Here is a 114,388-nt window from a genome sequence, read left to right on the forward strand (position 1 = left end):
AAGCTAAGCCCTCCAGCGCCGATGGTACTGCACTCGACAGGGTGTGGGAGAGTAGGACACCGCCGAACACAACTTCACAGAACACCCCCAGACCACTGGTCTGGGGGTGTTCTGCATTTCGAAACCAACCCATCACACGCGCACAGTCGCTGAACGCACCTGAACTCGCATCCGACCACGACCCATTGCCCCGCACCTGACACACGCGCGCGCATCCGCTGAACGCACCCCAATTCGCCGTCCGACCGGCCGCGATTACCCGTGATTCTGACAAACGCGCGCGCATCCGCTGAACGCACCCCAATTCGCTGCCCGACCGGCCGCGATCTCCCGCGCTTCTGACAAACGCGCACGCATTCGCGCCCCGCCGCTGAGCAACGTCGTCAGGCGAGGCTCTGTGTACCCCGACTCGATTCTGTGGCACAGTCGAAGTCGATGAAACTCGCCGTCGGACAGCATCGAGTCAGCAGAATTCTTCTCGATTTCGATCTGAGTATCGAATTCGACAACGGAGCCATCCTTGCCTTCAGCGAAGTGATGGTCGATGACCTCACTGTCGATGAAGACAATCAGTTCGAAGGCCTACGAGCCTTCGCAGCCCTGCACGGTCTCGTGTGCGACGACGCTGACTACGACGAATTCGGTGTTCTCCGTATGACTTTCGAGGGCAGACAGAGGGTGGTTGCGCGTCCGAGAGACGAGGTCGAATCTTGGGAGTACAGCGCCGCGGACGGTTCGACTGTGCTGTGTGGACCGGAGGGCACCGTCGAATCATGGCCCGCACCCCAGCATCCCAAGGCGGGGGTGCCGGCCGTCGAAGGGCTTCCTTCCATCGGTGCCACTGTGGTTCGGCTCTCCACAGGTGACGACGCTGCGGTCGAATTCTCCGACGGCACGAAGCTGTTGTTCGAGCTCCCCCTCGACATCGGCTACCTGGTATTACGGGAGAGTGTGACATCGAGCTCGCTCGCCGGCAGTGGCGGAAACAGCCCCGGAGATTGGGTCGTCGAATTGTCCTCCGGGCACGTAATTTTCTATCGCCCGCGCACGAGGTAGGGCCGACCGAACTGGGTCTCGACACCGGGCGAGTAGAGCACCGAATCCGGCGGCCGGGTGCTGACGCTGGGCATTCCCGCCGCTGCTACGAGTTCGTCGGAGCAATGGGTGAGTTCCGCGTCGATTAGCGGCCAGTGTCGGTGCACATTCGGTACGTAGAGCAGTCGTCCGGCCAGTGACGTGTGCAATCCCCATCGGGCGGTGAGAAACACCGCGAGCGGGTCGTCGGACATGTCGCGTAATCCTCGGACGATCCCGAAGTCGGTGGTTGCTCCGCGATGCGGTGGTGCGAGTCTTCGGCTGCGGTAGCCGATTGTCGTCCTGTCGTCGTCGATGTCGATCGACGACCAGCGATAGGGGATGCGAGCGGCGTTGGTACCCAACACCACTGCGAGTCTCGTTGCTTCCAGCGATCGGAACACGACGCCGCGTCGACCCTCTGCGTCGACCGAGTACAGGCGCACGTTGATCTCACCGAACGTGCCGAAATACGGAACGGGGTGGCGGTAGCCGAGCCCGGCACCAACCATGTGGAAGCCGATCAGCCCGACCCATGACGAGCCGTCGAACTCGTCGGGCACGCACCCCCGTGGCAGCAGCGGGGTCACCACCGAACTCGGCACTCGCCAGTGCAGAAAGACCAGCCGTTCCCATCGCTGATCCATCAGGATCGGACGAGGCAGCAACGGCGGCCGCGGCCAGAGGCGTCGGGCATCGTCTCGATTCATGGTTCGAGCGTAGGCGCGACGCGTCAGGAGGCGGTGAATCGGGCGTGGACGCTCGCGGAGATCGTGATGTTCTCCGGTTTGAGTGCAAACCCGGCAGGCGCTGCCTTCGCGGCGAACATCCTCGCCGAGGAGTCGGTGCCACTGTGCTCTGCGATCCCCGTCAGTAGGCCCGGGTCGGCCACCGCGACCGCGTGCACACCCGATCTCCCCAGGCTCGACGCATAGGCCTCGGCTTTGGAGACGGCGTCGCGCACGGCTAGTTCTCGGACTGCGAGGGTGTGGGCAATTCTGCTGGGTTCGGTGAGGTCCCAATCGAGGTGGTCGATCGACACTCCCTCGAGTGCGGATGCGGCGTATACGAATGCATCCACGAGATCGAGTTGGCTGAACTGGACCTCCACCGACGCCTCGGCTTGGTAGACGTACGGCAGCTGCTCCCCGTCGTGGTTGAACGGCCGGTGACGGGAGTGGTGAACCTGGTCGACCGACCACCGATCGATGGGTCCGCCGTCGCTGTTGTACAGCGGCTCGACCAGTCGCGTGAGCTCCCGCACGAGCTGTTGGGCCGGCTCGGACGCTGTCTCGGCCGTCCGTCCGTCGGTGCGAACCGTCAAGGCGAGCGTGCACTGCTCGGGTGGGTAGGTGGCTGCGCCGTGACCGACGACGGTGATGTCGAGTGCTTCAAGGCTCATGTTGTCCAGTCTGGCATCCGCGGCAATTCATCGAATCTCAACACTGCTGGCCGACGCGTCGGGTGGGGAGGACAATCGCGAACATGCTTCCCGTTCTCGATCTCGCTCTGGCCGATGACGACCCCGGTACGTTTCAGCGGTTGCTGCGCGAGGCCGCCCATCGGTCCGGCTTCTTCTATCTCGTCGGTCATGGCATCGAGCCCGAACGGATGCGCGAGGTGCTGCGGTCGGCTCGCGAGTTCTTTGCGGTACCGGATCACATCAAGGGCCAGATCAGTCAGCTGAAGAGCCCGCACTTCCGCGGCTATTCGCGGGTGGGCGGCGAACTGACCAACGGCCGGGTCGATTGGCGGGAGCAGATCGACATCGGTCCCGAACGCCCGGCGATCGCGGGAGCGCAGGGGTACTGGAACCTTCAGGGGCCCAATCTGTGGCCCGCGCAGCCGGCCGAGTTCAGGGAGACGTTCGAGCACTGGGAGCGCACGGTGTCGAGCCTCGGTCTTCGGCTGCTCCGACATTGGGCACGTTCCCTCGGAGCGCCCGAGAACGTGTTCGACGACGCGTTCGCGACCGCGCCGGCGACGCTGATGAAGGTCGTGCGCTACCCGGGTACCCCCGATCACTCACAGGGGGTCGGCGCGCACAAGGACTCCGGAGTGTTGACTCTGCTGCTCGTCGAACCGGACTCGGCTGGGCTGCAGGTGGAGACAACGCCCGATACGTGGGTCGACGTACCGCCGCTGGACGGGGCGTTCATCGTCAACATCGGCGAGCTGTTGGAAGTGGCGACCGGCGGTTACCTCCGAGCGACGCGGCATCGGGTGCTCGCGCCAGGGCCCGGGACCGATCGAGTGTCCGTGCCGCACTTCCTCAGTCCCGCGCTCGATGCCGTCGTCCCTGTCATCGAACTGCCGCCCGAGTTGGCGAAACATTCACGGGGCGTCGAGAACGATCCCGGCAACCCCATCTACAGCACCTACGGCGAGAACGCGTGGAAGTCTCGTACGCGCGCACATCCGGATGTGGCGCAGTTACACCACGGCATCCTGCCTGCAGGTCAGCCGTCGACCTACTGACGGCCGGAGTGCCACGCGCGACACTGGGCCCAGGAACCGGTGCACCACAGCGCCCACACGATCAGCAGTGGCTGGAAGAGCAGCCGGATGCCGCGGGCCGCGTCGGAGTCGAGGCCGAACGCGTCTGTGTGGGTGACGAACTGCGAGATGTTGCCGGGGAAGACCGCAAGGAAGAACGCGGCAACAACCCAACCGACGAATGCCCGCCGAGCAGTCCAGAACAGCAACGCCAGGCCGAGCACGATCTCGACGACCCCCGATGCCAGCACCACGAAGTCGACACTGATCGGCATCCACGTCGGCACCTGAGCGGCGAAGGTGCTGCGCGCCCAGAACAGATGGCTCAGGCCGGCGAAGACGAGGAACGCTCCCAGTACGACGCGTCCGATGGTGCGAGATATCGATTTCGTCATGGCTTCATGAGACACCACGGGCACACTGGGCTTCATGACCGGGAGTGCACCGACAGACTCAGGGCGTCGCCGATGGGTACTGCACGTCGACCTGGATCAGTTCATCGCCGCAGTGGAGGTGCTGCGCAATCCGGAGCTGGCGGGCAAAGCAGTGGTGGTCGGCGGTAGGGGAGACCCCACCGAGCGCGGGGTGGTGTCGACCGCGTCGTACGAGGCGCGCGCGAAGGGGGTCGGCTCGGGAATGCCGCTGCGCATCGCCGCAAAGAAGATCCCCGACGCGATCTTCCTCCCCGTCGACAAGCCTGCGTACGACGAGGCGTCGGCGCTGGTGATGGACACGCTGCGGACGCTGGGTGTCGTCGTCGAGGTGATCGGTTGGGACGAAGCGTTTCTCGGTGTGAAGACCGATGACCCCGAGCGATTCGCGAAGACCGTGCACGACGCGGTGTTCGAGGCGACCGGGCTGCACTGCTCGGTTGGCATCGGCGACAACAAGTTACGAGCGAAGATCGCCACCGACTTCGACAAGCCCCAGGGCATCTACCGGCTGACGCAGGACAATTGGTTCGAGGTGATGGGCGACCGCGGTACCGAGGCGCTGTGGGGGATCGGCAAGAAGATCTCGAAGAGACTCACCGCGCTGGGGGTCACGACCGTCCGTGAATTGGCGGATGCCCAGGACGCCGACCTGGCTGCTGCGTTCGGACCGAAGATCGGTCCCTGGCTGGGTACCAAGGGCCGGGGGATCGACCTGTCGCCGGTGACGTCCGAGCCCTGGGTTGCGCGTTCACACAGTCGCGAGGTCACCTTTCAGGTCAACGTCGCAGACTGGGCTCTCGTCCGAGACGAGGTCGCTGCTCTGACGGCGCAGGTGTTGGCCGACATCGAATCCGAGAACAGGCCCGCCATCAGGGCGGCGTTGAAAATTCGGTACGCGCCGTTCGAGACGCACACCGTCAGCGCTCCGATCGTCGGTGCACCCACGTTCGATCCGCACATTCTCACCGAGGCTGCGGTGGCTCTCGTCGATCGCCTCGACCACAGCAGAGAGGTCCGCTTGATCGGGGTCCGGCTGGAAATGACTCCGCCGTAACCTCTCTGACTACTTGCGGCCCGCTGCCCAGCGCAGGCCCCACCCGTACTTCTTGTCGAGATCGGCCTGGCTGCCCTGGATGTACTCGACCTCGCGGGTCACGGTGATCCCCGCAGACGTGCTCTCCAACAATGCGATCGAGCAGATTCTCGCAGAGTTCTCGGCCGAGTCGAGGCGCACTTCCACCTGCGGACCGCTGGTGGGGTAGAGCGTCACCACGCCGTCGACCGCGGCCCAGTTCGGTGCGCCGTCGTAGATCATTGCGAAGATCAGGATCCGGGCGAACTTCTCCGGGTGCGCGAGGTTGATATGCATGTTCTCGCCGCCGCTGACCGAACCGGATCGGTCGTCACCGTCGAGCGCAATGAACGGAGCGTCCTGCAGTGAGCCGAAGCTGTTGCCGAGCGCCTGGATCACGCCCTTGGAACCGTCGCGCAATTCGTAGAGGCAGCCGAGGTCGAGATCCACACCGCCGGAGCCGTACGACGCGGCGGCGAGCTTGGCCAGGAACCCCTTCTTCTTCGGCTGAGCCGCAGGCGCACCAGACGACCAGTTGAGGTTCACCCGCATCGAACCTTGCTTCTCACCCGACTTGGTGAGGCTGATCGTCGGCGATGCCTTCGACAGTGTCACCTTGCTCAGGTTCACCGACGCACCGGGCTGCTGACCAGGGGTCTGCCCGGTGGATGGCTTGCGGGTGTAGTCGATGGCCATGGTCGAGCCTTCCGAAACTGTCGATTCCCGGATCGCGATGTCCGGTTTGGGCGGTACGTCGAGAATAACCGCACGTCCAACGGACTCCGTGCTCGCACCGTGGCAGAGCTTCGTCGAGGTGCCGACTACGGCCGAGGCACGTTGCGTAGGTTCGACTTTGCTATCCGAACTGCTTCACCCACTCCGCCGTTGAGCACGACCTTGCTCATGGCGAGGGCGAAGCCCTTGATCTGTTCACCGTTGAGGTTCGGCGGCACCGACAGGGCAAGCGGGTCGGTGATCAGTTGCACCAGTGCGGGGCCGTCGACGGCGAACGCTGTCTCGAGGGCACCGCGAATGTCGCCCGGCTGATCGACGCGTTGTGCGTGGATACCCGCAGCTGTCGCGATGCCGGTGTAATCGACCTGCGGTACGTCGACACCGAAGTCGGGCAGGCCGTCGACCAACATCTCCGCTTTCACCATGCCCAGCGTCGAGTTGTCGAACAGCACGATCTTGACGGGCAGTTTGTACATCGCGACGGTGAGCAATTCGGAGAGCAGCATCGACAATCCGCCGTCGCCGGAGATCGAGACCACCTGGCGGCCGGGATTGGCGAACTGCGCTCCGATGGCGTGCGGCAATGCGTTGGCCATCGAGCCGTGCAACATCGACGCTACGAAAGCCCTTCTGCCGGTGGGGTTGATGTAGCGCGCGGTCCAGACGTTGCACATGCCGGTGTCGGTGGTGAACACGGCATCGTCGGCGGCGAGGTCGTCGAGCACCGATGCCGCGTACTCGGGGTGGATGGGGACGAGCTTCTCGGCGTTACGGGTGTACGCGCCGACAGTCTTGCCCATCAGGTCGTTGTGCTTGGCCACCCACTTGTCGACGTAACGCCGGTCGGACTTTCGATCAACCAACGGCTGCAACGCATTCAGCGTTGCACGAACGTCGCCGTGAATCGGGTACTGCACTGATGTTCGACGCCCCAGCTTCGTCGGATCGATGTCGATCTGCGCGGTCGTGACATCCTCGGGGAGGAACTGCTGATACGGGAAGTCGGTGCCGAGCAGGACGAGCAGATCCGCGTCGTGAATGCCTGCGTGCGCTGCACCGTAGCCGAGCAGGCCGGTCATGCCGACGTCGTACGGGTTGTCGTACTGGATGAACTCCTTGCCGCGCAACGAGTGTCCGACGGGAGCGCCGATCGTGTCGGCGAACGCGACCACCTCGTCGTGGGCTCCCTTGACGCCGTAGCCGGCGAAGATGGCGACCTTCTCGGCGTTGTTGATGGCGTCCGCGAGCTTCTGGATGTCGGCGGTCGGCGGTGTCACGATCGGGGTCGAGGGGATGGCGATCGGGTCCATCGTGCCTGCGGCCGAAAGTTCGGCGATGTCTCCGGGGAGCGTCAGCACCGACACTCCACCACCGGTGACTGCGGCGTTGATCGCTGCGCGGAACACCCGAGGAGCCTGCTCGGCGGTGGAGACGAACTCGTTGTACAACGAGCATTCACCGAACAGGCGGTCGGGATGCGTCTCCTGGAAGTAGCCCGAGCCGATCTCGCTGCTGGGAATATGCGACGCGATCGCCAGAACCGGTGCGCCGGAACGATGTGCGTCGAACAGGCCGTTGATCAGATGCAGGTTGCCCGGGCCACACGAACCCGCGCACACGGCGAGGGTCCCGGTGGTCTGCGCGTCGGCGGAGGCGGCGAACGCAGCGGCCTCCTCGTGGCGCACATGAATCCAGTCGATACCGCCCTTGGCCGATCCCCCGGTTCGGCGCACCGCGTCGACCACTGGGTTGAGACTGTCGCCAACGATGCCGTAGATGCGTTGTACGCCGGCATCGACGAGTCCTCGAACGAGTTGATCGGCCACTGTGGTGGGCATTCATTCTCCTCAAAACTCGAGACGCGATGTTCACCGATGTGCTTCGGTCGCGTCTGGTCGTCGGCTTCCCTGCGTGGAGGGCCTGTCAAACATCCTGGGTACCCACAGGCGGCCAGTCAAGGGGAAAGCGCTGGTAGAGCGCTGTGGCGATCTGCGTCACGTCGCGATGTTCCCGGTAGCACCCATCGAAGACTGGGGCTGTCCCGACGTGTTTGCTGCCCGTGGCGTACAGCAAAGTAGACAGGCTCTGTACAGGTTCACTTTTGCGATGTACGGTACTGAGATGACCGAGCCCGCTATGACTCAGCGCACATCGGAGCGTGCGCGGCACAAGCGCCATCAGGTGCTCGCCTCACTCAAGAACACCATCGAGTCCGGCGATATCCCCTCGGGTTCGTTCCTGCCGGGAGAGAACGAACTCGCCCGCGAGTTCTCGGTCAGTCGTGGAACCATTCGCTCTGCACTCAGTGAGTTGGAAGATCAGAAGCTCATCGAAAAGCGCAGCGGCATAGGATCACTCGTCACCTTCGATGGCCATCAGATCGAGACCGCCGACGGATGGGCACGTGCCCTGTCGTCTGCGGGTGTCGAGATGCACACCCGTACTCTCCGGGTCGAGCGCATCGTCGATCCCGAGTTGGCAGCCGAGGCCGGTACGTCCACACTGAATTTCGTTGCCGTCGACCGAGTGCGACACGTGGTCGACGGGCGTCCGGTGTCGTTGGAGCGCAGCCGTATTCCAGCACTCGGACCGCTCGCGGGCCTGCCCGAGAACGGACTGGTGGGTGACTCGCTGACGGCAACCCTGAGATCCGCGGGGCTCGTGGCTGCCAGTGGCGAGCAATGGGTCTCGGTGGTTCCCGTCGACGCAGCCGATGCGGCCGTTCTCGAGGTTCCGGTGGGCACCCCGTACCTGCACAGTATTCGTGTCAGTCGAGACGCGTCGGGTCGGTTCGTCGAGAAGGTCGTCAGTCTGCTGGCACCCGACCGCTTTCAGCTCCACCTCTCTTTCAATTCCTGAACGATCACCCCACTCTCAGCAAGGACTGTGTCGATGCCTGCTTCCCGCGAACGCGCCCTCGGGGCCTTCTACGGCCTGGCGCTGGGCGATGCGCTGGGAATGCCGACGCAATCGATGTGCCGCAGGGACATTGCCGAGGACTACGGCCAGTTGCGCGGATTCGTCGACGCCGGCCCACGTCAGTTCATCGCTCACGGAATGCCTGCCGGTTCGATCACCGACGATACCGAGCAAGCGATCATGCTGGCGCAGTTGATCATCGACGGTGCCGGTGTCGTAGACCCGTCCGCGTTCGCGCACGCCCTGATTGCCTGGGAAGCGCGAATGAAGGCACGCGGATCGCTCGATCTACTCGGTCCGTCGACCAAGCGCGCCGTCGAACGTATTCTCGACGGATCGGATCCGACCGAAGCCGGTAGGTTCGGCAGCACCAACGGCGCAGCCATGCGTATCACCCCTGCGGCAATAGCAGCCTCGCTGGACGGCGGTATGAGCTCGTTCGTCGACGCGATCTACCGATGCAGCTTCGTCACCCACAATACTTCCCTCGGAATAGCCTCTGCCGCAGCGGTTGCCGGCGCGATCAGTGCCGGTATCGCGGGCGCGGACCTGCCCGAAGCAGTCGACATCGGTGTTGCTGCTGCGGCCGAGGGTGCCACCCGCGGATACTGGGTTGCCGGTGGAGACATCGCGACCCGAATCGAGTGGGCGGTCCAGTTGGCCGGCACCACCACCGGCCAACACATCACGGACACGGTCGCCGACATCGTCGGTACGTCCGTTGCGTCACAGGAATCAGTGGTAGCGGCCTTTGCTCTGGCCGTTGCGTACGACGACCCGTGGGACGTCGTACTGGCAGCCGCCACCATCGGCGGCGACACCGACACCATCGCAGCGATAGCAGGTGCGCTCCGCGGTGCCGTCGGTGGCCTGGCAGCGTGGCCCGGCGAAGCGATTCGAACAGTCATCGACGTCAACTCGCTCGATCTCGAGCCCCTCGTCGATCGACTGCTCGCTCTCCGTAATACGAACTGACACAGTTCGACTCACTCTGGAGCACAACCATGACTTCTTCCGCTTCCTCCTCCGTCTCGGACACCGCGGCCGACGCTTTGTCACTGGAGACTCGCGGCATCGAGCCCGTCCCGGACAACGAGCGCAACGGTAATCCGCTACAGCTGTTCTGGGTGTGGTTCGCCGCGAACATCTCCATCCTGGGACTGCCACTCGGTGCCACTCTCGTGGTCTTCACCGGGCTGAACATCTGGCAATCGCTGATCGTGGCGCTGATCGGTGCCGCCGGATCCTTCGCCATCGTCGGCATCGTCTCGATCGCTGGTAAACGCGGTGGTGCCCCCAGTCTCACGCTGTCGCGGGCCACGTTCGGGGTCCGAGGCAACATCGGACCCACGCTGGTGTCGTTGATGTCGCGGCTCGGTTGGGAAACCGTCAACACCACCACCGCAGCGTTCGTGCTGCTGTCGATCTTCACTCTGATCTTCGGTGGATCCGGTGCCGCCAAGGATCATCCCGTCGTGACGATCGTGTCCATCGTAGTGTTCATCGTGCTCACTCTCGTTGTCAGCGGGCTCGGACACTCGGCGATTCTCGTCATCCAGCGCTGGTCGACGTGGATCTTCGGTGCCCTGAACATCTTCGTTGCAGTCTTCTTGATCGCCACCGTCGACTGGACCGCTGTGACCAGTACCCCGGCTGGATCGATCAGTGCGATGGTCATCGGTGTCGGAACCATCGCTGCCGGAACAGGTATCGGCTGGGCCAACGCGGGAGCCGACATGTCGCGCTATCAGCGTAAGAGCGTCGGAGCCGGTTCGTTGGTGCTGTCCAGCGCTGCAGGTGCCGGTATTCCGCTCGTACTCCTGATCGGACTCGGCGCACTGCTCTCTGCCGGCGACAACAGCCTCGCGTCGGCGTCGGATCCGGTCGCGGCGATCCGGGAGATTCTTCCGGCCTGGATGGCCGTTCCGTACCTGATCACCGCATTCGGCGGATTGCTTCTGTCCAATCATCTTTCGGTCTACTCGGCCAGTCTGACCACCTTGACACTCGGCTTCCGAATCAAGCGGGTCTACGCGGTCGGAGTGGATGTGTTCGTCACCTTCGTCGGCGCCATCTACTTCATGCTGATCTCCGACGGTTTCTACGGACCGTTCATCACGTTCATCTCGGTTCTCGCGGTTCCGCTCACGGCATGGCTCGGGGTGTTCATGTCCGACATGATCAAGCGCACGACGTACGACGCGGCGTCGATCATGAACATCGGAAACACCAGCCGCTACTGGTATTCCGGCGGAGTGAACTGGTATGCGTTCGTGAGCTGGGCAGCGGGCATCGTCGTGGGGTTCCTGTTCACTGCCATCGCTGTGGACGGCGACGTCATCTACACCGGGCCGTTGTCGGGCAGCTGGATCGGTGACAACGGTCTCGGCTGGGTTGCGTCGTTCGTGGTCGCCGCCGGTCTGTACCTCGCCACCGGGGGAGCGCGCCGCACCGAGACCGTAGCGCGGTGAGTCCGCGGCTGATCCACACCGGCCAAGTCATCGTCGACGTCGTGATGGCCGTTCCCGAGGTCCCGACTCCGGGCGGAGACGTGGTGGCGACGTCACTGAACGAGACTGCGGGAGGAGGCCTCAACGTCGTGGTGGCCGCGATTCGCGATGACCTTCCCGTCGTCTTCGCCGGCAGGTTCGGTTCGGGTCACTACGGCTCGATCGTCCGTGACGCGCTCGCCGTCAGCGGTGCCCTCGTGGTCAATGCCCGACCACTGCAGAAGGATTCGGGATTCTGCATCGCCCTCGTCGACGCGAATGCCGAACGGACATTCGTGACGTACCCGGGAGCCGAGGCCGAACTGAGCGTTGCGGATCTGGCGGCAACCGGAGTTCGACGCGGTGATCTGGTGTACGTCACCGGCTACGGACTGGCACACGCGAGCAACGCTGCGGCACTGACGAACTGGCTTTCGACGCTGCCGGACGAAGTTGTCGTCCTGTTCGATCCTTCTCCGTTGATCGCGACCCTCGACCGACGCGTCGTGGACGCCGTACTCGCTCGGGCCGACATCGTGAGTGTCAATCTGCGTGAGGGTGCGCTCATGACGGGTGCGGCCGACATCGGTTCCATTGCGGTCGGATTGACCGAGCGGGTGCGTCCTGGGGCATCGGTGGTACTGCGTACCGGATCGGAGGGGTGTTTGATCGCAAGCCTCGGACGGCCGCCCCGGTCGGTGCCCGGGTTCGCGGTGCAGGCGGTCGACTCCAACGGTGCGGGCGACGCGCACGCCGGTGTGTTGTTGGCGGGGCTGTCGCGCGGACTCGACCTGTACCAGGCGGCGTTGCGAGCGAATGCCGCTGCAGCGCTTGCAGTCACCGAGCGTGGACCGGCGACGGCCCCGCTTCGATCACGTACCGACGCGTTGGTCGGAGAGTGAGGGGGCAGTTCGCCCCGGAACCGTGGAGTCGCGGACGACCAGTGTCGGTGTGAGTGCCACCGATGACACCGGTAATCCGTGGGTGACGGCCAGCAGCATTTCGGCTGCGCGTGTGCCGATTTCGCGGTGCGGACTGCGAACCGTCGTCAAAGGCACCGTCAGTTCGCTGCAGATCGAGATGTCGTTGTAGCCGACGACGGCAACGTCGCGTCCCGGCTGCAATTCCGCTTCGCGCAGGACGCCGAGGACTCCGATGGCGCTGAAATCGTTGGTCGCGAAGATGGCCGTCGGAGGTGTCGGCAATGCCAGAAGTGCTGTGGCTCCTCGTCGTCCGGCCTCAGGATCGAAACCCTCTTCCCGAACGTACTCGTCCGGAACGTCGATTCCTGCGTCGCGGAGGGCAGCTCGGCAGCCCTCCAATCGGTCGATTCCGGTGCTGGCCCACGCCGGACCCGACACGATCCCCACTCGGGTGTGGCCGAGTCTGGCCAAGTGCTCACCGGCGAGGTAGCCGCCCCGATGGTCGTCGCACGTCACCGAGGTCATTCCCGGGTATCGACGGCTGATGAGCACGAACTTGATCCCTCTGCGGTGGAGGTCGTCGAGGTTCTCGCTGTCGAGGCGAGCATCGCCGAAGATGAGACCGTCGACGTTGCGGCCGAGCAGCAGATCGATGCGTCGACGCTGCTGAATCGGATCGTCGTGGGTGTTGGCGACGAAGGTCTCGTACCCGGCACGGTTCGCGGTTTCCTCGATGGCGTCGTACATCGCGGAGAGCACCACGTCGGTCAATCGCGGGACGAGTACTCCGAACGCGGTGGATTTCTTGGTGGTCAGGCTCGCCGCGTTGGGGTTGGGGACGTAGTCCATCTCGCGGGCCAGCTCGAACAATCGAAGATCTCCGGCGCTGGCACCGGCCGGGTCGAGGGCGACGCGTCGCAGAGCTCGGGAAACGGTCGAGACATGTACTCCCGCAGCAGCTGCGACTGTTTTGAGCGTGACGCTTCCCGAAGTAGTGCTGTCCACTGGCGGTTCCCCTCGATCCTCCGTCGGCGCTGCCCCGACCCCTGATGACCCCTAAGCTAGCACCGTGCGCAACCGTTTGCGCAACAAGTTGCCCTCGAGGAACGGACATTCGATGACAGGTTTGGGTGGTCTCAATCCGTCGCCGACGTCGCTCACGCTCGGCCTGGTTCAGCAGCAGGTTCCGCTGATCACGAGCATGGACGATGTGGACGCGACGACCGATCGCGTGTGCAAGCAGTTGCGCGAGGCGAAGGCCGGGTTCGGGGCGCTCGACCTCGTGGTGTTCCCGGAGTACTCGCTGCACGGTCTACGCAAATCGTCGTGGGCGTCCGACGAGGTCATGTGTGACATGGACGGTCCGCAGGTGGAGCGATTGCGCGACGCGTGCCGTGAGTCGAACGTATGGGGGTGTTTCAGCATCATGGAACGCAACCCCGGCGGTGCGCCGTTCAACTCCGGAATCATCGTCGACGACCGGGGTGACATCGCGCTGTACGTTCGCAAACTGCATCCTTGGACGCCCAAGGAGCCCTGGGAACCGGGCGACATCGGTCTACCGGTCTGCTCGGGGCCCAAGGGCTCGGTGCTGTCGCTGTTGATCTGCCACGACGGAATGTTTCCCGAGATGGCGCGTGAGGCGAGCTACCGCGGTGCCAACGTGTTGCTGCGCACGGCCGGGTACAAGTTTCCGCTGCGGCAGTCATGGCGTATCACCAACGAGGCCAATGCCTTTCACAATCTGGCGTACACGGCGTCGGTGTGCCTGGCGGGGGAGGACGGCAACGGCATCCCGTCGATGGGTGAGGCGATGGTGTGCGACTACGAAGGAACGATCATCGAGCGCGGCGATTCCACACCCGATCGGGTGGTGACCGTGTCCATCGAGCCGGCCAGGGCCGATGCGGCACGTCGCGAGTGGGGAGTGGAGAACAACATCTACCAACTGGGTCATCGTGGGTACACGGCGCTGGACGGAGGGGCGAGCGATTGCCCGTACACCTACGTCCGTGATCTCGCCGACGGAAACTATCGAGTTCCATGGGAGGACGAGGTCCGCATCGTCGACGGGACCTCGGAGGGATACGGACCTCCACGTCGACACGGCAGTTCGATGGATACGGCCAGGGCCGGGATGCGCGGCGAGTAAGGCGCAGGTTACGCAGCCGGTGCCCGTGTAACGGTGCCATTAATTGGTTTCGGATTTGTCGCCCAAAGCTCGACATCGGCCGAGAAACCCCTCTATCGTCAGGGCAACGCAATCGGTTGCACGACCGGTTGCACAGCAAGCGAAAGAAGGCTCGTTTCGATGACTTCCCAGGTAGGCGACTCTCTGGAGCTCACGGATCGCACCCGCCACGACATCGATTCGATGTCTTCGGGGGATGTGTACAAACTGCTGTCCTGCGCGGTGCAGCCTCGGCCGATCGCATGGATCTCGACCGTCTCCGGCGACGGCGTCCGCAACCTGGCGCCGTTCAGCTTCTTCAACGTCGCCTCGCGCAACCCGGCGACGCTGATGATCTCCATCGGTGAACGAATCGGGTTCCCCGGAGAGCTCAAGGACACACTGGTCAACATCCGCGACACCGGCGAATTCGTCGTCAACATCCCGTCCGCCGACACCGTGGATGCAGTGACCGCGAGTTTCGCCACCGTCGACGCGGCGATCGACGAGTTCGAGCTCTCGCACATGACCGCGGTGCCGTCGGTGTCGGTGGGGGCACCGTCGGTGCTCGAGTCCCTGGTGTCTCTCGAATGCCGCACGATGCAGGAAATTGCGCTCGGCACGGACACTCTGGTGTTGGGGACCGTGACGGCGGTGACCAGTAGGCCTGGCCTGCTCACCGACGACCTCCACGTCGACACTCTCGAACACCGTTTCCTCGGTCGGCTTGCAGGCCCGTTCTACACCACGGACATGAATCGGGTGGCACAGTGACGGCCTCGGCCCGGCTGACGGGGGTCGCCACGCACAGCGAAGTCGAGACGTTCGATATCGCTGTGGTGCAGACCGGCTCGCGAATCGGAGCCTGGCAGCAGAACATCGACGCGGTGCGTTCGGAGGTGCAGGCTCTCGCCGCGGGCGGGTCGAAGGTGATCGTTCTGCCCGAATTGTTCGCCAGCGGTTACGATCTCGACAGCATCGACACGATGGCCGAATCCGTACCCGGTCGAACGTCGAGCGCGCTCGGCGAACTTGCCGCCGAGACCGACACGGTTCTGGTGACGGCCATCGCGTTTCGTGATGCCGACGGAGTCGTCTTCGACAGCTCGCTCGTCGTTGGCCCGGACGGACTGCTCGCGTTGGGGCACAAGCGGTTTCTGTGGGACCGAGAGAAAACGGTGTTCACTCCTGGCTCGGAGAGCGGACTGCTGGTCAGCACTCCGTTCGGCACTATCGGCGTCGTGATCTGCTACGAGGCAGGGTTCCCCGAGACTGTCCGAGACCTCGTTCGGCGAGGAGCCGATGTGATCGCCGTACCGTCGGCCTTCGGACACGTGCGTTTGCACGTGTGGAAGTTGCTCACCCGCTCTCGAGCACTCGAGAACGGCGTCGTCGTCGCGGCCGCAGGACTCACCGGACAGACCGGCGACGGCCCGCGGTTCGCGGGTCACAGCGTCATCGTCGGACCGCAGGGCCGCACCATCGTCGAGATGGACGAGAGCGTCGGATCGGTGTCGGCAACAGTGACTCGCCGCGAGTTGCTCGATGCACGCGACGAAGTTCCCTATCTGAAAGACCTTGCCCGACTGGGCGGTATCACCGAGAACGATTCAACCGAGAACTCTCACGAGAGGAACCGAGATGTTCGATCTGCGATCAGCTGATCTCCTGCGCGCGTTCACCCGACAGCTCGAGCTGTGCAAAGTCCGGCCCGGAGAGCAGGTGGTGATACTTGCGGAGCCGTCGAGCCGCGGGGATTACGTCTCGGCGGCCTTCGGGGCGGCTCAGAGCCTGGGTGCCCAAGTACTCTCGGCCACCGTTCCCGGCGGCAGTGCGGCACCGATGCCGAGCACCCACACCGGTGCCGGCCCCGGTCTGGTGTCGGTCATGAACAGTTCGGTCGCGCAGGACATGCTCAAGGGAGCCGACCTGGTGGTCGATCTGACCAGCGAGGGCTTCATCCACGCTCCCATCCAGCAGGAGATCCTGGCCGCCGGAACGCGCATCATCTTCGTGTGCGACGCCCCGGACGTGCTCATCAGGAACATGCCACAGGACGGCGACAAGGAACGGGTACAGGCCGGCGTCGATCTGATCCGCAAAGGTTCGACCATGCGCATCACCAACGAGGCAGGCACCGATCTCACCGTGCAACTGAGCAATTCGCAGCCCGAGTTCCAGGTGGGCTTCGCCGACGACAAGGGACGCTGGGATCACTGGCCGTCCACCATGGTGCTGTGTTGGCCGGAGATCTCCAACGGGCAGATCGTGTTGTCCGAGGGCGACATTCTGCTGCCGTTCAAGGAGTACGTCCGCGACAGGACGACACTGACCGTCACCAACGGACACATCGACGAGGTCACCGGCGGCGCAGAAGCGGCTCTGCTCAACATGTTCTTCGACGACTCCAACGACAAATGGGCGCGCTACCTGTCCCACATGGGCTGGGGATTGATGAAGACCGGCGACTGGTTCGCGGCGGCGATGTACGGCAAGGACGACATCATGGGCATGGACGCCCGCGCCTTCGCCGGCAGCTTCCTATGGTCCACCGGCCCGCACCCCGTACTCGGCCGAGACTCCTACGCGCACCTCGACATCGGAATGCGCGCCTGCACCGTGTCCATCGACGGCATCAATGTCGTCACCGAAGGCCGACTGGTGGAGAACTGACATGGCACCGATCGAAGTGGTCGTCGCAGGCGGCGGCTTGGGTGGATTGACCGCGGCGCTGTCGCTGCGGCACAGGGGAATTCAGGTGACGGTGCTCGAAGCCGCAGCCGAACTCGGCGAGGTCGGAGCAGGCATCCAGACCGCACCGAACGCGAGCCGCATCCTCATCGCCCTCGGCATGCGTGACAAGCTCGAAGCGATCAAGACCGAACCGATGGACCAGGTGCGCAGGCGCTGGGAGAACGGCAAAGTCATCGCGCTCACCGCGCTCGGCGAATACTGCAAGAAGACCTTCAACGCGCCGTACTGGCACTACCACCGTGCAGACCTGCACTCTGCCATCCACGCGCAGTGCCTCGACCCCGACGGCCCGGGCCCGGTCGTGGTGTTCGAGACCGATGCGAAGGTCGTCGAGGTCGACCGCACGAACCCGATGCGGCCCGTCGCGGTGACCGGAGCGGGACGTCGGTACGATTCGGATCTGCTCATCGGAGCCGACGGAATCCGCTCGACGGTACGCGATCTCATCGGTCTGCCCGACACTCTGGTGTTCTCCGGTGAAATGGCCTATCGCGCACTCATTCCTGGCGACCGCATCGTCAAGGATCCGGCCACCCGCTGGCTCGTCGACCGATACCAGAGCACCATCTGGTACGGACCCGATCGGCACCTGGTGCACTACATGATCCGCAACGGCGAATACCTCAATGTCGTTGCGCTGGCACCGTGTACCGACGAGGTGCGTGACGGCGGACCACGGCTCGTCGGGCCCGAGGAACTGATGGCGACGTTCCCGGACTGGGACGACCGGGCCCACGCGATGCTGTCCAAGGCCGACGAGAACGTGCTGTGCCAGGCGCTCTACTACCGCAGGCCCGACCCGCGGTGGACCGACGGCCGCGTAGCGCTGCTGGGCGATGCCTGCCACGCCATGCTGCCGTACCAGGCGCAAGGTGCCTCGCAGGCCATGGAGGACGCCGCCGTGCTCGCCGAGGAACTCGCGAAGGTAACCTCGAGCGGAATCGACGACGCGTTGGCGCGCTACGTCTTTCGCCGGGCCCGGCACGCGCGGATGGTGCAGGACGCGAGCCTGCAGAACAAGACTTTCTACCACATACCCGATGGACCCGAGCAGCAGAAGCGGGACGCGACACTGGCGTCGTTCGATGGGGAGTCCGACATCTCGTACGACTGGCTGTGGAGCGGAACCCCGCTCGACGACAGCGATGACGAGAAATTCCATTACTCGTTCGTCCGATGACGACCTCGGACCACAACACCGCGCCGGAGGCTGCGATGAAGACTGGTGATCAGGTAGTACAGGAACTCCCCTGGAAATGGGGTGTGCAGGGCAAGATCTTCATCATCGGCGGACTGGGTTACATGTTCGACGCCTGGGACGTGGCACTGAACGGATTCTTGACGCCGTTGCTCGGCAGCTACTGGGACCTGTCGCAGGCAGAGCGCGGGCTCGTCGCCACCGGCAACCTGATCGGCATGGCCGTCGGTGCCGTCGTATGGGGCACGATCGCCGACCGAGTCGGACGCAAGCGCGCATTCTCGTTGACGCTGTTGATCTTTGCGCTGTTCTCCGTCCTCGGTGCTTTCGCGCCGAGCTTCGAGATCTTCATCGTTCTGCGGTTCCTCGCCGGGTTCGGACTCGGCGGCTGCATCCCGGTGGACTACGCGTTGGTCAGCGAATTCTCACCACGCCGCATTCGCGGCAAGATTCTGTCCGCGATGGACGTCTGGTGGCCGATCGGTGCCACCATCTGCGGCGTCGTGGCAACACTTCTGGTCCCGATCGACGGTGATGTTCGCTGGCGCTACATGTTGCTGTTCATGGTTCTGCCTGCGCTGCTGCTGTTCTGGGTTCGACGCGGCATCCCGGAGTCGCCGATTTACCTCGCCAAGGTCGGCCGAGAAACCGAGGCCCGCGCAGTCATCGACGACATGGTGACGCGCACCGGATCCGAGGCCGTCGAGTACGTCATCGTCGCCGATACGGCACCGAAGGGTCCAGGCGGTATGAAAGCTGCTCTGACACAGCTGAAATCGGTCTGGCGCTACAGCCCGCGCATCACCGCGGCAGCTTGGATGCTGTTCGTGTCGATCATGCTGCTCTACTACGCAGCGCTGAGCTGGATGCCGTCCATCCTTCGCGCCGAGGGCTACGGGGAATTCGCAGCCTTCGCCGGTACGACGCTCATGACCGGAGTCGGTATCGTCGGTGTGCTCACCTCGGCGTTCATCGTGGAAATCTTCGGACGCAAGTGGGTCATCGGGCTGTCCGGCCCGATCGCGGGTAGCGCGCTGGTCATGTTCGCCGTCATGCTCGATATTCAATCCGCCGCGCTGATCTGGCTCGGCATCTTCGGGTTCGTCATTCAGCTGACCATTCCGGTGCTCTACTGCTACGTCTCGGAGCTGTATCCCACCAACATTCGCGCCTCCGGATTCGGGTACGCGTCCTCGGTGAGCCGGGTGGCCACGGGCTTCGCGCCACTGCTCTTCGGCTCCGTGATGTGGCCGATCCTGGGTCTGCCGTTGACCTTCGGCATCGTCACCGCGTTCGTGTTGTTCGCGGTGATCTGGATGGCGTACTTCGCGCCGGAGACCAAGGGCCGCGAACTCGACACCCTCGTCGACGAACCCACCGAGGTAGTCGCAGGCGAGGCTCGGGTCTGATGAAGCCCGCACAATTCGACTACCACCGGGCGCGCGACGTATCGGGTGCCGTGCGGCTGCTGGCCGAGCTGGGCGAGGACGCGAAGATCATCGCCGGAGGCCAGTCCCTGGTCGCCATGATGAACTTCCGCCTCGCCCGGCCCGGGCACCTGGTCGACGTGGGTGGGTTGAACACTCTGCGATACATCCGCCGAGAATCCGACGGACTGCACATCGGAGCGCTCACCACCCACCACGATGTCGAATCCGGCGACGTAGGAACGGACTTCGCTGTTCTTCGCGACGCCATGCGGTGGGTGGGGCACTACCCGATCCGTACCCGCGGCACCGTCGGGGGCAGCATCGCCCATGCGGACGCCACCGCGGAATGGTGCCTGCTCGCCATCCTGCTCGACGCCCGGATCGTCGTCGAGAGCGTGCGGGGGCGGCGAACCGTCGAGGCAGACTCGTTCTTCTTCGGGTACTACTCCACCGATCTCGCGTACGACGAGATGATCGTAGAGATCGTGTTCCCGAACCCGGCACCGCACGCTGCGGTGACCGAATATGCCGAGCGCCAAGGAGATTTCGCGATCGTGGGCGCAGCGGTGTCCCTCGATCTCGACGGCGTGGCCGTGGTAGGCGGACGCGTCGCCCTCGCGGGGGTCGGCGCGACCCCGACGCGATCTCCGGCAGGCGAGGCCGCGCTCGCCGCCGGCGGAACGTTCGCCGACTGCGCAGCCGCCGCAGCCGAACCTTTGGAACTGGAGGACGAGGGCATGTTCACCGCCGAGTACCGCCGCACCCTGGTGCGCACGTTGGTCGCCGACGCCTGCAGCGACGCACTGGTCTCGCAGGGAGTGCCCACGTGAGCGTCGATCAGGTTCTCACGCCGAAGTTCGTCGGTACCTCGGTAGCCCGCCGGGAAGACCCGCGGTTGCTCACCGGCCGAGGCAGATTCGTCGACGACATCGCGATGCCGGGAATGCTGCACGCTCAATTCGTACGCAGCACCGTCGCGGCCGGCTCGATCACCGATCTGGACGTCGGTGATGTCGCCGGAGTCGAGGGAGTGCGCGGCGTCTTCACCGCGACGGACTTGGACCTGCGGCCGATCCGGGCCGAACTGTCCCGTCCGCTCAGCGAATTCGTGCCCACCGACATGCCCGTGCTGGCGTACGACGTCGTGCGCTACGTCGGTGAGCCGCTGGCCATCGTCGTCGCCGCCGATGCCTACAGCGTCGAGGACGGGCTCGAAGCGGCACGAGTGTCGTACCGGACCGTCACCGCCGTCACCTCCGCAGACCAGGCCATGTCCGAGGGCATGCCACTGGTGCACGATTCGGTTCCGAACAACACCGTCGTGGACGTGCAGATGTTCGCCACCGACGGCATCGACGAGATATTCGACGACGCGCACACCGTCGTGTCCGTGCGGTCGCGCACCGGGCGCCAGAACGCGCTTCCGCTCGAGACCCGCGGATGCATCGCGTACTGGGACGACCGCGACGAGCAACTGATCGTCCACATCTGTACGCAGGTCCCGCACCAGGTTCGGACCGTCACCGCGCTGTGCCTCGGGCTCGACGAGCGCCAGGTGCGCGTCGTGGTACCCGACATGGGTGGCGGCTTCGGGCAGAAGTGCGTCGTCGGTCGCGAGGAGATCGCGGTCGCCGCAGCAGCGTTGAAGCTCCGCCGTCCGGTCAAATGGATCGAGGACCGCAAGGACGCGCTGACGGCGTCGTTCCTGGCCCGCGAACAGCAGTACGACGTGCGGGCAGCGTTCGATTCCGAGGGACACATTCTCGGCCTCGACGCAGATGTCGTGTGCGACATGGGCGCGTATTCGTGCTACCCCTTCACCGCAGGCATCGAACCGCTCATGGCTTCGGCCGAAATGCCCGGGGTGTACCAGGTTCCGGCATATCGGGTGCGGGGCCGCTCGATCTTCAGCAACAAGGCTCCGACCGCGCCGTACCGAGGTGTGTCCCGGCCGCAGTACGTCATGGTGATGGAGCGACTGTTCGAGCGAGCGGCTCGTGAACTACAGCTCGATGCTGTGGAGATCAGACGGCGCAACGTGATCACCGCCTTCCCCTACACCGGCGTCAACAACATCACCTACGACCCGGGTTCGTACCTCGAAGCGTTGAACCTGTGCGAGCAGACGCTGCGGGACGGCGGCTGGTACGACTTCCGGGAGCGGGCAACCGCCGACGGTCGACACGTCGGCATCGGGTACTCGTGCTTCAGTGAGCGAACGGGATACGGCAGCAGCGCATTCGCGGCCCGCAAGATGAACGTCGTTCCCGGGTTCGACATCTCGGAGGTCCGGATGGACACCTCCGGCACGGTGGTGGTGACGACCGGCACGATGAGTCATGGCCAGAGCCACGAGACCACGATGGCGCAGATCGTCGCCGATCGGCTCGGCATCGACGTCGAACAGGTCAAGATCGTGCAGGGCGACACCGACCGCATCACCTACGGCTTCGGGTCGTTCGCCTCCCGCTCGATCTCCATCGGCGGCAGCGCGGTGGCGTTGGCGTCGAACAAGCTGGGAGACAAACTGTGTGAGATCGCGGCGCACCTGATGGAGACCCGTGACGACAACGTCGAGCTGGCATCGGGTCGCGTCCGTCAGCGCGACGACCACTCCAAGTACGTCACCTACCGGGACATCGCCGACGTCGCGTATCTCAAGGCACAGTTGCTGCCGAAGGGCGTCGAACCCGGATTGTCCGCGACGGCCAGCTTCGACGTGTTCAACGACGGCACGTTCTCCAACGCAACCCACGGCGTCGTCGTGGAGTTGCACGAGGGCACCGGCCGAGTGGAGATTCTGAAGTACGTGTGCGTCGAGGACTGCGGCGTCGCCATCAACCCCAAGATCGTCGAAGGCCAGTGCCGGGGCGGAATCGCCCAGGGCATCGCCGGTGCGCTGTTCGAGCGGGTCTCGTACGACGACCACGGAAATCCATTGTGCGCCAGCTTCATCGACTACAAGGTGCCCACCGCCTGCGAGATCCCGGACATCGAGATCCATCACCTCGAAACGCCTTGCCTGTTCACCGAATCCGGAGCCAAGGGAGCAGGTGAGGGTGGCACGATCGGTGCACCCGCTGCCGTGCTCAACGCCGTCAACGACGGATTGCGTGCCACCGGAGTCGAACTGAACGACACACCGATCACCCCAGTGGCAGTACAGGCAGCACTGGCGAAGGGAAAGCCATGAGCAACAAGCAACTGATCGAGCTGAAGGTCAACGGCACCGTCCACGAGGTGATCACCGAACCACGCCGTACCTTGGTGGACGTACTGCGGCACGATCTGCAGCTCACCGGAACACATGTGGGGTGCGAGCACGGCGTGTGTGGGGCCTGCACCGTGCTGATCGACGGCAAGCCGGCCCGGGCGTGCCTGACGTTCGCAGCGCAGGTGGAGAACTCGGACATCGAGACCGTCGAATCACTCGGCAACGACGGCGAACTGAACGATCTGCAGCAGGCCTTCGCAGACCACCACGGACTGCAATGCGGCTTCTGCACACCAGGATTCCTGATGCTGGCCGAGGGCTACCTCGCCGCCAACCCCGATGCCACCAAGGAACAGATCCGCGAGGTGGTGGCGTCGAACTACTGCCGCTGTACCGGGTATCAGACCATCGTCGAGGCCATCGACTCGTGCGCCGAGCAGCGACGCTGCGCCGGCTGTGTGAACGGAGTTCGCAAGTGATACTGACCAATACACTCGATATCGACGCATCCGCCGAGGACGTGTTCCGGCTCATCAACGACGTCGAGAAGGTGGCTACCTGCGTCCCGGGGGCCGCCATCACAGGCAAGGACGGCGAGACCTACCTCGGTGGAGTCAAGGTCAAGGTAGGCCCGATCAGTGCGTCGTACGCGGGCACAATTCGGTTCCTGGACGTCGACGCCGAGGCGCGCACGCTGACCCTCGAAGCCAAGGGGGCGGACTCGCACGGCAACGGCGACGCCGAGGCCCAGGTCGATCTCGCGGTCGAGTCGATCGGTGACCGTTCGCGATTGACCCTGAACACCGACCTGGTGATCAGCGGCAAGATCGTCTCGTTCGGCAAGGGAGCGATCGTGGCCGTGTCGAACAAGGTGCTGCAGCAATTCGCCGTCAATCTCGGTGCGCTGCTCAGTGGTTCGGCTACGGCCGAATCGACCGCGCCTTCGGCTGTGAAGGCCGCTGGGTCGAGCCCGGTGGGCGGCGAATTGAATGCGATGTCTCTGATGCCCGAACCGGTGCGCAAATACGCGCCTATTGCCGGCATCTTTCTCGCCGGGATGGTCGAGGGATGGCTGGTGTCCAGAGCCTTCGGGCGACGGTAGGGCCGTAATGCTGGAGTTCGCAGCCACCCTCGACGACTGGTTCACCGGCGGACGACCCTTCGGCCTGGCCACCGTCGTCTCGACATCCGGCAGCACCGTTCGTGAGGTGGGTTCTGTCATGGCCGTGGATTCCGATGGCAGAGCGCTGGGTGGTGTGTCCGGCGGATGCGTCGAAGGCGCGGTGTTCGATGCAGCGGTGTCGGCGGCAACAGGCGGTGTCGAGGATCGGTTGCGCTTCGGAGTTCCGGACGACGACCCCTTCGCCGTCGGCCTCACGTGCGGTGGGACCGTGGACGTCGTGGTCGACCGAATCGACGCCAAGACCCGCCCGCACTTCGAAAAAGTGTTGTCGCGGATCATGTCTCGTTCCGCCGTCGCCGAGGTGACCGTTGCCTCCGCGGCGAGCGGTCACCTCGTGGTCGCCGGCGACGACGCGATCGGAACGCTGGGCCACCCCATACTCGACGCGCAGGCCGATGTCATCGCCCGAGACATGCTGAAGGACGGGGTATCCGGCCTCCGGGAAGTCGACCTCGACGGCCGAGTGGTCGAGATCTTCGTTCGATCGTTTCCGGCCCCGCCGCTGCTGATCGTCTTCGGGGCTCTCGATCTCGCCGACTCCGTAGCTCGAGCGGCCGCAATCGTGGGTTACCGCACCGTGGTGTGCGACGCTCGCCCGATTTTCGCTACGAAGCAACGCTTTCCGCATGCCGACGAGGTCGTCGTTTCCTGGCCGCACGAATATCTGACTGCGCAGTGGGAGGCGGGCTTGATCGATCGCTCCACCGCACTCTGCGTGCTTACCCACGATCCGAAGTTCGACGTCCCGTTGCTCGACGTCGCGGTACGCACCAATGCCGGCTATATCGGCGTGCTGGGTAGTCGTCGAACCGACGAGGACCGACGTAGACGTCTCTCCGACCGCGGTATCGATGCCGAATCGCTGGCGCGGTTGGCCTCTCCCGTCGGCCTCGACCTCGGTGGGCGTAGCCCCGGAGAGACTGCGTTGTCGATCGTGGCCGAAGTCGTCGCGGTGTCGAACGGACGATCGGGCGGGCGTTTGCGCGACGGCACGGGGTCGCTGCACGGCCGTGACGATGCTGCCGATCAGCAAGACGCGGTCCGCGATGCCCGCAGCGCCCCTGCGGTTCCGATGATCAGTACCGCGATGGCGAAGGCGATCGAATAGGAATCACCCATTGCGGGCGCGACGACCAACGGGCCCACCACCTGTCCGAGTCCGTAGACCGCCGTCAGCGTCGCCGCGGTGCGGCGATGGGAAGGGGCTGGGCGATGGTCATCGACAGCATGGTGATTTCCGTGAAACGTCTCACCGGAAAAAGTGCAGACAACACGGCGGCGACGATCCACACAACCGGACCCACCGATGTGCTGCCGTGGCCGCCGACTGCAGCGACCAGGAACGTGCCGACGAGGATGCACCCGAGCCCTTCGACGAAATAACGGTTTGCATCGCGTCACTCGATCATCGACAGGGATCAGACGGAACCGATCGGCCATCCGGTGCGTCCAATCTCCGATGCCGACAGTGGGGGAAGCATGACCGAGACCAAGTACACCGACGCCGAACGGCCCACCTGGGTGCCGCACTGGCCGAACACGCTCGGCCGGGCGATACAGGCCGTCATCGCGGCCGTCGTGGTGGTGGCGGTTGCGGTCTACCGCGGGCCGCCTCGAGTTGCGCGGCGAGAACGACTGGTACACGAACGGGTCCATCGCTGTGCTTGCACTCGGCCTCTGCGTCTGGATCGGGCTCAACGACAACGTGATTCGATGGGGTGTCCCGATCCGATTCGTCCGGCGCATCGAGGACGACGCGCATGGCAGCGGTGTTTCGATCCCACCCCGTAGGGCCAGGTTGTGGCTGATGGTGTGTGCGGCGATCGCTGCCATGGGGCTGGGTGGCGCGCTGTCTCGTAGCGAGCAGCTGGGTCCGGTAGGCCCACCGATCGCAGGTATCGCCGCCGTCGTGCTGGTGGTGACGCTGGGCTTCCGCAGCAGCGTCGAACTGCGTTTGTTCGCGGACGGGTTCGTTCGGCGCAGACGCTCGGCAGTGTTCTTCTTCCCGCGCACCCACGACGTGATGGTCCGCTGGGACAACGTAGAGCAGTACGAGGCTTCGACCTACCGGACCTCCGAGAAGCGAGGGAGCGGCTTCACCGAACCCGTGCTGTACATCCGCGCAGCAGGGCTCGACATCGATCGTCCCCGCGACCGACTCGACGAGTCGGACCGTATGGCGATCCGAATCCACCTGCTCGCAGCCGAACCGAATGCCATTCTGTCGCTGATGAAGTGGTGCTCCGACAATCCCACCGATCGAGCCAGGATGACCGGGTACGACGCACCCGATCTCCTGACGCCACCCCCGCCGCGCGAGCGACTCGAACGATCACGTTCCTGACCGCGTCACCGACGGGATGGAACCGATCTGTGCCGGGGAGCGTCAAACCCGATGACGCCGAACAACCGGGCGTCGACACAATGCGACTCGGGGGAGCGTCATGACAGTGAATGTGGATCCAGCGATCCTGCGGCAGTTCTCGACTGCGTTGGCGGGGACGGGAGAGGCGATCGGTGAACTGGATACTCTCGCGCCGTTCCGCACGTCGGAGAACGCGCTGCAAGGGAGCGACTTTCACACTGCATGCGTGACGGCCGCCGCAGCAGCGGCGGGAGCTGTTGCAGCACTGGCCGGTCGAGCGAATTGCGTCGCTGACATCGCCCGCGGTGTTGCGCAGAACTACGAGATCGCCGACGACGAACTCGCCCGCCGCCTCGCTGCGATGGATCAGCCGAAATGACGCCGACGGTACCGCACGTCGCGGGGTGGGAGCCGGAGTCGATGCGCAAGACGATGATCGAATTGTCCGAGATCGTCGAACGCGTCAACGGCCAGCGCACCGGAGTGCTCGAGGAGCAAGACGCGCTTGCCGAGACGTGGACCGGCGACGCAGCGGACGCTGCAGCCGAACGTGTGGTGACCGAATGCTCCCGGATGGGCAAGGTCTGCGGTGAGATCGAATCGCTCGGAAAGGCATTCGACACCGCAGCAGGAGTGGTCGAGGCGGCCCAGACGCACCTGCAGGCGCAGGTGTCTGCGGCGACGACGAGCGGGTTTGCCGTGTCGGACGACGGTCTTGTGAACCCCGACGGCATGATTGCCCTGATCCCGGACGCCCTCGGCCACGAGAAGGTGCGCCAGGCGGGCGAACTGCGCGCTGCTGCAGCGCAATTGACGCTGGATATCCAGGGTGCGCTGAGGCAGGCCGAGCATGCCGCGGCCGACGCTGCGCACCAGTTGGCCGAGCCGACGAAGATTCTGACCGAACTGGCGTTGAGCAGCCCCACCGGGAAGTTCGTCGAGAACCCGGACGGATCGTTCTCCTGGATGCCGGACTGGCCGACGACCGCAGCAGCAACGGTGATCGGGGGCATGAGCGACGCGACGAAGAGGGCGCTGGAACTTCCAGGTGTGAGTTCCGTGGACGACGTGGCCAAGAATATCGGCCGTGGGCTTGGAGCCTTCGGTGCGGTTGCCGGGACTATTCCCTCGATTGCCCATGACATCGACGAAGGGGTGAGCCCGACCGAGGCGATCCTGGTGAATTCCGCGAGCACGGCCATCGGTCTGGCAGCCGCAAGCTACGCCACATACGCACTCGCAGGACTGGGCGGTGTAGCGGGCTCGGTGTTTCCGGGGCCGGGCACAGTTGCCGGCGGTGCCGCGGGGGTCGCGCTCGGAACGCTTGTCGGGGGCACCGTGAGTCACACCGTGTCCAAAATGTTCGAGTGGACGTTGAGATGATCGAGCGCAGAGACGGTAGCGATGTCTCGAGGCAGGGGGATTCGTCCCGTAAGGACGTTGTATTGCAGGAGAGGCCTGTGTGGGTGCGGACGTGGCGGACAGTTTATCGCGGGTGGCTCTTGGTTTTTGTCGTCCTGACCGCGGCGTGTGCAGCATTTCTTGCGACCGTCGTTCTTTTGTTCGAGAGTCTGCACCCGGATGTGCTCATCAGTTTGTCGTGGCTTGCATTCTTGGTGGTTCTGCCGCTAGGGCAGTCTGTAGTGTTGTCCGGCATCGGATCTGCGCGGTTGTCGCGTTTCGTCCGACCGATTCACGTTGCCGCGGCGGGACGGGGCTTGTCGGTGCCCGGTCGCGGAGATTTCCTGATCCGGAGTTTGATCTTGGCCTTCGCGGTACTGCTCGGCGTGTCGTACTTCCATTGGAAAGACGACGAACCCGGACGTCGCCAGTTCAAGGCGGAGATCTCGACGCTCGTCGGTGCCCCGGTGGTCCTACTGTGTTTCATCCTGGGTTTCGTCATCGTCAACCGAACGAGAATTTCACTGCATCCCGACGGCATCGTGCAGCAAATCTATCGCCGCCGCGCATGGAAAGTGACCATCGACGTCACCGTTGTCCCGTGGGACGACATTGTCGATCTGCAGCCACAGACGCATCCGAATCCGGCGGTGCCGCACCCTGACTGGTACCCGACGATTCGAGTCGTGTATCGCGATGCGAACAGTGAATCGGACCAGGTACTGGTTCTCATGGCATGCGAGAAGAAGGTCGAACCCAACTCGTTGTTCGCCATGCTGCAGTGGTGCCGTGACAACCCCTGGGCGCGTGAGCACCTCGCCCGCAACGATGCCCGCGAATTGCTCCGCCCGCCCGGCCTGCTCGAGCGCATCGGAGCCGACCGCGACGCAGCGAGTTCCCGCAGAAAGGATGCAGTCCAGTGACGGTGCAGGAGCAGTCCATAGAGAACTTTCTGCTGCAGCAGGGTGCCGAGCTCGCGCCGGTGCACCGCAGCGAATGCGACAGGTTCGGACTCGAGATGCCGACGCTCCCGGACTGGGATCTCGCTCCGGAACACCTGTTTCCACACGCCACTGTGGTGCTGTCCTCGCAGGCGAACGCAGTCGACGGATTCGTACCGAACGTGGTGGTTCTGGTCGGCAAACTCAGTCGTTCCGTCGACCCGGATTCGTTGCTGGAGTGCGGTTACGGCGATTCCAGGGCACTGCCGGGCTGGGTCGAGGTCAGTCACGACCGCGACCCGTTCCGCGGCCTACCGTCCGCCTCGATCGCGGGTCGTTACGACTGCGACGGTCGGGTGCTCTTCGCCCGGACTCGATACGCCGCCGTTCACCACATCGTCGATCAGTATCTCGTCCAGGTGACCGCCACCCTGCCCGACTCGCTCCGGCACCGATTGAGCTGGGCTGCAAACGAGTTCGTCGACGAAGTGCGAATTGGGCACGGGTGAACTATTCGGGAATCTGCTGCACCACGGCGGCGACGGCTTCCACCTGATCCGCGATGCGTGGCCCCCACCGACTGGAAAGGTCCTCGTCCATCGGGAAGATCCTGCCGTCCCGGACGGCGGTCAACGAACCCCACCCCGGCCGAGCTGCGACCGATTCGGCTGTGACGCCACAGCATTGGGCGTCGGCGAGGAAGACGATATCGGGATCCGCTGTGATCACCGATTCGGCGGCCAGTTGTGGGTAGTCGCCTGCGCCGGAGCCGTCGGCGATGCTCGTCAGGCCGAACAGCCCGTAGATCTGACCGACGAAGCTGGCGCTCGACACCGTGTACAACGTGTCGTCGAGTTCGTGGAAATACGTCAGCGGCTGATCGCGATTGGGAACGCTCGCCACAGCAGCGTCGATCCGCGAACGCATCTGCGAGACCACCGCGTCGCCGTCGGCGTCGTGCCCGGTTGCGTCGGCTACACGTTCGATCTGCGAGTACGCGTCGTCGAGGTCGGTGGCGGCAGGCAGCAGCAGCGTGGGAATGCCGGCCTCGGCCAGAGTGGACGTCACGAGGCCGAGGTCGGTCGAGGTGATCACCAGGTCGGGGTCGTACGAGACGATCGCCTCGAGGCTCGGCGTGAACGCCGACAACCCGGTCTTCGGGGCGTCGGCCGGGTAGTCCGAGTCAGCATCCACGGCCACCACCTGCTCGCCCGCCCCGACCGCGTACAGGGTCTCCGTCGCCGTGGGGCTGAGCGAGACGATCGTGCGAGGCATCGCGTCGATCGTGACGGTGCCCCCGTCCGAGCCCGACGCGATGCTCTTCGGAAACTCCCCGCTCGACGCCGCGGCCGAGGTGGCAGCCGACGGTGAGTCCGTCGTCGTGCTACCGCACCCGGCCGCGAGGAGCGCGATGACCGCGAATCCGGCTGAGATCATTCGTGCCGATCGACGCTGCACTGCGACTCCTGTTTTCCGATGCCTGTGGAGCGCCAACACTATCGGGTCGCGGTCAGCGCCTCAGGCTCCGTGCCAGGTACGTGCCGGTATGAGTGTCCGAGACCACCAACTCGTCGACGGTTCCGGTGAAGGTGATGAGCCCGCCGTTGTGTCCGCCGTCCGGGCCGAGGTCGATGACCCAGTCGGCGGCAGCAATGACGTCGAGGTTGTGCTCGATGACGATCACCGACCTGCCCTCGTCGACCATCCCGGACAACAACGCGATCAGGTTCGACACGTCCGACGGGTGCAGACCTGTCGTCGGCTCGTCGAGAACCAGTACCGGCGACGACCCGACGAGTTCCGTTGCGAGCTTGAGACGTTGGCGCTCGCCGCCGGAGAGCGAAGACAGGTTCTGGCCGAGCGAAAGATATCCGAGCCCGACGTCCCGGCAGCGGCGCAGGATATCGCGGATCTTCTTGACGTCGAAGAAGTCCTGGGCGTCCTCGACGGACATCTCGAAGATGTCGGCGATGCTGATGCCGTCGACGGTGTGCCGGATCGCACCCGACCGGAACCTCCTGCCCTGGCACGTCTCGCAGGTGCTCGTCACCGGGTCGGTGAACCCGAGGTCGGTGAAGATGACGCCGCTGCCCTGGCAGTCGGGGCACGCGCCGTCGGAGTTGGGGGAGAACAGCGACGGCGGTTGCCCGGTCTTCTTGGCGAAGTACGCGCGGATCGGGTCGAGTAGCCCGGTGTAGGTCGCGGGGGAGGAGCGGCGCGAACCGCGGATGGGTGCCTGGTCGATGATCACGGCGTCGGGCGCGGCCTCTCGGAGGTGGCCGTGGATGAGACTCGACTTGCCGGATCCGGCGACCCCGGTGACGGCGGTCAGGACTCCGAGCGGTACGTCGACGCTGACGTCGCGCAGGTTGTGTGTCTTGGCGCCGGTGATACTCAGCCAGCCCGAAGGCGCACGGGGAGTGCGTAATTCGCCGTCTTCTCGCCGCAGTGCAGCACCGGTCCGGGTGTCGGCGTCACGTAGCTCGTCGTACGTTCCCTCGAATACGACTGTGCCACCTGCCTTTCCCGCACCGGGACCGATCTCGACGATGCGATCGGCGATGGCCATGACCTCGGGGTCGTGTTCGACGACGAGGACGGTGTTCCCCTTGTCGCGCAGCGCGAGCAGCATGTCGTTCAGGCGGTGGACGTCGCGGGGGTGAAGCCCGGTGGTCGGTTCGTCGAAGACGTAGAGCATGTCGTTGAGGGTGGCTCCGAGGTGCCGCACCATCTTGATGCGCTGCGATTCCCCGCCCGAGAGCGACGACGTAGCGCGGTCGAGGCTGAGGTAGCCGAGACCGAGGTCGACGAGTCTGCGCAGTTGCGTGACGATTTCGCCGGTGATGGTGCCCAAGCCCTTGATCTGCCACCCGTCGATGCGATCGGCGAGTTCCGAGACCTGCATCGCGAAGGCGTCGGGCAGAGACAGGCCTTCGAGGGTCGCGCCGCGGATGGTTTCGTTGTAGCGGGAGCCGCCGCAGGACTCGCAGACGCCGCGCGTGACGATGCGCTCGAACGCGAGCTTGGCCTTGCCTTTGAGGGCATCGGCGTCCTTCGCCAGGTAGCTGCGCCGAAACCGGGACACGATCCCTTCGTAGCTCTTCATGATGGCGTCGGGGTTCGTCACGTCGATCTCGCCGGGTTTGGCGTCGAAGAAGATATGTCGTTCGCGGGCGGAGTACTGCTCGATCGGGACGTCGAGATCGAACAGTCCCGAGTCGGCGAACACCCGATACGGCCACTTGCCGACTTCGAAGTCCGGATGCTTGAACGGTCCCTCGCGCAGGGACTTCGACTCGTCCACCAGTTCGCCGAGGTCCACGACCTTCGCCTCGCCGAGGCCCTCGCACTCGGGACACATGCCCGCGGGATCGTTGAAGGAGAACGCGTTCGCGTACCCGATCGCCGGTGTGACACCCCGGGACCACAACATGCGTAGCCAGTCGCCGATGTCGGTGATGGTGCCGACCGTCGACCGCGGGCCACCGAACAGGCGCTTCTGGTCGACGATCACGACGGCTGACAGGTTGGCGATCAGATCGGCGTCGGGGCGACCGTAGGAGGGCAGGAACGTCTGCGCGAACGCGGTGAACGTCGAGTTGATCTGCCGTTGAGCTTCGGCGGCGATGGTGTCGAAGACGAGCGACGACTTCCCCGACCCGGAGACGCCGGCGAACACGACGAGCGAGCGTTTGGGTAGATCGAGATCGACGTTGCGGAGATTGTTCTCGCGGGCTCCGCGAACAAGGATGGTCGACAGTTCGCCAGAAGATGGCTGGGCTGATGTCGGCTGGGCTGTTTCTGTCGGCTGGGCCTGGGTCATGCGCGCTTCGGTCACCTTTCGCCGTGCCCTCATGGGGCGTGCACCGACGGTGGTTCGTACAGTGCCGACGCAGCTTACCGTACGGTGTACGGAATTTCTACCGGAAGCGGTGAGTAACGGTCTCGCAGATCGGTCGATTCAACGGGAGAACGACCGCCACTGGTCGACGAGCACGTCGAAAGGTCCCCATGTCCGGCAAAGTTCGTCTGCTCGCCGCGTCGCTGATCGCGTTGTCGGTCGTGGCGACGGCCTGCGGCTCCGGCGATTCGGCGGAGTCCGATACCCGAAGCGAAGTCACGAGGGTGACGGCAGGAGCCACAATGTCCGTGTCGACCTCGGTGGCGAGGATCGTCCTTCCGGACACCACCGCGACCGAGCCGCCCGCAGCGGAGCCCGTCCTCGCCGCCATGCCTTCGGTCGTGTGTATGAATCTGCAGTCCGCCCAGAACGCGATTCAGGCGGCAGGAATCTTCTATTCCCGGAGCGTCGATGCGTCCGGTGCGAGCCGGATGCAGGTCAACGACTCGAACTGGATTGTTGTGGCGCAGGATCCGCAAGCAGGGGTGCTCGTCGGAGAGGGCGATGCTTTGCTGTCCGCGGTGAAGATCGGCGAGCCGAACAACTGTTGATCTACCCGCGGATGCTGTGCTTGCCTGCCGGAGCCGGTTCCTGCTCGGTCGAGCTGTAGGCGAGGTGGCCTCCGATGAGGCCGCCGACGCTCGCTGTTGCCAGGCCGGCAGCCGCGAGGGCCTTGGCGATTCCGTCGGTCTGCTTTCTCCGCCGAAGATAAGAGCCGAGGAAGAGGAAGACGCCGGTCGCGTTGGATGCCGCGTGGATCATCCCGACGCGTCGCTGGCGGGTGTTCATCGTCGACCAGTCGGCCCATCCGGTGGCGATCGCTGCCGGCGCGGACAACAGCCCGACGGAAATCACGAGCTTGCTCGCCCTGGACTGGTGGTTCAGCAGGTCGAGGACAACGGCGCTGGTCCAGCTGCCGATGGTGACGTTGACCAGTGCAGGGTGGATGGGGTGCCCGATCCACCGTCCGCGGAGTGCGCCGCCGACGGCGCTGTCGTCGAGGGCGGGCGCGAGGACGTCGTTGATGGCATTGCTTGCTCCGTCGAGGAACGATGCCGATTCGAGGCTGTCGAGTGCTTGCTTGAGTGTCATACCCAGGCGAATGCCCCGCTGGGGATGTGCGAACCCTAAGGGCAGCCAAACACGGCACGGAAAGCTTGGACGTCCTATAACGTCGAGTCATGAGCAGCGGCACACGAGTGAACACCGTCGACGGCGTACTGCGGCGGTCCGCAGCGAAATTTCCCGACCGTACGGCGGTTACCTTCGAGGGGCGGAATCACTCTTACCGTGAACTGGACACGGCCGTCACCCGCGCGGCCCGCCGCTTGATCGCATTGGGCTTGAACAGGGGCGATCGCGTTGCCGCGTACGGCGTCAACTCCGATGCGTACGTCGTCGCGTTTCTTGCCTGTGCGCGAGCGGGTCTGGTGCACGTTCCCATCAATTACGCGCTCGTGGGCGACGAACTGCAGTATCTGCTCGACCAATCGGGTTCTCGGGCAGTGTTGGTCGACCCTGCTCTGGTGGGCACCCTCGATTCCGTTCGCGGAAGCACGCGCGTCGAGCACGTGTTGTCGCTTCCCGACCTGCTCGATCCCGCCGACAGCGGCACCGTCGATACCGACTCCGAACTCGACTCGGCCGCCGAATCGACCGACCTGGCGCAGCTGCTCTACACCTCCGGGACGACGTCGAAACCCAAGGGCGCGATGATGTCTCACGGCGCGTTGGTTGCGGAATACGTCTCGTGCGTGATCGCGCTCGGGTTCACCCAGGACGACGATCCGTTGCTCGTGATGCCGATGTACCACTCGGCTGGGATGCACGTGTTCATGCTGCCCTATCTGTCGGTCGGCGCGACGGTGCGGTTGATGCGCAAGCCCGACGTTCCCGAAATCCTGCGCCGCATCGAGGAGGAGAGGATCAAGTCTCTGTTCTTGGCACCGACGGTGTGGGTGCCGCTCGCCAACCACCCGGATCTCGACACACGCGACCTCTCGTCGCTGAAGAAGGCGCAGTACGGATCGTCTATCATGCCTGTCACCGTGCTCACTCGGCTGCGCGAGCGGTACCCGGACATCGAGTTCTACAACTGCTTCGGGCAATCCGAAATCGGTCCGTTGGCAACGGTGTTGCAGCCCGAGGAGCACGAGGCGAGGCCGGCGTCGTGCGGACGCGCGGTGTTCTTCGTTGAGACCCGGGTCGTCGACGCCGATGGAAACGACGTGCCGGACGGCGAGCCCGGCGAGGTGCTCTACCGATCCCCTCAGTTGTGCGACGGCTACTGGAAAAACCCGGATGCGACGGCAGATGCGTTCTCGGGTGGGTGGTTCCATTCCGGCGACTTGGTGACGCGCGATGCCGAAGGATTCATCACCGTCGTCGATCGGATCAAGGACGTCATCAACACCGGCGGCATTCTCGTCGCGTCGCGAGAGGTCGAGGATGCGATCTACACCCACCCGGCGGTTGCGGAGGTGGCGGTGATCGGAACTCCCGATGACAAGTGGATCGAGGCCGTGACGGCTGTCGTCGTCCTGAAGGACGGCCATGACTTGTCGGCGGAGGGGTTGATCGACCACATGAAGGGGCGGATCGCGCCGTTCAAGGTGCCCAAGACCGTCACGTTCGTGGATGAATTGCCGCGCAATCAGAGCGGCAAATTGCTCAAGCGTGAGCTGCGCAGATGACCAGTCGTCAGGCTGCGCGTTGTTTTCGTCGGTGGTAGCTGGGGATGGGTTGTCTTCTGGGGTCGACGGATTCGGGTGGGATGGCGTAAGGGTGTCCGTCGGTGCCCATGATCAGTTGCCAGTCGCCGTGGTGGACGAGTCGGTGGCATTCGCCGCAGACCAGGGCGAGGTTGTTCAGATCGGTTGTGCCGCCGTGTTCCCAGAATTTCATGTGGTGGGCTTGGCACCACTGTGCGGGGCGGCCGCACATCACGCAGCATGTGTCGCGGATGGTCAGCGCGATGCGTTGGTCGTCGGTGGCGAGTCTGGTGGTGCGACCGAGCGCGAGGGGGACGCCGTGGTGGTCGACGATGACGGGAGTCAGGTCGGCGTCGCAGGTGAGGAGTTCGGCGAGGTTGCGGCTCATCGGTCCGGTCCAGTCGAAGTGGAACGGCCAGTCAGCGTTGCGGCGACCTGCGTCGCTGTCTAAGGCTCTATTGCGGTCGGAATCGCCTGCACCGGTATCGCTTTCGCGGTCACTGTCGCCAGCGGCTCCGGCCCCACTCGTGGGGCTGGAGTGGCCAGCGCCGGTTCGAGTGACACGGTCGGTACCGTCTCGGTGTGTCGCAGAATCGGCTGCAGCGCTGCCAGCGGAGCCGGCCCCGTGCGCGAGCAGATCCCGCAACGGCACGATCAGGTGCACCGACGCCCGCGCACCACCGGCCGTTCCGCGGGTGCTCCCGCGTAGGTGTCGGTCGAGTATCTGGTCGAGTGCGTCGGCGCGGCGCTTCGACGGACTACGAGGGTCGCGTTCCCCGCCCGGACCCGGTTGCGGCGCGGTCAACCTCGACAGGGCAGTGAGCATTTTCTCGGCCAACAACCGGTCGACACTGCCACCGAGCTGAAAGCGCCCGTTCGCAAGACGATGAACATCGAACCGGTTCAGGCCAGGGTTCTCCGACACCGGTACCGGCGGCGGCCCCGGCGGAACAGGCTCGCGCCCAGCGGATTCCGGATCCCCTGCATTCTCGGCACTGCCCGTGGAATCTGAACCATCGGCCTCTGAACCACCGGTACCTCCTGCGCCGCCACTATCACCCGAGTCAGCAGCACCATCGTCGCTATCGGCACCTCCTGACCCCGCGTCGGCCCGGCTCGCCTGTTCGCGGTCGCGTCGTTCCTTCTCCGCCTTCTCGTGTCGAGCTCTGGCGTCGTCAGCGGCAGAATGCGCCAGTGCCTGCGCACGGGAGGCGACCTGCCCGGCGGTGCTCCGCCGGGCGGTGTCGAGGAGTTCGGCGACGACGGCGTCGCGGTGGTCCTCGTCCAGAGTGGGGTCGGCAACCACAACGGTGTCGTAACCGTCGGCGATCGCCGTGGCGTGCGCGGCATGGATCTCACCGGTCGCGAGGGAGTCGAGCACGCTCGGCCGGTCGGTGAGCCAGTACCCCAGCGCCACCTGGCGGGTGGCGGACCCATCGGTGATCCGCACCGACCGCGCGTACCACCGGGTAACGGTGGAATACCCGAGCTTCATCGCCAAACCACGCCGGTCCATCTCCGCCAGCACCGCGTATTTGGCTGCCGCGAGAGCACTTTCGTGTGACGACACGTCAGCGAGCGCGGAGACCAATTCCTGGTCCGCGAACCCCGACACATCCCCCGATGCCTTCACACCACGAAAGCTATACCCACCCACCGACAAGCTCTTTCGTCCCAGTTCAGCGCTTCCAGCGGATGCGGATGGGGCCCTTCGCAGTCGATGGGTCCACGACGGATCCCTTCTGGGTGATCTCCACTTCTCCTGCGTCGACCATGCGGCGGGCGGCGCGGCGAACGGGTTCCATGAGGTCGCGCCACCCGTCGTCGGACAGAGCCCGTGCTACGTCGGAGGGGCAAATCGTGGCGTCGCGGGATCGGGAGTCGAGGAGGGTGCGGATCTTGTCTTCGAGTTCCCTGTCGGTGGTGCTCACCTTGTGCCGCCGGCATGCGTCGCTGCAGTACTTGATCTCATCCCAGTTCTTCTCCCACTTCTTGCGCCATTCGATTCGCCGCCCGCACGATGCGCAGACCTTGTCCGCCGGCTGCGCAGTGGAGGAGCGACGGGAGTGGGCCATATACCGACAGTAACCTTGCGTCCCGGTCCGTTGCCTGCGACGAAGCGAATCTATCCTCAACGCATGGCGATTCGACCCATTCTCATTGCCGGCGACCCGCGCCTGACGACACGGGCCACTCCTGTCAGCGTCTTCGACGGGCAACTGGCCGCGTTCGTGGAGGACCTGTTCGAGACCAACACTGCGGCGCACGGTGCCGGTCTCGCCGCCAACCAGGTTGGCGATCCGCGCTCTGTTTTCGTCTACGACCTGCGTGACGGCGGAGTCCGTCATCGTGGGCATGTGGTCAATCCGGTGCTCGAGACTTCGGCGATCCCGGAGACGATGCCCGACCCGGAAGACGGTGAAGGATGCCTGTCGGTTCCGGGGGAGCGGTACCCGACCGGGCGCGCGGACTGGGCACGGGTCACCGGTGTCGATGTGGAGAACAATCCCGTGTCGGTCGAGGGCGAGGGCTACCTGGCTCGGTGTCTGCAACACGAGACCGATCATCTGGCCGGTCACCTCTACCTCGACCGCCTGATCGGCCGCAATCAGCGCGCCGCGAAGAAGATGATCAAAGCCAGAGGATGGGTCTCACCCGGCAACAGCTGGCTACCCGGAATCGACTCGAATCCGTTCGGCTGGTGATCGAACCGTTGGTCAGCACACCCCGGTGACTGCGCATGCCGTCGAGCGTTCGAGCTTCCACCGGCCATCCGACACCACGAAGCCGACAGAGGACACTTGCCCGAGCGAGGTGCCGCTGGCCTCCACCCGGCCCGGTGCGACGACGTCGATGCGGTCGAACGACACCTCCGACATGATCCCACCGCTGTCGAGTAGAGGTTCGTTCTCCTCGGCCGTGCCTTCGAGTGCGTCGGCGCGGTCGGATCGCTCTGCGGTCGAGTCGAAGACGGTTCGGAAGATGGCGGTCGCTTCTTCCGGAGTCGGGATCGCGGTGGGCGCGACCGAGGGAGGAGCGGGCGGGAACGACGACGGCGCGACGTTCACCGCCGCTTCGATTTTCGGCTCGGGTTCCGTTGTGGCGCAACCTGCAAGAGCAACGAGAGCCAGTCCGCAGAGCGCGCGACCGACAATCATCAGAACGGGTTGTAGATGTAGAGCATGCGGTAGTCCCACTCCGACGATCCGGCTGGGATTCGGATCTCCGTCAGGGCTCGGCCGTTCTGCGAGCACGAACCGCGGCCGTGAAACGACCAGCAGTCGATTTGTCGGCCGGTGCCGAACGGGCTGACGATCAACGACTTGTCGCCTGCGGCACCGTAGGCCGCAGGGTCGAAGGCGCTCACGAAGTTCGCGGTCGAGTCCTTGGGCCCGAACGGGTTGTCATCAGGAGCGGCGGATGCAGTCGGGGCAGTGAGCACTGCACCGCCGATCGCCAGCGCGACTCCGGCGAGGACCTTCTTCAGCATGGTGGCTCCGTTCGTTTCGAGCACGAATACTCAGTGATCATGGAATCGGCCGCAACCGACCGCGCGTTACGAACCGGCTCTACCACCGAACGCGGCACACTGGAACACATGACAGCACTCGAAGCCCCCATCGTCGCCCAACGCCTCGGCCGTCGCCTTGCAGTGTGGGGCGGTGGAAGTGTGCTCGCCGGAACGATATTGGCGTTGCACGGGTCGTCCCCTACCCATCGGGCATTCGGTGTGCAGACGGCGGGTTGGGGTGCGATCGACCTGGCGATCGCCGGAGCTGGGGCGTTGAACTCATCGGTCCCGACGTCCCGGAGTCTGACCAAGCTGCTGTGGATCAACGCGGGCCTCGATGTCCTCTACATCGCAACCGGTGCGCACCTCGCCGTCAGGAAGCCTCGTTTCGGCCGCAGGATTACCGCTGAGCAGGCGGTGGGTTACGGTGCGGCAGTCGTCGTGCAGGGCGCTGCGCTTCTGGTGTTGGATACCTCGCACGCTCGCATGATCGCCCGGTAATGACACGAGTGTCATTACCGCCGTAGGCGTTTTGTCAAGTACCGACACGCCCGATTTGTTGCGCGGTCGGTAGATTTGCGTAACACTCGTCCCATCAGTCACATCAGTATCGTGTGTCACACGGGAACGGTGGGTTCGTCCATGCGCGTACGTAGTCGGCAGATCGCTGTCGGGGCTGTCCTGGCACTGGCAGTGAGCGGACTCAGCGCTCTGACCGCGCCTACCGTCTCGGCCGAACCCTGCGGTGGCCTCGGTGGACCGGGATCGTCGCCGTTGTTCGGGTCGTCGGGCAGTGCTGGCATGTCGGGCAAGAACCCCCAGGGCCCGCAAGGTCCCCTCCCCAGGATCACCGGGAACACTCAGAGCATCGCCTGGGTCACCGGCCCGCAGAGTGTGAACGACACCTACAGCGACCTCGCGATGTCCGGCACCGATCTGGGCATCAGCTGGGACAACGGCGCCGGCCAGATTCTGATGGCGTTCGGCGACACGTTCGGTGACTGCTCTTCCGGTAACGCGCAGTGGCGCAGCAACGCGCTCTTTCGCTCGGACACGGCATCGACGAACTTGGCCCAGGGCATAAAGATCGGTCCTGCCGATCCTGCGAACACAACGTCCGGCGCGGTCGTGCGATCCGGAAGTCCCAGGTACGCAGCCGAAATCATCAACAGTGCAAAGCTTCCGAGCGTCGAGGACACGACGATCCCCACCGCCGCCATCGCCATAGGCGGCACTCAGTACATCAACTACATGTCGGTGCAGAGCTGGGGCACCCCGGGACGTTGGATCACGAACTACTCCGCGACGGCGAAATCGACCGACAACGGCCAGAATTGGACGACGGACCCCAAGACGATTCGCGTCAACAAAGGCGTCACCATCCCGGGCTTCGCGAACGTCCACGAAAGCCAAGGCAAGTTCCAGCAGAGCGCCTATGTGCTGGGTCAGGACGGGAAGTACCTCTACCAGTTCGGCACTCCCAATGGACGATTCGGCGATGCGTTCGTCTCGCGGGTAGCCCCGTCGGCGATCGAGGATCTCACCCAGTACGAGTACTTCACGAAGGACCCGGACCCGGCGAAGCAGTGGTCGAAGAACATCGGCGATACCGCAGCCGTCGTCAAGGGGCCGGTCAGCGAGATGTCGGTTGCGTGGAACGAGTACCTCGGCCGCTACGTCATGATGTACGGCGATGAGAACGCGCGCACGTTGATTGCGCGCACCGCCGACAATCCCGAGGGCCCGTGGAGTGCGCCGAAGACGGTGCTCGACGCGAATCAAACGGCTGGGGGCATCTACGCCCCGTTCATTCATCCGATGTCGAGTGGAAAAGACCTGTACTTCACCGCTTCTCGGTGGTCGGACTACAACGTGCTGCTCCTGAAGACGAATCTCGATGCGCTGAAGTGATATGCCTTCTGCCCCGACCGGGGGCTCAGTCGGTCTCGAACAGCTGCCGGTAGGCCTCGGCGAGCAGGTCGGCCGCGAGGTCCTGGTTGTGTGCTGCTGCGCCCGTTGAGTTTCCGGACCGCATCAGGCGGGCGTTGAGGCCGTAGGCGAGGTCGTCGAACGTATCGTCGTCGATGCCGAGGTCGACGTCCACGTCTTCTTCCAGCAGTGCGCCGAGGTCGATCGACCACGACCACACGCGTTCGTCGCGGTACGGGCCCCGTCCGGCGCTGACGGTCTCGTTGGAAACTTCGAGTTGCTCGTCGGTGCGGTCACGCGGAACGTTGGTATTGATGCGCAGGTCCAGTTCGATGGTGTCGTCTTCGTGGACGATCTCGTCGACGCGCAGGGTCTCGAAACCGCCGCACATCAGCGTCACCAGGCGTCGGGGCCCGGTTTCGGTGAGCTCGTCGGACAGGGCGGTGATCTGCCACAAGTACTTCGCGGTGTTCGCCGGGTCGGGGATCGAGGAGTTGATGTAGTCGGCCACGATGCTGCGGATAGCGGGGTAGGCGATGTGGTCGGACAGTTCCCAGAATTGTCGACGACGATTCCCGACGGCCGCGTCGAGCAGCGTTGTGCGCTTTGCTCTTTCCTTCGGCAGTGCAGATTTGACGCCCGGTGCATCACCGGCCGCAACCGACTCCGACGGCCGTTCACGCAGATGGGTCAGTTGCGCGACGAGGCTTTTCAGCTGTTCCAGCTTGTCGGCCGCTGCGGCCGTGAAGTCGAGTGCCTCGACATCAGTCCACGTTTCGCGGTCGGCGGCGAACTGCGCGGCGACCGAATCGGCGTAACCGACGTAAGCCTCGCCGTCGGCGAAATGCAGAATGTAGAGCCCCGATCGGTAATCCTTGGCCGCGAAGATGGTGGCAACGGATCCGGCGTCGGTGACGGTGAATCGTTCGAAGGCGAATCCGTCGGGTGTGGTAGCTGTCGGCATGGTCGTGAATCTACCGATGTCAGTGAACGGCCAGATCTTCACGGGGCATTTCGGCCGGTAGCGTTCGTGCTCAGCGGTGGGCCGTCGCGATGAAGTGACGGGTTGCGGCGTCGACGATGTCGGCTGGGGCCATGTCGATTTCGTCGGTCAACCATGCGATGACCAGTTCGGCGAGTCCACCGATGAACAGCAGGCCGTTGATTTCGGACTGCGGTTGCGGCCAGGCCTGCTCGCCGTAGAGCTCTCGTGATTGTTCGGCAACCAGATGAGCGAACGCGCGCATGGACTTTCGTCGATAGTCTCGCAATGAGTCGACGGCAAGGGATTCGATCATCGCGACGCGGCCCTTGCGTCGGTCGTCTGTGAGCACGCCGACGAACGCGGAGATGGCGTTGTGCACCTGTTCTTCGACGGTGGGTGCGGGGGCATGCAGTGCGTTCAGTGCGGCGGTTCTGATTTCGTCGGATACCGATTCCACCACGTGCTGTAGCAAATCTTCTCTGCTGGAGAAGCTTTGGTAGAAGTAGCGTTCGGTCAGCTTGGCCTCTGCGCAGATTGCGGTCATGGTCGTGTTCTGGGCACCTGCCGTTGCGAACACTTCGAGCCCGGCTTCGAGCAACCGCGCGCGCCGATCGGCGGTGCGATCGTCTGCGCTCATGCCGTTGTAGCGGCGCGTGGTGGAAGCCATGGGTAGATCTTGACAGAGCCGGTAGGTGTGACGCAGACTACATCTCATCTGACAGGACGCTCTGTCAGATTGACGGAGGTCGACAATGGCACGTGCGCTTGCTGCTCCACCCGCGGACTCGACGCTGAAACCGGTGTTCGGCGACGGCGGTCTGCCCGTCGTGGGCCACACGCTCGAGTACATCCGGGACCCTTTGAAGTTGCTCGGGAGTCGCTGGCAGAAGTACGGCGAGGTGTCGTGGCTGACGATGGCCGGGCAGAAGTGGATCACCGTTCTCGGTCCGGATGCGTGCCAGCAGGTGTTGCAGAACGCAGACAAGGCGTTCGCGAACGGAGACGGTTGGTCTCTGCTGATCGGGCCGTTCTTTCACGGCGGGCTGATGTTGCTCGACTCCGATGAGCATCTGAAGCATCGACGAATCATGCAGCAGGCCTTCACGAGAGACCGGCTCACCAAATCCGTCGACGCGTTGAATCCCGTCACGGCAACAGGTTTGGACGCGTGGCAGGGCGGACGCGATTTCCAGGTGTATCCGGCGCTCAAGGCGTTGACCCTCGAGGTGGCCACGAGCATCTTCATGGGCGGCGCGGAGGGGAGTACCGATGCCGAGATCGCCGAGCTCAACGCCAGTTTCGTAGCGTGCGTGCAGGCCGCGACATCGATCGTGCGCTTCCGAGTCCCGGGAACCCGGTGGAAGCGCGGACTAGACGGTCGCGCCATGCTCGAGGAGTTCTTCCGGCGGTATCTGCCCGCCCGGCGCGCCTCCGAGACCGACGACTTGTTCTCGGTCTTATGCCACATCGAGGATGACGATGGCGAGCGCTTCTCCGACAACGAAGTGGTCGACCATATGATTTTCCTGCTCATGGCCGCGCACGACACGTCGACGATCACGCTGTCGACCATGATGCAGTACCTCGGGCAACACCCGCAGTGGCAGGACAAGTGCCGCGACGAGTCCGGGGCCCTCGGCACCGATGCGCCGACGCTCGCGCAACTGGACGAACTGCACAGTGTCGACCTGGTGATGAAGGAATGCCTCAGGCTGGTGTCACCTACTCCGGTGGTGGCGCGCCGGGCGGTGAAGGACACCGAGGTGCAGGGGAAGTTCGTACCCGCGGGGACGTATGCCTCGGTCGCGCCACACTTCACGCACCACATGGAGCAGTATTGGCCCGACCCCGAGAAGTTCGACCCAGGCCGGTTCGCCGACGATCGCCGCGAGGACAAGGTGCACCGCTACGCGTGGGAGCCGTTCGGCGGCGGGGTGCACAAGTGCATCGGGATGTTCTTCGCAGGTGCGGAGATCAAGACGATCATGCATCATCTGCTGCTGCGGTTCGACTGGTCGGTCGATCCGGATTACGTTGCGCCGCTGAACTTCACGTCGCTGCCGTTCCCTGAGGACGGGCAGCCCGTGCAGCTGAACGAGCGGTAGGTCTACCCGGCGCGGTCGGTGAGCCACCCGATGATGTTCGCGGTGACCTCGTCTCGGTTCGTTTCGTTGAGGATTTCGTGGCGGGCACCGGGGTAGAGGGTGACGGTCACGTCGCTCATGCCCGCCTCGCGGTACCGGGCGGCGAGCGTCTCGATCAACTGGCCGCCGCCGGCGAGCGGATCGTCGGTTCCGGAGGTGATGAGCAGCGGTAGATCGGAACGGATCTGCTCGAGGTTGTGCGGATCGGCCAGCTTCTCGGCCTCGCCGAATAGCGCTGGAACCGTCGACTCGGGAAGATCGAAGCCGCACAGCGGGTCGGCGACGTAGGCGTCGACCTCGGCCTCGTCGCGGGTGAGCCACTCGTACCCGGTGCGGTGCTCGAAGGCGGCATTGAACACGCTGAGGTCACCGGCCGGGGCGTCGGCCATTCCGGCGGCGAGGATGTCCAACGTCGTCGAACCCGACAGCACCACACCCTCGTACAGATCGGATCGCTCGATCAGAACATGCTGCGCGGCAAACGAACCCATCGAGTGAGCGAACAAGAACAGCGGAAGGTCCGGATGCTCGGTCAGCAGCGATTCGCCGAGTTGCTCGATGTCGGCCCACAACCCGGCGAACGCGGCAGCCCCGAAATTGCCGGGGGTGTCGACGATCGACTGGCCGTGGCCGCGATGATCGGACGCGACGACGTGAAATCCGGCGTCGTTCAAGGCCGCTGCGAATCGGGCGTAGCGGCTGCCGTGCTCGGCCAGGCCGTGCGCGATCTGCACGACGCCGCGGGCCGGATCGGCGGACAGGGCCCAGGTGTATGTGCTGATCTCGGTGTCGTCCTGCTTGGATACGAACGACGAAGCATTGGCCACGGTTGACTCCTCGACACGACAGAAGGGGGCGAAAACTCGAACCTATCGGCTACGCCCGTAGTACCGGGTCGAAATGCTCGACGACGGGGAAGGGCTCGTAGAAGTGATGCAGCAGCGTCTTCCACTCCTGGTACACCTCGGACTGCCGAAAGCCCTCGGTGTGGTCTTCGAGGCGTTGCCACTCGACCAGCAGTAGGTAGACATCGGGCTGCTCGATGCCCCTCGACAGTGTCAGACTCACGAACCCCGGCATCGACGCGATGATCGATTTCGCGTCGGCGAACGCGGCCTCGAATTCCTCGGTTCGCGTGGGGACGACGTGCAACAGAGCATGTTCGACGATCATCGGGACAGTATGACCGCGGTATGACGACGCTCCCCGGACAACTGCCCGGGGAGCATCGACAGGGCCTACTTCGCGGAGACTCGCACCAGTTTCTTGTTCACGAACTCGTCCATGCCCCACGGTCCCAGTTCGCGGCCGACGCCGGAGCGCTTGACTCCGCCGAACGGCAGACCGGGGAGCGTGGTGCCGTGCTCGTTGACGAACGCCATGCCGACGTCGAGCTGTTCGGCCACATCGCGGGCCTTGTCCAAGTCGGTGCTCCACACCGAGCCGCTCAGGCCGTATGGGGAGGAGTTCGCCAATTCGATTGCCTGTTGCGGGCTTTCGACCTTGTAGATGACCCCTGCCGGTCCGAACAGTTCTTCGCTGTATGCCCGCATGTCGGGGGTGACGTCGGTCAGCAGCGTCGGCTGCACGTACGCACCCGGTCCGTCGATCTTCTTGCCGCCGGTCAGTAGCGTTGCGCCCTTGGCGACGGCGTCGTCGATCTGCTCGATCAGCGTGTCGGCGGCGGTCTGCGACGACAGCGGCCCGAGTGCGGTGTTCGCGTCCAGCGGGTCGCCGGTCTCGACGGCCTCGAAGGATGCGACGAGCTTGGTGACGAAGTCGTCGTAGATATCTTCGGCGACGAGGATGCGCTTTGCTGCGTTGCAGGCCTGGCCCGCGTTGGACAGCCGTGCCCTGGTCGCCGATTCGACGGTGGCGTCCATGTCATCGGAGTCGAGGAGGATGAACACGTCCGACCCGCCCAGTTCGAGGACGACCTTCTTGAGGTTGCGTCCCGCGGTCTCGGCGACGGAGGTTCCGGCGCGCTCGCTACCGGTGAGCGAGACGCCCTGCACGCGTGGGTCGGCGATCATGTCGGCGATCTGATCGTTGGTAGCGAAGATGTTGATGTATGCGTCCCGAGGAAGTCCGGCCTGATGGAAGATCTCTTCCATCAGCAGCGCCGACTGCGGGCAATTCGGTGCGTGCTTGAGCAGAATAGTGTTGCCCACCATCAGGTTCGGGCCTGCGAACCTGGCCACCTGGTAATAGGGAAAGTTCCACGGCATGACGCCGACGAGCGCGCCGACCGGTTTGCGCTGCAGCACAGTCTCTTCCGCGCCCGGAACGTCGAGCTTCTCGTCCTCGAGCAGCGTAGGGCCGTTGTCGGCGTAGTAGCGGTAGATGTTCGACGACAGTTCCACTTCACCCTGGGATTCGGTCAGTGGCTTGCCCATTTCGAGCGAGATGCTTCGCGCCAGCTCGTCGGAGCGCTCGGTGTAGAGATCGGCGACCTTGTGCAGAATCTCGGCGCGGTGCTTCGGCGAGGTCTTGCGCCACGTCTGGAAACCGGCGTGTGCATCGGCGAGTGAACGCTCGACGCCGGCCGCATCGAGAGTCTGGAATTCCTTGACAGTTGTGCCGTCGGCAGGATTGACAGTCTTGTAGGTCGTCATACCTCGTCCAACGGACGCGACGGGGCCTGTTGTTCCGATTCGGGCAAATCGGATGCTCCGGCGGTGGTCAGGGGCGAATCCAGCAACGTCGCGAAACCCATTGAGCGCCCTACCGGTCGGTAACTTGGAACCCCTGGTGGAGTGATACCCCACTGCCCCGCACATCGGCGGCTTCAAAGATTAAAGTCGACGGTGGACGCATCCAAAAGACGACGTTGAAACTGAGGCAAAGGCGAAACATGACTGCGAAGAAGCCGACCATCATCTATACCCTGACCGACGAGGCGCCCATGCTGGCGACTCACGCGTTTCTGCCGGTCATACGTTCTTTCGCCAGTGCGGCCGAGATCAACGTCGAGTCGAGTGACATCTCCGTTGCCAACCGCATCCTCGCCGAGTTCCCTGACTACCTGAACGAAGACCAGCGAGTGACCGACAACCTCGCCGAGCTGGGCAAGCTGACGCAGCTGCCCGAGACCAACATCATCAAGCTCCCGAACATCAGCGCCTCGGTGCCGCAGTTGCTCGCAGCCGTCAAGGAACTGCAGGACAAGGGCTATGCAATTCCCGACTTCCCCGGCAATCCGAAGACCGACGAAGAGCGCGAGATCCGCGACCGGTACACCAAGTGCCTAGGCAGCGCGGTCAATCCTGTTCTGCGCGAGGGAAATTCGGACCGTCGCGCTCCGAAGGCCGTCAAGGAATACGCCCGCAAGCACCCGCACAGCATGACCGAGTGGTCGATGGCGTCGCGCACCCACGTCGCGCACATGCGTGAGGGCGATTTCTACCACGGTGAGAAGTCGACCGTCGTCGACGGTGACCGTGAGATCAAGATGGAACTGCTGCCCGCCGACGGCGAGCCGATCGTGCTCAAGGAGAAGGTCTCGCTCACCGACGGTGACGTCATCGACTCGATGTTCATGAGCAAGAAGGCGCTGCTGGACTTCTACGAGCACGAGATGCAGGACGCCTACGACACCGGCGTCATGTTCTCCCTGCACGTCAAGGCCACCATGATGCGGGTATCGCACCCCATCGTGTTCGGCCACGCCGTGCGCGTGTTCTACAAGGACGCGTTCGCCAAGCACAACGAGCTCTTCGAGGAGCTGGGCGTCAACGTCAACAACGGCCTGTCGGATCTGTACACCAAGATCGAGACCCTCCCGGCGTCCAAGCGCGACGAGATCATCGAAGACCTGCACAAGTGTCACGAGACCCGTCCCGAGCTCGCGATGGTCGACTCCGCGCGCGGCATCTCCAACTTCCATTCGCCCAGCGACGTCATCGTCGATGCGTCCATGCCCGCGATGATTCGTGCAGGCGGCAAGATGTGGGGAGCGGACGGCCGTCCCAAGGACACCAAGGCCGTCAACCCCGAGTCGACGTTCTCGCGGATTTACCAGGAGATGGTGAACTTCTGCAAGACCAACGGCCAGTTCGATCCGACGACGATGGGCACCGTCCCCAACGTCGGATTGATGGCACAGAAGGCCGAGGAGTACGGCTCGCACGACAAGACATTTGAGGTCCCGAAGGCGGGTACCGCCAACATCACCGACATCGCTACCGGCGAGGTGCTGCTGACGCAGGAAGTCGAAGAGGGCGACATCTGGCGTCTGTGCATCGTCAAGGATGCGCCGATCCAGGACTGGGTGAAGCTCGCGGTGACGCGCGCACGTGAGTCCGGGATGCCCGTCGTCTTCTGGCTCGACCCGTACCGCCCGCACGAGAACGAGCTCATCGGCAAGGTGCGCAAGTACCTGAAGGATCACGACACCGAGGGCCTCGACATCCAGATCATGTCGCAGGTTCGCGCGATCCGGTACACGATGGAGCGTCTGGTCCGCGGACTCGACACCATCTCCGCGACGGGCAACATCCTGCGCGACTACCTCACCGACCTGTTCCCGATCCTCGAACTCGGTACCAGCGCCAAGATGCTCTCCATCGTTCCCCTGATGGCAGGCGGCGGACTGTACGAGACGGGTGCGGGCGGCTCGGCTCCCAAGCACGTCAAGCAGCTCATCGAGGAGAACCACCTGCGCTGGGATTCGCTCGGCGAGTTCCTGGCCCTCGCGGTCAGCCTCGAGGACCTCGGAATCAAGACCGGCGACGTCAAGGCGACCATCCTCGCCAAGGCACTCGACGCTGCGACCGGCAAGTTGCTCGAGAACAGCAAGGGCCCGTCGCGCTCGACCGGTGAACTCGACAACCGCGGCAGCCAGTTCTACCTCGCCCTGTACTGGGCGGAAGAACTGGCCGCACAGACCGAGGACACCGAGCTGGCCAAGCACTTTGCTTCACTGGCAAAGACGTTGTCCGACAACGAAGAGAAAATCGTCGGCGAGCTCAACGAGGTTCAGGGCAACGCAGTCGACATCGGCGGCTACTACTACCCCGACCCCGAAGCAACCGCCGCAGTGATGCGTCCGTCCAAGACGTTCAACGAGGCACTGGAGTCGGCGAAGCAGTAGTTCCTGCCAGCTCACCCCCCATCGAATGAATGGTCCATTCACGCGCTCAGACGTGTGAATGGACCATTCATTCGTTCTGGGTTGCAACAGAATTCGGGTCTACCGTCCACCCCGTTCGGATCAATGCGACATTCACGCGCTCAGACGCACTGAATGGTCCATTCATTCTTACGGGGGCGGCACCAAGATGTCGAGGAAGGCCGAACAACTCGCACTCTGGCGTCGCCCCGGCAATTGCACGACCGAGATGGTGCGATGGATGGTTGGCTCGATCGGCAGATAAACAAGGCTCGCGAACGACATCATCGGCACCACCAATTCTGGGATGACGGTGATGCCCAGTCCCGCAGCAGTCAGTCCCGCTACGGCGGCGACGTTGTGTGCCTGAACCGACGGTCCGACGTCGACTCCCGCGTTCTCCAGAGCCAGTCGTACATGCGACGCGATGCTGGATTCGGGGCCGAAGGCGATGAACGGCTCGTCGGCGAGGTCGGTCCACCTCAGGCTCTTGCGCTGCGCCAGAGCGTGATTCGACGGTAGTGCGCAGACGAACGCGTCGGCGCTGACCGTCGTGCGTATCAAATCGTTCGCTCGCCCCGATGCCGCCACTACTGCGAAATCAACGGAGCCGTCGCGGACGGAGGCCACCACGTCGTCGCGAAGACCGTCCTTGATGTGCACCGAGACGTCGGGATGACTGCTGCGGAACCGCACGATGTACGGCGGGAGGAACGTCGCCGCGATCGACGGCAAGCACGCGATGGTGACGGTTCCGCGGTCGCCCGACACGAAGCGTCCGATCTGCTCCAGGCCGTCGTCGAACTCGAGCAATACCCGACGGGCATAGGCCGTCACTTCGTGTCCATCACCGGTGAGGTCGACGCTGCGGGTGGTGCGCACGAACAGCCGCACGCCCAGACGGCGCTCGGCCTCGGCGACGGTGCGACTCAGGTTCGGCTGAGAGACCTGCAGAGAGTTCGCCGCCGCGGTGAAGCTCGCATGATCGGCGAGTGCGACGACGGCGCGTAGATGGGCAATGCCCAGGTTTATGCCCACAGAGCATGAATCTATACCCAACTGATGTTGGACTGCGTAAGTGATCTGCACAACACTCGTCGTATTCGATGAAGGAGATCACATGTTGTCACTGCTCGGCTTCGGGACGATTGCCGTCATCCTGCTGCTGTTGTTCACCCAACGCGTCGCGGCCATCGTTGCGCTTGCGGGTGTCCCGCTCGCCGCAGCGTTCCTGGCCGGCAACTCGCCGTCCGAGGTGGCAGGGTTCGTCAAGGAGGGACTCGGCGGCGTGGTCGGCGTCGCGGCGATGTTCCTGTTCGCGATCGTCTTTTTCGGGATCATGCGCGACGCAGGTCTGTTCGATCCACTCATCGCGCGGATCGTGAAGTGGGCAGGTAGCGCCCCGCCGACCGTCGCGGTCGCGACGACAGCGCTGGCGTTGGTCGCCCATCTCGACGGCGCAGGCGCGGTCACGTTTCTCATCGCCGTTCCCGCGATGCTCCCTATCTACGAGCGCCTCGGGATGAGCCGGCTGGTGCTGGCCACGTGTGTCGGCCTCGGTGCGGGCGTGATGAACATCGTTCCCTGGGGCGGCCCGACGGCGCGAGCGGCAGCAACATTGGGCGTCGACGCCAACGAGTTGTGGGTGCCGCTGATCCCCGCGCAGATCGCCGGAGTGGTGTTCGCGCTGGCAATCGCGTACTACCTCGGTCGGCGCGAGAAGACCAGGTTGGCGAAGGTCGCAGCGGGCGACGTCTCGGCCGAGGTGGAGGAGTCGACGGCACGCGTCGGGCAGCGAATCCCCGTACCGGCCACCGGAGGGAGCGACGAGTCGGCACTCGCAGTCGGATCCGGCGGAGACGACGCACCGCAAGAGCCCCGCAAGCCCGACGAGCCCGTAGAACCTAGCCTGTTGCGTCCGAAGCTGTTCTGGGTCAACGCCGTTCTGGTACTCGCCACATTGGGTGCACTGATCGCGGCTGTCGCACCTCCGGAGACCTGTTTCATCATCGCGACCATCATTGCGCTTCTGATCAATTACCCGGGCATGAAGGCGCAGTCGGCGCGCATCGAGGCGCATGCGGTCGGCGCGATGCTCATGGTGGGGACCTTGCTCGCTGCCGGAGTTCTCCTCGGTGTGCTCGACGGCAGCGGCATGATCGAATCGATGGCGGTCAGTGCCGCGAACGTCATTCCGGACTGGCTGGCCCCGGCGCTCCCGCTCATCGTCGGCGTCTTCGCGGTGCCGATGAGTTTGATCTTCGGACCCGACGCATACTACTTCGGGGTTCTACCGGTGCTCATCGAGGTCGGCGACCAATTCGGTATCAGCGCAATCCATCTCGCACAAGCATCGATCATCGGTGAGGAAACCGTCGGCTTCCCGATCAGTCCGATGACGGGCGCATTCTACCTCCTGGTCGGACTCGCAAAGGTGGACATCGGTAAGCACATCCGGCACACGATCGGGTGGGCGTGGCTGGTGAGCCTCGGAATGCTCGGGGTCGCTTTCGCGACGGGCGTCATCCCGGTGTGGGTCTCGTGAGCGGCAAGCGCACCGTCCGGTTGGGGGCAGGCGCAGGATTCGCTGGTGATCGCATCGATCCGGCTCAGATTTTGGCCGAGCGCGGTGAGCTCGACTACCTCATCTTCGAGTGCCTCGGAGAGCGGACGGTTGCGACGGGGCAGGCCCGAAGATTGCTCGATCCCGCGACGGGCTACGACCCTCTCTTGGCAGCGCGCATGCGTGCAGTTCTCGGCGCGACGACGGAACAGGGCATCACCGTCGTGACCAACTCCGGGGCCGCGAATCCTGTTGCGGCAGCATTCGTCGTCGCGCGTGTAGCGGAGCAGGTGTGCTCGCGTGCGGTGCGAATCGCTGCCATTACCGGCGACGACGTACTCGACGCGGTGCGCCGCATCGATCCGGTGGTGTGGGAGACCGGACGCCCGCTGTCGGAGCATTCCGAGGAACTGGTGTCGGCCAACGCCTATATCGGGGCCGATGCGGTACTGCCCGCACTCGACGTCGGTGCCGACGTGATCATCACGGGCCGTCTTGCCGATCCGGCGCTGTATCTCGCGCCCCTGATGCACGAGTTCGGTTGGGCCGGGCAGGATTGGGAGACACTCGGTGCAGGGACGGCCGTTGGACATCTTCTCGAATGCGCGGGCCAGCTGACCGGCGGCTACTTCGCCGATCCGATCACCAAACCGGTGCGGGGTCTGGCGAATCTCGGTTTTCCCTACGGCGACGTAAATGCCGACGGCACAGCCGAATTCGGCAAAGTCGATGGCACCGGAGGGGAGCTGACACGACGGACATGCGCCGAGCAGTTGCTTTACGAGGTCGGCGATCCCGCGAGCTACCTGACGCCGGACGTGACGGCCGATTTCACCAGGGTCGCGTTCGAGACCGTCGGACCGGATCGGGTGGCGGTGTCCGGGGCGACGGGCAGTGCGCGGCCGGAGGAGCTGAAGGTGACTCTCGGATTTCGGGGCGGTTGGCTCGGTGAGGGGCAGATCAGCTACGCCGGGCCACGCGCGCTGCAACGCGCTGAGCTCGCCGGAGAGATTGTGCAGCAACGACTGTGGGAGGTGCAGGGCATTCCGACGGAGAATGTGGGCATCGAGTACATCGGGGCGGGTGCGGCATTCCGCGGGCTTACGCCGATCACCGATGTCCCCGAAGTGCGACTGCGCGTGACCGCAAAGGTGCCCGACGCTGAGACCGCGGCACTCGTGGGGTGGGAAGTCGAAAGTCTGTACACCAACGGGCCGGCCGGCGGCGGTGGTGCGCGGAGCAGCAGCACCGAAGTTCTCGCGATCAGATCATGTCTGATCCCACGTGCACAGGTGACGACCGCCGTGCACACCACGGAGGTGACGGTATGAGGACTGTCGACGATTTCGCCGACGTGCGAACCGGGGACAAGGGCGACACCCTCATCCTCGCTGTGTTTCCGCGGACCGACGAGTATTACGAGTTACTGACCCGCGCACTGACTGTCGATGCCGTTGCCTTGCATTTCGCACCGCTTGTCACCGGAGAGGTGCGCCGCACCGAAATGCCCCTGGTCTCGGGGTTGGTGTTCGAGCTACCCGGCGTGCTCGGCGGGGGAGTGACGGGGAGCCCGGTGCTCGACGGACACGGTAAGTGTCTGAGCTACCACCTGCTGAGTATGGCTGTGCCCGAGTCTCTTTGACCGTACTGCAGATCTGCGGCCGAGCCGCCCGATGGATGGAGATCGACATCCGTACCACCCGCGTACCCTTCGCCCTGACTCTTGCCGTTGTTCTCGCCGCACAGACTGCCGGAACTGCTGGAGCGGTGCCCCGCGAAATGCCGACAGACCCGTTCTTCACCTACGGGCGTGCGGCCGAGTACACGGTCACCTCGGAGCGTATGGAGGTCCCGATGCGCGACGGTGCCGCACTCGCGTGCGATGTGAACCGGCCCGGCGACGCCGGCAATGTGCCGATTGCAGAGAGGTTCCCGACCATCGTCTACGACTTCAACGCCTACGACGGCCTCGACCAATTGGCAGTCGACTCGGCATATCTGGTCGAGCGTGGTTACAACATCCTGCTGTGCAACGTTCGTGGTTCCGGCAATTCTGCTGGAGTACTGGATCCGTTCGGACTGCAGGAACAGCAGGACAACTACGATCTCGTCGAATGGGCTGCAGCGCAACCGTGGTCGACGGACAAGGTCGGACAGTCCGGCGTCAGCTACGGCGGTCACACGTCGATGCTCGCCGCGGCCAACAATCCACCGCACCTGGCTGCCGTCATTCCGGTCGACGCGTTCAGCGACTGGTACGAGAACACCATCTACCGGGGCGGCATCCGATCCGACACGATCCGAACTTGGCAGGCGAGCACCGCACCCGCCACCGAGGGGCCGTACGACGAGCATCCGCTGTACGACGAGTACTGGATCGACCGCAGCGTCAAGGCGAAGTGGCAGAACATCGACGTGCCCATGTTGCAGGTAGGGGGATGGTACGACCGCTACCGAGACCCGATGATGCAGAACTACTCCGCGCATCCGGATCTGACGTGGGTCGTTGCCGGGCCATGGAAACACGGCATGCCGGCGGGCCAGAAAGTCGATATCGGCACAGGGGCATACCTCGCATGGTGGGACAGGTGGCTTCGTGAGGACGGCTCTGCACCCCTGCCCGCTCAGAGGATCAACTCCTACGAAATATCCTCGGAGCCCGTCGAACGTGGCTGGCAGCAATTCGGGCAGTGGCCACCCGCCGAATCCACCGAGTTGACGTTGGCGATGGGGACCGATGGTGGCCTGACTCCGTTGTCGACGGAGGCGGGCAGTCGCGCGTACACGGTGCCGTCGGACCACACCGACGCTGCAGACGCGGCCGTGGTCTTCGCGACCACTCCGTTACCCGCCGACGTGGTTATCACCGGGTCCCCCACGGCAAAGGTGTCGGCAACCTTCACTGCGTCCGACGGCAACCTCGCGGTGATCGTCGACGACGTGGCACCGGATGGCACCGTGGAGCGCATCACCCAGGGCTGGCTGAAGGCGAGCCATCGCAACGGATCCACTTCACCGGAGCCGGTAATACCTGGGCAGGAGTACGAACTGGACGTACGGGCGTGGCCGACGCACTTCCGGTTGCCGGCTGGACATCGGCTGCAAGTGCAGGTTCGTAGCGACGACTTCCCCGACATCACCGACGACGCCCCGGCAGGGGACGTCATCGTCCGCACCGGTGCCGGAGGTTCGTCCTTGACCGTGCCGGTGCTTCCTACGGCTACTGTGCGTTGACGGCCACAGTTGTATCCGGTGGTACAGGTAACGCCACCGGATATAACTGGAAACTTCCGCTCATACCCTTGAGCTCGACGTCGCGGGGCGTACCGAGAGTCAGATCATGCGCCGTGCTGATCGCGTTCCGAACTGGCTCACTGACCAGAATTTCTCCGCCGTCGGCTTGGTTCGCCACTCGTGCTGCCATAGCCACGTTCAGCCCGAAGATGTCGTCACCGCGTCGCACGGAACTGCCCACGTGCACACCCATACGGACGCGGATGCGGTCCCAGCGGTCGGGATTCTCCAACAATGCCTCCTGTACTTTCACCCCGCAGCGCACGGCTCGAGCCGGGTCGGAGAAGGCGATCATGTAGCCGTCGCCCTGGCTCTTCACCACGTGGCCACCGTGGTCGTCGACGTGTTTGCGGATCAGCTTGTTGTGCTTCTCGAGCAGCTTCACCCAGCCGCGGTCGCCGAGTTCCTCGTTGCGCGCGGTGGAACCTTCGATGTCGGAGAACATCACCACGATGTCGCCGTCGGCGGTCATGCGCGCCAGGTCGGGTCGTTCGACCTTCGCCCAGCCGGCGAGATCTTCGACGGAGTTGCGGACCGTCGCGCCGAAGCCTTTGTTGATGAGCAAGTCCGTGGTGTGGAAGGCGGTTCTGATCGCGAAAGGCACCAGGCCGCGGCGCTTACGATGTTGTAGTGATGCACTGAGAGCGCGGTCGAGTGCCTGCCGCGTGTGCTTCAGCTTTCGACGCGAGACGATCAGGACCACGCCGAGTGCGATGATGGCGGCGAGCTCGACTCCGGCAACTATCCACAGGATCACGTCGCTCATCTTTGCCTGTCAATGGTGCTCGTGGTTGCACAACCGACCGCGAACTGCTTGCGGTAGGCCGTCGGCGTGACTGCGAACGCCGATTGGAAGTTCTGGCGCAGGGTGACGGCGCTGCCGAATCCGCACGACGCTGCGATGTTCTCGATGCTTTGCCCGGTGGTCTCGAGTTGGCTGCGGGCGGCGTCGAGCCGCTGTTCGGTTACCCATCGCGCCGGTGTCGACCCGGTCGCGAGCTGGAACTGGCGGATGAAGCTGCGTCGGCTCATCCGTGCCCGTTCGGCCATCCGCTCGATGGGCAGGGGTTCGGACAATCGCTCCAACGCCCAGTTCTGCACATCGGCAATGGCGGAGTCCTCGGATGCCTCGACCACCGGCCTCTCGATGTACTGCGCTTGACCCCCGTCCCGATGTGGCGCGACGACGAGGCTGCGAGCAACCCGCGTCGCGGCGGCAGCGCCGAGGTGTTTGCGCACGATGTGCAGGCAGGAGTCGATCGACGACGCGGTTCCGGCGGAGGTCATGACATCGCCGTGATCGATGTAGAGCACGGACTCGTCGAGGCCGGTGTGCGAATTACGTTCTCGCAGTTCGGTCATCTTCGCCCAATGGGTGACGGCTGGGCGGCCGGCGAGTAGCCCGGTGTCGACGATGGCGAACGACCCGAGGCACAGCCCCGCGATCTCGGCTCCGCGGCGGTGAGCTCCGCGAAGCGCGGCCGAAAGATCATCGCCGATGTGTGGCAACGACTCCGGCCACGATGTCACGATGACGATATCGGCCCAATCGACGGTGTCGGGGCCTGCGATCTCGCCGACGGTGAGCCCCTCCTCGGTGCGAATCGACCCTGGTCGGTCCGACCACACGCGCGTTTCCCAGTCCGGAGCGAGCTCGAGCCGAGTCACCTCCCCGAACACCATCAGCGGAGCGGCCAGGTGGAACATCGTGATGCCGTCGAACACGTAGAGCGCGATGCGCATGGGTCTCCGATCCGATCGACGTTGGCGCAAATCAATCGAAAGTATGCATCCGTGCCACTCGTGAACGGAAGGCCGGTACCGAAGTATGGGTATCGACCGAGAACGTCAGCCACAAGGAGAACGCCCATGACCGCACCGCGTAGAGCCCTCATCGTCATCGATGTTCAGCAGGAGTACTTCGAGGGAGTGCTGAAGATTCAGTACCCGCCGCGTGACGAGTCGTTGGCCAACATCGTCCGCGCCATCGAAGCTGCTGCGGCGCAGGATGTTCCCGTCGCGATCGTGCAGCACGAGATGCCCGAGGGTGCGCCGGCATTCGTCAAAGGCACCCCGACGTTCGAGCTGCACCCCGATATTCAGGCCGTCGTGCAGCCCTCGTTCGAACGGGTGGAGAAGAAGTACAGCAGCGTGTTCGCCGGAACCGGCGTCGCGAAGTGGTTGCAGAGCAACAACATCGACACCGTCACGATCGTCGGCTACATGACAAACAACTGCGATCTCGCCTCCAGCGCCGACGCGGAAGCGCTGGACCTGACCGTCGAAATACTGTCCGACGCCACCGGCGCGATCAACCTCTCGAACGAAGCGGGCACCGTGTCGGCCGAACAACTGCACAAGGCATTGATGGTGCTCTACCAGTCCAATTTCGCAGCAGTGGCGACGACGGATCAGTGGATCGACGCCGTCAAGAACGGAAACGGCCTGACGGCAAGCAATCTGGTGGTCTCGGCAGCCCAGGGCAACGACGCAGTGGCCTGAGTTCCTACACTGGCAACGGTGACCGCACGGGCGATAACGGACCGCACCCTCGGTGCCTGGGTGATCAAGTGCAATCCGAACAAGACCGATCTGGCGCCGATGCTCGCAGCGGGACGTGCACATGAGCACTGGTGCGTCGCAGACAACTACCGCACTCGATTGATGGCACCCGGGCAGCCGGTGTTGTTCTGGGTCAGTGCCCATCCGCGACGCGGAATCTGGGGTGCCGGCACATTGACCGGCACCCCGGTCCCCGGCCCGCAGTGGAAGATCTCGACGAACATCGCGCTGTTCGACGAGCCGATCCTCGCGTCGAGCATTCAGTCCATTGCGGAACTGTCGACACTCGAGGTGTTTCGATCACCGCAGCAATCGAATCCGTCCTGGACCGACGCGTCCGAGTGGGCAGTGATCCGACCGATGCTGCCTCTCGAATGATGTGATGGTGGTATGACACCCGAGGGCGAACCGACACTGCACGGAATGCTGGATGTGGGCCACGGCCAACGGATCTACTGGGAGCAGTGGGGTCCGTCCGACGGCGTTCCTGCGGTGTACCTGCACGGCGGTCCGGGTGGGACTCTGAACGCCAGCCAGTTTCGTCGCCACTTCGACCTCTCGACAGTTCGCGCAGTCGGATTCGAGCAGCGTGGGTGTGGTCGGTCCACCCCACACGCGTCCGATCCCACGACGTCGTTGTCCACCAACACCACTGCCCATCTGATCGCCGACATCGAAGCCCTGCGCGAGCACCTCGGCATCGAGGCGTGGATTGTCAACGGCGCGTCCTGGGGATCCACCCTCGCCGTCGCCTACGCTCTCGCACACCCGACGCGGGTCCTCGGCGTCGTCCTGTTCGCCGTCACCACGACCGGTCGTGAGGAGGTCGACTGGATCACCGAGGGCGTCGGAGCGATCTTCCCCGAAGCGTGGGACCGTTTCGCTACTTTCGCCGAGCAGGCCGGCGTCGGCTATCGCCGCGGCCACGGAAGACTGGTCGACGCCTACGGCCAACTGTTGAACTCGAACGATCTTGCGTTGCGGGACAGGGCATCCCGAGAGTGGGCACTGTGGGAAGACGTCCACATCTCGATCGGCACCGGCGGTATCAGGCGCAATCCCAGGTGGGAGGACGACCGATTCCGCCTGGCCTTCGTGCGACTGGCCGCGCATTACTGGTCGCACGACGGGTTCTGCGATCCGCCTCTGCTCGACCGCGCGGCAGATCTGGGTGAGATGCCGGGCGTACTGATCCACGGTCGACGCGATGTATCCGGCCCCGCTGTCACTGCGTGGCGTCTGCACCGGGAGTGGCCCGGGTCGACACTCCTTGTCGACGAGGGTGACGGGCACGGTGGCAGGTCCATGGCCGCCCAGTGGGACGCAGCAAACCAGGATTTGGTCGACCGGGCACTGGGGTCACCGAATGGTGCATGATCGAAAAGTGACTTCCTTCCCGATCATCGATCTGACTCCCGACGAACTGCTGACCACGACGCGCACAGTCCGCAAACGTCTGGACCTGACCCGGCCGGTGCCGCTCGAGTTGATCAAGGAATGCCTCGAGATCGCTCTGCAGGCTCCGTCCGGCTCGAACAAGCAAGGGTGGCAGTGGATCGTCGTCACCGATCCCGAGCTCCGAGCGCGCATCGGTGAGATCTACGGTGAGCTGTTCACCGAATACCAGGCATCCAAGCATTCGGCGTCGGCACTCTTCGCCGATGACCCGGAACGCGCATCGGTCCAGAAGCGCGTCGGCGACAGTGCGGGGTGGCTCGGTGAGCACTTGGGCGAGGTTCCGGTGCTTCTGATTCCGTGCATCAAGGCCGGCACAACACTTCCGGCGGGAAACCAGGCCGGACTCTGGGGTTCGTTGCTACCTGCGGTGTGGAACTACGCCTTGGCCGCCCGGGCTCGCGGTCTCGGAACAGCCTGGACAACAATTCATCTCGCGCGCGAAGCCGAAATTTCTGAGCTGCTCGGAATCCCCGAGGGCTTCCATCAGGGTGCGCTGATCCCTACGGCGTACTACACGGGGGAGACCTTCAAGGTCGCTCCGCGGGATCCGATCGAGACGGTGCTGCACGTCGATCGGTGGTGATCAGCCGTCGGGGAGGTGCGAAGTAGTAGGTTCGGCACATGCCCCCGATCGATATTCAACGGTGGACGGCTTTCTCCAGCGAGCCGTCAGGCGGGAATCCCGCAGGAGTGGTGCTGGACGCCCGCGGCCTGGACGACACCGACATGCTGAGGATCGCAGCGGATGTCGGCTACGCGGAGACGGCTTTCGTCACCCCTGGGGACGGCGACCGGAGCCGCACCATCCGTTACTTCTCTCCGGTCGCCGAGGTGCCGTTCTGCGGGCATGCAACGGTCGCGACAGCCGCAGCGATCAGCGCGATCGAGGGTGTCGGCTCGATCCGCTTCGCGACGCCGGTGGGGGATATCGAGATCGTGACGACCGTCGATGCAGATGGCGCGCCGCTGGTGTCGTTCACGAGCGTCGAGCCGACGACGAAGCCGCTGTCCGGAAAGGCCCTCGTCGACGTCCTCGGTGCTCTTGGCCTGACCACGAACGACCTGCACACCGACCACGTTCCCGCTGAGGCTTTCGGGGGCAACTGGCACCCCCTCGTCGTTCTCGCTGATCGGGACGTCTTCGACGGGTTCGCCCCCGATCTGGGTCGCGCTCGTGCGGTGCTCGACGAGCACGGTTGGCCGGCAACGATCGTCGTTCTCTGGCCGCAAAGCGCCGACCAGTGGCACGCACGCAATGTGTTCCCGGTCGGGTCGATCACGGAGGACCCGGCGACGGGTGCAGCAGCGGCGGCGACCGGTGGGTACCTCCGAGACTCGCACGCGGTTCAGCCACCCGCGAGCATCGTCATTAACCAGGGAAGCCACGTCGGTCGGCCCAGCACGCTCTTCGTGGACATCCCACCGGCCGGCGGGATCATCGTGTCGGGTTCGGCCGCCCGCATCGGCTGATCACGTACGCAGGTAGGCCACCACAGCCATCACGCGTCGGCTCACACCGGAGGAGTTCGCCAGTCCGAGCTTGTCGAAAATTGCGTTTGCGTGTTTCTCCACCGAACTCACCGAAATGAACAGATCGGTCGATATTCGTGCGTTGGTGAGACCCTGAGCCATCAGTTCGAGCACATCGCGTTCGCGTGGGGTGAGTCGTTCGAGGGGATTGGATCGGGTCGTGCGTGAGAGCAACTGTCGCACCACCTCCGGGTCGAAGGCCGTCCCGCCGTCGGCGACTCTGTTCAATGCGTCCAAGAACTCGTCGACCTGTGCCACACGGTCCTTCAACAGGTAGCCGACCTTGCCGCCGGATCCACTGATCAGCTCTGCCGCGTAACGGTTTTCGACGTACTGGGAAAGCACCAGTACCGCTACCTCCGGCCACCGGCTGCGAATGGTCAGCGCCGCCCGGAGGCCCTCGTCGCTGTGATTCGGTGGCATGCGGACGTCGGTGACGACGATGTCCGGCCGATCCTGTTCCACGGCGTCGAGGAGCGCGTCGGCGTCGGGCACGGACGCGATCACCTCGTGCCCTTCGTCGACGAGCAGGCGGACCAGACCCTCGCGTAGCAACGTCGAGTCCTCCGCGACGATCACCCGCACGGGACGCTCGCAGACACGACCGTCGGGCCGCCGACGGGGCTGTCCACGGTGAGGGTGCCGTCCACGGCCGCCACGCGGCGGGCCAGTCCGGACAAGCCGGTACCGCACGGATCGGCTCCACCGGGCCCGTCGTCCGTGATCGTCGCGAGCGCGCGGTCGAACCGTTGGTGGGTGACGGTGACCTCCACCGTTCGAGGTGAGGCGTGCTTGGCCGCGTTCGTCACCGCCTCCGAGATGACGAAGTAGACGACCGTCTCCACCGCGGGTCGCAACCTCTGTGTCAGTTCGTAGGTGAGTCGGATGGGAACACTGGCCCGCTGGGCCATGGTTTCGATCGCTGCATGCAGATCGGCGTGGTCGAGTGCGACCGGGTACACCCGGTTGGCAACCTCGCGCAGCTCGTTGATCGCCCCCTGGGATGCGCTGTGCGCTTGAGCCAGGAGCTCGCGGCGCTTGTCGGGCTTCTCGGCGCGGCGGGCCCGGCCGATGAGCATTCCCACGGCAACCAACTGCTGCTGGACGCCATCGTGCAGGTCGCGTTCGATGCGTCGGCGTTCGTCGTCGATGGCATCGACCACGTGATCGCGGCTGATGGTCAGCTCGGCCACTCGCTGCTGCAGCAACCGGTCGGAATCTCGTCCGAGTACTCGGACGACGAACCAACGGTCGAGTGAGCCGACCGCTGCCACCCCGACCACCGCGACGAAGATCAAGAGAATCCCGGGCAGCGCTGCTACCGCTACGAGTCCGCCGTCGACTCGGTCGGAGTCCTCGATCAGGCCCCAGCTGCCACCGAGAAGCCATGCCGAGACCATCGACCCGGCCACGACGAGGCAGAGCGCGAGTAGAAGAACCACGCCGACTCCGAGAAGTCCGATGGTCCAGCGCATTCCGAGGTACCAGCGACACCGACTGGCGGTCAGTACGTCCGTGTGAACCTTGCCGTGGAAGCGGGTAATTCGGCGAAGTTCGAGCCCGGTCAACGCCAGCGCGCTTTCGTCGACAGCGGATCGCACCGGTCCTCCCCACCGGCCGAGGATGCGTGCCAGCGGAAGTGCGAGTACTCCCGCCACGGTGAACATCAGGGCCGCGGCCGCTGCGACGCTCCCGAGTAGAACCCCGGCAAGTGCCATCAGCCATTGCCGGAGAAAAGAGCCGATCGACGTTCGATCCGCCGACTCGGCTGGTGGGTTCACGACGTGGTTTACCAGCACCCGAGCAGCGTAGCCGAGCATGTGGCCGCTGATATTGCGGTAAACCGCAGGGTTTCGACGGGGGTAGTTCCCGTGACTTGTCGACGGCTTTCCTCGATGTCCCCGACTCGAAGAGTTTCTAACGTTTCCAATGACCTTCCCGACCGGAGAGGTCACCAACGAACAGGGGAATTACTATGTCGGACTTGTTGATTGCTGCAGCTGCTGACACCGAGCCACTCGATGGGCTGGCTGGTTGGGCGGTCGGCGTGATGGACGCGCTCGGTGGCCCCGGTGCCGCCGTCGTCGTCGGCGCCGACAACTTGTTCCCACCGATCCCGAGTGAACTCGTTCTGCCGCTTGCCGGTTTCTCGGCCAGTCAGGGTGTCTTCTCGTTCGGTGCCGCGCTCTTCTGGACGACGCTCGGCTCGGTGCTGGGCGCGATCATCGTCTACGCGGTGGGCGCGCTCATCGGGCGCGAGCGCACACGGGCGCTGGTGGTTCGCATCCCGCTGATCAAGGCCACGGACTTCGACCGAACTGAGGCGTGGTTCGCCAAGCACGGCTCGAAGGCAGTGTTTCTCGGCCGTATGGTCCCGCTGTTCCGCAGCTTCATCTCTTTGCCTGCGGGAATCGAGCGAATGGGAATGGTGAAATTTCTCGTACTCACCACACTCGGCAGCCTGATCTGGAACACCGTATTCGTCACTGCGGGATACCAACTCGGTGAGAATTGGCATCTGGTCGACGCCTACGCCGAAATCCTGCAGAAGATCGTCGTGGTGTCGATCGCAGTCGCGCTCGTCGTATTCGTGGCAATGCGGTTGCGGTCTCGCCGCCAGGCCCGGCTGACCGATCACACTGCATACCGAGCGGGATGACAAGGGCGCAGAGATGAACCGAGAGAATCCCGAGAACACTATCTCCGCTCTCCGCTACTCAGGGCGAGACGGATCGGCGCGCTCTCATCTCCTTGCGGTTTTCCGCAACGAAAGTGTGCGCGTTTCCGCGTACCGAAGGCACCATCGATCCGCTTCGCTGAAGGTCATGGACAACAGCATCGATCAGACCCCCAGTGAGCAGCCTGCGGTTCGGGTGCGTAGCGCGCGTCGCCGATACGACCTGGGCGACGAGACCGTCAACGCATTGAACGACCTCAGTGTCGACTTTCATCGCAGAACTTTCACCGCGGTGATGGGCCCATCGGGATCGGGCAAATCCACGCTACTGCAGTGTGCTGCGGGGCTCGACCGATTGGACGGCGGGGAAACTTTCATAGGCGACGTGGAGGTGGGATCCCTCAGCGAGCAGGCACGGACCCTCCTGCGCCGATCCAAGGTGGGGTTCGTTTTTCAGTCCTACAACCTCATCGATTCGCTGACGGCGATCCAGAATCTCGAGCTGCCTCTGCGGCTTGCCGGACGCAAGCCTGAGCGTTCCAGAATCATCGCAGGACTGACGAGGGTCGGGCTGGGGGATCGGATGCATCATCGGCCGTCCCAGCTGTCCGGCGGCCAGCAGCAACGGGTTGCGCTAGCTCGGGCCCTGGTATCCGAGCCTGAAGTGGTGTTCGCGGACGAGCCCACGGGCGCATTGGACTCCGCCGGCTCGCAGTCGGTCCTGGAACTGCTGCGCAGCGTCGTCGATCACGAGGGCCAGACCGTGGTGATGGTGACCCACGATCCGACAGCGGCGTCGTTCGCCGATCGAGTGTTGTTTCTCCGTGACGGGAAAGTGGTCGACGATCTACAGCACCGTCGGGGCCTCCCGGGCGATAACCGGACCGCCGCCCAGATCGCTGCTCGGATGGCCGAGTTCAGAGCATGATCACATGGGCATTGGCGTCCTTCCGACGCCGGATCACGGCCGCGCTGGGGGTACTGCTGGCGGTGTTCGTCGGCGTTCTGATCACCACTGCCTCTGCACAAGTGATGGCTGCCGCAGGACCGCAGCCACCCGAGCGGCTACAAGGGGCGTCGTTGGTGGTCGCCGGCGAACGAGCAACGAATGTGCTGGGACAGGCGGGTGACCGCAGCGCGTGGGGCGGAGACCGGCTCGCTCAGCTGACGCAGCAGATCCGCTCGATCCCGGGGATCAGCGATGTCGTGGCGGACCGTAGCTTCCTCGCGCAGATCGTTACTCCGTCCGGAGCGCTGCCGAGTGCGGATCCACAGGTCGCCGGGCATGGGTGGTCGAGCACGTCGCTGGCTCCCTATCGATTGATTTCCGGTGATCAACCGCAGCAGGCGTCGGAGATTGCGCTCGGGCCGGAGTTCGGTGCCTCTGTTTGCGAACGGGTCACTCTTCGGACCGCACAGGGCGATTTCGAGGTGACAGTCGCCGGTACCACCGACGGTCCTGGCGTCTACTTCGACGACGCTACCGCCGCGCAGTTGGCCCCCGCCGCCAGCCTCCTCGGTATTCAGGTCACCGATCAGTCGGCAGAAGCCTCGGTGCAGGCGGTCGCGGCGCAGTTCGGTGGCGAGGTGGTGACCGATCGCCGTGCCCTGCAGGATGACTCGATCGCGAAGAGCCGCTATCTGAGCAGTCAGTTCTTGACGGGGCTGGCCCTCGCGTCGTTGGTTGTGAGTCTGTTCGTCGTTGCGGTCACCTCGAAGTTCGCGGTCGACGAGCGCACCCAGGAATTCGGTCTCCTTCGCGCAACCGGAGCGCTGCCGAAGCAGTTGCGCCGCGTGGTGCTCTTGGAAGCCGCGTTGCTGGGAACGGTGGGATCGGTCGCGGGAGCTGCGGCGGGGGTGCTGGCGACGGTGCCATTGGCCGCCATGTTGCGATCGTGGGGGATTCTGCCGGCCGGACTCGGTGTGACGGTCGACTGGCCCACTGCTTTGGCAACGGCACTGGGCGGTATCGCCATCGCCGTGATCGGAGCAGCTATCTCGGCGGTGAGCGCGTCGCGGGTGAGCCCGCTGGCGGCGATGCGCCCCGAGTCGACTCGTCCACGCAAGGACCGCGGGCGGCTGCGTTCGCTCGGTGGAACCGCATTGGCCGCGCTCGTCGTGATCGAGGTGATTGCAGGCCGCACGATGCCGGGTCTGGACTCGGTGTTGATGGCGATCGTTATCGCTCTCACTGCTGCCATCGCTGCCGCATGTCTCGCACCGATACTGGTGCCTCGACTGGCACGAATCCTGCTGTGGCTGCCTTGGCGGATCCGGCCCTCCGCCCCTCTCATGGTCGGCAGCGCCGAGGTCACCACGAACCCGCGCCGGTCTGCTTCGATCGCTGCGCCGGCGATCATCGCGGCGGCACTCGCCATCCTGGCCAGTGGATTCATTCCCACGATGCGAATCGCCTACCCTGCGGAAACCGCAAATCAGATACAGGGCCAGTCGGTGGTGGTGTCCGATGGCGATTACCTGACGGCTGACCAAGTATCCCGAGCGTTCGAGAAGTACGACGTCATCGAGGTCGGGATATCCAGTCGAGCTCGACTTGTCGTTCCGGGATCCACTGTCGTGCTTCCCGTCACGGCACTTCCGAGCGTGGCCGAGCCCACCGGCTTCGAGGTGCCCAGATACTTGGCCGACGAGAATGGTTGGCAAACAGGCGACTCCGTTGCGCTGGTGATGGCGGATGGGGCGGACCTCAACCCGACGATCACGTCGATCGTGGACGAGCCGAGGGGTGAGCATCCTGGGGTGGCGCTGTCCGAGGGCATCATTCGTCTCCATGACCCCTCGGCCGTGGCGGACGAGGTGTTCGTGCGCTCGTCATCTGTTCAGGCCTCCGTCGAGCCCCCCGCGGGCACCCGAGTCATGGATGCGATCACCTGGTCTTCGACCCGCTACGACAAGGACCTGACTCTGCTCAATCGCTACGTCATGACCTTCGTTGCAGTCGCTGTCAGCTACGCCGTACTGGCAGCATCCATCACGATCGCGATGTCCATGCGGCATCGGCAGACCCAAGTGCGCACACTGGCGCGCTCCGGTGCCACCAAACGGCAAATCAGCGGAGTGGTGGTCATCGAGGCTGTCGTCGCCGGCGCATGCGGCGTGCTGCTCGGTGCGCTCTGTACCCTCGTGCCGCTACACGAGATGGCAGCCGGTCTATCGAACACCACAGGCAGCCCAGTAGGTGTTCACCTCGACTGGGCACAGGCCCTACTGGTGCCGCTGGGAATCGCATGCATGATGGGGGTGACTGCATCGGTGGTGAGTTTCCGACGCGGCCCGGCGACCTGAATCGGAACTACCGCGGCAGTCCCATCTTGTATTGCAGGGCGTATGCCAGTTTGCCGGGCTTGTCGTTCGCGTACGGCACCGAAAGCTTCCCGAATTCGCCCTTGGTGGCTGCCTTGCCGTCGTTCCACGCGCCCAGTGCGCCGAGTTCTGCTGCGGTTCGGCCACTGTCGATCACCGCGTCTTTGGGGGCCGCGACCTGGGCGCGGGAGACCGACTCGACAGCGCTCAGGTAGCTCCCCAAATTGTTCACGTCCCATCCGCTGATGTCGACTGCGCCGGAGTCGCGAACCCATGCACCCCAATAGAATTCCTGGAACGGGATCGTCCCGGGCGTGAAGCCGATATCACGGGCGAAGTACGTCAGGCTGCGGTACTCGTCGTTCTGGAACTTGGCGAGGCCCACTCCCGACGGGAGCTGCTCGACCGGAACCTCGTTTCCGTCGACGTCGTAATTCCACACCCACTTCTCCGCTTTCATCCGCGCCCAGAAGTCCGCGGTACTCAGGTCACTGAGGTTCGCGACCACCCGCAGCCGCAGATGCAGGTTCGGGCCGCCATCGGCCGTCTCGTAGAAGGACGTCAGCGTGTGGTGTCCGTCGGTCAGGTACGGCACGCCGCCCGGACCGATGACGACGGTCTTCATGGGCGCGATGGTCTCGGGCGTTTCCTGGCCGACGGGGACGGTGCAGGTGAACGAGGACGGATTGTCGAGTCGCGCGTCAGGCAACGCCGATGCGGCCTCTTCCTGGCCGTTGGCCTCGCACCAGTCGTCGAACTTCTTGTTGATCTCGTCTTTGCCGAGCGTGTAGCGGCCGAGCTTGTAGTACACCTCGTCGTATCCGAGCGACGGTTGCGTCGCGCGTACCTCGCCGATCGGAAGATCGAGAAGCTCTCCTGCTTCGGCACACTGGTAGCCGAGGCCCGCGGAGGATCCGGTGGGGAGCAGGTCTGCGACCTGGCACAACGGCGACACCGTCCTCGACGGCGCGGCAGTGGCTACGCCGCCCATCGAGGCAGACATGACAGTGATGAGTGCGAGTGTGCCCAGCAGGGCAGTGCTACGACGCGAGGCCATTCGTGAAACTCCTATGAGTTCGAGTGAAGTTCTCCGACAATGCAGCCCGTGGGTCACCGGTCGGTGTCGCGGAACCGACGGGCAGGTGGTCGTGAGGTGAACGAGTCAGGTCGCTCGCTTGTCGTCACGAAGCAGGGCGAAGACGAGGGTGTCGGTCCACTCGCCCTTGCACCACCAGTTCTGTCGAAAGTGCGCCTCCTGTCGCATTCCGACGCGTCGCGCGAGGCGGGCCGAGGCATCGTTGCGACCGTCCAGCTGTGCGCTGACGCGATGGATCTGGGGTAGCGAGAACACGTGCTCGATCAACGCCTTCACCGCCTCGGTGGCGTAGCCGCGGCCGGCCACAGCGGGGGAGAACGTCCAGCCGAGTTCGACGAGGGCCGGTGACCCGTCGATCAACCAGGCCTCGACGTTGCCCACCACGGTTCCCTCGTATTCGACGACCATCGCAAGTGCCTGGGTGTGCAGTCCGATTCGCTTCATCCGCTTACCCACGGCCACAACAGCATCGGCGTGGGTCCACGCGTCGTGCAGAAGGTAGCGACAGACCTCGGGATCGCTGTAGTACGCGAGAATTGCGTCTGCGTCGGTGGGTTGGTACAGACGCAGCGTCAGGCGCTCGGTGTGGATGGGCTCGACAATCATGAGAGCAATCCTGCCCGACCAAGATTCACGCTGATTCGAACCCTGGCCCCGAACCCCGGTGTGACCGATGGTGAGTAGTCGAACTTGCACTCATCCAACCGGAAGGCCTGTACCCATGGTCGTGACGTCGTACGCTCCCGCGGGACCCGTGAACACGCGTGACATCGACGCCCCCGACATCGGCCCCGCACTCGTCTCGACGAAAGCGTCGGTGTGGCAGCGATACCGATGGACCGTCCTGCGGGCCCTGTCACCCGTCGTCCTGCTCGTCCTGTGGCAGATCGGCAGTGCTGCCGGGGTCATCTCCGAACGAGTTCTGCCCGCGCCGTCCCTCATTTTCGACGCCGGGCTGGAGCTGATTCGCAACGGTCAGCTGGCAGAAGCTCTGGCAGTGTCCGGAACGCGAGTGGTGCAGGGCCTTGTTCTGGGCGGCGTCATAGGGATCGCGCTCGGAGCACTCGTCGGACTGTCGAAACTCGCGGAGGCCACCGTCGATCCGCCGTTGCAGATGCTGCGCGCCCTACCGCATCTCGGTCTGATCCCGCTGTTCATCCTGTGGTTCGGGATCGGGGAGACACCGAAGATCCTGTTGGTCGCCCTCGGTGTCGCATTTCCGTTGTACCTGAACACGTTTTCGGCGATCCGTCAGATCGATCGCAACTTCCTCGACACGGCCGTCGTGCTCGGGTTCTCGTGGCGTCAGCGGTTCACCACGATCATTCTGCCGAGCATCGCTCCCCAATTGCTGGTCGGATTTCGTCAATCGCTGGCCATCGCCTGGTTGTCGCTGATCGTGGCCGAGCAGATCAATGCCGAGTCGGGAATCGGCTACATCATCAACAACGCGCGCGACTTCCTCCGAGTCGACACCATCATCTTCGGTCTCGTCGTCTACGCACTGATGGGTATCGCCACCGACGGCATCGTTCGAGTTCTCGAAAAACGCGCCCTCCGTTACCGATTGGACGTCTGAACCATGACCACGACGACGACTTCCGTTGCCACCCTGCGCGGGATCGACAAGTTCTACGGTTCCAGCCATGTTCTCCAGGCCGTCGACCTGTCCATCGAACGCGGCGAGATCGTCTCGCTGGTCGGACGATCCGGCTCCGGCAAGTCGACGATCCTGCGCATTCTCGCCGGTCTGTCGACCGACCACACGGGGGAGCGGCGCGTCGCCGGGCACCCCGCGGTGGCGTTCCAGGAACCACGGTTGTTTCCGTGGCGATCGGTCCGCCAGAACGTGTCCTACGGGCTCAACACCGCAGGCGTGACAGGGAGCGACGCGTTGACAGCGGCGGATGCGACCCTCGACGAGGTGGGGCTCGCCGACAAGCGGGACGCATGGCCGCTGACGCTGTCCGGTGGCCAAGCCCAACGTGCAGCGTTGGCGCGGGCGTTGGTCGGAGAGCCGGAATTGCTGCTGCTCGACGAACCGTTCGGAGCGCTCGATGCGCTCACGCGGCTGTCCATGCAGTCTCTCCTGCTCGATCTGTGGAGCCGGCACCGCTTCGGCGTCCTGCTCGTCACGCATGACGTCGACGAGGCGATCGCGTTGGGGGACAGGGTATTGGTGCTCGACGGGGGTGCAGTGGTCGATACCGTCACAGTCGACCTACCGCGTCCCCGCGACCGGGGAACAGCCGGTTTTTCCCGCATCCGCACCCATCTACTCGGTGCCCTCGGCGTTCACTGAGCCTCGATTACTCTAATACGAAGGATCTTTCACGCATGTCTTCTTACACACGACCTCGATCTCTGCGCGCTCTCGGGGTGCTCGCCGCCCTGTCGTTGACGGTTGTCGGACTTACCGGTTGCGTCTCCCGCGGCAGCGACACTGCGACCGCCGAAGCACCGGCCCTCGTCTCGAACGATCAGCTCGCCACCGTGACACTCGACGTCGGTGACCAGAAAGGCGGCACCGAGGCGTTGCTCCGAGCATCGGGGGAGCTGGACTCTGCGCCTTACGATGTCGCGTTCTCCACCTTCACCTCCGGCCCGCCCCAGGTGGAGGCCGCGACGGCAGGCCAGATCGACTTCGCCGTCACGGGTAACACTCCGCCGGTTTTCGGAGTCGCAGCAAATGCCCGCATCAAGGTCGTCTCCGCCTACAGCAACGATGCGAGCGGCGATCAGATCCTTGTGCCCGCCGATTCGACTCTCACGTCGTTCGCCGACCTGCGAGGCAAGAAGATCGCAGTGGGCAAGGGAAGTTCGGCGCACGGCCATGTGCTGCTGCAGTTGCAGAAGGCCGGATTGACCACCGACGACGTTCAGCTGATCTTCCTTCAGCCGGCCGATGCGCTGACGGCATTCACCTCGGGTGAGGTCGATGCCTGGGCGATCTGGGATCCGTTCACCGCGATCGCGCAGGTTCAGAACGGCTCGAAGACACTGACCACCGCCGAGGGCGTCGCCAACGGCTACGGATTCGGTATCGCGTCGCAGCAGGCGCTGGACGATCCTGCGAAAAACACTGCCCTGCAGGACTTCGTGGTTCGTCTGGCCAAGGCGTCCGCATGGGCGAATGCCAATCCCGCCGAGTGGGCGGCGGCCTACTCCGCCGCTGTCGGCATCGACCCGGCTGCAGGTGAATTGGCACAGGGTCGAAGTCAGCGACCCGCAATTGCTCTGGACGACAGCGTGATCGAGTCCGAGCAGCAGCTCTTCGACACGTTCGTCGAGAGTGGAAGCATCCCTGGCGGCAACAAGTTCGCGGACTTCGTCGACACGCGTTACAACGACGCCATCGCCGACGCGAGCGCGTCCACCAACTGACAACCCACCACGGCGTAGGAGTTTCACTCGTGACCGCACGCATTTTCTGGTTTCTTCCCACCGCAGGCGACGGCCGCTCCATCGTCGGCGCATCCCATGCGTCCGGCAACCTCCGGGAACCAGCGGGGTTTCGTCGACCGTCGTTGCGCTATCTCACCGAGGTCGCTCAGGCTGCGGACCGACTCGACTTCGAGGGTGTGCTGACCCCGACTGGAACCTGGTGCGAGGACGCGTGGTTGACCACGGCCGCTCTCCTGCAGAGCACCCGACGGCTGAAGTTCCTTGTTGCGTTCCGGCCCGGTCTCACTCCGCCCACGTTGGCGGCGCAGCAGGCGGCGACGCTGCAACGATTCTCGGAAGGTCGCGTGTTGTTCAACATCGTCACCGGTGGCGACGACGTCGAACAGAGGCGCTTCGGTGACTGGATCGACCACGATCGGCGATACGCCCGCACCGATGAGTTCCTCGGACTCGTTCATCGGATCTGGACCGAGACCTCGGTCGATCACGAGGGTGAGTTCTTCAAGGTCGCCGACGCCCGGGTGTCCGAAGCACCGGATCCGGTGCCCGAGTTCTGGTTCGGTGGTTCGTCCGAGCCCGCCCTCGCCGTCGCGGCGAAGCATGTACAGACGTATCTGACGTGGGGCGAGCCGCCTGCCGATGCTCGCGCCAAGATTGAGCGGGTGCAGGCCCTCGCGGATGCAGAGGGACGCAAGCTCACGTACGGCATCCGCCTGCACACCATCAGCCGCGACACCTCGGAGGAGGCCTGGGCAGTCGCGCAGAAGCTTCTCGACGAGCTCCCCGAAGAGCAAGTGGCCGAGGCTCATCGGCTGCATTCGTCGTCGCAGTCCGAGGGGCAACGCAGGATGGCTGCACTGCACGGCGGCAGCAAGGACTCGCTCGAGATCTACCCGAACCTGTGGGCCGGTGTCGGACTCGTGCGCGGCGGCGCTGGGACGGCGCTGGTCGGTTCGCACGAGGAGGTCGCGAATCTGATCGGCGAATACCACGACGCCGGGTTCGACGAGTTCATTCTCTCGGGCTACCCGCACCTGGAGGAGGCGTACCACTTCGCCGAGGGGGTGCGTCCCATCCTCGACGCGCGTGGAATCACCGTTCCGGCGCGTCGGGTGTAGCTGTCAGTTCCAGGTTGCCTGCTGGATCGAGAGTACAAATCCGTGTCCGCCGCCCGCGTCGCATATCATTGCCTCGACCCGGGAGTAGCAGGTGTAGCCGTCGAACGTAATGGATGTGTTGTAGGCCAACGGCTGTGCGTTCTCGACTCCGAATGCGCCCTGGTTGAAGCACATCGGCGTCACCCTGCCCGGGTCCAGGAAGAAGCCCTTGCTCATCTCGTCGGCCGAGAACGGCGGCTTGTCGCAGTCCGCGCCGTCGGGCACCGGTGCGTCGGTGGCTTGGCATCCCGAGGAGAACTCGGTGGATCCGAGCTTGCAATGGATGTTGCCCGACGGTGACTTCCAACCGACTTCGCCGTTGATCGCAGAGTAGCGGGCCGGATCGACGGGGGTGATCGGGGCGGAGTCGAGCGATGGCATTGTTGCAGAACCGGATTCGGGCTCTATAGCACTCGGCGGCTGGACGATCGACGGTTGTGGCGCTGCGGCGGCCGATTCCGTTGGCGCACCCACGACCACAGTGGGGATGACAGACGGCATCGCGTCCGTCGGTGAGGTCGAACTGCTACATCCAATCAGGGCCAACCCGGCACACGTGATGGCCGCTGCGGAGACCATTGCGGTGCGCATCCTGTTTCCTGGCATCAGTTGGACGTCGCCTGCTGCATCGACAACACGAAGCCGTGTCCGCCGCCCGCGTCGCAGATCATCGCTTCGACGCGGGAGAAGCAGGTGAAGCCGTTGAACGTGATGGATGTGTTGTACTCCAGGGCTTTCGCATCCTCGAAAGCAAACACTCCCTGGTTGAAGCAGGTGGGTGTCACCTTTCCGGGATCGAGGTAGAAGCCCTTGGACAGCATGTCGACGGTGAACGTGGTGTTCGGAGCGCAATCATCTCCGGAGCCGTCCGGTACGGGTGCAACCGCAGATTGACATCCTGATGAGAATGGGCCGGAGCCGATTTTGCAATGGATGTTGCCCGACGGGGACTTCCAGGCGACCTCATTGCCATGTACTGAGTACGGGGACGTGTCCACGGGGGTGATGGGGGCGGTGTTGTTCGCCGGATCGGCACCCTTCGGACTGGATGTGGCGGGGGCTTCGGCTGATGCGTCGGAGTCATCGCCGCCGGTGTTCGACGGTGCCGCGATGGTCACCTGCGGAGGCGCGGGTATCTGCGCGGCGACGCTGGCGGTGGGGGCTGAATCGGCGGCAGGGGCTTCCTGACTCCCGCATGCCGTCAGGGCAGCTGTGGTGAGTACTGCGGCCAGCGCGAACTTGCGAATCATTCGGAGCTCCTTCATCAGAATGCGAGGTTGACGTCGCGCGAGATCATGAACCCTCGGTCGCCGTTGTAGCAGGTGATGCCGGCTTCGGTGGAGCGGCAGAATGTGCCCGTCACGCCGATGACCTGCCCGTATTCCAGAACCCGGGTGTCTTGACCGACGAAAATTCCCTGGTTGGTGCAGATCTGCCGAACCTCGCCGGTCTGCTGAATCTGCACTCCGTAGGTGTTGTTTGCCGTGTTGAGGCACTCTCGGCCGGTGTTGCCCGGCACCGAGTATCGAACTTGGCAGCCCACGATGGTTCCGGGTGCATTGGACGAGTTGAAGGCGCAGAACACATTTCCGCTGGGGGAGGTGAAGAAGTACCCTCCGCCCCGCTCGAAATCGCGGGCATCGACGTTGACATCGTCGCGATTCGGTGCGGGCGGCACGGCTGGCGTGCCCGCGGCGGTGGGAATTTCCGGTGCCGGTGTGACCACAACGGGGGCTTGTGCGGTGCCACCCGGTCCGTTGCCACCGTCGGAATCGGTGTAGCCGTTTGCCGTCGGAGCAGCGGCTGCGCTGGTACTGAGCGCGGACTCGGTGCCGGCCGGTTCCTCGGATCCGCAGGCCGTGGCTGCAAGAGTGGTTGCTGCGATCAGTGCGCACGTGGCCACGATTTTGCGGACTTGCCTCATTCGTTTCGTCCTCACCGGTGGCTGCGGAGTGCATCACCCTCGATATTGAAATCGAACGGGCCAAGTGGTCTGTTAACGTCTTTCGTGTCACGACCCCGTCACGAATCGGTATACGAGCGGTCCATTTGTCGCTGGGGCTGCGAGGGTGGGGCGGGGAAAGACTCAAGAACCACTTGATGTTTCAGGTTCAACCCAGGGTTTCTGTTCGATGTCACAGGTGATTTGATATCTCGTTGTGCCACATGATCGAAAGGCGTGCTGTATGCGAAATTCGTTGCGGCGAGCGGTCATATCGATAGCACTGACCATTCCGCTGATGCTCGGCATCGGCACAGGAACGGCCGTGGCAGCGCCGCAGACCACGCTGCTCCCGATCCCGGTGGTGACCGGCTTCCAGATAGCACCGGGTGCCGTGCCCGGTGGGCTGTTCCAGACCATTCCGATGAAGGCCACGGTCGGTACCGAGCCTGGAGTTCTGCTGCTGTCGGCGGCGAACATCGCGCCGTACGCGGACCAGTATCCGTACCGGAGCCTCGGTGTGAGCTGGCGGAACTGGGACATCGGATTCCGTGGGAGTGTGGGGCTGAGGCACTGGCAGGAGACCCCCAACCCGGGCCCGCCCAACGACCTGCCGCCGCTACAGGGTGAGCAGTACCCGCTCGAAGTAGCTTTGCCCACGGGCAGCGGGTGGGTCGAAATCACGGTGACGCACTATCGCGACTACTACTACGGCGAGCCCTACGCCGACACGCTGATCCCGGGCAAAGGCCTGATCTACGTGCCCTGATCGTTCTTGCGAAAGGAACTTCGATGCGGAAATCGATCCGATGTGGTGTCGCCGCTCTGGCTCTGACCGTCCCCCTGGTCTTCGGCACGGCTGCTGGAACCGCGACCGCTGCGCCGCAGGAGTCGGTACTTCAGGTACCCGTCGTCACCGGGCCGGAATTCGCCCCGGTTGGCGTGCCCGGTGGAATCGTCCAGACGATTCCGATCCGTGCGGTGGTCGGCGAGAAGCCGGGTGAGGTGCGCTTCGCTGCCGCCGACATCCGGCCGTACTACTACCAGTTCGAGTATCGATTTCTGACGGTCAACTGGCGCAACCTGTCCACGGGGGCTGTCGGTGCTGTCGATGTGAGGCATTGGAACGACGAGGTCGATCGCACCCAGCCGGCCAATCAAGGCGACCTACTGGGGTACAGACTGCCCGTGGAGGTGACAGCGCAGACCGGCGCGGGACCGGTGGTCGTGACGGTCACCCACAACCGTCAGCATCCCGATGCGTCGAATGCGATCATCCCCGGATTGGGAGTGCTGTTGGTTCCGTGATTCTTACCGACGCTCAGCGAGCTGACTGCCACGCCGTCGTTTGCTGACCGGCGATGCTGACCAATCGATCCAGGCCGACATTCATGTCGACCAGATGAGAATCGAGCAGAGGGATCTCGTTGAGCGGCTGAGGTTCGACGAATTGCAAGTGGTACTGGTTGTATCCGCCTGCGTCGGTGCAGGATCCGACTACTCGGCCGCGACTGGTTGTCCAGGTGGAATCGGACGTCGGCACTGCCTCTGGGAACGAGGTGTATTGCAGCAGAATCGAAATGATGCCGAATGCGAAAGGCGCGCTCGGGATGGTGATGCCCACGGGCCGATCGTCTCCGCTGAGTGCCACCGGATCGGTGCACGCCACCTGATAGTCCGGTCCGCTGGGCAATCCCCATCGCTGAGACCACAGGTCGAGCTCGGCATTGCCGAACGTCGAGAGCGGCGGCAGCAGGGTGTTGGTGGAATATGCAACGACGCAACCGGATTGGCCGCGCTCGGTGCACAGCGGGATATTGGCGAAGTCGCCGCCGGTGGTACTGCCGCGAGCCGTCTCGACGTTGCCGCCCATCAAGAACGCTCCGACCAATTGCTGCCGTAAGGCTGCGTCTCGATCGAAGGTCTCACGCATGAGCTTGCGCAACATGAACGTGCCCTGCGAATGGCCGATGAGGATCACGCCTCGGCCGTTGTTCTCGGTCGCCATGTAGTTGTCCCATGCGGCACGCACGTCGGAGTAGGCCAGATCGATCGACGGCCCGGCCGCGCCTACCAATGCAAGAGGAAGCCCGACCAACGGGGTCTGGCGATACACGGGCGCGAACACTCGGCACTGGGTGTTGAACCGGGCGGCCTGGAAGCTCGCGATGGACGCCACCTCAGGGGTGGGGTAGCCGGGGGCGTTGAGGGCGACGTCGTTGGTGACAGTGGGGTAGAGGTAGAAGCAGTCGACGGGCTTGCCGGACTCCGGTACGGCCGCGGGTCCGGGCGTCACCGCGCCGGTGCCGAGGTCTGCGGTGTCGCCAAGTAGGTCGCACGGGTCACTGGCCTTGTTCGGGTTGCACAGCCACGTGGTGGCGGGCGCGGGTTGCGCCGCGGCAGTGCCGGTGCCGATCAGCCCTCCCGCCATCAGAGCGACCCCCAGTACTGCTGCTGTTATGCGTCGTGTCACTGTCGCTTCTCCCCGTGCTCCGATGGTGACAGGTGTCACTGCCACGAAAGTTAGCACGACTCGTTTCCTGAACTACCGAAGGAGCCGGCAGGGAGGTCGCGGTGGTAGCAGCCACCACTGCGCGAGGCGGTCATGTACCCAGATCGCCCGCGATATCAGCGGCAGCGAGCATCGAAACCAGCAGTGGAACAACTCGTTTGGCAGCGATTCGGTAGTCTCCGCGACCGTGCTGTTCGACGATGTTGGCCGAGCTCAGCGTCTTGAGGTGGTGATAGATCTGGCCGGAGGAGCCGACCCCCACCGTCGCGTGCAGATCCGCGGCGTTCGCCGGACCGCGGAGCAGAATGCGCACGATCTGCAACCGCACCGGATGTCCCAGAGCAGCAAGCACTTCCGATGCGGAAGGAACTGGCAATTCCACGATGGCGTCGGGGGAGTAGCCGATGTCCCAGCGGACCGTGCCATGCAGATGGACGTCGCCTTGGTAGGCGACCATGCCGCCTGTAGACGGGGCGGCCTCGAGCTGCTGGGGAGCGTCGCGTCGTTCCAGCTCGGCGACGCGGGCCTCCAGCTCTGCCAGTCTCGATTCGAACTCTGCGCTCACACCACGCAGGCTATCCGGTCGAGAACTTCGGGCGAGAGCATCGCCTCGACGATGAGCTGCTGCTGCGCGCCGGCTCCGGCCATGGCCTGCTCGAATCGGTCCGCGGGCAGTCCATCGGTGAGCCAGACGGCCGTCGCTACTGTCCCGTCGTTGCGACGCAACTCGAATCCCTGGGTCAGGACACCGGGGAGGCTGCCACCTTTGAAGCCGAGACCGAGAACGCTGTCACCGGCGGGTTGCCATTCCAGTTGGCGCAGAATGGTATCCGACGCGTTGGCGTAGGTACCGTCCGTGAAGGCACGGTACATTCCATTCAATTGTTGGGCCGATGCGCCGCGAAATGTGCTCTGCACTCTGGCGGCCTGGTCTTCGAAGGTCGGCAGTTGCACGGACGCCTCGACCTGCGTGCGGAACTGCGGGTCGAATGCCCACTTCTGTGCGGTCTCCCACCGATTCCCGTCGGCGAGCGCCGGGTCGAAGATGGACAGAATGTCCGCGACCAGGCTCGGCACCTCGAAGTTCTCCCACCCTCCGGTTGCGGCTGCGTCGATGATTGCTCGGTCGCCGAGTCGGTATCGAAGGTAGTCGGGGACGGAGTTGTCGCTTTCCTGGATCATGGCCGAGACCATGTCGTCGATGCGGACCGTGGCATTGGGGTCGGTTGCGTTGGTGCCGGTGTTCGCGATTCCCAAGCGATTGAGGGCATTCGGATGTGCGTTGCCATCGGTGCCGGGCACGTACCATCGCTCCCAATCCGAGAGCGACACTTGCTCGTTCGGGTCGATGCTGCCATCGGCAACGGCCTGGGCGTAGGCGGCGAGATGCACCACCTTGATCGCCGATGCGAGTATCTGCTCCTGGTCGGGGCGATGCTCGACGGTTCTGCCGCGGCCGTCGTCGATGACGAGACTGACGGTGTCGGGTGCCTGATCGATCAGTCCGAGCCAACCGTCCTCCGTGGCGAGGTCCGTCGAGGTGACGGGAGCGCAGTTGTCCGGCGTCGGAGTGGCGGCCTCCGCGGTGTCCGAGTCGGTGGAGGCACATCCGCTCATCAACAGGACTGTCGCGCAGGCTGCCGAAACCAGGGTAAGGCGTCGCATCTCGAGCTCCTTGACTGTTATTCCGTAATTACGGAATAACAGTAAAGCGGATTGCGTGTCTCGGCAACCCTTTGCGATGGCCTCTCGAGGGTGGCTGGCCGTAACACCTGTTACGCTCGTCCGTAACAGGTGTTACGGCATGGGGAGGTGAGAACAAGTGACTGTCGATGTGGACGACCCGCGACGCCGCATTTCGCAGGCCGTGTGGGACACGATCGCGGAGTTGGGAATCGAGGCGACGACAGTGCGTGCGGTTGCGGCTCGCGCGGGCTGTACGACCGGTTTGATCATGCACCGCTTCGGCTCACGGTCTGCGATGTTGGTGCACGCGCGGCAGACGCTGTTCCAGCGCACGGCAGCCAGGGCCGACAAGGCCGCCGAGCACCTTGAGTCCGCGCAGGAACGGCTGTATGCCGTTGTCTGCTCAGTACTTCCACTCGACGACGAGCGGATTGTCGAAGGCCGTATCTTCACAGGATTCGCGGCCGCTGCAATCGCCGACGCCGAGCTGCGGAATCCACACGTGACCAACACGCGTCAATGGATCACTCGCATAGCGGGTCTCGTTGCCGACCTCGGCACAGACGTCACCGATACTGACGCCACCGCGTTTGCCTTGGAGATCGTCACCGCGGTGGAGGGCATCGTGGTCCTTGCGGTACTCGATCGCGAGACGTACCCGCCGACGACGCAGAAGCAGCTGGCTCACCGCACGATCGCCGACATCGCTGACCGCATTGCGCGAGCTCACCGGTGACGTTCGCCCCATCCTCGACGAAACGGATTCTTCATGCCCTCTCTTCATCACTCCCCGCTCGCGAGCGTCGACCAGGCCGTCCTCTACCGGATCATGGCGCTCCGAGTCGCGGTGTTCGTGCACGAGCAAGGCATCGTCGATGACATCGAACTCGATGGCGCGGACCTGCTATCGACGACGGAGTTGTTCTGGATGCAGGACGACGACGGTGAGGTGCTGGCGACCATTCGAGTCCTGGTCGACGACACGGTCCATATCGGCCGAGTCGCGACCGCGGCAACGGCGCGGGGTCGCGGCCTTGCCGGGGAACTGATCGACGCTGCACTGGAGGCCTATCCCGGGGTCGTCGAACTCTCCGCGCAGGCGCACCTCGAAGAGTGGTACGGCCGCTTCGGATTCGTTCGTGTGGGGGAGAATTACCTGGACGCTGGAATCCCGCACGTGCGCATGGTGTCGACTGCACGATGAATTTTCGTTCGTTTTGACCAATGCCGCTGAGCTCAAAACGAACACGAGAGTTTCGACCGGTTCAGAATAAGGTGGGTGCGGTGTAGCTACCGTGTCGTGCTTCGTTCAATCGGGCGCTCCAGCGCTGCACGAGCCACATTTCGACAAGTTCAGGGCTGGTGCCGATGTCGGTGGCCCATGCGGTGATGAGTTCGACGTAGCGGTCGTAGCGGCGACGAGTGAATCCGGTAACTGACGGATCTTCGAGCCACCCCTCGTGGATGAGTGTCGAGACACCGTATTGGTCGATCAGCTGTGCCGGACCGCCGTAGACCGACGCCTTCACCGCCCACAGGAACGTGGCCATCAGGGACATTCCGACGCCGGGTGCATCGGGCCAGCCGGACCAGGTCGAGTTCGGATGGTCGGGCACTACGCGGTTGCGGACGCAGCTGTCGAGCACAGCCAGCGTCTTCGCGACGGGGTTCTCGTCGGGACGGCTGAGGTGCGGGTTCATGACGTCCGGGAATCGCCGCATCGCTCTGCGGTGCCGGTGGCTGCCTTGCCACGCCGCGCAGAGAAACAGCAGTCCGAGTGAATCATGTTCGCCTACAGCCAAATCGGTGCCGATCCGGAAGTCGTTGCGCTGCACGGTGGCACCGCCGTACTCGACGATTTCGCCGTCGAGGTTGCGGCCGCGCAGTCGGAGATCATGACCTGCGCGGTCGAGGTGGCCGTTCCACCAATCCAGGTCCACCTCCACACCGTCGTCGAGGACATGCAGGTCGTAGCTGCGGTGCTGACACCACTGCACACAGGCCGTGGGCGGCGGAAACCCCTCGTCGAGTCGTGACATACCGCCATCGAAGCATCGGGTACCGACACACTTGGCGGCGTTGGCGATGTCCCTGCGCACTGTCGGTCCCATATGGAACTGTGGGTCTGATTAGCCATCAGAACGAACAGGGGAGTGCCGGTGACCATTGCCGACAATGCTGTCGACAGGCCACTCGTCGACGTGGTGATCGAAGCCATCGACGCGGACAATGACTTGTCCGACGAGGCCAAGTACTACGTTTTGGCCGCACTCGAAGGGCCGACAGCACTACAGGAGCTTCTCGACGGCATCTCGACCCCGCACGTTACGGAGCGGTCGGGGCAGCTGCTTCTTTTGTAGATCTCTTCGCGGGGAGGGAACTGGCATCTGCTTCAGTGCACATAGTGTGCAATTTTTTGGCGGTGATGGACTTGCGATCGTGTACTTCAAACATCAGTACTTTGGTGGTGACCACCCGCGATGCCGGTTGGCAGGATGACTTGCCTGTTCAGCTATCGATAGATGGCGATTGGCTTAACCGATAGGGCCGGTCCCAGGAGTTCCGCCTCATTCTCGCCCCAGTCGAGGCCGAAACTCTGCGCGCTCTCTGAAAAATTTGTTACGGCCAGTTTGAGGGTGTCCATCTCCATCTTGGTGGGCGGTGCCTGCCGTGTAAGTCGAAGCGCAGGCAATGACTCGTCTGCCGGGATTGAGTGTTCGGCTTGTGCTAGAACTGTGAATTCGCCATACAAATCGCCCAGGTTGCCGATAAGAAAAGTTGTATCAATAAGTCCATATATTGGAGGACCACTGCCCTCGATTGGGTGAATCACAGTGAGGACGCCGTTTTGGTCGTCGCCGAGAAAAGTTTTGAAGATGCGTTCAGTCTCTTTGGTTGTTTTCAGTTCCTCACCTTTCAGGGAGAAGGGGGTTCCTTGTATCTTGGCTTGTTCGGCATACCAGAAATATAGTCTTGCTAAAACTTGAAAGGGGACAATCTGAACGTTTGCACGAATCTCTATAGTGTCACCAGGCCGAATTAGACTGTATGTTCGATCATTCCATCCACTGAATGTTCCGAGTGCCTCCTTTTCGATCAAGTTTTGATACCAGATCTCAAATATTGAGAACCGTGTCCTTACTTTTACTATTTGCTCCTCAAGTTCAGTCGAAGATTTTTTGCCACCTTCGATTCCGAGGCCGGTAAACCCCGCTTTTCCTGAGAGCCCTCCCTCCTTCGCGGACGCAACTTTGGCTACCACTTCATCCACCTTCCCAGACTCGACGGCGGAGAGAGAGTTGATTACGGTTTCGTCGTCAAGATAGTGGAAGCCTCTGTGTACTCGATGTTTTGGCGCATTGTAATAACTCGTCATGCAAGGATGATACTTCCCAGGGGCTGCGACTTTCTGGTTTTGAACAGTTATTATCTTTTGTTCAGCAGCCAAGGCACTTACGGCTGGTGCGTTTCGGTTACTGTAGTACTCGAACTGGCCGCAAAGCTCTATTGCGCAGTGCGGAAGATGGCCGGCACTGGCGTGTCAGCCGAAGGCGATGCGAAGCCCGACGCTCGCCGTGGCCCCACCGGCGCTGAGGATGAAGTTGTGTCGTCCTTCGTCACGGAACACCATCTGCATCGGCAGGAACCAGAACCTATTTTCGCCGGTGAAGCCGGCACCGGGGATCTGCAGGCCACGCTGGTTGACGATGTGTTCGCCGTTCGCATCGAGCACTTCGAGCGTCGCGGGGAAGTCCTTACCGATGTCGTCGGGTCCCGTCTGCAGCAGCGCGACCAGTCGGCATTCGAGCATGCGGGTGTCGCGGGGGACAGTGCAGGTATCCCAGACACCGCCGAGAATGTCGAGCATGTCTTCGCTGACCCGCGCGTACTCCGCGAAGAACAGCCCGGTGATGATCATCGGCTTCGGCCACCTCTTTCGATTGAGCCTGGCGTCGGGTCAACAGTCGCCTCTACAACCCTAGGCGGCTAGGGATCGATCTGCTGACGCCGCGTCGCGCCGATGCAACACCATGGTCAGTGCGATGGCGACCACGATGCCGATCAAGGGCGGGATTCCGATCTCGAATTCTCCGGACAGCCACGCGAGAAAAGCTGCGAAGGCGTAAACCGCCAGGTGTCGCCAGTGCACGAGCGGGGGAATGTGTCCCTCGGGAATGCCCTGACGCCAGCGGCACAGGAAGTCTCCGATGAGAACACCTCCCAGCGGGGGAATGAAGGTGCCGAGCAGGCTCAGGTAGTCGACCAGATGGTTGTGCACGCCGACGAGCGCGAGCATGGTCCCGATTACGCAGCCGCCGATGATGAACGGGGCTTTGCGTGGGTGCCGAAACATAGCTGCGCCGGCAACTCCGAACGCATATGCGGTGTCGGCGTTGCTCTTCCACAGGTTGCCGAACAGCAGGATCAGGCCCCAGCCTACGAGCCCCAAGTTGTAGAGGACCAGAACGAAATCGCCCTCACCGAAGGTGATCGCTCCGATCGCCCCGAAGAGAATCATCATTCCGTTGCCGACGAGGAACCCGATGGTGCACGCCCATGCTGCTTGCGACCCGGATCGTGCAAACCGAGTCCAGTTCGGTGCTTGAGTCCCGGCCGAGACGAAGGTGCCGACGACCGTGGTGATGGCAAGAGTGACCGTCATGGTCGTCGTGGGTGCGATCGAAGTCAGGCCGGAGAACCCGCCGACCTCGTCGAGGGATCGGGACACCACCCAGCACGCCAAGGCAATGATCAACGGCGTCGACACGACCGAGACCCAATACATCCCGCGGTATCCGTAGCACGCGGTGATGCACATCAGGATGCTCGCCACGATCATCACCGCCGCGCGGGCTGCATACGATTCCCAGCCCAACGCCTGCGAGGTGAGCTCGCCGATGGTGCCGATGATGACGCCGTACCACCCCACTTGGGTGCCACCGAGCAGTAACGACGCTAGCTTCGACCCGCGGGTGCCGAAGCTGTACCGCGCCATCAGAACCGTCGTCAAACCCGTTCGTGCTCCGGAAAATCCCATCATGGCTACGTACGCGCCCAGAATGGCCGAGCCGGCGGCGATCACCAGGATCAGCGTCCAGAACGTGAACGCGGTACCGAGTGCAGCGCCGGCAAGCATCGTCGGCGTGAAGATCGTGAACCCCAGCAGCACTATGGCCAACGAGAAGAACGGCTTACGGGCAGTGCGGGGCACCGGCGTCACGGGGTAGTCGAGGTCGACCGGTTCGTCGGCCTTTCGTGCGGTGGGCTCGTGATCGGCTCGGTTGCTCATGCCTCTTCGCCGATGTCTTCGAGCCACAGGCCTGGTCGCTCCTCCAGCATGCGCTCCATCAGCTGAACACAGTCGGGGTCGTCAACGACGTCGACCTGTACCCCGTGCTCCCGCAACAGACTCTCCGACATCTCGAACGAGCGGTTTTCACCGATGACAATTCGCGGAATTTCGTACAGCAATGCGGTTCCCGCACACATGAAGCACGGGGACAGGGTGGTGTAGAGGACGGACTTGCGGTACACCGAAGCCGGCAGTCGCCCCGCGCGTTCTATGCAGTCGGTCTCTCCATGACGAATTGCGCTGTCCATCTGGACGCGGCGGTTCCGACCCACAGCAAGCACTTCACCGTCGTGAACGAGTGCCGCGCCGATCGGAACGCCGCCCTCCTCCCAGCCGATCTTTGCTTGCTCTACTGCGAGTCCGAGGAAGTACTCGTCGGCGCCTACGGGATCGGTCAAGGTTCCTCCTGCGCAACTACGAACTGCGAATGTGGTCGGTGTCAGTCGACCAGGCATCGAACAGATTGCCAAGGGGCAACGCGCCAGTTGAACAGAAGTTGATCTGGAGCACTCTGTCCCTTGGGCAGAGCATGGAGGAATGCTGCCGGCCCTGTGAGACGTCCTCGCGTTGCCGTCTTTCGAGGCGGTTGCGGTCGAGGTTCATACGGGCTACCCCGATTCCGCGGTCGTCCGCTGGGTGCATTCGTTCGAGAGGTACGAGATGGGCGACGGTAACGACAATTGACCCGCTAGCGACCTAGTTCTCGGGTGTCCGCACACGGCGGACCGGGCACGAGAGAGCGCGAGCGCATGGGCTTCATGGATGGTCTGATCGGCAACGCAGGAAAGATCGATCCGGCGGCAGCGCATCAGGAATACAGCAGGCTCTTGGGTAGTGGCGAGCAAATTCACGCGGCCTATCAGTTGGTTCGGGATGCCTTCCTGTTCACTAACCGTCGCTTGCTGATGATCGACAGGCAGGGACTGACCGGCAAGAAGGTCGAATACCACAGCGTGCTCTACCGTTCGATCACTCACTTCGCTGTAGAAACCGCCGGAACTTTCGACCTGGACGCCGAGTTGAAGATCTGGATTTCGGGCAATGCGACGCCGATTCAGAAGCAGTTCACCAAGCAAGTCGACATCTACGAGGTCCAAGCGATCCTTTCGCACTTCGTGGTGTCTTGACCTTCCGCCGCCATCGCGCGGCCGAATCAGAGTGAATGCCTGAGTGCAGGTCTGCTCGTTCTTGTATGCGCATAGTGCGGCAAGAGCGTCGGCATGCCGCCCACCTGTGACCACCGTCCGTTCTATGAATCCAGTGTGCGACGATTTCCTGATATCGAGCGAGAGAAGAACCCTGAATGGCTACAAGCCCGTGGCACTTTCTGATCGTCCTGGTCCTCCTGGTGATTCCGGTAGCGATCATCGGCGCAGTCGTGTATGCCGTCCTCGCCTCGAATCGTCGACGTTCTCCGGCCGGAACAACGCTGGCTCACACGGCCGCACCCGGTTGGTATCCCGATCCGGGGAACCCGCGCCAGTTCCGCTGGTTCGACGGCATGCAGTGGACCGATTTGGTTGGGCCGACCGGCCCGGTCCCGCCCCCGACGCAGTAAGCCCTGTCTGCTCAGCGACACAGATGAGGACGGATCCGAGTCGACTCCGTCAGCGAACGACAGCAGCCGGATGATCTCGTGCCTCGCGGGCGGGGGGATGATTCACCCTCTGATTCAGACGACCTCAATAGCACTCGTGGCCGGGAGTGAAACCGACGCGTTGCAGTCTGCGTCCAATGCTGTGAACGGGACCGATGAGACGGAGCGGTGTGCCCACGATGCGGTTATGGGCGGTGGGGGTCATCGAAGTGATGGGGTTCAGGCTCCGCGTAGCTCCTGGCATCGATGTTCGAGCACCTGCCCGAGACGCCGCGTCGATTTCTCGTCGAACCCGATCGTCTCGACTTCGTCGATTCCCGCCAGAACGCCTGAAGAGACGTCGTCGAGAATTCGTCGAGTTGCTCGTTCCGGCATTCCCAGCCGGCCCGCCGACTCGACGAAATGCTGGCGCGTCCAACGGCTCGCGCGCCCGTAAAAGTTCAACGCCATCGGATCGCTCCACGACGCGTAAGGCTGCGTGCACAGAAGGTCGTAAGCGGGTGTGATCGACCAGATTCCCCGGGTGTTCTGGTGAATCGAATAGTTCTTGCCATGCAGGTCGCCGTTTCCGATCGCATACGAATAGGCCGTCAAACGAAGAAGTTCGGCGGTGGCCTGGCGCGCAGAACCGCCGCCGCGCTCGACAGTGTCGGCGAGCAACGCAATCACCGCTTCGGTCTTCATTCGGTACTTGGACGCGGGATAGAGCCCGGATACTTGGCAGGCATCCTCTTGCGGTAGCCGTTGCTCACCGATCCGGTCGAATCGCGCCGCCAGTAGACCGCTGATTCCCTTGTCGTCCTCGATCACGCGGTGTTCCGGCACCGAAAGCCCGCATCTACGTGCCAGATTCATGAAGAAGCTCTCGTTCTCGACCAATTGCGGCAGTCGCACCGGCGGGGCGAGTCTCAAAGTGGCGGGCCCGGCCGTAGTCGACACCGGGGTCGAGTACATCTGCGCGGACACCTTGCCTTGAACTCCGGGCAGGGCGGACGGATCCTGGCTCACCGACTCACCTGTGGACAGGGAGTCGAAGAGGCGACGAAGATCTGGAACACGGTGTCTCGAATCGAATGCATTGCCCGACAACGACATCTCTTGACCGCGTGGCAGCACACGAACGTCCCCGATGGTGTCCGATCCGACCGCCAGCAGCAGTGTGAAGTGATCGTCCTCGGACGTCTTGGTAGCTGTTACCACTCCGGTGAGACGAACGCCTTCGGGTAGCAGGCCCGCGAAGAACGGAGGGATGCTACCGCCCGATGCCCGCGTCTCGAGTGATGACTTCGGGATCGACCACGCGAGATCCGGCGCAGAAGCGCTGTCGAGGTAATCGCTGTCATACCGAAACACGACGTCGTTTCCCACACGGGTGAGTGAGCCGGCGAGAAGATCGCCCTTGTAGACATCGGCTGCATCGACATCCCGCAGCTCGGATGCTGGGATCATGTCGGGTCCAGTGGCGGCACAGGCGATCCGGCGCGCGTGAGCAATGTGATCTCGCAGCCCAGCGCTTCCGCGACAGCGACAGCGCCGTCCAGCTGCACCGTGTCTTTTCCGCCCTCGAGCGCCTGGACTGTCGAGCGCCCCACGCCGGCGAGCAGCGCCAATTCGGTTTGAGTCATGCGCAACTGATGCCGACGCGCAACGAAGGACCCGGCCAGCTCGCCGGAAGGTTTCCGCGCTCGTCGTCGTGGTTCGGCCATCATCACTCCTTGTGCTTGCGCAAGCATGCATATCGGAGCTTACATCGTGATCTATCCGAGGGACAGCTCCTATGCCTGGTAGCTAAGGCATAGAAGCGGAGAATTGGCATTAGAGAACGCTTAGGGGGTGATATGCATGTTTTGGCGCGCTTAAGCGTCGGGCATATTCCACGCGCGACGACTGACGAACAGCAACACCACCGCACCGACGGCCAGTGCTGCTCCGATGGCAGGCAGAACCGAGACACTGCTGCCGCCGGACAAGGCGATGGAGCCGATCCAAGCGCCCGCGGCATTCGCAAGTTGGAACCCGGCGATGTTCACGGTGGCCGCGAGGTGGGGTGCTTCACTGGCCGCACCTATCAACTTCGAGGCCAGTGGCGGGATGATCGAGAAGCCTGCGGCACCGAGAACGAACATCCACGCGAAGGTGAACCACGCTGTGCCGCCGAAGAAGAACAAGACGGCGAGCGCACCCGCGAGTGCAGTCAGCGCCGTGTAGAGCGTCGTGTCCAGTGCCTTGTCTGCGAAGTATCCGCCGAGCTGGTTGCCGACGACGGAGCCGACGCCGAAGACGAACAGCACGATGGTGACGGTGGAGGCGGAGATGCCGGCGTGATCGGTTAGGTAGGGCGCGATGTAGGTGAACACCACGAACAGTGCGGCCTGGCTCAACGCGGTGAGGCCGATTGCCCCCAGCACCGGACCGCGCGTGAAGACACTCAGTTCCGAAGTGACACCGCCGGTCTGGTGTGACGGTGCTGCGCGTCGGGTCGAGGCGATGAGAGCGCCGGTGACGAACAGCTGAAAGAGAGCGACGATGGCGAACGACCAACGCCACCCGAGCTGCGAGCCGATCAGCGTGCCCAACGGAACACCGAGGACGGTCGCGAGGTTGAGCCCGAGCGTCACGCGTGCGATGACGCGGCCCTGAAACTCAGGCTCCACCAACGAGGTTGCGAACACCAGGCACAGCGCGAAGAACGTGGCGTGGGGGAGGGCAGTGATGACGCGAAAGATCACCAGCGTCGCGAAGTTCGGGGCCAGTGCGGTGCCGATATTGCCGACGATGAACAGTGCCATCAGAGCGGCGATGAGCGGTGTCCTAGGAATCCTGATGGTGGCGATGGTGAGCAGCGGACCGCCGATGACGACCGTCACGGCGTAGATCGTGATCAATAGGCCCGCAGTCGAATTGCCCACGCCGACATCGGAAGAGATGTCTTGAAGAACTCCCGCGACGAGGTATTCGACGGTTCCCACCCCGAACACAGCGAGCAGCATCCAGACGATGGCGACGTTCGCGTTGACCGCGTGCGATTCGTTGCGTGTCTCGGTGACCATTCTCTACCCCTTCATTTCATGAACAACCGAACCTTGTGTCGAAGGCTAGGCGATTCGTTTAACGATCGCTACAGGAGTACGATGAATCACAGTTGTGAGAATGATTCGACGAGGAGGGCCTATGGCCGGCGTGCGGGGACAGGGGCGCAAGTTCGATGTCGACTCGGCGCTGGATCAGGCGATGTTCGCCTTCTGGGAGCACGGATACGAGGGCACTTCCGTCTCGATGCTTACCAGCGCGATGGGCATCAATCCGCCGAGTCTCTACAGTGCATTCGGCGGCAAGGAAGGGCTGTTCTTCGCCACGATCGACCGATACCTCGCCACTCGAGGCGACTTCATGGACCGGGCATTCGCCGAGGAGTCCCACGCGGCCAAACTGATCTCGAGATTGCTGTACGACGCGGCCTCGCACTACACGGACGAGTCGTGTCCGGGCGGCTGTCTGATCATCAGCTCGGCTGTCGGCGTGACCGATGCCAATCGAAGTATTGCAAATCGATTGCGCGACATGCGCAATGCCAACGTCGCCCTACTGTCCGAGCGCATCTCGAAAGACATCGCCGACGGCGTCCTGCCCCCGTCATGGGAGCCCGTCGATGTCGCGGAATTCATCGGCGTGATCATCCAGGGCATGTCCCAGCGCGCCCGGGACGGCGCAACGCGGAGTCAACTCGAACACGTGGCAGAGATGACCCTCGCGTCGTTGGGGCCGGCGGACTCGATCGCTCGCTGACCCAAGCCCGCGATCGATTCGGGTGAACGCGCGTATTGCGTGTGGCTAAGTGCCTAGCACTATCCGTCGTTGCAGATGCTATTCGGTTCGTGGTTAAGGCTGGCAGCAACAGTGGATGTTGGTCGAGGCATCGGGATTTATTTCCCTCGTGATCGCAGACTGAGTTCATCCGTCCTGCCGGTGGACGAGCACTGGATAATAGCCCATGAACGGTCGACACTCTTTAACCCGGCAGATTCCAGCGTAATCCAAATTCGCATCTTAGAAACTCGTTCATTCCTGCATAGAAGAGCTTCCTTGATGAAATGGCTGCACCGTCATGGACACGGGCAGGGGGACTTCGCCGTTGTTTGAGACATGCATTCGACTGCGCAAGGATTAGATATTCAAGATCCTCCGATTAGAGAATCTGAGTCATTCATTTGAACGATTGCGCAGAGGCTCCCATGGTGAGAAGGTTTGCCGAGCAAGGGGCGCTCTGTGCGGGTTTCTGGAGGTGTAGGGATGTACTGGGATCAGGCGACCTGCGTCGCGGTAGCGCAGACAATACCAGTATTACTTCTTGCTGGGCACTTGGAGTCCAGGACTTTATCCAGTATGCGGAAGCTCCCGGTTTGGTTTAGGGGGTTCTGGCTCGGAAGCTCCTTCTTAGGGGTTTTTGGAATTGCTGCGGCACTGATTGGTTCATATAATCAGAGCGCAGGAACCGTAGCGGGGTCTGTCATGGTTTTGGGGATAATAGCTAGTTCTGCTGGATTCTTGTCTGTGGTTTTTGCGCGGATTACGTCCGGTTTTATTAGCTGATCAGCTAAATGATGTCGAGGGGGCCTCTAGGTGTCGAAGAAAAAGAAAAAATTCATTTACTCGACGATGGCAATATTTCTCACAGTTACGGCATTGGTGGTGCTAATTACCGTAATTAACGGGCGGTCTTCCGGTCTGTCGGTTGCTTTCTCCGATCTGTCGGTTGATTCCCGCTCCGCCGCCGGGGTATTTTGGTCAGCTGCGACGCCTGAATCCGAATCAAATATGCTTACATCTTTGGATGTATCGTCCACTAGCGGTTCGATACAGACTAATGACACGCTCAATGAGTTGATGAACTCGCATGATGCGTTTGGGGTCGGCTCACTCGATGTAAGCATCGAGTTGATAAATTCCTCGGCCTCGGAGGCTGTTGTAGACAATGTGATCCTTGAAAGTGAAGTTTGGGACGGTTCTCGTTTAATGAGAACCGATGGGCCAGCTCCGGGGCCAATTGGTGGTGAAGTCGAAAAACCTCGAATGTTCTTCAATCTGGACGAATCAGAGCCTGTCGCCACGATCGAAGATGATGTCTACTCGGATCGCTACTTTGATGCCCGAGAAATCGTCGTGGAGGGAAATTCGCGAACGCAGATCGTAGTCAGACTCTCCGCATTTCGCTTTGCAGGTCAAGTCGAAATTCGTGTCAGCTGGAAAAATTCTGGCGATCGTGAATCTACTACATCGAATATGGCGGGCGGAAATACGGTGCTTCGTTTGGCCGGAATTTGCTCAACCAGTGGTCGAACGACTGTCTCTCAAACTAACGCTAATGAGTCCATAATTAGGCAAGGTGGATCGCATGAAGATTGCTAGCTTCCGTCAAAACTTCCAATTCTCCCTTGTATTTCTGATTGTTCCTGTGTTGCTAGCCGGGTGCGGATCGGATGTCAATCCGCTCTCCTCTCGAATTTCGGAAGACTTCGTGCGAATAGAATCTTCAGGCACAGTGATCTCCGATGAATATTACAAGGCGTCCAATTCGTTGGGCGGACCAGTAAACACCTCGGATGGTCGGTTTGTAATGTTTCTCGCCAATTCCAAAGGCAATGACCGGCCATTTCCGAATTACACTGTTGGCGAAGTTGATATTAGTGACTCTAGACAACTTCACGTTTTTGCTGCTGACGGAAGCGGCAAATCCGTAGTGGAATGTCCTAATTGTGCGAGTATTTCTCCCCTTTCTGGATCGGAGGTTCTGATTTCGACAGACGGAATCGGAGTGCAGATAACGAACACAATTTTTCGGTTCGATCCGGCAGTTTCTTCTAAACTCCAGGTCGTTTCCGAGGATGTGCTTGGTCCCCAACGGCTTATTGCGAGTGTAGATGGCTACGTTCTGGCAATTCCAGGGTACTATTCGTCTGTGATTCTGGCGCAAAGTGATGGCTTGCGTTTCAATATTATTTCAAACGATGGTAGCTTGCTGGCGTCTGACTCTATCGAGCGAGATGCGCCTGTTCCTCATTATGGTGTGGAGGAGTATGAGACCCTCGCTGTCTCCTCTGTTGTTGCGAAGCCCATAACTTCTGTGGATGTATCGGAGCTTGCATTCGAGGTGGTAATTACTTACCGCAGTAGCTATTCATGCACGTATTCGGAGTACGGAATAGTTTCGGTAAAAGACCGAAACTCGCTCGTTGCAAGCCCTACCGGTGAAGTATTCGATTCCGGACGGCTATCCTTGGCATGGACCGACCCTGTAGATATTCAGGATGCTCCCGGTTTCGAGGGTCTCCAAGTGGTGGGCGTCCGCTCGACCGAAGGGGGCGGAGAGTATGTTTTCGCGGAAAGTGATTGTGCTGGGGGTGTCAGGGCAGGACGTTTCTTGAGTTCGGTGATGTCTGAAGGAAGTAATGGATTTGCCGAATTTGCTGAACCGTCTGACCTCGATGTAAGCGACATTTCCGAGTTTGCTGTGGTGAAAGATGAAATTGAGAGTGGGCCGTCTTCGGCGATCGGTTCCGTTCCATCCGGAGACGTCAGTGAGCGTTTCGATTACAACCTAAGGTGGAACAATGAAGTATTTCCGTTTTGATCATTTGATACGGTTCCGGAAAGCGTCATCGCATTCCAGTAGCGAGTCTGTGCCAAAAGGGGCCGAATCACAATCTAGGCAGCGGGAGGCATGCTGAATCCGCGCTGCTAATAATGCAAATTATGATTTCCCACGGTCGAAGGATTTTCTTGCTTCTGTGCTGACCTAAAGTTTGGTGGCCGCTCCCCTGAACCTGCTTTGTAACGTACTGAAACGGAACCAGCCGTAATTCAACGCTTGCAGTAGGTCGAAAGCGTTCAACGTGACGGGGGGGATTAGAAGTTGTACAGTCGCTTCTGTCGTACTTGCCGACGCTGGTCTTCTAGACCTCGTCGATGAACGTCTAGCGCTCCGGCAGCTGCCAGTGAGCCACGCGGCTGTCGAGGAACTCCTTGTTCCCTTCCTGAACGCCCTCGCGGACGACGATGGCCACCAAGGGCCGCGTCCCGCGTCGAAGCGGGGACGTCGATCAACGCGGAATCACGAACTTTCGGGCTGTCCATCACCTGACTCCCCAGTTTCAACGACGAGACCCATTCGCCACCGGACTGGGCTATACCGTGAACGTCGATGACGGTTGGTTGCGAACCGGTGACGGCGGCGCTCTCCCCGAGAGCGACTATCTCTGGTCGAACGATCGCTCCAGTCGTGTGCCTCGGCAAAGTAGCAATTGCATGTGGTCTGCGGACCAAATACCACATGCAATTGGACAGGATGTATTGGACAAGTTGGAAGAAATTCTGCCCGAACTGCCGTCACCCCACCCGGCCGCGCGAGACTTTCAGCGTCAGGGGCACGAAGATCGTCAGCAGCACGATCGAGGCGATGAAGGAGTACAGCATTGGATTCGACGACGCCCAGGTCACCGGTTCGTTGATCAACGTCGACGGTGCGATGGGATTACCGAACGCCTCGCGGGTCGCTCGTGCCACCGATGTGACCGGGTTCCACTGCGCGAATAAACGCAGTGGACCAGGCAGCGTCGCCGACGGGATGAAGGCCGACGAGATGAAGGTCAGCGGGAACACGATGATCATCAGAACGCTCTGGGCGCTTTCGGCTGTGGCCGAGATCAATCCGACGACGGCACCCATCCATGACATCGCGAAGCCGAAGAACACCAACAGAGCGATTGCTCCCAGGGTAGAACCGAGTGAGCCGTTGATGCGCCATCCGACAACCAATCCCGCACCGATCATCACGGCGATACTCACCACCGATACCAGCGCATCGGTCAGGGTGCGCCCCAACACGATCGCCAACCGCGACATCGGCAACGAGTGGAATCGCTCGACAATTCCCTCGCGACTGTCGGTGGCCAATCCGATGGCGGTGAACCCGGCACTGAACACCACTGTCTGCGTGAAGATTCCGCCCATCAGGAATTGTCGGTACTCGCTTCCGCCGAGCGCGCCGCCGAGGACGTAGGAGAACAGCAGCACGAACATCAGTGGCTGGACCGTCGCACCGAGCAGCAACTGTGGAACGCGCAGGATCACCAACAAGTTGCGCTGCGTCATCGTCGCGCAGTCTACGAGGAAGCTGCCGATTCCCTCGCGTCGAACGGGTCGCGCAGCCACCGTGGTCATCGAACGATCCTCTCTGCCAATGGGGCACCCATGTGACGACGGCCGGCATCCTCGTCACCGGTCAGATCGAAGAAGACGTCGTCGAGATTCGGTGCGCTCACGTAGGCGTCGTGGACGTCGATGCCCGTGCCGTACAGACGGGACAGGATCAGCATCAGCGAGCGCGTGCCGTACGGAGCATCTGCGGCGAACCAGCCGTCGCGGATGGTGGCGGGGTCGGTGCGAACGTTCATGCGAGACAACAACTCGGTCGCCACTCTCAGACTGTTGGGATTGAGAACCTGTACGTGCGCGCTCGGCACACGCAGTCGAGACTTCAATTGCGTCGGTGTGCCCTCGGCGACCACGCGGCCCTTGTCGAACACCACCACGTCGTCGGCCAACCGCTCGGCCTCGTCGAGGTACTGCGTTGTCAGTAGTACTGCCGTGCCGTCCGCGGTCAGTCCTTCGACCACGTCCCAGAGCTCGCCGCGACTGCGCGGATCGAGGCCGGTGGTCGGTTCGTCGAGAATCACCAACGGTGGCCGCGCCACCAAGGCACCGGCCAGGTCGAGGCGTCGACGCATACCACCCGAGTACGTGGACGCGGCCCGTCCGGCTGCGTCCTCGAGGTGGAACATCGCCAGCAATTCCTTGGCCCGCGTCCGGGCCCGCGCCCCACCGAGCCCGTACAGCCGACCGAGCATCCGCAGATTCTCGTACCCGGTGAGTCGGCCGTCGACGGCCGCGTACTGACCCGACAGTCCGATCATTCCGCGCACCGCCCGCGGATTCTGCGCCACATCGATGCCGGCCACCGTCACCGTGCCGCTCGTGGGAGCGCTGAGGGTCGCGATGATCCGCACCGCGGTGGTCTTGCCCGCGCCGTTCGGCCCCAACACGGCGGTGACCGTCCCCGCTGGCACCACCAGTTCGACGCCACTGAGCGCCACATGATTTCCCTTGCGGCCCACGTACTCCTTGACGAGGTTGCGCACCTCGACCACTGTCTCGCTCATCGGTACTGCCCTGATGCTGCTGCCGGAGTGCGTGATTCGATGCTGCGTGCCACCTCGGCCAGGGCCTTCGGTGTGCCCATCTCGTTGTGGGTGGTCGGAACCGGATGATCGGCGATGGTCCCACCGACGAATTGTCGCCATTCCCAGGGTGATCGAGGCACCCCGCGGTACCGAGACGCCGAGAAGAACGTGAGGTCGCCGCCGAAGAACTCGGGCCGATGCTCGTAGCCGAGGCGAACGAACAAACGGTACCGGTCGTACAGGCGTCGAATCTGATCGTCGTCGAGCAACGTTGCCGCACCGCCCTGTCGGCGTACCAGAGCGATGGCGTCGTCGAGAGTCAGATCGTCTTCCACCTCGAACTCGCCCACGAATTCGCGCAGCAGGTCTGCCACCGACATCTCCTGCCTCGGTGCCGTCTCGTCGCACAGCGGATAGGCGTCGAGCACGATCAGTTCGACATCCTCGCCCTGCTTCTCGAATTCGACGGCCATGTCCTGCGCGATGAGCCCGCCCAGCGACCAGCCCGCGAGACGGTACGGCCCCTTGGGGAATTCCATGCGGATGGCGTTGACGTAGTCGCGTGCCATCTCTTTCACCGATTCCGGTTGCGGTGCGCTGGTCACGATGCCGCGGGCCTGAATCCCGACGACGGGAGTGTCCGCATCCAGATACGGAAGAATCCCGGTATAGCTCCACACCAGACCGATAGCCGGATGGATGCAGAACAGCGGAGCCCGATCGGACGACCCACCACGCAGCGGTATCAGGACGTCGAACGGCGATCGCGGGCGCAGTGTCACAGGAGCCTTCTGGTCGGTGACGCCGCTGTGCCCGAGTGCATCGAGGCGGGCGGCGATCGCGTCGGGTGTTGCGACGTCGAAGAACCACGTCACGTCGACCTTGTCCCGGTCGGCTTCGGTCACCTGTTCGCGGAGCGTGTCCATCACCATCACCGCGGCCAGGGAATTGCCGCCGAGGGCGAAGAAATCCGAGTCCGCGTCGACGGTATCGACATCGACCGCGAGCACGGAGGCGAAGGCCGACCGCACCGCATCGACCGTCGAACCGTTCGCGCGCACGACGGTGGTTGTCACCGATCCCGCGGCGAGCGCGACGCGATCCACCTTTCCATGTGAGGTGAGTGGGAGCCTGTCGTGCAGCACAATTCGCGCGGGTACCAGGTGCCGGGGGAGTACCTCGGACATGGCCGCGCGGAGGTGGTCGGCATCGACGACGTCCGTGGTGCTCACATGCGCGACGAGCGACGAACCGGTCGCGGTGTCCTCGACGAGCACCACGGCGGACTGTACCGACGGGTTCGCCGACAGCACGGCCTCGACCTCGGCCGGCTCGACCCGGACTCCTCGAATCTTGGTCTGCGAATCGGACCGTCCGAGAATCCGCAACTGTGAGCCGTCGGATGTTGCGACCGAGCGAACGAGGTCACCGGTTCGGTAGAGACGTGAGCCCGCGGCACCGTACGGGTTTGCGACAAAACGAGTTGCAGTCAAGCCGGGTCGCCCGAGGTAACCCCGTGCGAGTCCGGCCCCGGCGACGTACAGCTCGCCCATGTTCGGTCCGTCCACCCGGTGCAGGTCGGAATCGAGGATCAGCGTCGACGTGCCCGGTACCGCGGATCCGATATGCGGTGCGACAGCGGTCTTTTGCAGACCCATCGTTGCGGCGACCGTCGACTCGCTCGGGCCGTACGCGTTGACGAAGCGACGCCCCTCGGCCCAGGTGTCCAGCAGAGCCGCCGACAGCGCCTCGCCTCCGGTGCCGATCGTGGTCACCGACAGCAATGCGTCGGGCGAAAGCGTTCCCAGTGCGGCCGGGGTGATGAAGATCGTGTCGACGCGTTCGCGTCGGATCAGGTTGCCGAGTTGTGTGCCTGCGAAGGTCGACGACGGGGCAACCACGCAGGTCGAGCCACGAACGACGACCAACAGCATTTCCAGAATCGCTGCATCGAAGCCTGGTGACGCCACGTGCAGAACGCGGGACCGGGGACGGGTGTCGAAGAGCAGCCCCAATGACACCGCGAATCGTTCGAGCCCGCGATGGGTCACCGCGACCGGCTTCGGCCGACCCGTGGTTCCGGACGTATACACGACGTAGGCGATGTCGTCGGGATGCGGCTGTGGTGCGGGCACATTCGTAACGACCGGCTCGACGTCCCGAATCGATGTCCACGGCACGTTCCCGCGAGGGAGGTCGGCGTCCGGGCCGTCGCACAGACCCAGGATCGGAGCGGCATCCTCCAGGATGTAGCGCAGCCGCTCGCTCGGGTAGGAGGGGTCGAGCGGCAGGACGGCAGCACCGGTTCGAGCGATCGCCCAGAACGCGGTGACCGATGCCAGGGAACGCTGCGCTGCGAGGGCAACACAGGTTCCCGGCCCCGCACCGGCCGCCCGAAGCGAATCGGTCAGGGCGGCAACGGCATCGTCCAGCTCGCAGTAGGTCATCGAACCGTCGGCCGCAGCGACCGCCACCGCACTCGGATCGAGTGCGACAGCTGCTTGGAACAGTTCGCTCAACGTCGGTGGAGACGCAGCGATCGCCGACGCGTCGAGCAGCTCACCTACGGTGCTCGACGGTGCCGCGGCGGCCCGATCGAGTACCTCGACCAATCGTTGTGCCAGATGACGAGCGGTGCTGGGCAGAAACAGCTCTCGCGCGTAAGTGATGCGTACGTCGGCGCTGCCGTCGTGGCCGGGGCGAACGGACACCACAAGGTCGAACGCCGACGTCGTGATCGGGGCTTCGATCGTGGAGATCGTTCGGTCGCAGGTATCGATCATCAGCGGCGGCGAATCCTGTACGGCGAGAACGATCTGCACGATGGGATTGCGGGCGGGGTGACGCGGCTGCCCCAACGCCGACACGATCTCGTCGAACGGAATCAGCGCGTGCTCGAACGCGTCGAGGTCGGTCTCGCGCACTGCGGCCAGTGCCTCCGTGAACGACGCGGACCGAGCGATGCCGGTGCGCAATGCGAGCGTGTTGACCGCCATGCCCACCATCGAATCGAGAGCCGTGCCGCCGCGTCCCGAGTGCGGTGTACCGATCACGACGTCCGTGGTGTCATCGGACACGAGCGCTGCAAGCGCGGTGTGCACCACCATGAATTCCGAGGATCGATGAGTTCGAGCGAGCATGCATACCCTGGCACGAACCTCGGCAGGCATCGACACGGTCACGGTGGCGGCCCGTCCGGTCGGAGAACTCGGACGCGGCATGTCGAGCGGGACGGCGTGTTCGACGGGTGCGTCGCGCAGCGTTTCGGTCCAGTAGTCGAGACCGGTTGCTCGCGCTCCGTCGGCCATCGCGGCCTCGAGTGCGAGCTGGTATTCGGCGTATTGCAGCGGCTGGTTGGGCCACACCGGCGCACTGCCGTTCTCGCGAGTCGTGAAGGCGAACAACAGATCAGCAGACAACGGGGCGATCGATTCACCGTCGGCGGCGATGTGGTGCACCACCAGAACCACCACGTACTCGTCGTCGCCGATCCGCGCTACCGTGGCTCGGACCGGAAGGTCGACCGACAGATCGAAGGGCTGCGCACCTGCCTGCGCCAGAAGGTCGACGAGCGAGTAGCTCTCGCGCGAGTCCGCGATGCTCACCTCGATGCGTCGCTCCGGCCAGACCCGCTGAATCGGCCCCGTCGCCGTCGTCGGGAACGTGGTGCGCAACGACTCGTGACGGTGCACCACGTCGTTCAGGGCGGCTTCCAACACGTGCGGATCGAATGCACCGGTGACGCGGAGGCCGCCGACGATGTTGTATGCCGTTGCCGTCGAGGCGATTCGGCTCGTGATCCACATGGCCTGCTGCTGAGGCGAGAGAGGAATCGCCGTGCCTCGCGTGGAGCGGACACGCTCGATCAGTTCGGTTGTGAGCCAATGCGATTGCGCCACAGATTCCTCGAAGTTCTCCTGCGCTGCATCGAGGTGCGTGGCGAGCTCGGCAACCGTGGGGTTGTCGAAGATCGTCCGAACCGGGACGTGGTAGCCCAGGCGTTCACCGATCCGGGTGGCGTATCTCGTCGCGGACAGCGATGTGCCGCCGAGTGCAAAGAAATCGGCCGAGGTTCCTAACGACGGTACGTCGACGACCTCGGACAGAATCTGCACCAGAATCGATTCGAGTTCGGTCCGCGGCTGGTCGTCGAGAGATGCGGCGCCGAACGACGGTGCAGGCAAGGCAGATCGGTCCAATTTGCCGACAGGAGTGAGCGGGATGGCATCGAGCACCAGGATTCGGGCGGGCACCATGTGCCGGGGTAGCCGATCGCGCGCGATCCGGGTCAGAACGTCGGGGTCGACGGCATTCTCGCCGTGCACGTAGGACACGAGCACCGCCTCGCCGGACGGGGTGGTGGCCGTCTTCGTGACGGCGAGATCGACTCCGGGTACAGCGCCGAGAACCGCGTCGATTTCACCCAATTCGATTCGTAGACCACGAATCTTGACCTGGAAGTCACTACGTCCGACAATCTTCACCGTCGGTTCGGGTGCGCCGTCGACGTATGCGAGATCGCCGGTGCGGTACATCCGAGACCCGGGAGGGCCGAAAGGATCGGCGACGAATCGAGTGGCCGTCAGCGCAGGGCGGTCGACGTATCCGCGCGCGAGTTGTCCACCTGCAAGGTGCAATTCGCCGGTGACCCCGCTCGGTACCGCAGACAGGCGCGCATCGAGAACGGTTGCGCGGACTCCGGCGACCGGCATTCCGATGGACACGTCCCGAGTCGGGTCGAGAGCGGGGAGATGAGTGGAGATGGTGGACTCTGTGGGCCCGTAGACGTTGACGACGCGACGGCCGGCCGCTGCGAGGGTCAGCAACTCCGGCCCGAAGTTCTCGCCGCCGATTCCGATCGTGGTCATCGACGTCAGCGCGGGACCGGCGAGGTCGAGAGTGGCCAGCACCGACGGCGTCAGGAAGCAGTGCGTCACCCGATGGACGTCGATCACCGCTTCGAGTTCTGCCGCACCGAGGATGTCGGCGGGAACGACCGTCAACGTGCCGCCCGCGCGTATCGCGAGCGCGATCTCGAGCATCGATGCGTCGAAACTCGGTGAGGCGAAGGCCAGTACGCGAGAACGTGAGTCGGCATCGAACGCGCGCACGAGCTCGGCCCCGGCGTCGGCGTAGGCCTGCCGGGAGACCTCGACGCCCTTCGGGGTGCCGGTGGTTCCCGAGGTGTAGATGACGTACGCCGCATTCGTGGGCGAGACCTCGGGGACGTCCCGGCCGTAGGTTGCGGCATGAGCGAACAGCGAGTCCATCGACAACCAGAAGCCGTCCGAACCGTCGACGCGCAGGTGCGTGAGACCGACGACGGCACCACTGTCGCGCACCATGAAATCGCGTCGATCCTCCGGGTAGGCAGGATCGACCGGAACGTACACCCCACCCGAGCGGGCGACGGCAAGCACGCACAGCACCGATTCGATGGAGCGCGGCAACATCCCGACCACTCTGGTCTCGGCCCCCACGCCACGACTGCGCAGATGTGCGGCACCTCGGGTGACGAGTGCGTCGAGATGGCCGTACGTCATGGATCGTTCGTCTTCGACCAGTGCCACCGCGTTCGGCGTACGCCGCGCGGAGTCGCGCAGAGCGCGGTGGATGCTCACACCACGCGGATCGGTTCGACCACTGATCATCGGTAGAAGCCGCGCGCGTTCGGATGGAATTAGCACGTCGATCCGGTCGATGGGACGGCCCGGCTCGGCTGCCATCTGGGCGAGCACGGACGTCAGGCGCTGCAGCAACGCCTCGGCAGTGGGCGCGTCGTACAGGTCTCGCGCGTAGGTCAGCACGATTGTCGTCTCGCCGGGGCGCGCGGCCGAGCGAGCGAGGACCACCTCGAGGTCGTACTTGGTGACGGGCAGTTCGATGTCGTAGGCGCTCACCGCTGCGCCCCCGATCTCCATCTCGACATCGGGGGTGACCCGCTCGGTCAACATCACCTGGAACAGCGGGTGACGACCGGGCAGGCGTGCCGGGTCCAGGTGCTCGACCAGGGAGTCGAAGGGCATGTGCCCACGGGAGAGTGCTTCGATGTCGACGCTGCGGATCGCGAGGACGTGCTCGCGCACGGAATGGCTCGACGTGACCGCGGTGCGCAGGACCACCGAGTTGACGAACATTCCGACCACGCGATCGAGGTCGCGGTGCCCGCGCCCCGCCACAGCCGTACCGATCACCACATCGTCGCCGACGCCCGAACGCGACATCAGCAGCGCCAACGCCGCGTGCACGACCATGAACTCGGTCGATCCGGTGTCTGCGGCGAGGCGATCGACGGCGGCCTTCAAGTAGGAGCTCAGCACGGTGGACACGGCAGCGCCGAGACCGCTCGGCGTACTCGGACGAGCGCGCATGGTGCCCGGCGGACGGGTGTCGGGAAGGCCCGCGAGCGTATCGGACCACCACGTCCTCAGATTGCTCAGCGACGAGCCGGTGTCGGTGGCCTCGCCCAATTCGGATCGCTGCCAGGCGACGGCATCGACGTACTGTATCGACAGCGAATCCCACTGCGGTGCAGTGCCGTTCAGTCGAGCTCGGTAGGCCTCGCCGATGTCGGAAGCCAGCACGCCGAGCGACCACCCGTCGGCGCAGATGTGATGCAGAACGAGCGCTACGACGTGTTCGTCGCGATCCGGTAGCGAGATCGCTCGGCCCCGAAGCGGCAGATCGTGTTCGAGATCGAAGGGACGCGTTGCGATGTCGGTCAGCGCAGCGAGCAGTGCTGTGTCGTCGACATCCGTGCCGTCGATCGTCACGGCGTCGAACGGCAACGGGTGCAGGGCGCTCGGAGCGTCGAGAACGACTTGCAGTGGCGAGCTTTCGGACGGATCGAGGGTGAAGACGGTACGCAGGCTCTCGTGGCGTCGAACGACGTCCTCGAGTGCCAGCCGGATGGCAGGGATGTCGAGTCGGCCTCGGACTCGGAGTGCGAGTGGAATGTGGTATGCCGCCGACGGCTGGTAGCGCTCGATCCACCACATGCTGCGCTGCGAGGGCGAAGCAGGCAACGGCTCCGTGCGTGAAACAGCAACCGGCGCGGTGCATCCAGTGTCATCGACGAGGTCGACCAGGGCGGCGGCCAATCGCTCGACCGTCGAATGCAGAAAGACCTCGCGTACGCCGACGCGATATCGGCCGTCGGCGGCGAGGCGCGCGGCGACGACGGTGGCGAGCAAGGAGTTGCCGCCGAGGGCGAAGAAATCGTCCGTGGCCGAGACCGACGGCACGTCGAGCACCTCGCAGAACATCTGCGCCACAGCGACTTCCTGTGTCGTTCGCGGCTCGCGTCGCTCGGCCACGACCTGTTCGACAGGCTCGGGGAGCCGGCGGCGATCGACCTTGCCGTTGGCGTTCAACTCGAACGCATCGAGCACGTTCACTCGGTGGGGCACCATGTACGCGGGGAGTACTCCGACGAGCGAGGCCGTCACCTCGTCGGGGCTGAGCATCGCACCGTTCTCTGCGACGACGTAGCCCACGAGAGTGCGGGCCACCCCGTCGCCGCGGACGACGACGACGGCGTCGCTGACCTGTGGGTGAGCGCGTAGTGCCTCCTCGATCTCACCGAGCTCGATCCGGAATCCACGGACCTTGACCTGATGATCGCGTCGCCCGATGTAGGTGAGTTCGCCTGCGGTGGTCCATCTCACGAGATCGCCGGTTCGGTAGAGCCGGCCGCCTCCGAAGGGATCGGCCACGAATCGGCTCGCCGTCAATCCGCGTCGAGCGTGGTAACCCCGCGCAACGCCGGTTCCGCCGATGTACAGCTCGCCCACACATCCCGGGGGAGTCGGGTGGAGTCTGCTGTCCAACACGTACGCGCGAATACCGTCGATAGGACGCCCGAGCGCGACCTTCTTTCCTGCCTCGAGGGCACCGAGCGTGACTGCGACCGTGGTCTCGGTGGGGCCGTAGACGTCGACCATCCGGCGTCCGGGAGCCCAGTCGTCGACCAGCGCTGCCGGCACGGCGTCGCCGCCGACTCCGATCGAGACGAGTGTCGACCCTGCGGTGGGAGAGACCGTGGCCAGTGCGGACGGCGTGATGAACCCCGCGTCGATGCAGTGCTCGGTGAGCAGCGCCCCCAGTTCGTCGCCGCCGTACACGCCGGTGGGCAGCACCACGAGGGTGCCGCCTGCGCCGAAGGCCAGGAACATCTCGAGCACGGAGGCGTCGAAACCCGGTGATACGAAATGCATCACCCGTGACCCGACGGTCGTGGCGTGGGCCGCGATGGCCGCGTCGGCGATGGGTCCTATACCGCGATGGGTGACGGCAACGCCTTTGGGGATGCCGGTGCTGCCGGAGGTGTAGATCACGTACGCCGTGTGATCCAGAGTGAGCGGGGTGAGGCGGTCGGTGTCGTGGATCGGACCGTCGTCCAGTCCACGGAAGGGGTTGTCCTCGGCGATGATCCAATCGATGTCGGACGGCAGTCCATCGAGGCGGTCCCGCGTCGTGACGCCGACTCGTGCGCCACAGTCCGCCAGCGTGCGTTCTATGCGGTCGAGAGGATGCGCAGGATCGATCGGCACGTATGCACCGCCCGCTTTGGTGATGGCCCACACCATGGTGACCGACCTGTGAGAGCGCGGAAGTACCACGGCCACAGGCACATCCGGGCCGACACCCATCGAGATCAAATGGCGCGCATACATGTTCGAGCGGCGGTCGAGCTCGCGGTACTCGACCACGGTGTCACCGTCGACGATCGCGGGTCGATCCGGTGCGAGCCGCACGCCGCGATCGAAGATCTGCGGCACAGTCGCCAGAGCGGCAGGCGCTCCGCCGCTCCACTCGTGCAACAGGAGATGACGGTCTGTCTCGGTGAGCACACCGATGGACCCGATCGGGCAATCGGTTGGCCGGGTTGCGAACTCGTGCAGGAATTGAGCGAATCGCGCACTGTGCATCTCGATGTCGGCGAGCTCGTACGTGGCGGGGTTGCCCTCGATGTCCACGCGCATCTGTCCGTTGTCGGAGTTCGTGTGCAGGGTGACGGCCATGTCTGCCGTCGGACCCGAGGTCAACAGGTCCAGTCGCGCGTCGAGATCTCCGAGCCGAATTCGGTCGCCGAACAGCATGGGGTTGATGGTCGGTCCCAGGGTGGCACCCGAGGCCCTGAGGTCTCCGGCGATCTCCGCTGCGGGGAGTAGCTGGTGCCGGAGAGCGCCTCCGATGCGGTGGCCGATGGTGTCGATGAGTTCGGAAATGGTGGTCGTAGATTCGATACGGGCCCCGATGGGTACGGCGTTCGCCGTCATGGACGCGGAGGATCTCGCCCAGGCGGTGACACGGGCAGCCATGGGGAGGGTGAGAACGACGTCGTCGGTGTCGGTCGCGCGGGCGAGGTACGCCGCGAATGCCGCGACGACAAGAGCCGCAACGGTGGTCTTGTACGTCCCGGCCGCACTGGCAAGGGCCCGGTCGGTGTGCAGGTCCAGTGTTCTGTCGCATCGATGATTGAACGACGACGGTTCGGCTGTGCGTCCGGAGAACGAGACGGGTTCCGGCAATTCCGCCGACACCCCCGCCCAGTACGCGCGATCCTTCTCGATTCGCGCCGATGCCCGGTACGCGGCCTCGGCCTCGACGAACGCGCGCGGATGCCTCGACTTGCGGGGTGGCGGCACCTCGCCGCGTTCGAGTGCCGTGTACACCTCGCCGGTACGGACGGCGACCACTGCCGAACCGAATCCGTCGATGACGGTGTGGTGTGCGCGCGCGTACCAGAAGTACCGCAGGTGACCGACTTTCAGGACGGCCGACCTGGACAGGGGTGTCGAGTGCAGGTCGATTCGAGCGGTGAACTCCGCGTTCATCCATTCGCGTGCTGCCGCGATCGGATCAGGAGAGCCAGTGAGGTCGTAGTACTCGAGTTCGGTCGGCAGGATCGCCGCATCGACGAACTGACGGACGGTGTGCGGACCGTCCTGCCCATCGCCGGGGGCCAATAAGCGAGTCAGCAGCGACCCCGTTTCGGCAGCGGTGATACGCACCGAGTCGACGAGAAGATCGAAATTCAGGTCGCCGCGAACGTCCATGTAGTGCGCCACGCTGTGCGCAGCATGCGGATGCAGTTGTTGCGCCAGCCACATGGCGTACTGCGAGGACGTCAGCTCGAACGGCTCTTCGTAGTTGTCGTCCAACGTCACGAACCCGAGTACCTGATTTGAATCGGTCACAATTACCCCCGCGCATCGTTGCGCCCCGTCATATCCCGTTTACTCGGAACCCCGAGGGAACGGTAGCAAACTTGGGGACTGTTGGAACGACTCTATTCATACCGAGATTCCGCATCGACCATAGTTATATGAACTACCGGTTTGTTTAGTGAAGCACCACAACTAGCTCCGTTGTCCGGTCCTCGGTTCTGCGTCGGGAGTGATTGCGGGCGGCGACAGCGAACAGCGGACCAGAGCGTGTGCTCGGGTCCGCTGTCGGCTGTGGCCTCGTAGTTCGCTTTACGCCAGCTCGATGACTGTCAATGCTCCATCGGCGTGTGAACTCCGCAGGCGTTTCTTGTCGTATTTGCCGACGCTGGTTTTCGGGACCTCGTCGATGAAGCTCCAGCGCTCCGGCAACTGCCAATGCGCGACGCGACTGTCGAGGAACTCCTTCAGTTCCTCGGCCGTCACCGAGGCGCCCTCGCGGACGACGACGGCTACCAGGGGGCGTTCGTCCCACTTCGGGTCGGGCACACCGATGACTGCAGCCTCGCGCACGGCGGGATGTTCCATCACCTGGTTCTCGAGTTCCACCGACGAGATCCACTCTCCGCCGGATTTGATGATGTCCTTGGAGCGATCGGTCAGCCGGAGGTAGCCGCCCTGGGAAATGGTTCCGACGTCACCGGTGCGGAGCCAGCCGTCGTCGAATTTGTCGTCCGTGTCGGCGCGGTAATAGCTGCCGGTGATCCACGGGCCACGCACCTCGAGTTCGCCGACCTGCTTGCCGTCCCACGGCAGTACCGTCCCTGCGTCGTCGACCAATCGCGCCCTCACGCCGGCGACGAATCTGCCCTGCGTGCAACGCAAGTCGAACTCGTCTTCCGGCGACAGTCCGGCATCGGGTTTGCCGGAGGTGCCCAGTGGGGAGGTCTCGGTCATGCCCCATGCCTGCGAGATGTGTACGCCGTACTTCTCGTGGAAAGCCCGCATCAGAGACGGCGGGCACGCACTGCCGCCGACCACCACGTCCCGCAAACTCGACAGATCTGCCGGGTGATCCTCCAGATGCGCGAGCAGGGCCTGCCAGATCGTCGGAACCGCGGCCGCGGCCGTCGGGCGCAACGTCGACATCATCTCCGCCAACGGAGCCGGCTGCAGGAACCTGTCGGGCATGATCAGCGACGCGCCGACCATCAACGCCGCGTAGGGCAATCCCCACGACATCGCATGAAACATCGGCACGATGGCCAGTACCTTGTCGGACTGCGCAATGGCCATCGCATCGGTCATACACGCCTGCATCGAATGCAGGTAGATCGAGCGATGCGAATACACGACACCCTTGGGATCGCCGGTGGTACCGGACGTGTAACACATTGCGGCAGCGGACCGTTCGTCGAGCTCGGGCCAATCGAATTCCTCCGACTTGCCGGCGAGTAGATCCTCGTAGCCGAGCACCTCGATGCCCTCCGGCGCGTTCACCTGCGCGGGGTCGACTCCGACGACAACGAGGTGACGGACTGTTTCGAACGTCGGGAGCAAGGGCGTCAAGAGTGGCAGCAGGCTCGCGTCGGCGATGATCACCTGGTCCTCGGCATGATTGACGATGTAGGTGAGCTGCTCGGGAAAGAGTCGAATGTTGAGCGTGTGCAGTACCGCACCCATCGCGGGTACCGCCATGTACGCCTCCATGTGCGGGGCGTTGTTCCACATGAACGTCGCGACGCGCTGATCGTCGTCGACACCGATCGAGCGCAGGCCGTGCGCCAATTGCGCTGCTCGCCTACCCAACTCGGAGAAGGTAACGGTGGTCGGGCCACTGTCCGACCACGTGGTGATCTCGGCCGAGGCGTGAATGGACGTGCCGAATCGAACCAGCTGGCCGATGGACAAGGGGGTGTCCTGCATGGTGCTCTTCATCGATCTCGCTCCTGAAGTTTTCGGTACGCACGTCACTGTGCTGCGCGTCACACTTGCACCATAGCTCAGGCAGCGTCGACCGAGCCCGAGGCCTGATGTCCGGGCTCGGTCGAAGGACGGCGATCAGTTGTCGACGGCCGCGTTCAGCTCGCGCAGACGGGGGCGTGCTCGGTTGGTGAGCAGATCCTCGCGGGTCGCGCCGGAGACCGCCATGCTGTCCTTCCACAGTGAGCGGCCTGCCATCGCGCCGCGTGCGCCGTTGGCCACCGCGGTACGCACCTGCTCGATGAATGTCTCGTGGTCGACGCCCGCCGAGAGCACGGCCCACGGAACACCCTGTGCCGCTTCGGTGACTGCCTTGCACGCTTCGGCCGAACCGGGGTAGGGGAGCTTGAGTACCTTGGCACCGCATTCGACCGAAATGCGAGTGGAGTCGGCAATGATCTTGCCGAAGCCGGCCTTGTACTCCTCGTCGGATTCGCCCTCGAGCTTGTAGGTGAGGATCTCGACGATGAGCAGCAGGCCCTCGGCGGAGCATGCCTTGACGAGGTCGCGAATCTCCTCGGCGACACGGGAATCGACGCCCTGCTTCTCGGGACGCATGTAGAAGAGCATCTTGGCGACATCGCCACCCAGGTCGCGTACGACGCGCGGGGTGACGCCGTCCACGTAACGGGTGTAACGCAGTCCGTCCGTCTCCTCGAAGCCCGATGCGTCCATTCCGACGACGAGTGCGGTGTTGCGCGAGAGCACACCCTCGTCGACGATCTTCGGTAGTGCCACCTCAGGGTCGAGCAGGATCGCCGGAGCGTAATTGCCCAGGTAGCGAACCAGATCGGCCTTGGCGTCGGCGAGCTGCTCGAACGTGACCGAGCCGGGGCCGTCGGGAGCATCCGTCATGACGGCCTTCATGCCGTTGCGCTGATCTCCGGCGACGATGAGCATGTTGCCGTCGGCGGTGGAAATGGCTGACATTCCGCGACGTTCGAGGGTGGTGAGTTCGTTCATGATTCTCTCCTGTTGATGTGGTGGGGTTCGGCGCAATGAAGACAACGTTGTCTCACTGCAGAAATGTGGGCTCAGATTTCTATGAGCGTCAGTAGTCGCGCAGCGAACAGTGCTGCGCCGTATGCGGTGTCCTGGGAGCGGGTCGAGACGGAAACCTCGGGGAGCACCTGCGACCGGGCATCCCGAACGCTCGCCATGCTCGCCCACCCCCCGGTGAGGAGCGTGGTCCGAGCGGGAGGCACCTCCGCGTCGAGGGCCGAGATGAGACGAGCGATTTCGTCGTTGCCGTGCAACAGAATCGAGCGGAACAGTTCCGCCGCATCCACACCGTCGGTTCGCACGGTGATGGACAGCACGCCGTCGTCGTTGCGGGCCCCGGCGATCTCGATCCCGCCATCGGTGGACGGCCCACCCGCAGGCAACGCGCACACTCGTTGATCGAGCGAATCCCGCCCCGCGCGATCGTTGATGTCGCTCAGCTGCAACGCCCGTCGCATCAACAGTCCTGTTTTGACCCCGGCGACGAGAACGTGTTGTCCCGGAACCACATGGCGTACCGAGTTGATCAGGTGATCGGCCAAACGGCTTCGTGCGTCGGGCGTCAGCGGAGCGTCGAGCACGCGCAGCAGCACCTCGGCGGTACCCATGGACACGTGGTAGCGATCGCGGGGAATTGCCCCACCCGATACGGCGGAGACGAGATGGTCGTGACCGGCCACGGTCAACCGTGCCCCCGCGATGGCGTCGGGAAGTGTGGGCCCGGTTGCTACTCCGAGGTCGGTGCCTGCATCGACGAGGGGCGGGATGAACTCGGCCCCGACGCCCAGGTGCGTCAACATCTCCGTCCACGGCTCACCGGTGTCCTGATCGAGCAGTCCGGTCCGCGAACTCAGCGAGTAGTCGGCCACCGCGCGACCACCGAGGGACAACACGACGAACTCGGGCAGATTGAACCATCGCAGTCCGGCCAGGTTCAGCCCGTTGTCGCGGAGGTGCGCGATTTTGACCACGGACACCTGAACACCGACGGGAAGGCCTGTCCTGCCGGCGAACCGCTCACGAAGTCTCTCTGGAAGTGCGTCCACCTGTTGCTGCCCGCGGGGATCGAACCAGGCGAAGGCCGGGGCGCGGACAACGTTGTCTTCATCGAGAAGAAAGCCCGTCTCGCCCATTCCGGATACTGCGATAGCGTCGATGCGCGCAGCGGGATCACCGGTTACGGCGGGCAATCGACGCGCGATGGCGTCGAGCAGATTCGCGATCGTGGCCAGCAGGTCCTCGGACGAGAGGTCGGTGGTGCCACCGGGGCCGTGACGCCAGGGCGTCGGACTCTGCTCGATGGTCAATTCGGTTCCGGCCTCGTCGATCACGAGCACTTTGATGCCGGTGCTGCCGAGGTCGAGTCCCGCTACGAGTCTGGGATTCACGGGGTTGGTCTCATTTCTGTACGGGAAGGGGGAGTGCATGCGAACGTCGTTCCACCAGCGTGGTCGGCGCTACCTGTTGCTCGGGTTCGAGATAGGGATCGTCGAAGCGCTGCACCAGGCGATCGAACGCCAAAGTGCCGATGCGGTACGGGTCCTGGTCGATGCACGTCACCGACGGGCTGACGGCGTCGGCGAGCGAAAAATTGCCGAACGAGACCATGGCCACGTCGGTGCGGTCGATCTCGTGCAGTACCGACACCACGGCCGTTGCATGTCGTGCATTGGCGACGAAGAAGGCGGTGGGCGGATTGCGCAGTGCCAGTAGCTTCTTGACCACCGGCCGCACCGAATCCGCGGCGTGGGAGACGGGTGGAGCGAGAGCAGCGTCCGGTGTCTGGCCCAGGTCGATGAGAACGTCGAGGTACGCCTCACGGCGGAGCTGCGCAGTTTGGAGTCGATCGTCGAAGCCGAGCAACGCAATTCGGGTGTGCCCGCTCGCCACCAATTTCTCGACGGCCTGCTTGGCCGCACCGTAATCGTCGACGATCACCGAGTCGAATCCCGCGATGGAACGGTCGATGGTCACCGTGGGCAATGTTCGACGGCGTGGCACGAGGAAGTCGCTGTGATCTCCGACCGGAGCGAGGATGATTCCCCGCACGTGTTGCCCGGCCAGCAGGGCCAGCTGGTCTCGCTCGCGCTGGGCGTCGAAACCGGTGCTGCCGACGATGACGGCCAGTCCGTGTTCCAGAGCGCGATCCTCCACGGCGCTGACCAGAGATGCGAAGAACACGTCGTCGATCGAATCGACGACGATCCCGATGGTGTTACCCGATCCCGACTTCAGTGAGCGCGCAGCCGAATTGGGTACGTAATTCAGGGTTTGCACGGCTGCTTCGACGCGTTCGCGTAGCTCGGGCAAGACGGTGTCCACGCCGTTGACGACACGGGAGACGGTCTTGAAGCTGACGCCTGCCAACGCGGCGACGTCTTTGATGCTGGCTCGCTCGGTCACGTGAACTCTCGATCGGAGGAATGTGCTCGCGGTACGACGATGCGAGACAACGTTGTCTTGTATGATTGCCGCTATGCCTCATGTCTGTCAAGACGTTTCCGTGACCGATCGGGATCGACTGCCGATTCTGGTCGTCGCGGGTGCTGCAGGAAGCGGAAAGACCACATTGGGGCGAGCGCTGGCCCGCCGCTTCCGCATACCGTTGCTCGACCTCGACACCCTGACCAATCCGCTTCTCGATGAACTGGATTCGGCGTTGGGCGGTCCGCATTGGAACAGTGCGGGGCCGCACTCCGAACAGATCCGGCGCGGCCGATATGCAGTATTGCTCGCTGCCGTCAGGGATGTGCTGGAGATCGGGCAGCGGTCCGTTCTCGTTGCTCCTTTCACCCGTGAACTGACCGGTGGAGCGGAGTGGGGACGGTTGGTTGCCGCGGCGCAGCCCGCTGCTGTGATGGTCGTGTACGTCGACGGCTCACCGGAACTGCTGGCGCGGCGACGGGCGGCCAGAGGTGCGGAGCGCGATGCACACAGGCCGATGGATGCGCCGGTGGAAATGCCGCGTGTGCCGCATCTGAGGGTCGATGCCGAACTCTGTACCGAGCAGCAGGTCGAGCTGGTCTTGGCCGCTGTCCAGAGCTACGCGCAGCGATGATCGCTTCCAGGCGTGCAGGATTCACGCTCGACCAGTTCGACTCCGAGAATGTTGCGCCGCTTGTAGCGCTTACCGGGATTCTCGATTCGGCCCAGTAGACGCTCGATGGCCAATCGACCGAGCCGAGCAGGATTCTGATCGATGACGGTGACCGGCGGTCGCACTGCATCCGCCAGAGGGAAGTCGCCGAATCCGACGAACGCCAGATGCAGTAGATCCATCTGCTGCAGTACGGGCACGCACGCCATCGCCACTCGTGCGTTGGACAGGAACAGTGCGGTGGGAGGATCGGCGAGCGTGGTCAGCGTCGCCAGTGCCGCGCGGGCATCGTCTCGGCCCATGACCCCGAGTGCGACGAGAGTTTCGTCGAATTCGATTCCTCTGGCCTGCAACGACTCTCGATACCCCTCCAGTCTGTTGCGGCTGGTGGGAATGCCGGCACTGTCGCCGATGACCGCAATGCGCGTATGACCCAGATCGAGTAGATGATCGGTGGCGAGGACGGCTCCACCGTGATCGTCGTCGACGAAACTGTCGGCCTTGAGGCCGTCGGGGGCTCGATCGACGAACACCGTCGGGGTCTTGTCGATCCAGCGCTCCAGGTAGCCGTGGTCGGCACCCGTAGGTGCAATGATCAAGCCGCTCAACTGCCTACGCAGCAGCGACTCGACGAGGCCCCGCTCCTGCTCACCGTCGTGGCCGAGGCTGGTCACCAGAACGGCCATGTCTTCTTGGCGGGCACGCTCCTCCACCGCTCGTGCGATGGAGGAGAAGAACGGATCGTCGATATCGGGTACCGCTACACCGATTGCGGCCGCCTGACCGTTGCGAAACGACGTCGCCATCGTATTCGGCACGTAGTTGAGTGACTCGAGGGCCTCGGTGACGCGAGCGCGGGTATCGGGGTCGACGTGTGGGTCGTTGTTGTACACCCGTGAGACGGTCTTGGCGCTGACCTTGGCCAGCGCCGCGACATCCTGCATGGTGGTCATCATCTACCCCCGTCTGCTCGTCGTCCGCTCGTCATCGACTGGTGTAGCCGCCGTCCACCGGCAACGACACTCCGGTCACCATGGAAGCATCATCGCTCAACAGGAATGCAATCGGCGCGGCAATCTCGTCCTCGGTGGCCCAGCGACCCAGCGGCATCTGAGCCAGGAACGGCTCCTCGATCTCGGGTCGGCCCCAGTAGAACGCGGACATCTCCGTCATCACAACGGTCGGATTGACTCCGTTGACCCGGATTCCGTGGCGACCGAGTTCGAGGGCCGAGACCCGAGTGATGTTGTCCAGAGCCGCTTTCGATGATCCGTAGGAGATGTGGCCGGTCAGCGCGACGAGACTGGCTTGGCTCGAGACGTTGACGATGGCCCCTTCGCCGGCGGCGATCATCGCGGGAACCGTGTACTTGATGACGAGCAGTGCGCCTCGTGCGTTGATGGCGATGACCTTGTCGAAGACCGAGATGTCGGTGTCCTGTGGCGTCGCGATCTCGCCTCCGAATCCGGCGCAGTTCACCACTCCGTAGAGGTCGAGGCCCTCGACGGCGTCGCGCACACTGTCCTCTGAGGTCAGGTCGAACGCCAGGGGTCGAGCGCCGGTCTCATCGGCCAGCTTGTTCAGTGCATCCACGGACTGCCCGGCTGCGACGACGTCGGCACCGTCGGCCACCAGCCGTCGCACCGTTGCAGAGCCGATGCCGCCGCTGGCACCTGTCACCAAGATCTTCCGGCCGTCGAAGTTCGCCATGGGGTCTACCTTTGCTGTTTCCGAATGGGCATGTCATCGGTGTCATACGTCCGCTGATCGAGTCGTATGTCATCGGTGTCATGGACGGTACCGCAGTGCACTCCCGCGGGCTCGTAATTCGACGAGATCCAGCATTCCTGCACCTCGAGGACGGTACCGTCCGGTCCGATAGCCGTCTGTTGCTGCGGCGTGCGGCAGGCACGAGCTTCAGGTCATGTCACCGGTGACATGAATTTTCTCGAAACACGTGACAACGCGAGTTGTGTGGGTCACACTCGTTAACACGACGAGCCCCACAGGGAGCTCGACCTGGCTCGCAGACCACGATCTCCGACCGTGCTGCTCAGGCGTAGGTGGGAGTGTCCATCCCGCACCCGAAGGTTTTCGACTCGACCAAGGAGTATCCATGGCCAGCGTTGCACCTGTTGCGACACCGATCCTCGAAGCGAGGGGATTGTCGAGGAGCTTCGGAAACGTGCGCGCCCTCGACGACGCCGATTTCGACATCTACCCCGGCGAGGTCGTCGCTCTCATCGGCGACAACGGCGCGGGCAAATCGACGTTGGTCAAAGCGCTCTCGGGCAGCCTCGCGGTCGACACCGGCGAGATCCTGTTCGACGGCACCGCGGTCGATCTCGACAGTCCCACCGTGGCAGCCGAACTCGGCATCGAGACGGTGTTCCAGGATCTCGCTCTCGCGCCGCACCTGAATGCGCAGCAAAACATGTTCCTCGGTCGCGAGTTGCCCGCGAAAGGACTACTGGGTCACCTCGGGTTCCTCGACGTGTCCACGATGCGCAAGCAATCCCAGGACGCCCTCGACGAACTCGGGGCCACCGTGCGCAGTCTCACCGTCCCCGTCGGAGCCATGTCGGGTGGCCAGCAGCAGGCCATTGCGATCGCCCGCGCGGTCGCCTGGGCCAAAGGCGTTGTGTTTCTCGACGAGCCGACGGCGGCGCTCGGAGTGGTGCAGACCCGCAACGTTCTCGACACCATCCGCAGGGTCGCCGACCGTGGGGTGGCGGTGGTGTTCATCAGTCACTCGATGCCGCATGTCATCGAAGTCGCCGACCGCGTCCAGGTACTGCGGATGGGCAAGCGCGTCGCCACTCTCGACGCCAAGAACACGACCATGGAAGAACTCGTCGGCGCGATGACCGGCGCAACCACCGGAGCCACACGATGAGCAATCAGATCATCACCCCGTCCATCGAACCGTTGCCACCGAGCCACAAGCCGTCGCGGCACACCTTCGACGTCGTCGAGGCGCTCGGGAAACTGGCTCGCGTCCAGGTGTTCCAGATCGTGTTGGTGTTGGCAGCAATCTGCATCGTCTTCTCGATCATGGCTCCCGGCAGCTTCCCCGAGTGGGGCAACATTCGCCAGATCATCCAGAACGTCTCCATTCTCGCGGTGCTCGGAATCGGCATGACCTTCGTCATCGTCACCAGCGGCATCGACCTCTCCGTCGGATCGGTGCTCGTCTTCTCCGGGGTCGTCTCCGCCAAGACCATGGCCGCAGTAGGCGGCGATGGATGGGGAGTCGCCGCGATCGGAATCGTGGTGGCACTGCTCTGCGGCCTGTGCTGGGGACTGCTCAACGGATTCCTGATCGGCAAGGCCAACGTGCCCCCGCTGATCGTCACCCTGGGCACCCTGGGCGGTGCGCTCGGGCTCTCGCAGGTGATCACCGGCGGCGTCGACATCCGCGACGTGCCACCGGTTCTGGTCGACACGATCGGCTACGGAAACCTACCCGCCACCACCATTCCCCTGATCTCGAGCATCGCTCTCGTGCTCGTGGTGATCTTCGGAATCGTGCTGCATCGCACCAAGTTCGGCCTCTACACCTTCGCCGTCGGATCCAAGGAGCAGTCTGCTCGCCGGGTCGGAATCAAGGTGGACATGCACCTGGTGAAGATCTACGCGCTCTCGGGCACACTCGC

107 protein-coding genes and 1 pseudogene (1 of these 108 cut by a window edge) are annotated in these 114,388 nt (G+C 63.7%); 59 read left to right on the top strand and 49 right to left on the bottom strand.

Annotation, left to right across the window (positions count from 1 at the left end):
* Positions 1–435 precede the first annotated feature (435 nt).
* Positions 436–1,056, top strand: coding sequence for a DUF6188 family protein (locus tag ACNEOT_RS22925; protein ID WP_415976918.1), 621 nt, complete (start codon positions 436–438; stop codon positions 1,054–1,056).
* On the opposite strand, the gene ACNEOT_RS22930 is transcribed toward ACNEOT_RS22925, so the two are convergent.
* Positions 1,035–1,784: a YqjF family protein gene (locus tag ACNEOT_RS22930; RefSeq protein ID WP_415976919.1), complete on the bottom strand. Its 750-nt coding sequence runs from the start codon at positions 1,782–1,784 to the stop codon at positions 1,035–1,037. The genes ACNEOT_RS22925 and ACNEOT_RS22930 overlap by 22 nt on opposite strands.
* Positions 1,785–1,807: 23 nt before the next feature.
* Positions 1,808–2,476, bottom strand: coding sequence for an SIMPL domain-containing protein (locus ACNEOT_RS22935; RefSeq protein ID WP_415976920.1), 669 nt, complete (start codon positions 2,474–2,476; stop codon positions 1,808–1,810).
* Positions 2,477–2,559: 83 nt separating this feature from the next.
* On the opposite strand from ACNEOT_RS22935, the gene ACNEOT_RS22940 reads away from it, so the two are divergent.
* Entirely contained in the window at positions 2,560–3,552 is a 993-nt protein-coding gene (locus tag ACNEOT_RS22940) for an isopenicillin N synthase family dioxygenase (protein WP_415976922.1), read from the top strand.
* Here the strand turns inward: ACNEOT_RS22940 and ACNEOT_RS22945 are convergent.
* Entirely contained in the window at positions 3,546–3,965 is a 420-nt protein-coding gene (locus ACNEOT_RS22945) for a hypothetical protein (RefSeq protein WP_415976923.1), read from the bottom strand. The genes ACNEOT_RS22940 and ACNEOT_RS22945 overlap by 7 nt on opposite strands.
* Before the next feature lie 34 nt (positions 3,966–3,999).
* Here ACNEOT_RS22945 and ACNEOT_RS22950 point away from each other — a divergent pair, with 34 nt between their 5' ends.
* Positions 4,000–5,058 carry a DNA polymerase IV gene (locus ACNEOT_RS22950; RefSeq protein ID WP_415976924.1) on the top strand — a complete coding sequence of 353 codons (1,059 nt, stop codon included), beginning with the start codon at positions 4,000–4,002 and terminating at the stop codon, positions 5,056–5,058.
* 9 nt (positions 5,059–5,067) lie between these two features.
* Here ACNEOT_RS22950 and ACNEOT_RS22955 read toward each other — a convergent pair whose 3' ends face one another.
* Both ACNEOT_RS22955 and ACNEOT_RS22960 read right to left on the bottom strand, forming a co-directional pair.
* Positions 5,068–5,772 carry a TerD family protein gene (locus ACNEOT_RS22955; protein WP_415976926.1) on the bottom strand — a complete coding sequence of 235 codons (705 nt, stop codon included), beginning with the start codon at positions 5,770–5,772 and terminating at the stop codon, positions 5,068–5,070.
* Positions 5,773–5,897: 125 nt separating this feature from the next.
* The gene (locus tag ACNEOT_RS22960) at positions 5,898–7,649 is read right to left on the bottom strand and encodes a pyruvate dehydrogenase (RefSeq protein WP_415976928.1); all 1,752 of its coding nucleotides are present in this window, start codon (positions 7,647–7,649) and stop codon (positions 5,898–5,900) included.
* 283 nt (positions 7,650–7,932) lie between these two features.
* On the opposite strand from ACNEOT_RS22960, the gene ACNEOT_RS22965 reads away from it, so the two are divergent.
* From ACNEOT_RS22965 to ACNEOT_RS22980, 4 genes are read left to right on the top strand one after another with little or no spacing between them, the layout of a single operon-like run.
* Positions 7,933–8,670: a GntR family transcriptional regulator gene (locus ACNEOT_RS22965; RefSeq protein ID WP_415976929.1), complete on the top strand. Its 738-nt coding sequence runs from the start codon at positions 7,933–7,935 to the stop codon at positions 8,668–8,670.
* A gap of 33 nt (positions 8,671–8,703) precedes the next feature.
* Complete coding sequence (locus tag ACNEOT_RS22970) at positions 8,704–9,705, top strand: ADP-ribosylglycohydrolase family protein (protein ID WP_415976930.1); 1,002 nt, start codon at positions 8,704–8,706, stop codon at positions 9,703–9,705.
* 29 nt (positions 9,706–9,734) lie between these two features.
* Positions 9,735–11,201 carry a purine-cytosine permease family protein gene (locus ACNEOT_RS22975; protein ID WP_415976931.1) on the top strand — a complete coding sequence of 489 codons (1,467 nt, stop codon included), beginning with the start codon at positions 9,735–9,737 and terminating at the stop codon, positions 11,199–11,201.
* Positions 11,198–12,121 carry a PfkB family carbohydrate kinase gene (locus tag ACNEOT_RS22980; RefSeq protein ID WP_415976932.1) on the top strand — a complete coding sequence of 308 codons (924 nt, stop codon included), beginning with the start codon at positions 11,198–11,200 and terminating at the stop codon, positions 12,119–12,121. The genes ACNEOT_RS22975 and ACNEOT_RS22980 overlap by 4 nt, the downstream gene beginning before the upstream one ends.
* Here the strand turns inward: ACNEOT_RS22980 and ACNEOT_RS22985 are convergent.
* Positions 12,092–13,147 (bottom strand): LacI family DNA-binding transcriptional regulator, encoded by a 1,056-nt coding sequence (locus ACNEOT_RS22985; RefSeq protein ID WP_415976933.1) that lies wholly within the window; start codon positions 13,145–13,147, stop codon positions 12,092–12,094. The two genes, ACNEOT_RS22980 and ACNEOT_RS22985, sit on opposite strands and share 30 nt — an antisense overlap.
* 112 nt (positions 13,148–13,259) lie before the next feature.
* On the opposite strand from ACNEOT_RS22985, the gene ACNEOT_RS22990 reads away from it, so the two are divergent.
* The 16 genes from ACNEOT_RS22990 to ACNEOT_RS23065 all read left to right on the top strand — a co-directional run bounded on the left by ACNEOT_RS22990 (position 13,260) and on the right by ACNEOT_RS23065 (position 29,307).
* Positions 13,260–14,294 (top strand): formamidase, encoded by a 1,035-nt coding sequence (locus tag ACNEOT_RS22990; protein WP_415976934.1) that lies wholly within the window; start codon positions 13,260–13,262, stop codon positions 14,292–14,294.
* 159 nt (positions 14,295–14,453) lie between these two features.
* The gene (locus tag ACNEOT_RS22995) at positions 14,454–15,086 is read left to right on the top strand and encodes a flavin reductase family protein (RefSeq protein ID WP_415976935.1); all 633 of its coding nucleotides are present in this window, start codon (positions 14,454–14,456) and stop codon (positions 15,084–15,086) included.
* Positions 15,083–15,976: a carbon-nitrogen hydrolase family protein gene (locus ACNEOT_RS23000; protein WP_415976936.1), complete on the top strand. Its 894-nt coding sequence runs from the start codon at positions 15,083–15,085 to the stop codon at positions 15,974–15,976. The genes ACNEOT_RS22995 and ACNEOT_RS23000 overlap by 4 nt, the downstream gene beginning before the upstream one ends.
* Positions 15,954–16,985: a hypothetical protein gene (locus tag ACNEOT_RS23005; protein ID WP_415976937.1), complete on the top strand. Its 1,032-nt coding sequence runs from the start codon at positions 15,954–15,956 to the stop codon at positions 16,983–16,985. Before ACNEOT_RS23000 ends, ACNEOT_RS23005 begins: the two co-directional genes overlap by 23 nt.
* Position 16,986: 1 nt before the next feature.
* Positions 16,987–18,246, top strand: a complete 1,260-nt coding sequence (locus ACNEOT_RS23010) for an FAD-dependent monooxygenase (RefSeq protein WP_415976939.1) — start codon at positions 16,987–16,989, stop codon at positions 18,244–18,246.
* A complete protein-coding gene (locus tag ACNEOT_RS23015; protein ID WP_415976940.1) occupies positions 18,243–19,673 on the top strand; it encodes an MFS transporter in 1,431 nt (476 codons plus the stop codon). The genes ACNEOT_RS23010 and ACNEOT_RS23015 overlap by 4 nt, the downstream gene beginning before the upstream one ends.
* Entirely contained in the window at positions 19,673–20,524 is an 852-nt protein-coding gene (locus ACNEOT_RS23020; RefSeq protein ID WP_415976941.1) for an FAD binding domain-containing protein, read from the top strand. Before ACNEOT_RS23015 ends, ACNEOT_RS23020 begins: the two co-directional genes overlap by 1 nt.
* On the top strand, positions 20,521–22,887 hold the full coding sequence (locus ACNEOT_RS23025) for a xanthine dehydrogenase family protein molybdopterin-binding subunit (RefSeq protein ID WP_415976943.1): 2,367 nt from the start codon (positions 20,521–20,523) through the stop codon (positions 22,885–22,887). The genes ACNEOT_RS23020 and ACNEOT_RS23025 overlap by 4 nt, the downstream gene beginning before the upstream one ends.
* Positions 22,884–23,387, top strand: a complete 504-nt coding sequence (locus tag ACNEOT_RS23030; protein WP_415976944.1) for a (2Fe-2S)-binding protein — start codon at positions 22,884–22,886, stop codon at positions 23,385–23,387. Before ACNEOT_RS23025 ends, ACNEOT_RS23030 begins: the two co-directional genes overlap by 4 nt.
* The gene (locus ACNEOT_RS23035) at positions 23,384–24,010 is read left to right on the top strand and encodes an SRPBCC family protein (protein WP_415976945.1); all 627 of its coding nucleotides are present in this window, start codon (positions 23,384–23,386) and stop codon (positions 24,008–24,010) included. Before ACNEOT_RS23030 ends, ACNEOT_RS23035 begins: the two co-directional genes overlap by 4 nt.
* A gap of 7 nt (positions 24,011–24,017) precedes the next feature.
* A complete protein-coding gene (locus tag ACNEOT_RS23040) occupies positions 24,018–25,199 on the top strand; it encodes an XdhC family protein (RefSeq protein ID WP_415976946.1) in 1,182 nt (393 codons plus the stop codon).
* Between the two features lie 483 nt (positions 25,200–25,682).
* Positions 25,683–26,435, top strand: a complete 753-nt coding sequence (locus ACNEOT_RS23045; RefSeq protein WP_415976947.1) for a hypothetical protein — start codon at positions 25,683–25,685, stop codon at positions 26,433–26,435.
* A 100-nt stretch (positions 26,436–26,535) separates the two neighbouring features.
* Positions 26,536–26,835: a hypothetical protein gene (locus ACNEOT_RS23050; protein ID WP_415976949.1), complete on the top strand. Its 300-nt coding sequence runs from the start codon at positions 26,536–26,538 to the stop codon at positions 26,833–26,835.
* A complete protein-coding gene (locus ACNEOT_RS23055; RefSeq protein WP_415976950.1) occupies positions 26,832–27,839 on the top strand; it encodes a WXG100 family type VII secretion target in 1,008 nt (335 codons plus the stop codon). The genes ACNEOT_RS23050 and ACNEOT_RS23055 overlap by 4 nt, the downstream gene beginning before the upstream one ends.
* A gap of 119 nt (positions 27,840–27,958) precedes the next feature.
* Entirely contained in the window at positions 27,959–28,780 is an 822-nt protein-coding gene (locus ACNEOT_RS23060; protein ID WP_415976952.1) for a hypothetical protein, read from the top strand.
* Positions 28,777–29,307, top strand: a complete 531-nt coding sequence (locus ACNEOT_RS23065) for an LpqN/LpqT family lipoprotein (protein WP_415976954.1) — start codon at positions 28,777–28,779, stop codon at positions 29,305–29,307. Before ACNEOT_RS23060 ends, ACNEOT_RS23065 begins: the two co-directional genes overlap by 4 nt.
* Position 29,308: 1 nt before the next feature.
* On the opposite strand, the gene ACNEOT_RS23070 is transcribed toward ACNEOT_RS23065, so the two are convergent.
* Together ACNEOT_RS23070 and ACNEOT_RS23075 are read right to left on the bottom strand one after the other, a co-directional pair.
* On the bottom strand, positions 29,309–30,235 hold the full coding sequence (locus tag ACNEOT_RS23070) for an ABC transporter substrate-binding protein (protein ID WP_415977122.1): 927 nt from the start codon (positions 30,233–30,235) through the stop codon (positions 29,309–29,311).
* Between the two features lie 73 nt (positions 30,236–30,308).
* The gene (locus ACNEOT_RS23075) at positions 30,309–32,621 is read right to left on the bottom strand and encodes an ATP-binding cassette domain-containing protein (protein ID WP_415976956.1); all 2,313 of its coding nucleotides are present in this window, start codon (positions 32,619–32,621) and stop codon (positions 30,309–30,311) included.
* 188 nt (positions 32,622–32,809) lie between these two features.
* Between ACNEOT_RS23075 and ACNEOT_RS23080 the strand changes: the two genes are divergently transcribed.
* On the top strand, positions 32,810–33,250 hold the full coding sequence (locus ACNEOT_RS23080; RefSeq protein ID WP_415976957.1) for a hypothetical protein: 441 nt from the start codon (positions 32,810–32,812) through the stop codon (positions 33,248–33,250).
* A 1-nt stretch (position 33,251) separates the two neighbouring features.
* On the opposite strand, the gene ACNEOT_RS23085 is transcribed toward ACNEOT_RS23080, so the two are convergent.
* Complete coding sequence (locus ACNEOT_RS23085) at positions 33,252–33,791, bottom strand: DUF2231 domain-containing protein (protein WP_415976958.1); 540 nt, start codon at positions 33,789–33,791, stop codon at positions 33,252–33,254.
* Positions 33,792–33,880: 89 nt separating this feature from the next.
* On the opposite strand from ACNEOT_RS23085, the gene ACNEOT_RS23090 reads away from it, so the two are divergent.
* Positions 33,881–35,392: an acyl-CoA synthetase gene (locus tag ACNEOT_RS23090; protein WP_415976960.1), complete on the top strand. Its 1,512-nt coding sequence runs from the start codon at positions 33,881–33,883 to the stop codon at positions 35,390–35,392.
* A 7-nt stretch (positions 35,393–35,399) separates the two neighbouring features.
* On the opposite strand, the gene ACNEOT_RS23095 is transcribed toward ACNEOT_RS23090, so the two are convergent.
* From ACNEOT_RS23095 to ACNEOT_RS23105, 3 genes and pseudogenes are all read right to left on the bottom strand, one after another.
* Positions 35,400–37,043: a DUF222 domain-containing protein gene (locus ACNEOT_RS23095; protein ID WP_415976962.1), complete on the bottom strand. Its 1,644-nt coding sequence runs from the start codon at positions 37,041–37,043 to the stop codon at positions 35,400–35,402.
* Between the two features lie 46 nt (positions 37,044–37,089).
* Positions 37,090–37,341: a DUF3253 domain-containing protein gene (locus ACNEOT_RS23100; protein WP_415977123.1), complete on the bottom strand. Its 252-nt coding sequence runs from the start codon at positions 37,339–37,341 to the stop codon at positions 37,090–37,092.
* Positions 37,342–37,356: 15 nt separating this feature from the next.
* Positions 37,357–37,485, bottom strand: a pseudogene (locus tag ACNEOT_RS23105) (DUF2256 domain-containing protein); the annotation flags it as partial.
* Positions 37,486–37,548: 63 nt separating this feature from the next.
* Between ACNEOT_RS23105 and ACNEOT_RS23110 the strand changes: the two are divergent.
* On the top strand, positions 37,549–38,115 hold the full coding sequence (locus ACNEOT_RS23110; protein ID WP_415976964.1) for a peptide deformylase: 567 nt from the start codon (positions 37,549–37,551) through the stop codon (positions 38,113–38,115).
* Between the two features lie 12 nt (positions 38,116–38,127).
* On the opposite strand, the gene ACNEOT_RS23115 is transcribed toward ACNEOT_RS23110, so the two are convergent.
* Together ACNEOT_RS23115 and ACNEOT_RS23120 are read right to left on the bottom strand one after the other, a co-directional pair.
* A complete protein-coding gene (locus tag ACNEOT_RS23115) occupies positions 38,128–38,568 on the bottom strand; it encodes a hypothetical protein (RefSeq protein WP_415976965.1) in 441 nt (146 codons plus the stop codon).
* On the bottom strand, positions 38,568–38,900 hold the full coding sequence (locus ACNEOT_RS23120; RefSeq protein ID WP_415976967.1) for a hypothetical protein: 333 nt from the start codon (positions 38,898–38,900) through the stop codon (positions 38,568–38,570). The genes ACNEOT_RS23115 and ACNEOT_RS23120 overlap by 1 nt, the downstream gene beginning before the upstream one ends.
* A 108-nt stretch (positions 38,901–39,008) precedes the next feature.
* Between ACNEOT_RS23120 and ACNEOT_RS23125 the strand changes: the two genes are divergently transcribed.
* Both ACNEOT_RS23125 and ACNEOT_RS23130 read left to right on the top strand, forming a co-directional pair.
* Positions 39,009–39,422, top strand: coding sequence for a DUF6992 family protein (locus tag ACNEOT_RS23125; protein ID WP_415976968.1), 414 nt, complete (start codon positions 39,009–39,011; stop codon positions 39,420–39,422).
* Positions 39,423–39,563: 141 nt separating this feature from the next.
* Entirely contained in the window at positions 39,564–40,832 is a 1,269-nt protein-coding gene (locus ACNEOT_RS23130; protein ID WP_415976969.1) for a DUF4185 domain-containing protein, read from the top strand.
* 25 nt (positions 40,833–40,857) lie between these two features.
* Here the strand turns inward: ACNEOT_RS23130 and ACNEOT_RS23135 are convergent, their stop codons facing one another.
* A complete protein-coding gene (locus ACNEOT_RS23135; protein ID WP_415976971.1) occupies positions 40,858–41,814 on the bottom strand; it encodes a hypothetical protein in 957 nt (318 codons plus the stop codon).
* A 70-nt stretch (positions 41,815–41,884) separates the two neighbouring features.
* Positions 41,885–42,502: a TetR/AcrR family transcriptional regulator gene (locus tag ACNEOT_RS23140; RefSeq protein ID WP_415976972.1), complete on the bottom strand. Its 618-nt coding sequence runs from the start codon at positions 42,500–42,502 to the stop codon at positions 41,885–41,887.
* Between the two features lie 85 nt (positions 42,503–42,587).
* On the opposite strand from ACNEOT_RS23140, the gene ACNEOT_RS23145 reads away from it, so the two are divergent.
* A complete protein-coding gene (locus ACNEOT_RS23145) occupies positions 42,588–43,940 on the top strand; it encodes a cytochrome P450 (protein WP_415976974.1) in 1,353 nt (450 codons plus the stop codon).
* Positions 43,941–43,942: 2 nt separating this feature from the next.
* Here the strand turns inward: ACNEOT_RS23145 and ACNEOT_RS23150 are convergent, their stop codons facing one another.
* The 3 genes from ACNEOT_RS23150 to ACNEOT_RS23160 all read right to left on the bottom strand — a co-directional run bounded on the left by ACNEOT_RS23150 (position 43,943) and on the right by ACNEOT_RS23160 (position 46,594).
* A complete protein-coding gene (locus ACNEOT_RS23150) occupies positions 43,943–44,806 on the bottom strand; it encodes an alpha/beta fold hydrolase (RefSeq protein WP_415976975.1) in 864 nt (287 codons plus the stop codon).
* A gap of 49 nt (positions 44,807–44,855) precedes the next feature.
* Entirely contained in the window at positions 44,856–45,152 is a 297-nt protein-coding gene (locus ACNEOT_RS23155) for an antibiotic biosynthesis monooxygenase family protein (protein WP_415976977.1), read from the bottom strand.
* A gap of 65 nt (positions 45,153–45,217) precedes the next feature.
* Positions 45,218–46,594, bottom strand: coding sequence for an NAD-dependent succinate-semialdehyde dehydrogenase (locus tag ACNEOT_RS23160; RefSeq protein ID WP_415976979.1), 1,377 nt, complete (start codon positions 46,592–46,594; stop codon positions 45,218–45,220).
* A 239-nt stretch (positions 46,595–46,833) separates the two neighbouring features.
* On the opposite strand from ACNEOT_RS23160, the gene ACNEOT_RS23165 reads away from it, so the two are divergent.
* Positions 46,834–49,071, top strand: coding sequence for an NADP-dependent isocitrate dehydrogenase (locus ACNEOT_RS23165; protein WP_415976980.1), 2,238 nt, complete (start codon positions 46,834–46,836; stop codon positions 49,069–49,071).
* 168 nt (positions 49,072–49,239) lie between these two features.
* Here ACNEOT_RS23165 and ACNEOT_RS23170 read toward each other — a convergent pair whose 3' ends face one another.
* Positions 49,240–50,127, bottom strand: a complete 888-nt coding sequence (locus ACNEOT_RS23170) for a LysR substrate-binding domain-containing protein (RefSeq protein ID WP_415976981.1) — start codon at positions 50,125–50,127, stop codon at positions 49,240–49,242.
* An 82-nt stretch (positions 50,128–50,209) separates the two neighbouring features.
* Here ACNEOT_RS23170 and ACNEOT_RS23175 point away from each other — a divergent pair, with 82 nt between their 5' ends.
* Genes ACNEOT_RS23175 through ACNEOT_RS23190 form a run of 4 tightly spaced genes read left to right on the top strand, consistent with a single transcriptional unit; the run spans position 50,210 to position 54,886 of the window.
* Complete coding sequence (locus ACNEOT_RS23175; protein ID WP_415976982.1) at positions 50,210–51,634, top strand: CitMHS family transporter; 1,425 nt, start codon at positions 50,210–50,212, stop codon at positions 51,632–51,634.
* Entirely contained in the window at positions 51,631–52,983 is a 1,353-nt protein-coding gene (locus ACNEOT_RS23180) for an acyclic terpene utilization AtuA family protein (protein WP_415976983.1), read from the top strand. The genes ACNEOT_RS23175 and ACNEOT_RS23180 overlap by 4 nt, the downstream gene beginning before the upstream one ends.
* Positions 52,980–53,294, top strand: coding sequence for a hypothetical protein (locus ACNEOT_RS23185; RefSeq protein ID WP_415976984.1), 315 nt, complete (start codon positions 52,980–52,982; stop codon positions 53,292–53,294). The genes ACNEOT_RS23180 and ACNEOT_RS23185 overlap by 4 nt, the downstream gene beginning before the upstream one ends.
* Positions 53,291–54,886 carry a CocE/NonD family hydrolase gene (locus ACNEOT_RS23190; protein ID WP_415976986.1) on the top strand — a complete coding sequence of 532 codons (1,596 nt, stop codon included), beginning with the start codon at positions 53,291–53,293 and terminating at the stop codon, positions 54,884–54,886. The genes ACNEOT_RS23185 and ACNEOT_RS23190 overlap by 4 nt, the downstream gene beginning before the upstream one ends.
* On the opposite strand, the gene ACNEOT_RS23195 is transcribed toward ACNEOT_RS23190, so the two are convergent.
* Together ACNEOT_RS23195 and ACNEOT_RS23200 are read right to left on the bottom strand one after the other, a co-directional pair.
* On the bottom strand, positions 54,873–55,712 hold the full coding sequence (locus tag ACNEOT_RS23195; RefSeq protein ID WP_415976987.1) for an adenylate/guanylate cyclase domain-containing protein: 840 nt from the start codon (positions 55,710–55,712) through the stop codon (positions 54,873–54,875). The genes ACNEOT_RS23190 and ACNEOT_RS23195 overlap by 14 nt on opposite strands.
* A complete protein-coding gene (locus ACNEOT_RS23200; RefSeq protein ID WP_415976989.1) occupies positions 55,709–56,689 on the bottom strand; it encodes a GlxA family transcriptional regulator in 981 nt (326 codons plus the stop codon). Before ACNEOT_RS23200 ends, ACNEOT_RS23195 begins: the two co-directional genes overlap by 4 nt.
* Positions 56,690–56,815: 126 nt before the next feature.
* On the opposite strand from ACNEOT_RS23200, the gene ACNEOT_RS23205 reads away from it, so the two are divergent.
* The 5 genes from ACNEOT_RS23205 to ACNEOT_RS23225 are packed head-to-tail and all read left to right on the top strand — an operon-like array spanning position 56,816 to position 60,436.
* Positions 56,816–57,448: an isochorismatase family protein gene (locus ACNEOT_RS23205; protein WP_415976990.1), complete on the top strand. Its 633-nt coding sequence runs from the start codon at positions 56,816–56,818 to the stop codon at positions 57,446–57,448.
* An 18-nt stretch (positions 57,449–57,466) separates the two neighbouring features.
* Complete coding sequence (locus ACNEOT_RS23210) at positions 57,467–57,886, top strand: hypothetical protein (protein ID WP_415976991.1); 420 nt, start codon at positions 57,467–57,469, stop codon at positions 57,884–57,886.
* A 12-nt stretch (positions 57,887–57,898) separates the two neighbouring features.
* Positions 57,899–58,885, top strand: coding sequence for an alpha/beta fold hydrolase (locus ACNEOT_RS23215; protein ID WP_415976993.1), 987 nt, complete (start codon positions 57,899–57,901; stop codon positions 58,883–58,885).
* Between the two features lie 7 nt (positions 58,886–58,892).
* Positions 58,893–59,549, top strand: coding sequence for a nitroreductase family protein (locus ACNEOT_RS23220; protein ID WP_415976995.1), 657 nt, complete (start codon positions 58,893–58,895; stop codon positions 59,547–59,549).
* A gap of 38 nt (positions 59,550–59,587) precedes the next feature.
* Positions 59,588–60,436, top strand: coding sequence for a PhzF family phenazine biosynthesis protein (locus tag ACNEOT_RS23225; RefSeq protein WP_415976996.1), 849 nt, complete (start codon positions 59,588–59,590; stop codon positions 60,434–60,436).
* On the opposite strand, the gene ACNEOT_RS23230 is transcribed toward ACNEOT_RS23225, so the two are convergent.
* Positions 60,437–61,081: a response regulator gene (locus ACNEOT_RS23230; RefSeq protein WP_415976997.1), complete on the bottom strand. Its 645-nt coding sequence runs from the start codon at positions 61,079–61,081 to the stop codon at positions 60,437–60,439.
* On the bottom strand, positions 61,072–62,295 hold the full coding sequence (locus tag ACNEOT_RS23235) for a sensor histidine kinase (RefSeq protein WP_415976998.1): 1,224 nt from the start codon (positions 62,293–62,295) through the stop codon (positions 61,072–61,074). The genes ACNEOT_RS23230 and ACNEOT_RS23235 overlap by 10 nt, the downstream gene beginning before the upstream one ends.
* A 176-nt stretch (positions 62,296–62,471) precedes the next feature.
* Here ACNEOT_RS23235 and ACNEOT_RS23240 point away from each other — a divergent pair, with 176 nt between their 5' ends.
* The 3 genes from ACNEOT_RS23240 (at position 62,472) to ACNEOT_RS23250 (ending at position 66,479) form a co-directional block, all read left to right on the top strand.
* Positions 62,472–63,155, top strand: coding sequence for a DedA family protein (locus ACNEOT_RS23240; RefSeq protein ID WP_415976999.1), 684 nt, complete (start codon positions 62,472–62,474; stop codon positions 63,153–63,155).
* Positions 63,156–63,321: 166 nt separating this feature from the next.
* Positions 63,322–64,101 carry an ABC transporter ATP-binding protein gene (locus tag ACNEOT_RS23245; RefSeq protein WP_415977000.1) on the top strand — a complete coding sequence of 260 codons (780 nt, stop codon included), beginning with the start codon at positions 63,322–63,324 and terminating at the stop codon, positions 64,099–64,101.
* The gene (locus ACNEOT_RS23250) at positions 64,098–66,479 is read left to right on the top strand and encodes an FtsX-like permease family protein (RefSeq protein ID WP_415977001.1); all 2,382 of its coding nucleotides are present in this window, start codon (positions 64,098–64,100) and stop codon (positions 66,477–66,479) included. Before ACNEOT_RS23245 ends, ACNEOT_RS23250 begins: the two co-directional genes overlap by 4 nt.
* Positions 66,480–66,486: 7 nt before the next feature.
* Here ACNEOT_RS23250 and ACNEOT_RS23255 read toward each other — a convergent pair whose 3' ends face one another.
* Together ACNEOT_RS23255 and ACNEOT_RS23260 are read right to left on the bottom strand one after the other, a co-directional pair.
* A complete protein-coding gene (locus ACNEOT_RS23255) occupies positions 66,487–67,554 on the bottom strand; it encodes a ParB/Srx family N-terminal domain-containing protein (protein WP_415977002.1) in 1,068 nt (355 codons plus the stop codon).
* A 105-nt stretch (positions 67,555–67,659) separates the two neighbouring features.
* Positions 67,660–68,199 carry a GNAT family N-acetyltransferase gene (locus ACNEOT_RS23260; RefSeq protein WP_415977004.1) on the bottom strand — a complete coding sequence of 180 codons (540 nt, stop codon included), beginning with the start codon at positions 68,197–68,199 and terminating at the stop codon, positions 67,660–67,662.
* A 115-nt stretch (positions 68,200–68,314) separates the two neighbouring features.
* On the opposite strand from ACNEOT_RS23260, the gene ACNEOT_RS23265 reads away from it, so the two are divergent.
* Genes ACNEOT_RS23265 through ACNEOT_RS23280 form a run of 4 tightly spaced genes read left to right on the top strand, consistent with a single transcriptional unit; the run spans position 68,315 to position 72,116 of the window.
* A complete protein-coding gene (locus tag ACNEOT_RS23265) occupies positions 68,315–69,172 on the top strand; it encodes an ABC transporter permease (RefSeq protein WP_415977005.1) in 858 nt (285 codons plus the stop codon).
* A 3-nt stretch (positions 69,173–69,175) separates the two neighbouring features.
* Entirely contained in the window at positions 69,176–69,895 is a 720-nt protein-coding gene (locus ACNEOT_RS23270; protein WP_415977006.1) for an ABC transporter ATP-binding protein, read from the top strand.
* Between the two features lie 35 nt (positions 69,896–69,930).
* Entirely contained in the window at positions 69,931–70,977 is a 1,047-nt protein-coding gene (locus ACNEOT_RS23275) for an ABC transporter substrate-binding protein (RefSeq protein WP_415977008.1), read from the top strand.
* A 29-nt stretch (positions 70,978–71,006) separates the two neighbouring features.
* Positions 71,007–72,116, top strand: coding sequence for an LLM class flavin-dependent oxidoreductase (locus tag ACNEOT_RS23280; protein ID WP_415977010.1), 1,110 nt, complete (start codon positions 71,007–71,009; stop codon positions 72,114–72,116).
* Positions 72,117–72,119: 3 nt separating this feature from the next.
* Here ACNEOT_RS23280 and ACNEOT_RS23285 read toward each other — a convergent pair whose 3' ends face one another.
* The 3 genes from ACNEOT_RS23285 to ACNEOT_RS23295 all read right to left on the bottom strand — a co-directional run bounded on the left by ACNEOT_RS23285 (position 72,120) and on the right by ACNEOT_RS23295 (position 74,079).
* Positions 72,120–72,536 carry a hypothetical protein gene (locus ACNEOT_RS23285; RefSeq protein ID WP_415977011.1) on the bottom strand — a complete coding sequence of 139 codons (417 nt, stop codon included), beginning with the start codon at positions 72,534–72,536 and terminating at the stop codon, positions 72,120–72,122.
* Between the two features lie 224 nt (positions 72,537–72,760).
* The gene (locus tag ACNEOT_RS23290) at positions 72,761–73,405 is read right to left on the bottom strand and encodes a hypothetical protein (protein WP_415977012.1); all 645 of its coding nucleotides are present in this window, start codon (positions 73,403–73,405) and stop codon (positions 72,761–72,763) included.
* A 14-nt stretch (positions 73,406–73,419) separates the two neighbouring features.
* On the bottom strand, positions 73,420–74,079 hold the full coding sequence (locus ACNEOT_RS23295; RefSeq protein WP_415977014.1) for a hypothetical protein: 660 nt from the start codon (positions 74,077–74,079) through the stop codon (positions 73,420–73,422).
* Between the two features lie 262 nt (positions 74,080–74,341).
* Between ACNEOT_RS23295 and ACNEOT_RS23300 the strand changes: the two genes are divergently transcribed.
* Positions 74,342–74,866: a hypothetical protein gene (locus tag ACNEOT_RS23300; protein WP_415977015.1), complete on the top strand. Its 525-nt coding sequence runs from the start codon at positions 74,342–74,344 to the stop codon at positions 74,864–74,866.
* A gap of 23 nt (positions 74,867–74,889) precedes the next feature.
* Positions 74,890–75,405, top strand: a complete 516-nt coding sequence (locus ACNEOT_RS23305; RefSeq protein WP_415977016.1) for a hypothetical protein — start codon at positions 74,890–74,892, stop codon at positions 75,403–75,405.
* A gap of 13 nt (positions 75,406–75,418) precedes the next feature.
* Here ACNEOT_RS23305 and ACNEOT_RS23310 read toward each other — a convergent pair whose 3' ends face one another.
* The 3 genes from ACNEOT_RS23310 to ACNEOT_RS23320 form a co-directional block, all read right to left on the bottom strand.
* Entirely contained in the window at positions 75,419–76,570 is a 1,152-nt protein-coding gene (locus tag ACNEOT_RS23310; protein ID WP_415977018.1) for a DUF3089 domain-containing protein, read from the bottom strand.
* Positions 76,571–76,700: 130 nt separating this feature from the next.
* On the bottom strand, positions 76,701–77,174 hold the full coding sequence (locus tag ACNEOT_RS23315; protein WP_415977020.1) for an ArsR/SmtB family transcription factor: 474 nt from the start codon (positions 77,172–77,174) through the stop codon (positions 76,701–76,703).
* Positions 77,171–78,274 carry a serine hydrolase gene (locus ACNEOT_RS23320; protein WP_415977021.1) on the bottom strand — a complete coding sequence of 368 codons (1,104 nt, stop codon included), beginning with the start codon at positions 78,272–78,274 and terminating at the stop codon, positions 77,171–77,173. Before ACNEOT_RS23320 ends, ACNEOT_RS23315 begins: the two co-directional genes overlap by 4 nt.
* 157 nt (positions 78,275–78,431) lie before the next feature.
* On the opposite strand from ACNEOT_RS23320, the gene ACNEOT_RS23325 reads away from it, so the two are divergent.
* On the top strand, positions 78,432–79,031 hold the full coding sequence (locus tag ACNEOT_RS23325; RefSeq protein ID WP_415977022.1) for a TetR/AcrR family transcriptional regulator: 600 nt from the start codon (positions 78,432–78,434) through the stop codon (positions 79,029–79,031).
* A 33-nt stretch (positions 79,032–79,064) separates the two neighbouring features.
* Positions 79,065–79,499, top strand: a complete 435-nt coding sequence (locus ACNEOT_RS23330) for a GNAT family N-acetyltransferase (RefSeq protein ID WP_415977023.1) — start codon at positions 79,065–79,067, stop codon at positions 79,497–79,499.
* 61 nt (positions 79,500–79,560) lie between these two features.
* Here the strand turns inward: ACNEOT_RS23330 and ACNEOT_RS23335 are convergent, their stop codons facing one another.
* Positions 79,561–80,334 (bottom strand): hypothetical protein, encoded by a 774-nt coding sequence (locus ACNEOT_RS23335; RefSeq protein ID WP_415977025.1) that lies wholly within the window; start codon positions 80,332–80,334, stop codon positions 79,561–79,563.
* A 120-nt stretch (positions 80,335–80,454) separates the two neighbouring features.
* Between ACNEOT_RS23335 and ACNEOT_RS23340 the strand changes: the two genes are divergently transcribed.
* A complete protein-coding gene (locus ACNEOT_RS23340; RefSeq protein ID WP_415977026.1) occupies positions 80,455–80,655 on the top strand; it encodes a hypothetical protein in 201 nt (66 codons plus the stop codon).
* A gap of 152 nt (positions 80,656–80,807) precedes the next feature.
* Here the strand turns inward: ACNEOT_RS23340 and ACNEOT_RS23345 are convergent, their stop codons facing one another.
* From ACNEOT_RS23345 to ACNEOT_RS23360, 4 genes are all read right to left on the bottom strand, one after another.
* On the bottom strand, positions 80,808–81,671 hold the full coding sequence (locus ACNEOT_RS23345; RefSeq protein ID WP_415977027.1) for a hypothetical protein: 864 nt from the start codon (positions 81,669–81,671) through the stop codon (positions 80,808–80,810).
* Between the two features lie 165 nt (positions 81,672–81,836).
* Positions 81,837–82,214 (bottom strand): DUF6941 family protein, encoded by a 378-nt coding sequence (locus ACNEOT_RS23350; protein ID WP_032384867.1) that lies wholly within the window; start codon positions 82,212–82,214, stop codon positions 81,837–81,839.
* A 60-nt stretch (positions 82,215–82,274) separates the two neighbouring features.
* Positions 82,275–83,585, bottom strand: coding sequence for a cytosine permease (gene codB / locus ACNEOT_RS23355; RefSeq protein WP_415977029.1), 1,311 nt, complete (start codon positions 83,583–83,585; stop codon positions 82,275–82,277).
* Entirely contained in the window at positions 83,582–84,046 is a 465-nt protein-coding gene (locus tag ACNEOT_RS23360) for a nucleoside deaminase (RefSeq protein ID WP_415977030.1), read from the bottom strand. Before ACNEOT_RS23360 ends, codB begins: the two co-directional genes overlap by 4 nt.
* Before the next feature lie 351 nt (positions 84,047–84,397).
* On the opposite strand from ACNEOT_RS23360, the gene ACNEOT_RS23365 reads away from it, so the two are divergent.
* A complete protein-coding gene (locus ACNEOT_RS23365) occupies positions 84,398–84,775 on the top strand; it encodes a PH domain-containing protein (RefSeq protein ID WP_415977124.1) in 378 nt (125 codons plus the stop codon).
* Between the two features lie 176 nt (positions 84,776–84,951).
* Entirely contained in the window at positions 84,952–85,206 is a 255-nt protein-coding gene (locus ACNEOT_RS23370; RefSeq protein ID WP_415977032.1) for a DUF2510 domain-containing protein, read from the top strand.
* Between the two features lie 258 nt (positions 85,207–85,464).
* On the opposite strand, the gene ACNEOT_RS23375 is transcribed toward ACNEOT_RS23370, so the two are convergent.
* The 3 genes from ACNEOT_RS23375 to ACNEOT_RS23385 all read right to left on the bottom strand — a co-directional run bounded on the left by ACNEOT_RS23375 (position 85,465) and on the right by ACNEOT_RS23385 (position 88,295).
* Entirely contained in the window at positions 85,465–86,694 is a 1,230-nt protein-coding gene (locus ACNEOT_RS23375) for a type II toxin-antitoxin system HipA family toxin (RefSeq protein WP_415977033.1), read from the bottom strand.
* Positions 86,691–86,951 carry a helix-turn-helix domain-containing protein gene (locus ACNEOT_RS23380; protein ID WP_415977034.1) on the bottom strand — a complete coding sequence of 87 codons (261 nt, stop codon included), beginning with the start codon at positions 86,949–86,951 and terminating at the stop codon, positions 86,691–86,693. The genes ACNEOT_RS23375 and ACNEOT_RS23380 overlap by 4 nt, the downstream gene beginning before the upstream one ends.
* Positions 86,952–87,101: 150 nt before the next feature.
* Positions 87,102–88,295 (bottom strand): MFS transporter, encoded by a 1,194-nt coding sequence (locus ACNEOT_RS23385; protein ID WP_415977036.1) that lies wholly within the window; start codon positions 88,293–88,295, stop codon positions 87,102–87,104.
* A gap of 121 nt (positions 88,296–88,416) precedes the next feature.
* On the opposite strand from ACNEOT_RS23385, the gene ACNEOT_RS23390 reads away from it, so the two are divergent.
* The 3 genes from ACNEOT_RS23390 to ACNEOT_RS23400 all read left to right on the top strand — a co-directional run bounded on the left by ACNEOT_RS23390 (position 88,417) and on the right by ACNEOT_RS23400 (position 91,873).
* Entirely contained in the window at positions 88,417–89,031 is a 615-nt protein-coding gene (locus tag ACNEOT_RS23390; protein ID WP_415977037.1) for a TetR/AcrR family transcriptional regulator, read from the top strand.
* A gap of 834 nt (positions 89,032–89,865) precedes the next feature.
* Entirely contained in the window at positions 89,866–90,651 is a 786-nt protein-coding gene (locus ACNEOT_RS23395) for a hypothetical protein (RefSeq protein ID WP_415977039.1), read from the top strand.
* Positions 90,638–91,873, top strand: a complete 1,236-nt coding sequence (locus tag ACNEOT_RS23400) for a hypothetical protein (protein ID WP_415977041.1) — start codon at positions 90,638–90,640, stop codon at positions 91,871–91,873. The genes ACNEOT_RS23395 and ACNEOT_RS23400 overlap by 14 nt, the downstream gene beginning before the upstream one ends.
* Positions 91,874–92,628: 755 nt before the next feature.
* Here the strand turns inward: ACNEOT_RS23400 and ACNEOT_RS23405 are convergent.
* The 7 genes from ACNEOT_RS23405 to ACNEOT_RS23435 all read right to left on the bottom strand — a co-directional run bounded on the left by ACNEOT_RS23405 (position 92,629) and on the right by ACNEOT_RS23435 (position 110,038).
* Positions 92,629–93,462: an ABC transporter permease gene (locus ACNEOT_RS23405; RefSeq protein WP_415977042.1), complete on the bottom strand. Its 834-nt coding sequence runs from the start codon at positions 93,460–93,462 to the stop codon at positions 92,629–92,631.
* A complete protein-coding gene (locus ACNEOT_RS23410; RefSeq protein ID WP_415977043.1) occupies positions 93,459–94,460 on the bottom strand; it encodes an ABC transporter ATP-binding protein in 1,002 nt (333 codons plus the stop codon). The genes ACNEOT_RS23405 and ACNEOT_RS23410 overlap by 4 nt, the downstream gene beginning before the upstream one ends.
* Entirely contained in the window at positions 94,457–104,683 is a 10,227-nt protein-coding gene (locus ACNEOT_RS23415; RefSeq protein ID WP_415977044.1) for an amino acid adenylation domain-containing protein, read from the bottom strand. Before ACNEOT_RS23415 ends, ACNEOT_RS23410 begins: the two co-directional genes overlap by 4 nt.
* Positions 104,684–104,962: 279 nt before the next feature.
* Positions 104,963–106,588, bottom strand: a complete 1,626-nt coding sequence (locus ACNEOT_RS23420) for a long-chain fatty acid--CoA ligase (RefSeq protein ID WP_415977046.1) — start codon at positions 106,586–106,588, stop codon at positions 104,963–104,965.
* Positions 106,589–106,711: 123 nt separating this feature from the next.
* Positions 106,712–107,596: a hypothetical protein gene (locus tag ACNEOT_RS23425; protein WP_415977047.1), complete on the bottom strand. Its 885-nt coding sequence runs from the start codon at positions 107,594–107,596 to the stop codon at positions 106,712–106,714.
* Positions 107,597–107,667: 71 nt separating this feature from the next.
* Positions 107,668–109,023 (bottom strand): FGGY-family carbohydrate kinase, encoded by a 1,356-nt coding sequence (locus tag ACNEOT_RS23430; RefSeq protein WP_415977048.1) that lies wholly within the window; start codon positions 109,021–109,023, stop codon positions 107,668–107,670.
* Between the two features lie 10 nt (positions 109,024–109,033).
* Positions 109,034–110,038, bottom strand: coding sequence for a LacI family DNA-binding transcriptional regulator (locus ACNEOT_RS23435; protein WP_415977049.1), 1,005 nt, complete (start codon positions 110,036–110,038; stop codon positions 109,034–109,036).
* 100 nt (positions 110,039–110,138) lie between these two features.
* Here ACNEOT_RS23435 and ACNEOT_RS23440 point away from each other — a divergent pair, with 100 nt between their 5' ends.
* Entirely contained in the window at positions 110,139–110,693 is a 555-nt protein-coding gene (locus ACNEOT_RS23440) for an AAA family ATPase (protein ID WP_415977050.1), read from the top strand.
* Here ACNEOT_RS23440 and ACNEOT_RS23445 read toward each other — a convergent pair.
* Positions 110,678–111,688 (bottom strand): LacI family DNA-binding transcriptional regulator, encoded by a 1,011-nt coding sequence (locus ACNEOT_RS23445; RefSeq protein ID WP_415977052.1) that lies wholly within the window; start codon positions 111,686–111,688, stop codon positions 110,678–110,680. The two genes, ACNEOT_RS23440 and ACNEOT_RS23445, sit on opposite strands and share 16 nt — an antisense overlap.
* 28 nt (positions 111,689–111,716) lie before the next feature.
* Positions 111,717–112,442 carry an SDR family oxidoreductase gene (locus tag ACNEOT_RS23450; protein WP_415977054.1) on the bottom strand — a complete coding sequence of 242 codons (726 nt, stop codon included), beginning with the start codon at positions 112,440–112,442 and terminating at the stop codon, positions 111,717–111,719.
* A 406-nt stretch (positions 112,443–112,848) separates the two neighbouring features.
* On the opposite strand from ACNEOT_RS23450, the gene ACNEOT_RS23455 reads away from it, so the two are divergent.
* Both ACNEOT_RS23455 and ACNEOT_RS23460 read left to right on the top strand, forming a co-directional pair.
* Entirely contained in the window at positions 112,849–113,628 is a 780-nt protein-coding gene (locus ACNEOT_RS23455) for an ATP-binding cassette domain-containing protein (RefSeq protein ID WP_314144320.1), read from the top strand.
* On the top strand, positions 113,625–114,388 hold the 5' portion of the coding sequence (locus ACNEOT_RS23460) for an ABC transporter permease (RefSeq protein ID WP_415977056.1). 334 nt of this gene lie beyond the right edge of the window; the window shows 764 of its 1,098 coding nt (coding positions 1–764); it begins with the start codon at positions 113,625–113,627; its stop codon lies off the right edge, out of view. The genes ACNEOT_RS23455 and ACNEOT_RS23460 overlap by 4 nt, the downstream gene beginning before the upstream one ends.

Origin of the sequence: Rhodococcus sp. 077-4, from assembly GCF_047782425.1 — a bacterium.
Classification (GTDB): domain Bacteria; phylum Actinomycetota; class Actinomycetes; order Mycobacteriales; family Mycobacteriaceae; genus Rhodococcoides.

Coding starts and splice junctions, on each gene's coding strand:
- codB (WP_415977029.1), bottom strand. CDS start 83,585: ATGAGCAACCGAGCCGATCACGAGCCCACCGCACGAAAGGCCGACGAA.
- ACNEOT_RS23375 (WP_415977033.1), bottom strand. CDS start 86,694: ATGATCCCAGCATCCGAGCTGCGGGATGTCGATGCAGCCGATGTCTAC.
- ACNEOT_RS23015 (WP_415976940.1), top strand. CDS start 18,243: ATGACGACCTCGGACCACAACACCGCGCCGGAGGCTGCGATGAAGACT.
- ACNEOT_RS23320 (WP_415977021.1), bottom strand. CDS start 78,274: ATGCGACGCCTTACCCTGGTTTCGGCAGCCTGCGCGACAGTCCTGTTG.
- ACNEOT_RS22965 (WP_415976929.1), top strand. CDS start 7,933: ATGACCGAGCCCGCTATGACTCAGCGCACATCGGAGCGTGCGCGGCAC.
- ACNEOT_RS23145 (WP_415976974.1), top strand. CDS start 42,588: ATGGCACGTGCGCTTGCTGCTCCACCCGCGGACTCGACGCTGAAACCG.
- ACNEOT_RS23450 (WP_415977054.1), bottom strand. CDS start 112,442: ATGGCGAACTTCGACGGCCGGAAGATCTTGGTGACAGGTGCCAGCGGC.
- ACNEOT_RS23080 (WP_415976957.1), top strand. CDS start 32,810: ATGTCCGGCAAAGTTCGTCTGCTCGCCGCGTCGCTGATCGCGTTGTCG.
- ACNEOT_RS23270 (WP_415977006.1), top strand. CDS start 69,176: ATGACCACGACGACGACTTCCGTTGCCACCCTGCGCGGGATCGACAAG.
- ACNEOT_RS23345 (WP_415977027.1), bottom strand. CDS start 81,671: ATGACGAGTTATTACAATGCGCCAAAACATCGAGTACACAGAGGCTTC.
- ACNEOT_RS22945 (WP_415976923.1), bottom strand. CDS start 3,965: ATGACGAAATCGATATCTCGCACCATCGGACGCGTCGTACTGGGAGCG.
- ACNEOT_RS23365 (WP_415977124.1), top strand. CDS start 84,398: ATGGGCTTCATGGATGGTCTGATCGGCAACGCAGGAAAGATCGATCCG.
- ACNEOT_RS23290 (WP_415977012.1), bottom strand. CDS start 73,405: ATGATTCGCAAGTTCGCGCTGGCCGCAGTACTCACCACAGCTGCCCTG.
- ACNEOT_RS23135 (WP_415976971.1), bottom strand. CDS start 41,814: ATGCCGACAGCTACCACACCCGACGGATTCGCCTTCGAACGATTCACC.
- ACNEOT_RS22970 (WP_415976930.1), top strand. CDS start 8,704: ATGCCTGCTTCCCGCGAACGCGCCCTCGGGGCCTTCTACGGCCTGGCG.
- ACNEOT_RS23125 (WP_415976968.1), top strand. CDS start 39,009: ATGACAGCACTCGAAGCCCCCATCGTCGCCCAACGCCTCGGCCGTCGC.
- ACNEOT_RS22955 (WP_415976926.1), bottom strand. CDS start 5,772: ATGGCCATCGACTACACCCGCAAGCCATCCACCGGGCAGACCCCTGGT.
- ACNEOT_RS23130 (WP_415976969.1), top strand. CDS start 39,564: ATGCGCGTACGTAGTCGGCAGATCGCTGTCGGGGCTGTCCTGGCACTG.
- ACNEOT_RS23120 (WP_415976967.1), bottom strand. CDS start 38,900: ATGCTGAAGAAGGTCCTCGCCGGAGTCGCGCTGGCGATCGGCGGTGCA.
- ACNEOT_RS23400 (WP_415977041.1), top strand. CDS start 90,638: ATGAAGATTGCTAGCTTCCGTCAAAACTTCCAATTCTCCCTTGTATTT.
- ACNEOT_RS23040 (WP_415976946.1), top strand. CDS start 24,018: ATGCTGGAGTTCGCAGCCACCCTCGACGACTGGTTCACCGGCGGACGA.
- ACNEOT_RS23200 (WP_415976989.1), bottom strand. CDS start 56,689: ATGCGCATCGCGCTCTACGTGTTCGACGGCATCACGATGTTCCACCTG.
- ACNEOT_RS22990 (WP_415976934.1), top strand. CDS start 13,260: ATGACAGGTTTGGGTGGTCTCAATCCGTCGCCGACGTCGCTCACGCTC.
- ACNEOT_RS22995 (WP_415976935.1), top strand. CDS start 14,454: ATGACTTCCCAGGTAGGCGACTCTCTGGAGCTCACGGATCGCACCCGC.
- ACNEOT_RS22975 (WP_415976931.1), top strand. CDS start 9,735: ATGACTTCTTCCGCTTCCTCCTCCGTCTCGGACACCGCGGCCGACGCT.
- ACNEOT_RS23260 (WP_415977004.1), bottom strand. CDS start 68,199: ATGATTGTCGAGCCCATCCACACCGAGCGCCTGACGCTGCGTCTGTAC.
- ACNEOT_RS23175 (WP_415976982.1), top strand. CDS start 50,210: ATGTTGTCACTGCTCGGCTTCGGGACGATTGCCGTCATCCTGCTGCTG.
- ACNEOT_RS23090 (WP_415976960.1), top strand. CDS start 33,881: ATGAGCAGCGGCACACGAGTGAACACCGTCGACGGCGTACTGCGGCGG.
- ACNEOT_RS23380 (WP_415977034.1), bottom strand. CDS start 86,951: ATGGCCGAACCACGACGACGAGCGCGGAAACCTTCCGGCGAGCTGGCC.
- ACNEOT_RS23245 (WP_415977000.1), top strand. CDS start 63,322: ATGGACAACAGCATCGATCAGACCCCCAGTGAGCAGCCTGCGGTTCGG.
- ACNEOT_RS22940 (WP_415976922.1), top strand. CDS start 2,560: ATGCTTCCCGTTCTCGATCTCGCTCTGGCCGATGACGACCCCGGTACG.
- ACNEOT_RS23085 (WP_415976958.1), bottom strand. CDS start 33,791: ATGACACTCAAGCAAGCACTCGACAGCCTCGAATCGGCATCGTTCCTC.
- ACNEOT_RS22950 (WP_415976924.1), top strand. CDS start 4,000: ATGACCGGGAGTGCACCGACAGACTCAGGGCGTCGCCGATGGGTACTG.
- ACNEOT_RS23205 (WP_415976990.1), top strand. CDS start 56,816: ATGACCGCACCGCGTAGAGCCCTCATCGTCATCGATGTTCAGCAGGAG.
- ACNEOT_RS23050 (WP_415976949.1), top strand. CDS start 26,536: ATGACAGTGAATGTGGATCCAGCGATCCTGCGGCAGTTCTCGACTGCG.
- ACNEOT_RS23425 (WP_415977047.1), bottom strand. CDS start 107,596: ATGAACGAACTCACCACCCTCGAACGTCGCGGAATGTCAGCCATTTCC.
- ACNEOT_RS23330 (WP_415977023.1), top strand. CDS start 79,065: ATGCCCTCTCTTCATCACTCCCCGCTCGCGAGCGTCGACCAGGCCGTC.
- ACNEOT_RS23005 (WP_415976937.1), top strand. CDS start 15,954: ATGTTCGATCTGCGATCAGCTGATCTCCTGCGCGCGTTCACCCGACAG.
- ACNEOT_RS23370 (WP_415977032.1), top strand. CDS start 84,952: ATGGCTACAAGCCCGTGGCACTTTCTGATCGTCCTGGTCCTCCTGGTG.
- ACNEOT_RS22960 (WP_415976928.1), bottom strand. CDS start 7,649: ATGCCCACCACAGTGGCCGATCAACTCGTTCGAGGACTCGTCGATGCC.
- ACNEOT_RS23115 (WP_415976965.1), bottom strand. CDS start 38,568: ATGATTGTCGGTCGCGCGCTCTGCGGACTGGCTCTCGTTGCTCTTGCA.
- ACNEOT_RS23445 (WP_415977052.1), bottom strand. CDS start 111,688: ATGATGACCACCATGCAGGATGTCGCGGCGCTGGCCAAGGTCAGCGCC.
- ACNEOT_RS23295 (WP_415977014.1), bottom strand. CDS start 74,079: ATGAGGCAAGTCCGCAAAATCGTGGCCACGTGCGCACTGATCGCAGCA.
- ACNEOT_RS23165 (WP_415976980.1), top strand. CDS start 46,834: ATGACTGCGAAGAAGCCGACCATCATCTATACCCTGACCGACGAGGCG.
- ACNEOT_RS23055 (WP_415976950.1), top strand. CDS start 26,832: ATGACGCCGACGGTACCGCACGTCGCGGGGTGGGAGCCGGAGTCGATG.
- ACNEOT_RS23240 (WP_415976999.1), top strand. CDS start 62,472: ATGTCGGACTTGTTGATTGCTGCAGCTGCTGACACCGAGCCACTCGAT.
- ACNEOT_RS23225 (WP_415976996.1), top strand. CDS start 59,588: ATGCCCCCGATCGATATTCAACGGTGGACGGCTTTCTCCAGCGAGCCG.
- ACNEOT_RS23390 (WP_415977037.1), top strand. CDS start 88,417: ATGGCCGGCGTGCGGGGACAGGGGCGCAAGTTCGATGTCGACTCGGCG.
- ACNEOT_RS23155 (WP_415976977.1), bottom strand. CDS start 45,152: ATGATCGTCGAACATGCTCTGTTGCACGTCGTCCCCACGCGAACCGAG.
- ACNEOT_RS22930 (WP_415976919.1), bottom strand. CDS start 1,784: ATGAATCGAGACGATGCCCGACGCCTCTGGCCGCGGCCGCCGTTGCTG.
- ACNEOT_RS23140 (WP_415976972.1), bottom strand. CDS start 42,502: ATGGCTTCCACCACGCGCCGCTACAACGGCATGAGCGCAGACGATCGC.
- ACNEOT_RS23285 (WP_415977011.1), bottom strand. CDS start 72,536: ATGCCATCGCTCGACTCCGCCCCGATCACCCCCGTCGATCCGGCCCGC.
- ACNEOT_RS23335 (WP_415977025.1), bottom strand. CDS start 80,334: ATGTCACGACTCGACGAGGGGTTTCCGCCGCCCACGGCCTGTGTGCAG.
- ACNEOT_RS23410 (WP_415977043.1), bottom strand. CDS start 94,460: ATGAGCGAGACAGTGGTCGAGGTGCGCAACCTCGTCAAGGAGTACGTG.
- ACNEOT_RS23455 (WP_314144320.1), top strand. CDS start 112,849: ATGGCCAGCGTTGCACCTGTTGCGACACCGATCCTCGAAGCGAGGGGA.
- ACNEOT_RS23305 (WP_415977016.1), top strand. CDS start 74,890: ATGCGGAAATCGATCCGATGTGGTGTCGCCGCTCTGGCTCTGACCGTC.
- ACNEOT_RS23070 (WP_415977122.1), bottom strand. CDS start 30,235: ATGATCTCAGCCGGATTCGCGGTCATCGCGCTCCTCGCGGCCGGGTGC.
- ACNEOT_RS23215 (WP_415976993.1), top strand. CDS start 57,899: ATGACACCCGAGGGCGAACCGACACTGCACGGAATGCTGGATGTGGGC.
- ACNEOT_RS23255 (WP_415977002.1), bottom strand. CDS start 67,554: ATGGCCTCGCGTCGTAGCACTGCCCTGCTGGGCACACTCGCACTCATC.
- ACNEOT_RS23250 (WP_415977001.1), top strand. CDS start 64,098: ATGATCACATGGGCATTGGCGTCCTTCCGACGCCGGATCACGGCCGCG.
- ACNEOT_RS23265 (WP_415977005.1), top strand. CDS start 68,315: ATGGTCGTGACGTCGTACGCTCCCGCGGGACCCGTGAACACGCGTGAC.
- ACNEOT_RS23195 (WP_415976987.1), bottom strand. CDS start 55,712: ATGAGCGACGTGATCCTGTGGATAGTTGCCGGAGTCGAGCTCGCCGCC.
- ACNEOT_RS23405 (WP_415977042.1), bottom strand. CDS start 93,462: ATGACCACGGTGGCTGCGCGACCCGTTCGACGCGAGGGAATCGGCAGC.
- ACNEOT_RS23020 (WP_415976941.1), top strand. CDS start 19,673: ATGAAGCCCGCACAATTCGACTACCACCGGGCGCGCGACGTATCGGGT.
- ACNEOT_RS23075 (WP_415976956.1), bottom strand. CDS start 32,621: ATGACCCAGGCCCAGCCGACAGAAACAGCCCAGCCGACATCAGCCCAG.
- ACNEOT_RS23275 (WP_415977008.1), top strand. CDS start 69,931: ATGTCTTCTTACACACGACCTCGATCTCTGCGCGCTCTCGGGGTGCTC.
- ACNEOT_RS22935 (WP_415976920.1), bottom strand. CDS start 2,476: ATGAGCCTTGAAGCACTCGACATCACCGTCGTCGGTCACGGCGCAGCC.
- ACNEOT_RS23300 (WP_415977015.1), top strand. CDS start 74,342: ATGCGAAATTCGTTGCGGCGAGCGGTCATATCGATAGCACTGACCATT.
- ACNEOT_RS23030 (WP_415976944.1), top strand. CDS start 22,884: ATGAGCAACAAGCAACTGATCGAGCTGAAGGTCAACGGCACCGTCCAC.
- ACNEOT_RS22925 (WP_415976918.1), top strand. CDS start 436: ATGAAACTCGCCGTCGGACAGCATCGAGTCAGCAGAATTCTTCTCGAT.
- ACNEOT_RS23385 (WP_415977036.1), bottom strand. CDS start 88,295: ATGGTCACCGAGACACGCAACGAATCGCACGCGGTCAACGCGAACGTC.
- ACNEOT_RS23185 (WP_415976984.1), top strand. CDS start 52,980: ATGAGGACTGTCGACGATTTCGCCGACGTGCGAACCGGGGACAAGGGC.
- ACNEOT_RS23420 (WP_415977046.1), bottom strand. CDS start 106,588: ATGAAGAGCACCATGCAGGACACCCCCTTGTCCATCGGCCAGCTGGTT.
- ACNEOT_RS23110 (WP_415976964.1), top strand. CDS start 37,549: ATGGCGATTCGACCCATTCTCATTGCCGGCGACCCGCGCCTGACGACA.
- ACNEOT_RS23160 (WP_415976979.1), bottom strand. CDS start 46,594: ATGACGACCTACAAGACTGTCAATCCTGCCGACGGCACAACTGTCAAG.
- ACNEOT_RS23350 (WP_032384867.1), bottom strand. CDS start 82,214: ATGATCATCACCGGGCTGTTCTTCGCGGAGTACGCGCGGGTCAGCGAA.
- ACNEOT_RS23010 (WP_415976939.1), top strand. CDS start 16,987: ATGGCACCGATCGAAGTGGTCGTCGCAGGCGGCGGCTTGGGTGGATTG.